A 115343-nucleotide genomic window follows, 5' to 3' on the forward strand; every position below is an offset into this window, starting at 1 on the left:
ACGGCCAGAAGACCGACGCGTGCCAGTGATCCGCGCACTGAAATGATGCGTCCGAACGACGCTGCCATACTCATGGTATCCATATCCGAATTGGTGTTCTGCACGCAGATTTCACGGGCCACTATGAGGCGCAGGGACTGGAAAAACGGTTAAGGCGAAGCGGTAGATTGAGCCGGAGCGCCATTGCGAATCCGACTGCGCAAAATGCGGTAATCGAGACGCAAAAACTTGTGCTAAAATACCGGCAGTCACCTTATGGGCTGCGGAACTTAGTTGGCTTCAACCAACGGCGAAATGCATCCGAGCGTGCGTGTGGCTGGGGAACCTGGATTCGAACCAAGACAAACAGAGTCAGAGTCTGTTGTGCTACCGTTACACCATTCCCCAACGGATTCAGACAATCGAAGGGGCCTTGAGGCCACGGTCTGGAATCGGTTGGCCGAGAGATCCTCTCGACGGAGGGCCTTCTAGCCCGTCCGCCTCGTTAAGCGCAAGAGCTTCGCATGGATATCGTCGCAATAGCGGCTGATCCCTGTGGAACTATCGTCCGAACGCTATCGGAGTGGCGATCAGCTTGCTTGCTGTGTACGGGGGCGACCGTGGGAGATGGTACGGCGTGAGTCGTGGTTGCACTTAAGCGATGGCATGAGGCTATGCCTCCGCCCACCGTTTTGGCCGTCCGCAAGCGGCCCCGGCAAGTCTTCGACTCTGCATTAGCCGTAAAGACCTGGCATTGCGCGCGGGTGTCGCTGCTCATACTGTCTTTGTTCCGTGAATTTATATTCAACTGTTCGCTGGGCGTACAGCTTGACATCTAAATACACGCAAAGATTGCGCGGGATGCTGGAGCGCAATGTCTGCTAAGGATTTGATTTTCTTAGTGGGTAAGAAAAGCGCTCGGGATTCATTTTTGTCGGTCAGATTGTCGCATCCTTTACCAGCGGTTTACATAATACCCCCAAATTGAATGTGTGGGGTTTGCAGTGGGATCGCTGCAAGGCTCGCGTCTACCGATCTGTCACGCATTCCAGCTGACCAAACCTACACTCCCCACCAGCGGTCATATACCGAGGGAACCCTTCGTCATGCTTGCTCGTATGTCTATCCGCGCCAAGATTTCAATCGTTGTGACGTTCCTTCTGCTGTCCATGGGCGGGCTCGGGATGCTCGCCATCGCGAAGATGCGGTCGATCAACGCGAATACAGTGGATATCCAGACCAACTGGCTGCCGAGCGTTCGGGTGCTGGGCGAGCTGCGGGCGGGGGTGACCACTTATCGCAATGTGATCCGCCAACACATGCTCGCAGAGTCGTTGGAGGAAAAGCTGGCCAACGAGAAGACGCTTGAGACGGTGGTGGCCAACAACATGCGCCTGCGTGCGAACTATGAGAAGCTCATCACGTCGCCCGCAGAGCGTGCCCTTTACGAAGAATGGGGCCGGGTGTGGGACACCTACAAGCAAGGGACGCTCGAGGTGATGGAGCTTTCGCGCAAGGCTGCCGGTAAGATGCCGCAAGAAGCCAACGCGCTGAATACCAAGACCGTCAATCCGATTGGCCTCAAAGCCGATGAGCTGCTCATCAAGGACATTGAACTGAACACCAAAGGCTCTGACGCCGCTGGCTTGGAGGCGGAGGCGAGCTATAACAGCGCGTTCATGCTTGTTATGACCATCCTTGCCATCGCAGCCGTGGTCGGCATTGGCATCAGCGTCTATCTCGTGCGTGACGTGGCCAGCGGCATCTCCTCGATCGTGAGGCCGATGCAGGCGCTTGGTGCTGGCGATCTGGACGCGCATGTGCCGCATCAGGGCATGAAGACCGAGATGGGCACCATGGGCGACGCATTGCAGGTGTTCAAGCAGGCGTTGATCGACAAGCGCGCCGCAGATCAGGCGGCTGCAGCCGATGCCGAGGCCAAGATCGAGCGCGGTCGCCGCGTCGATCAGATCACCCGCGACTTCGAGGCGATGATTGGCGAGGTCGTCGAGACCGTCTCTTCGGCATCGACAGAACTCGAGGCTTCGGCCGGAACGTTGACGGCGACGGCTGAACGCGCGCAGGAACTGACCACGTCGGTTGCCGCTGCATCGGAACAGGCGTCCACCAATGTTCAGTCGGTGGCTTCGGCAACTGAGGAAATGGCGTCGTCGATCAACGAGATCAGCCGCCAGGTGCAGGAGTCGGCCAACATTGCGGGACAGGCTGTGGATCAGGCGCGACAGACCAACGATCGCGTCAGTGAACTGGCCACGGCCGCAGCGCGCATCGGCGATGTGGTCGAGCTGATCAACAATATCGCCGGGCAGACCAATTTGCTGGCCCTCAACGCCACGATTGAAGCGGCCCGTGCTGGGGAGGCCGGCCGCGGCTTCGCAGTGGTGGCGTCGGAAGTGAAGGCGCTGGCCGAGCAGACCGCCAAGGCGACCGGCGAAATCTCGACCCAGATCGCGGGTATCCAGGCAGCAACGCAAGAGTCGGTCGGCGCCATCAAGGAGATTGGCGACACCATCGGACGCATGTCCGAGATCGCCTCGACCATTGCCTCGGCCGTTGAAGAGCAAGGGGCGGCCACGCAGGAGATCTCGCGGAACGTTCAGCAGGCGGCGCAGGGGACGATGCAGGTATCGTCCAACATCACCGACGTGCAGCGCGGCGCCAGTGAGACAGGCTCTGCCTCGTCGCAAGTTCTCTCGGCGGCGCAGTCGCTGTCTTCGGACAGCACCCGGCTGAAGGTTGAGGTCAGCAACTTCCTGAATGCTGTCCGCGCCGCCTGATCCGCGCCATCCTCCGCTATGACATCACAGCCGGCGCATCAGCGCCGGCTTTTTCATGCGCGACCAAATTACGCATGTCTGGAGATGGGCTGGATACGGCGCCGCCGGTTTCATTCCACCTTTCCTTAACCATGACTGATATCAATGGGTGGAGCGCGAAGGCTCCGCATGATGCGGCCAGCTCCGCACAGATCAGCGTTATCAACGCGGCTGCGCTTATTTGAGACGAAAATCACCGTCGATCTTGCCAACGATCTTTAGTCGAAGGAACGATGACTCATGTTTGCTCGCTTTTCCATTCGCAATAAAATCACCATCGTCATTTCGCTGCTTCTAGTGGCCATAATCGGCATGGGCCTGCTTGCCGTCGCCAAGATGCGTGCCATCAACGTCAAAACCGTCGAAATCCAGGCTGGTTGGCTACCGAGTGTACGTGCGCTCGGTGAGTTGCACGCCGCCGCCAGCAATTATCGCGGTACGTTGCGCGGTCATCTGCTGTCAGACACCGTCGAAGGAAAGGAATCTTTCGAACAGCGCATGCAGACGCAGATGGATCGGGTCAACGAGATCCGGCAAACTTATCAGAAGCTCATCACGTCTCCGGAGAAGCGCGCGATGTACGATGAATGGGCGCGCGAATGGGAGGAGTACACCGGGATTGCACGAGAGGTGATTGCGCTGTCTCGTAAATACAAGGCTGGTGAATTTCCCGCCGATGCGATCAGACTGAATGAGACCAGAGGAATTCCTCAGGGCCGGAAGGCCGATGAACTGCTGAGCAAGAATGTCGAGATGAACAATACGGGCGCGGACAAGGCGGGAGCCGACGCTGACCAGACCTTTGACGGCGCGTTGCTTGTCATTGTCGCGATCCTCGCCGTTTCGGTTGTTCTAAGTCTTAGCTTAGGCGTCTATCTCGTGCGTGACGTGGCCAGCGGCATCTCCTCGATCGTGAGGCCGATGCAGGCGCTTGGTGCTGGCGATCTGGACGCGCATGTGCCGCATCAGGGCATGAAGACCGAGATGGGCACCATGGGCGACGCATTGCAGGTGTTCAAGCAGGCGTTGATCGACAAGCGCGCCGCAGATCAGGCGGCTGCAGCCGATGCCGAGGCCAAGATCGAGCGCGGTCGCCGCGTCGATCAGATCACCCGCGACTTCGAGGCGATGATTGGTGAGGTCGTCGAGACCGTATCCTCGGCATCGACAGAACTCGAGGCTTCGGCCGGAACGTTGACGGCGACGGCTGAACGCGCGCAGGAACTGACCACGTCGGTTGCCGCTGCATCGGAACAGGCGTCCACCAATGTTCAGTCGGTGGCTTCGGCAACCGAGGAAATGGCGTCGTCGATCAACGAGATCAGCCGCCAGGTGCAGGATTCCGCGAACATTGCGGGGCAGGCTGTGCAGCAAGCGCGCATCACCAATGACCGTGTCAGCGATTTGGCGAGTGCGGCCGCGCGGATCGGAGATGTGGTGGAGCTGATCAACAATATCGCCGGGCAGACCAATTTGCTGGCCCTCAACGCCACGATTGAAGCGGCCCGTGCTGGGGAGGCCGGCCGCGGCTTCGCAGTGGTGGCGTCGGAAGTGAAGGCACTGGCCGAGCAGACCGCCAAGGCGACTGGCGAAATCTCGACCCAGATCGCGGATATCCAGGCAGCGACGCAGGAGTCCGTCGGTGCCATCAAGGAGATTGGCGACACCATCGGACGCATGTCCGAGATCGCCTCGACCATTGCCTCGGCCGTTGAAGAGCAAGGGGCGGCCACGCAGGAGATCTCGCGCAATGTTCAGCAGGCGGCGCAGGGGACGATGCAGGTATCGTCCAACATTGCCCATGTCCAGCGCGGCGCCAGCGAGACAGGCTCTGCCTCGTCGCAAGTTCTCTCGGCGGCGCAGTCGCTGTCTTCGGACAGCACCCGGCTGAAGGTTGAGGTCAGCAACTTCCTGAACGCTGTCCGCGCCGCCTGATCCGCGCCATCCTCCGCTATGACATCACAGCCGGCGCATCAGCGCCGGCTTGTGGGCTCGATCGAAGGCCTGAATCTGAAAGAAGTCATCCTGCTGCTGTTGTCGACCGGTTGCGAACCGGTCTGGATCAATAATGCCCAGATTGACATCCGGTTGATCGGCATCAAAGGCAGCACCAGGGAAGCCTGATGCGCGAGGCGACAGCGCAATGGTCAAGGTCTGAACGTCATTCCGCAGCCTGTTTGGCGAGACGGTCCTCAACCTGCGGGGGAGGCTTGGTGGTTGGGCCGCGGCTCCAGTCGGACATCGCGTTCGCGAGCTTGTCGAGATAGACATACACCACCGGGGTCGTGAAAAGCGTCAGGGCTTGGCTCACGATCAAGCCGCCGACCATGGCATAGCCGAGTGGCTGCCGGATCTCGGAGCCGGTGCCGGTACCTAGCATCAGCGGCACCCCGCCGAGCAGCGCCGCCATCGTCGTCATCATAATCGGACGAAAGCGTAGCAACGCCGCCTTGCGGATCGCCGCTTCCGCTTCGATATGTTCGTCGCGTTCAGCGACAATTGCGAAATCCACCAGCATGATGCCGTTCTTCTTCACGATACCGATCAGCAGAATGATTCCGATCAGCGCGATCAGGCTGAAATCGAAGCCGAATGCCATCAGGATCGCCAGCGCACCCACTCCAGCCGAGGGCAGGGTTGAGAGGATGGTCAGCGGATGGATATAGCTCTCGTAGAGAATGCCGAGGATCAGATAGACCACGATCAGGGCCGCGACGATCAGTAGCGGTACCGTGGACAGCGACTGCTGAAACGCCTGTGCTGTGCCCTGGAAAGTCCCCCGCAGCGTGGCTGGGGCATTTAGCTCCTGCATCGCGGCCTGTACGGCGTCGGTCGCCTGGCCGAGTGCCACGCCTTGAGCGAGATTGAAGCTGATGGTAATGGCCGGGAACTGGCCCTGATGGCTGATCGAGAGAGGTCGCACCGGGACTGTCGTCCATTTGACGAAAGCGGAGAGCGGCACTTGGTCGCCGGTGGTCGGCGACTTGATGTAGATTTTATCGAGCGTATCGAGCTTGCCTTGCAGCTCCGGCAGGATTTCCAAGATGACATGATAGCTGTTCAGCTGCGTGAAGAACTGTGCGATCTGCCGCTGACCGAATGAATCATAAAGCGTGTCATCGATCAGCTGCGGCGAGATACCGAAGCGCGAGGCGTTGTCGCGATCTATGCTGAGCGTCAGCGTCGTGCCTTTGGTTTGCTGGTCGGTGGCGACGTCACGCAATTCCGGCAAGGTCTGCATCTTGGCGAGGATCTTTGGCGCCCATTCGTTCAGCTCGGCGAGATTGGAGTCTTGCAGTGTATATTCGAACTGTGTGCGGGTTGCGCGACCGCCGAGGCGAACATCTTGTGCCGCTTGCATAAACAGCCTTGCACCTTCGACTTTCTCGAGCTGGGGTCTCAGCCGCGCGATGATCTGCTGCGCCGAGGCTGAGCGCTCGTCGCGGGGTTTGAGCGTGATGAACATCCGGCCGGTATTGAGTGCGCCGTTATTGCCGCCGATCGCCATGGCGACGGTGGCGACATCGGGATCGGCCTGCACGATCTTGCCGAGCTCTTCCTGATGTTTGCGCATATCGGCGAACGAGATGTCCTGCGCGGCCTCCGACGATGCGGTGATCAGGCCCGTATCCTGCTGCGGGAAGAACCCTTTCGGGATGATGACGAATAGATAGACGGACAGCGCCACCGTGGCGAAGAACACCATCAGCGTGGTCAGCCGCCAGCGCAACACGATGTCGAGCCCGCGTTCATAGGCACGCAGCATGGCATCGAACACATTCTCGCTCATCTGGTAGAAGCGGCCGTGTCTGGCGTGCTTTTCGTCGCGCAGGAAGCGCGAGGCCATCATTGGGGTCAGGGTCAGCGAGACGACCAGCGACACGAAGATCGCCATGGTCAGGGTGATGGCGAATTCGCGGAAAAGGCGGCCGATGATGCCGCCCATCAGAAGCAGCGGAATTAGCACGGCGACGAGCGAGATGGATATCGATACGATGGTGAATCCGATCTCGCCGGCTCCCTTGAGGGCAGCAGCCATGGGCGTCTCGCCTTCCTCGATATAGCGGGTGATGTTTTCCAGCATCACGATGGCATCGTCGACCACGAAACCGACGGAGATAGTGAGGGCCATCAGCGAGAGATTGTCGAGCGTATAGCCGAACACCCACATCAGCGCGCATGCGCCGAGCAGCGCCAGTGGCACCGTGATGCTGGGAATGATGGTCGCCCAGACATTGCGCAGAAAGATGAAGATCACCATCACCACGAGGGCAATGGTGAGCATCAATGTGAACTGCACATCCTGCACCGCGGCTCGGATGGTCTCGGTACGATCGCTCAGTACCTTGATCTTCACCGCCGGAGGGATCGCCGCGACGAGACGCGGCAGTTCGGCCTTGATCTTGTCGACGGTGTCGATGACGTTGGCGCCGGGTTGCTTGAAGATCACCAGGAACACGCCGCGCTTGCCATTGGCCCAGGCCGCCTGCTTGGCATCCTCGGGGCCGGTCACCGCGTGGCCGATATCGCGGACGCGCAGCGGACCGCCATTGCGATAAGCGATGATAACGTCGTTCCAGTCTTTCGACTCCGGCAACTGGTCGTTGGCATAAATCGTATAACTGCGCGTGGCGCCGTCGATATTGCCCTTCGGGCTATCGACTGTCGTGACGGCCAGCTGGGTGCGGATGTCTTCGAGGCCGAGGCCTTTGGTGACGAGTTTGGCAGGATCGATCTGGATACGGATCGCCGGTTTCTGTTGACCGCCGATGGTCACCTGGGCCACGCCATTGATCTGGCTGATCTGTTGGGCGAGCTGCGCATCGACGCTGTCGCTCACGGTCGTGATCGGCAGCGTGTCGGATGTCGCCGATAGCAGCATGATCGGCGAGTCCGCGGGGTTCACCTTGCGATATGTCGGCGGCAAGGGGAGGCTCTTCGGCAATTGGCCGCTGGCGGCATTGATGGCGGCCTGCACGTCATTGGCGGCGCCGTCGATGGAACGGCTGAGATCGAACTGGATCGTCACCGCCGCTGTGCCGAGCGAACTGGTGGACGTCATCTGCGCCACACCGGGGATTTGCGCGAATTGCCGTTCAAGCGGCTGCGCCACGGACGATGCCATGGTCTCGGGGCTGGCGCCGGGCAGCGTGGCCGAAATCTGGATGGTCGGGAAATCCACTTGCGGCAGCGGTGCCACCGGGAGCATGGGATAGGAGACGAGGCCAACGAACAGGATGCCGGCCATCAGGAGCGATGTGGCGATCGGGTAGCGGATGAACGGTGTTGAGATGCCCCCGTTCATGGCTCACTGCTCCTTCGCGACATCGGCGGATGCCACAGCAGACGCGACCACCGAGCCCGGCTGCACTTTGTATTGGCCGGCAACGATCACGCGGTCGCCGGGGGCTAGACCCTCGTCGATGACCGTGCGGCCATCGATGGAGCGGCCGACCTTGATCTTGCGGACCTCGGCCTTGCTGTTGGTGCCGACCGCGAAGGCATAAAGGCCGTCGGGGCCGTGCTGCACGGCATCGTCCGGTACGACGGTGGCATTCTGAAGCGTTGTTACCAGCAGACGTGTGGAGACCGAAAGGCCGGGCCACAACACATGATCCTTGTTGTCGAACACTGCCTTCAGACGGATCGTCCCGCTGGTCGTATCGACCTGATTGTTGACGACGGCGAGCGTGCCCTTCGACAGCAACCGCTTGCCGTCGCTTGTATAGGCATCGACTTCCAACGGATGCGCGGCAAGCTGCGCGTTGATATCAACGAGATGTTGCTCGGGCGCGGTAAAGATCACCGCGATCGGTTCGATCTGCGCGATGGTGACAATGCCTGTCTGGGTCGAGGCGTTGACGATGTTGCCTTTGTCGACCTGGCGGAAGCCGACGACACCGGCAATCGGCGCTTTCACGGTCGTATAGTCGAGTTGCGTTTGCGCATTGGCAATCGCGGCTTCATCCGCCGCGATCTGCGCAGTCAGCTGCTGCACCGTGGAACGCTGGGTGTCGGTCTGCTGCTTCGTCGCGAATTCGCCGAGTTTTGTATAGCGCTGCAGATCGAGATTGGCATTGGCGAGATTGGCTTCGTCCTGTGCTTTCTTCGCCTTGGCTTGATCCAGCGTGGCCTGGAAGGGGCGGGGATCGATCTGCGCGAGCAAATCACCTTCCTTGACGATCTGCCCCTCGGTGAAAGCGATGCGGTCAATCTGGCCATCGACGCGCGTCCGCACAACGACGGTGTTGAAGCCTTGCACGGTGCCGAGCCCGGTCAGATAGACGGGGAAATCCGATCTTTCGACTGACGCGATCTTGACCGGAATGGGCGCAGGGCCGCGGCGTTTGTCCGCCTGTGCCTGCGCGCTGCTGCCATTGTAATGCCGCAAGGCCGCGTAGCCGCCCCCGGCCAAAACGGCCAGCAAAATCAGGCTGATCCAGCGAAAGCGGGGGCGCATGGTCATAAGCGGCTCTTTCGGCTTGCGGCAACTGTGCGGCGCGGATCATTTTACCCGGTCCGGTTGCAGCTTCGGAGCCAGTTAAAAACCCGGTTCAATTCTGTAAACACACGACCGCTTGAGAATGTTCATCATTGCAAAAACTTCATGTATTCAAGTGTTTCTGCATATTTCCGCCGCTGACAATCGGGGTCGTATGATCTGGCATGACGATGCGGAATGCTGCGCGGCCAGCCTTGGACTGAGCAATCGTCAATTGACCGCACTTGCGCGTTTTTTGCGCGCAATGCCCCGAAAACGATGCGGCGTCCTTGCGGTGCTCCAGTGGCGTTCTTGAGGCAGCCGAAAGAGGCGCGCGCAGTTTAGAATGATTTTGATCTGGAGCTATTCAAGCGGAATTGAGTCCATTGGTGTGGGCAAACGACCCACGATGCAGTTAAGGACATGACGGGTTCGCAGTCGCGGTATTGCCGTGAGCGCATCACAAGCCATTTCTGGGTCACGCAGCCTTATGACGATGCCCGTTACAGTTACATGTTCAGCTTCGTCACCGGGTGACGGCGTAGGTGAGGATGCTTACGCGAGCTTAGCCTGGACTGCTTTGGGACCGCGGTTCGTGAAGGCTGTGAAAGCAGCCATGCACGACGCGGCTTCTGTGAGCGGGCGCGCTGTGATACGGCATGAATACCCACGGCGCGCGTTCTCTGGGGATGGCGGCGCGCTGCGCTTGCGTGCCGGACGCGGCGAACCTGAAACGGCCGCATTGGCCGTGTTGATCGACATTCCGTCTGCTACTGGGCCGAGGTATCATCTTGTTTAGAAACGTTCTTAAGTTGCTGGCGCTGCTAGCGACGGTCTGGTTCGCATCACCGCTCATCGCGCAGCAGGCGACACCGCCTGCGGCTCCGTCAACGACTGCGCCGGTCACGTCGAATGCTCCGTCAGCGCCGGCGCTCGCGGGCCCGGCAGCAGCAGAGATCGCCAAAGCGCCGGTGGCGACCGGCGAGCACGATCTGTCCCCATGGGCGATGTTCATGGGCGCCGATATCATCGTCAAGGCCGTCATGGTCGGTCTCGCGCTTGCCTCGGTGCTCACCTGGACGGTCGGCATCTTCAAGTTCATGGAGCTGACCTATTCGACCAACCGCCTGAAGAGCGCGCTCCGCAAGATCGGCGAGTCGCGTTCGCTCGCGGAAGCGCAGATGGCGCTCGGCGACAGGGGGACAGTGCTGTCGCGTCTGCTCGCCGCTGCGATGCGCGAAGGCAAGATGTCGGCCGGCATTTCCAGTGACGAGGGCATCAAGGAACGCGCGGCGTCGAGCTTCGGCGAAATCGTACGCGCCGAGGGCCGCAAGGTCCGCACCGGCATGGGCGCGCTCGCGACCATCGGCGCGATCTCGCCTTTCGTCGGACTGTTCGGCACCGTCTGGGGCATCATGAACAGTTTTATCGGCATCTCGAAGTCGCAGACGACAAACCTTGCCGTGGTTGCGCCCGGCATTGCCGAAGCGCTGCTCGCCACCGCGATCGGTCTCGTCGCGGCGATCCCGGCGGTAATCATCTACAATCACTTTGCCCGCGTGACGAGGAACTACATGGAAATCGTCGGCCGCGCGCAGGGCGCCTCGGCGCGTCTGCTCTCGCGTGATCTCGATCGCACCCATTCCAGCGCTCACATGCGCGCAGCGGCTGAATAATCATGGGTATGTCGCTTTCGGAAGGTTCCGGTGACGACGATTTCGAGGAAAACCACGAAATCAACGTTACCCCCTTCATCGACGTCATTCTGGTGCTGCTGATCATCTTCATGGTGGCGGCGCCGCTGTCGACCGTGGACCTGCCGATCAACCTGCCGACCTCCACCGTGGCGCCGCAGAAGAAGCCGGACAAGCCGACCTATGTCAGCATCAAGCCGGATCTCGCGGTCGCCATCGGCGAGGACATGGTTCGCCGTGTCGATCTGGTCAGCCGTCTCGATGCCATGGATAACGGCAACAAGGACCGGCCGATCTTTCTGCGTGTCGATCGTGCGGTGCCCTACGGCGAGTTCTTCGACGTGATGGAGCGCCTGCGCGCGGGCGGTTATACCAAGACCAAACTCGTCGCGCTGGAAGGCGTGGCTGCCACGCCGGGCGCAGCGCCCGCGTCGGGAGCGACGCCGCCGGCCGCGTCGCAGCCCTGACGTCGGAACGGTTATGTCGGAGCTCGATCGAAACACCTCCTGGCGCATGTGGCTGATCGCGGCGGTCTGTGCCGTGACGCTGCATGTCGGCGGCATTGCCGCCGCCGTCTATGAGATGCAGCAGGACGCGGACGACGACGGTCTCGGCGCCAATGCCATCGAAGTCGGCATGGAGATGGTGTCGCCGGACGTCGAGCAGACCGATCTGCCGCAGGGGCCGGACTCCGAAGCTTCGGCAGCTTCTCCTGCGGTGCAGGAGCAGAAGGCTGTCGAGAAGGAAAGCGACCTTCCTAAGGAAACGCCGCACGAGAGTGAAGAGCCGGATATGGCTGTCACCGAGAACAAGGCGAACAAACCCGAGGAAGAGACACCGGAGAAGGCTCAGAAGCAGCAGCAGGCCTCGCAGGAATCCGTGGCATCGGAAGCCGCCGCCCAGCAGAAGCTCGATGAGTCGAAGACCGGCGAGAAGGCACAAGCCGTCAATGCCGGCATGGGTACGGACAAGAAGCGCCTGTCCACCGTCTGGGCCAAGCAGCTCAGCGCCTATCTCGAGAAGAACAAGCGTTATCCCGCGGAACGCCAGCAGAAGGCGGCCGAGGTGATGGTGAATTTCGAGATCGACCGCGTCGGCAAGGTTCTGGCGGTTCGCGTGGTGAAGGGCTCCGGCGATGCCGCCTTCGATGAGGCGGCCGTCGCGATGGTCCGTCGCTCCGACCCGCTGCCGCCGCCGCCGGCTCTGATCGCCGATGACGGGCTGAGCTTTACGGTGCCGGTGATCTTCCGGGTGAAGAAGGGGTAGGGCTGGACGGTATCTCTTGTTGCCGATCTGTACCGCAGCTCTTGATCTGAGCAACTCGCTCCATTGTCATCGCCCGGCTTGACCGGGCGATCCAGCAGACACCGATATTTGTGATGATGCCGCAACGCTTGCGTTGACTGGATCCCCACTTTCGCGGGGATGACAGTCGGGAGCGTAGACGGTCTCAATACGTCGCGCGGCCGCCCGAGATATCGAACACGGCGCCCGTCGAGAACGCGCAGTCTTCGGACGCCAGCCATGCCGCCATTGCGGCGAGTTCCTGTACCAGCACGAAGCGGCCTTTCGGAATCTTCGACAGCATGAAGTTGATGTGCTGTTCGGTCATCTGATCGAAGATCGCCGTCTTCGCTGCTGCCGGCGTGATTGCATTCACATTGATCTCGGTGCTGGCCAGCTCCTTGCCGAGCGATTTTGTCAGAGCGATCAGACCCGCCTTCGATGCCGAGTAATGCGAGGCGTTGGGGTTGCCTTCCTTGCCGGCGATGGAGGCGATGTTGACGATGCGGCCGTAATTCTGTTTCAACATCACCGGCACCACGGCCTTGCAGCACAGGAACGGGCCGTCGAGATTGATGCGCATCACTTTGCGCCAGTCGTCGTAATCGATCTCCCACACCGGCTTGTTGAAGCCGGTGATGCCCGCATTGTTGACCAGGATGTCGATCTGGCCGAATTCCTGCAGGGTCGCATCGCGGCCTGCATCGATCGAGGCGGTGTCGGTTACGTCGACCTTGAGGGCGATGACGGCGTCGCCGATCTCGCGGGCAGTCTTCACCGCGAGATCGATGTCATGATCCCAGATCGCGACCTTGGCGCCGGAGGCGACGAAGCGTTCGGTGACGGCGCGGCCAAAGCCCTGGGCGCCGCCGGTGACCACGGCACAGCGGCCGGAGAGGTCGATCTTGTTCATGAGGCGATATCCTGTTCTGATCTGGTGTCCCTCATGGTGAGGAGGCGCGACTTGTCCGCCGAAGCTCGAAGAGCGAAGGCGGAAGCGCCGTCTCGAACCATGAGCTGGTTAGGCTCTGAGTACCCGGCCATCCTTCGAGACGCCGCTGTGCGGCTCCTCAGGATGAGGGATGGAGTGTGTTGTCCGCTCCTCAAGTTTCGAAGTTACAGCGTCCAGCCGCCGTCGATGATGTGAGCGACTCCGGTGGTGAAGGCGCTTTCGTCGCTGGCGAGATAGAGCGCGAGATTGGCGATCTCGTCTGCGGTGCCGAGACGGCCCATGGGCTGGCGGCTCACAAACATCTCGCGCCCGTTCGGACCTGCGGCGGCGGCGCGGTCGAGCATCGACGGGGTCTCGATGGTGCCGGGGCAGATGGCGTTACAGCGGATGCCCTTGGTGATGTAGTCCACCGCGACCGCGCGGGTGAGGGCGGCGACGGCAGCTTTGGTGGCGCCATAGACGTAGCGATTCGGCGCGGCCTTGAAGACACCGGCGGCGGAGGAGATGTTGACGATCGAGCCACGGCCACGCGCGAGCATGCCGGGCAGGAAGGCCCGGATGGTCCGGTGCATCGACTTGACGTTCAGGTCGAAGGAGAAATCCCAGTCGGCATCGGAACAGTTCAACGCATCGCCATGATGCACGAAGCCGGCGGCGTTGAGCAGGATGTCGATGTCGCCGACCTTCTTGGCCATGGCTTCGACGGCGGCCGTGTCGCGGACGTCGAGCTTGGCGGTCTCTGCGACGCCGTCCTTTGTGAGGAGTGCGACGCCTTTCTCATCGATATCGGTGGCGATGACGGTGGCGCCTTCCCGCGTGAAAGCGAGAGCACAGGCGCGGCCGATGCCGACGGCGCCCGCCGTGACGAAGGCGCGTTTGCCCTTGAGGCGGTTGGACATGGGTGGTCTCCCTGAGGATGTTGTCTGTTTCTTGCTAGTGTTTTGCGCCGATCTCTCGCTCCCTCGCCCCGCACTTGCGGGGAGAGGGCGGGGTGAGGGGCTCTTGCTTTCTTTTTCGAAGCGTCGTTGAGGCTCCCCCTCACCCGACTTCCGCGCGCTGCGCGCACTCCAGTCGACCTCTCCCCGCAAGCGGGGAGAGGTTAAGATCAGTGATTATGCCGGGCCGTGCCGACCTTGCCGGCGATATCCCGATAGCGCGTGGCGAGTTCGAGGCATGCACCGGTGGATTGCTGGCCGACGGTGTTGCGATAGAGTTCCTGCCACGGCGTCTGATGCGCGGGATACTTGAAACCACCCTTGGCCATCAGCTCCGCACGGCGACGCTTCAGCTCCTCATCGGAGATCAGGATGTTCGCGCTGCCCTTGTTGAGGTCGATGCGCACCTTGTCGCCGGTTTGCAGGATGGCGAGACCGCCATTGGCCGCCGCTTCCGGCGAGGCGTTGAGGATCGACGGCGAGCCTGACGTGCCCGACTGGCGGCCGTCTCCGATGCATGGCAAGGAGAGAATGCCGCGTTTGATCAGCGCGGCCGGCGGCTGCATGTTCACCACTTCGGCGCCGCCGGGATAGCCGATCGGGCCGGTGCCGCGCACGAACAGGATGCAATGTTCGTCGATGTTCAGCGAGGCATCGTCGATGCGGTCATGATAGTCCTCCGGGCCCTCGAACACGATGGCGCGGCCCTCGAAGGCGTTGGGGTCCTTCGGATTGACCAGATAGCGCTCGCGGAATTCCTTGGAGATCACCGAGGTCTTCATGATGGCGGAATCAAAGAGATTGCCGCGCAGAACCAGGAAGCCCGCATCGGGAACGAGCGGCTTGTCGTAGGTCCAGATCACATCCTTGTCCGGCGCGGGCGCAGCGGCGCAGTTCTCGCCCATGGTCTTGCCATTGACCGTAATCGCATCCTCATGGATGCGCTTGTGCTTCATCAGTTCGCGCACCACCGCGGGCACGCCGCCGGCACGGTGATATTCCTCGCCGAGATAGAAGCCGGCGGGCTGCATGTTCACAAGCAGCGGCACATCATGGCCAACCTTCTGCCAGTCGTCGATATCGAGCTCGACGCCGATATGACGTGCCAGCGCGTTGATATGGATCGGCGCATTGGTAGAGCCGCCGATGGCGGAATTCACCACGATGCAGTTCTCGAACGCTTGTCGTGTGAGAATGTCGGAGGGTTTCAGATCTTCCCAAACCATGTCGACGATGCGCTGGCCGGTTTCATAGGCGATCTGGCCGCGCTCGCGATACGGGGCGGGAATGGCGGCGCAGCCGGGCAGCGACATGCCGAGTGCTTCCGCCAGCGAATTCATGGTCGAGGCGGTGCCCATGGTGTTGCAGTGACCGACCGACGGCGCCGACGACGCCACCAGCGTCATGAATTCCTCATAGTCGATCTCGCCAGCGGCAAGACGTTCGCGCGACTTCCACACCACGGTGCCGGAGCCGGTGCGCTGGCCGTCGTGCCAGCCATTCAGCATCGGGCCGCCGGAGAGCACGATGGCGGGCAGATTGACCGTCGCCGCCGCCATCAGGCAGGCCGGGGTGGTCTTGTCGCAGCCCGTGGTGAGCACGACGCCATCGAGCGGATAGCCGAACAGGACTTCCACAAGGCCGAGATAGGCAAGATTGCGATCAAGTGCCGCAGTGGGGCGCTTGCCGGTTTCCTGAATCGGATGCACCGGGAATTCCATCACCAGGCCGCCGGCCGCGGTGATGCCTTCGCGAACGCGCTTTGCCAGCTCGATATGATGGCGATTGCAGGGCGACAGGTCATTGCCGGTCTGGGCGATGCCGATGATCGGTTTGCCGGATTGTAGTTCGTGCCGCGTCAGGCCGTAATTGAGATAGCGCTCAAGATAGAGTGCCGTCATGCCGGGATTGTGGGGATCGTTGAACCATTCGCTCGAACGAAGTTTGCGCTTGGTTACCCCTGAAGTCGGCGAGGATGCAGTCGGCTTGGTCATCATTTCTCCCGCAGCGCACACATTTGTGATGTGTGCGTCGTCTCTTGATTGATCGCGAATGTTTGCACGGCATTGGATGCTGCGCAATGTTTGCATCCGCGAGATTTTTCTACGACTATGATCCAACGACATTCTACCAGAAATGCTGGTAGGATGTCTGACAAGTAAGAACAGGCGCCCCAGTTGTTCATCCTTTCTGGATGTTCATCGAAGGGTGTATCCCGCAGCGGGACTTTTGGGAGGGAAGTGTATGGCGTCCGTGCAGATTCACGACGTGCGTAAGTCTTTTGGCGGTTTTGAAGTGCTTCATGGCGTGTCCGTCCCGATCGAGGACGGCGAGTTTGTGGTGCTGGTCGGCCCGTCCGGCTGCGGGAAATCCACCTTGCTGCGCATGCTTGCGGGTCTGGAAAAGATCACCTCGGGCACCATTTCCATCGGGGACCGCGTCGTGAACGATGTCCAGCCGAAGGAGCGCGACATCGCCATGGTGTTCCAGAACTACGCGCTCTATCCGCATATGACGGTTGCCCAGAATATGGGCTTTTCGCTGAAGCTGCGCGGCGCCAGGCAGAGCGAGATCGACGAGAAGGTCAATCGTGCGGCAGATATTCTCGATCTGAAGCGTCTGCTCGATCGTTATCCCCGGCAGCTGTCGGGCGGCCAGCGCCAGCGCGTCGCCATGGGCCGCGCCATCGTGCGCGATCCCCAGGTGTTCCTGTTCGACGAGCCGCTGTCGAACCTCGATGCAAAGCTCCGCGTCGCCATGCGCGCGGAAATCAAGGAGTTGCATCAGCGGCTCAAGACCACGACCGTTTACGTGACCCACGACCAGATCGAGGCCATGACCATGGCCGATAAAATTGTGGTGATGCAGGACGGCATCGTCGAGCAGATGGGCGCACCGCTCGAACTCTACGATCATCCCGAGAACAAGTTCGTGGCCGGCTTTATCGGATCGCCGGCGATGAACTTCCTCGAGGGGACCCTGAAGGTGAATGGCAGCGCCTGGGTTGAGACGGCCAATGGCGCCAAGCTGCCGCTCGCCGGCACGCCGACGACCGCCGATGGCAAGACCGTGACCTATGGCATCCGCCCCGAACATCTCGAATTCGGCGATGACGGCATCGAGGCCGAGGTGGTGGTGGTGGAGCCGATGGGCTCGGAGACGCAGGTGGTGGCGCGCATCGGCACCCAGGACATCATCGCGATCTTCAGGGATCGTCGTCCTGTCGCGCCCGGCGACAAGATCCACCTGAAGCCGCGCGCGAATTCCGCGCACCTGTTCGACAAGGAGACGGGCAAGCGCGTCAACTGACGCGCATCTGCCTGCACGTGATTTTCAAGAACATTGGTCGATCAACGAACCAATATAACAGGGAGAAGACGCAAGATGACTGGATTTACCCCGGATCGCCGATCTCTGCTCAAAGGCGGCGCGGTCACGCTGGCCGCGGCGGCGACGATGTCGGCCGACCAGTTGCTCGGCTACGCCAAGGCGTGGGCGCAGGCTTCGCAGTGGAAGCCGGAAGCGGGCGCCAAGATCAATCTGCTGCGCTGGAAGCGCTTCGTCGAAGCCGAAGACGCCGCTTTCATGAAGATGGTCGATGCCTTCCAGAAGGCCACCGGCGTCACCGTCACCGTGTCCAACGAATCCTATGACGACATCCAGCCGAAAGCCTCGGTCGCCGCCAATACGGGACAGGGTCTCGACATGGTGTGGGGGCTGTACTCGCTGCCCTTCCTGTTCCCGACCAAATGTCTCGACGTCACCGATGTCGCCACCTATCTCGGCAACAAGGCCGGCGGCTGGGCGGAGTCCGGCAAGCAGTACGGCATGTATAACGGCAAGTGGATCGGCTTGCCCGTCGCGGCCACCGGCGGTCTGGTCAACTACCGCGTCGCCGCGGCCGAGAAGGCCGGCCACAAAACCTTCCCGGAAGATCTCGCCGGGTTCCAGGATCTCGTCAAAGGCCTGAACAAGAACGGCACCCCGGCCGGCATGGCGCTCGGCCACGCCTCGGGCGACGCCAATGGCTGGGTGCATTGGGCGCTCTGGGCCCATGGCGGCAAGATGATCGACAAGAACAACAAGGTGACGATCAACTCGCCGGAAACCGCCAAATCGCTGGAATATGTGAAGTCGCTCTATGACAACTTCATCCCCGGCACGGCGTCGTGGAACGATAGCTCGAACAACAAGGCCTTTCTCGCCGGTCAGCTGCATCTGACCACCAACGGCATCTCGGTCTATGTGACCGCGAAGAAGGAAGCTCCGCAGATTGCCGAGGACATGAACCACGCGCATCTGCCCAAGGGCATCGACGGCAAGCGCCGCGAACTGCATCTCGGTTTCCCTGTGCTGATCTTCACCTTCAGCAAGTTCCCGCAGGCCTGTAAGGCGCTGGCGGCGTTCATGATGGAGCCGGATCAGTTCAATCCGTGGGTGGAAGCGGCCCAGGGCTATCTGTCGCCGTTCCTGCTCGCTTATGAGAAGAACCCGATCTGGACCGCCGATCCGAAGAACACGCCCTATCGCGATGTGGCCTCGACGGCATCGACCCCGGCGGGCGAGGCGCAGATGAGCGAGAACGCGGCAGCCGCGATCGCCGACTTCGTGCTCGTCGACATGTACGCCAATTACTGCACGGGCCGTGAGGACGTGAAGACCGCGATGGCGTCGGCCGAGCGGGCTGCGAAGCGCATCTTCCGCTGAGTACGGTTGCCGGCGCGGAGCGACCCGCGCCGGCCACTTTTCTGCAGCCGGCACAAGCCGGCCTGAACAATGATGGGAATGGGAATGCCGGAGATCGACTACAAGACCATTTTGCCCGACGGCTGGAGCCGGCCCCGCGGTTTTGCGCATGCGGTGGTATGCGGTGGCACGCGCAGCGTCCGTATCTCCGGACAGCTCGGCAAGAAGGACGGACAGGGCGACGTCGCCGCGTCCTCGGATTTCGGCACGCAATGGCGTTACGCCATGGAAAACCTCGTTACCGTGCTGAAGGCCGCGGGCGGCGAGCCCAAGCAGATCGTGATGCTGCGCGCCTATGTCACCGATATCGAAGCCTTCAAGTCCTCCGGCGCCGCCATCGGCGAGGCCTGGGGCGCGACGCTCGGCAAGCATTTTCCGGCGATGACGCTGGTGCAGGTCTCCGCGCTGATCGATCCGCACGCACGTGTCGAGATCGAAGGCGAAGCGATCCTGCCGTAACATTCGACTGGAGCTTTCTGAGTATGACGACGATCCAGACATCGATGCCGGTGGGGAAGGTGATCCCCAAAACCTCGGCCTGGGACCGGCTGCGGGTCAACCGCAACTGGCTCGCCCTGTGGTTCATGTTGCCGGCCGCTGCGTTTCTGCTGCTGTTTCTCGCTTACCCGCTGTTTCTCGGCGTCTGGATGAGCTTTACCGACGACCGCATCGGTCGCGGCGGCGTCTTTGTCGGCCTCGAAAACTATGAGTGGCTGCGCGACGACTCGATCTTCTGGCTCTCGGTCTTCAACACGCTGCTCTATACGCTCGTGGCGTCGGCCATCAAATTCGCCGTTGGCCTCTATCTCGCGCTGCTGCTCAACCGGCACATGCCGTTCAAGGCGCTGATCCGCGCTGCCGTGCTGATCCCGTTCATCGTGCCGACGGTGCTGTCTGCCATCGCCTTCTGGTGGATCTACGACTCGCAATTCTCGATCATCTCCTGGTCGCTGATCAAGCTCGGCATCATCGACAGCAACATCAATTTCCTCGGCGACAGCACCTGGGCGCGCGCCAGTGTGATCTTCGCCAACATCTGGCGCGGTGTGCCCTTCGTCGCCATCACGCTACTGGCCGGTCTGCAGACCGTGTCGCCCTCGCTCTACGAGGCCGCGGTGCTGGATGGCGCTACCTCGTGGCAGCGCTTTCGCTACATCACCTATCCCTTGCTGACCCCGATCATCGCCGTTGTGATGACCTTCTCGGTACTGTTTACCTTTACCGACTTCCAGCTGATCTGGGCGCTGACTCGCGGAGGTCCCGTCAATGCAACGCATCTGATGGCGACGCTCAGCTATCAGCGCGGCATTTTGTCGGGTCGTCTCGGCGAGGGGGCTGCGATCGCCACCGCCATGATCCCGTTCCTTCTGGCAGCCATCGCTATTTCGTGGTTCGGCATGCAGCGCCGCAAGTGGCAGCAGGGTACTGACAATGACTGATGCAATCGCAGATACCGCGCGCACGGCGCCGCTGAAGCTCGAGAAAGACGATCACACCGAGGGCATGGCCTATCTCGAATCCGTGCCACGCCGGATCGTCACGCTCTACATTCCGCTGTTCATCATCGTGGTGATCCTGCTGTTCCCGTTCTACTGGATGGCGCTCACCGCCATCAAACCGGACGAGCAGTTGATCGACATGGAGCGGTTCAATCCGTTCTGGGTGGTCAAGCCGACCTTCAAGCACATCCAGAAACTGCTGTTCGAGACCAATTATCCGCAGTGGCTCTGGAATACGATGTATGTGGCGGCGGCGGCGACCTTCCTGTCCATCGTCGCCAGCGTGCTGGCCGCCTATGCCATCGTGCGGCTACGCTTCCGTGGCGCCGAGACAGTGGGCGCGTTGATCTTCATGGCCTATCTGGTGCCGCCGTCGATCCTGTTCATTCCGCTGGCCTCGGTGATCCAGGCCTACGGCCTGTTCGACTCGCCGCTGTCGCTGATCCTGGTCTATCCGACGCTCTTGATCCCGTTCTCGACATGGCTGCTGATGGGCTACTTCAAGACCATCCCGTTCGAGCTGGAAGAATGCGCCCTGATCGACGGCGCCTCGCGCTGGCAGATCCTGGTCAAGATCATCATTCCACTGGCGGTGCCCGGCCTGATCTCGGCCTTCATCTTCTCCTTCACGCTGTGCTGGAACGAGTTCATCTATGCGCTGACCTTCCTGCAATCGACCCAGAACAAGACGGTGCCGGTGGCGATCGTCAACGAGTTCGTCGATGGCGACATTTACAAATGGGGCTCGCTGATGGCCGGCGCACTGGTCGGCTCATTGCCGCTGGTGATCCTGTATGCTTTCTTCGTCGAGCACTATGTTTCGGCAATGACCGGCGCCGTGAAAGAGTAGGGTCACTTGCTCCATCACACATAACCCTCATCCTGAGGAGCACGCGGAAGGCGTGCGTCTCGAAGGATGGCGGCGGAGTTCCCCATCTCATGGTTCGAGACGGCGCTTCGCGCCTCCTCACCATGAGGGGCCGAGTTTAGTTCAAGAACAAGAAACAGGGATAATCCGATGCACATCCTCATTCTCGGCGCCGCCGGCATGGTCGGCCGCAAGCTTGCCGAACGTCTGGTGAAAGACGGCCGCCTCGGCAACCGCGACATCACTCGCATGACCCTGCAGGATGTGGTGGCGCCGCAGAAGCCCGCAGGTGCCTCGATCCCTATCGAGCTGGTGACGTCGGACTTCGCCGATCCCAACACCGCCGCGCCGTTGCTGACGCACAAGCCGGAAGTGATCTTCCATCTCGCGGCCATCGTATCGGGAGAGGCCGAGGCCGATTTCGACAAGGGCTATCGCATCAATCTCGATGGGACCCGCTATCTGATCGACGCCATCCGCGCTGTTGGCGGTGGCTACAAGCCACGTCTCGTCTTCACCTCGTCCATCGCCGTGTTTGGTGCCCCGTTCCCGGAGAAGATTGGCGACGAGTTCTTCCACACGCCGCTGACGTCCTACGGCACCCAGAAATCGATCTGTGAAATGCTGATCGCCGACTACACCCGCAAGGGGCTGCTCGACGGCATCGGCATCCGCCTGCCGACCATCTGCGTGCGCCCGGGCGCACCCAACAAGGCGGCTTCCGGCTTCTTCTCCAACATCATCCGCGAGCCGCTGGCTGGCAAGGAGGCGATCCTGCCGGTGTCCGAGGATGTCCGTCACTGGCATGCATCGCCGCGTTCCGCTGTCGGCTTTCTCGTCCATGCCGGCAGTATGAATCTCGAAGCGATGGGCCCACGGCGCAATCTCTCGATGCCCGGCATGTCCGTCACCGTCGGCGAGCAGATCGCGGCGCTGCAGCGTGTTGCCGGCAAGAACGTGGTCGGCCGCATCAAGCGCGAGACCGATCCGATCATCACCGGTATCGTCTCCGGCTGGCCGCGCGATTTCGACACTGCGCGGGCACTGAGCCTCGGCTTTACTACCGCCGAAAAGACCTTCGATGACATCATCCGCATCCATATCGAGGATGAACTCGGCGGAAAGTTCGTCGATTGAGGTCGGGACGTCGCTCCGCCTAGCGGCAGGGCTATTGGCCTGCATGGTTCGAGACGCCCGCTTTGCGGGCTCCTCACCATGAGGGTCTTCTACAGCGTCATACTCCGCCCTCATCCTGCGGAGCCGCGCAGCGGCGTCTCGAAGGATGGCTGCGGGATGCTTCTCCCGCAGCGACGTTTTCCGCCCCCCGAAATCACAAGCGCCGTTCGGTGCCTGCTTGAACGGGATAGCCCTCATGCTCACGGAGCAGTGCATTCGGGGGGATTTTCCTGTAAGCGCTCACTTCACACGCTCAGCGTGGTCGACGTGGACGATCAAATAGCAGGAGGAATGTATGCCGGCTCTGCCGCTCTCGGGCATCAAGGTTATCGATATGACTCGGGTGCTCGCCGGCCCGATCGCCGGTCAGATGCTTGGCGATTTCGGCGCCGAAGTCATCAAGATCGAACGCCCAGGAACCGGCGACGATTCCCGTGCATTCGGCCCTCCTTATCTGCACGACCCGGAAGGGAGCAGGCGAGACAATTCCTTCTATCTCTGCGCCAACCGCAACAAGAAGTCGGTCACGGTCAATGTGGCCAAGCCTGAAGGCCAGGAGATCATTCGCGAGCTCGTCAAGACGGCCGACGTGTTGCTGGAGAACTACAAGGTCGGCGACCTCAAGCGTTATGGCCTCGACTACGACACGATCAAAGCCATCAACCCGCGTATCGTCTACTGCTCGGTGACGGGCTTCGGACAAACCGGTCCCTATGCGACGCGCGCCGGCTATGATGCCATCCTGCAGGCAATGGGCGGTCTCATGAGCGTCACCGGCCACCTCGACGGCGAACCGGGAGAGGGGCCCATGAAGGTCGGTCCCTCGATCGTGGATTACATGACCGGCCTGAACGCCACCATCGGCGTGATGTCGGCGCTCTATCACCGCGACGCCGGCGGCGGCGAGGGACAGCATATCGATGCCTGTCTCTTCGACACGGTGATTGCCTCCCTGTCGCACTGGCTGCAACCCTATCTCATCAGCGGCAAAGTTCCGCCGCGCCGCGGCACCTGGGGCAATGGCGGCATGCCCGCCGGTGTGTTCCGTTGTACCGATGGCGAGATCATGATCGTCAATGGCAATGACGGCCAGTTTCAGCGGACATGCGAAGTGCTCGGAGAGCCGGATCTGGCCAAGGATCCGCGCTTCCTGAAGAACAACGATCGTGTCCAGCATGGCAGGGAGATTATGGCCATCTTCGCCGGTCTTTTCCTGAAGCAACCCGTCGCCTATTGGCTGGAGCGTCTGGAGGCGGTCGGCGTACCATCCGGCCCGATCAACGATTTCGATCAGGTTTTCGCTGATCCTCATGTGAAGTCCCGCGGAATGCGGGTGAGCTCGAACCATCCCTTCGAGTCGGCCCTTCCGCTCATACGAAATCCGCTGATGTTTTCGGGCACGCCGGTTACCGAGTATCGCGCACCGCCGCTTCTCGGCTCCAATACGGACGAAATCCTGGCTGACATCGGCTATGACGGAGAACGGATCGGCGCGCTGAGGAAGATGGGCGTCGTCTAGAGCGTTCTTATATTGAAGCGATCCACTGTCCTCATGGTGAGGAGCGCGCCGCTTGGCGCGCGTCTCGAACCATGAGATGTTCAGCTTCTGAGCGTGAGGCCATCCCTTGCGAATGGCTATGCCATTCGCTGGGAGACGCGGTCGAAAACGACCGCTCCTCAGCATGAGGGCCGAGTGTAAGTTGCCGATTCATCTCAAAGTGAATTTGCTCTAGGCCAGTCACATTGATCGAGGTTTCGATGCGGATCGCCAGCATCGGCGAATGCATGATCGAGCTACGTCAGATGCCCGGCGGGCACCTGACGCGGTCCTTTGGCGGCGACACGCTCAATACGTCCGTCTATCTGGCGCGGCTGGGCGCCAGCGTCGACTACGTCACCGCGCTCGGCGACGATCCCCTCAGCGACGAAATGATCGCAGGCTGGCGGGACGAGGGGATCGGCACCGAACGCGTGCTACGCCTCCAGGGCAAGCTTCCCGGCCTTTACATGATCGAGACCAATGCAGCCGGTGAGCGCCGTTTCTATCACTGGCGCGATGCTTCGGCGGTGCGCGGGTTGATGAACCGCCCGGAGACGGAGGCGCTGCTGGCCGCCCTCGCCAGATACGACCTCATCTATCTCTCGGCCATCACGCTGTCGCTGTTCGATGCGGCCGGACGCGATCGCCTGATCGCAGCGCTTCAGCATTGTCGTGCCTCGGGTGTCCGCGTCGCCTTCGATACCAATTTTAGGGCCCGTGGCTGGCCCGATCTCGATTTGGCGCGTAAGGCATTCGCGCGGGCCTTTGCCGCGTCGGATATCGTGCTCGCTTCGGTCGAGGATTTGTCCGTGCTGTATCCGGATGACGGCGAGGACGCCTTGCTCGACCGGATCTATGCCGATGAGCTCGTGCTCAAGCTCGGGACGCCTGCGAGTGTCGTATGCATGAATGGCAAGGCGACGCGCGTCGAGGCGCAGCCGGTGACGGGCACGGTTGTCGATACCACAGCCGCGGGCGACAGTTTTGCGGCGGCCTATCTTCATGCGCGGCTGAACGGCTCCGAGCCGGTGGCCGCCGCAAAAGCTGGCCACTATCTTGCTGGCACGGTCGTCTGCCATCCCGGCGCGATCATCCCGCGCGCGGCGATGCCGGATATGAGAGGGCTAACATCATGACCGATATTGCCAGCCGTCAGGACGATCTGCGCAAGATGCTGACTGCCGCGAAGGTCATTCCGGTGCTGACAATCGAACGTGTCACCGACGCCGTGCCGCTCGCGCATGCGCTGGTCGCAGGCGGCGTACACACGTTGGAGATCACGCTGCGCACAGCTGCGGCGGTCGAAGCAGCGAAAGCGGTGATCGCCGAAGTGCCCGACGCCATCGTCGGCATAGGCACGGTACTCTCCGCCGCCGATTTTGAACGGGCGCAGAAGCTCGGCGCGCGTTTCACCGTCAGCCCGGGAGCGACGCCGGCTTTGCTCGAAGCGGCAGCCAAAAGCGATCTTCCACTGTTGCCTGGCGTCGCCACAGCCTCCGAAGTCATGCTGGCCCGTGACTACGGTTTTGACACGCTCAAATTCTTCCCGGCCGAGCAGGCCGGCGGGCGCGCGATGCTGCGGGCATGGACGGGGCCTTTCCCCGATCTGCGGGTGTGTCCGACCGGCGGTATCACCGAGGCGAATGCGGCAGAATGGCTCGGCGAACCCCATGTGCTCGCGGTCGGCGGCTCCTGGATCTGCCCGGTGGCGTCCGTTCGGGCTGGGGACTGGGTGGGCATAACGGCCATGTGCGCGCGGACGATGAAAAGCCTGTCACCGCGCTGAGGCCGCGCTATATCTATCGCAACTGCGAGATCGAAACCGGGAGAGAATCCATGACTGCCAGCATCGTAGGCTGGGCGCATATGCCCTTCGGAAAATTCGACGCCGAGACCGTGGAGAGCATGGTGGTGCGCGTTGCCACGGACGCGATGGCCGATGCCGGCATCTCGGCATCCGATGTCGATGAAATCGTGCTCGGTCATTTCAATGCTGGCTTCTCGCCGCAGGACTTTACCGCCTCGCTGGTGCTGCAGGCGGATCCGGCGCTGCGCTTCAAGCCCGCCACCCGCGTCGAGAATGCCTGCGCCACCGGTTCCGCCGCCGTGCATCAGGGCATCAAGTCGATCGCCGCCGGCACCGCGAAGATCGTGCTGGTGGTCGGCGTCGAGCAGATGACGAAGACGCCGGGGCCCGAGATCGGCAAGAACCTGCTGCGCGCTTCATACCTCCCGGAAGACGGCGAGACACCGGCAGGCTTTGCCGGCGTGTTCGGCGGCATCGCGCAAAAATACTTCCAGAAATACGGCGACCAGTCCGACGCGCTGGCGATGATCGCTGCCAAGAACCACGCCAATGGCGTCCACAATCCGTATGCGCAGATGCGCAAGGACTTTGGCTTCGAATTCTGCCGTTCCGAGAGCGACAAGAACCCGTTCGTCGCCGGGCCCCTGAAGCGCACCGACTGCTCGCTGGTGTCGGACGGCGCCGCGGCGCTGGTGCTGACCGATGCAGAGACGGCGAAGACCATGGGCAAGGCGGTGAATATCAAGGCCACCGGCCATGCGCAGGACTTCCTGCCGATGTCCAAGCGCGACATCCTCGCATTCGAGGGGTGCACCGTGGCGTGGCAGAAGGCGCTGAAGGCGGCCGGCGTCGAACTCGGCGATCTCTCGTTCGTCGAGACCCATGACTGCTTCACCGTCGCCGAACTGATCGAATATGAAGCCATGGGCCTGACGCCGCGCGGGCAGGGCGCACGCGCCATCAAGGAAGGCTGGACCCAGAAGGACGGCAAGTTGCCGGTCAATCCGTCCGGCGGCCTCAAGGCCAAGGGCCATCCGATCGGCGCCACCGGCGTCTCCATGCATGTGCTGAGCGCCATGCAACTGCTGGATCAGGCGCCCGAGGGGATGCAGATCAAGAACGCAAAACTCGCCGGCATCTTCAATATGGGCGGTGCCGCGGTGGCGAATTACGTCTCGATCCTCGAGCCCGCGAAGTAACGCGGGCTCGCCGGGATGAATGTCGCACAATGGTTGGCGGCGTCGGCGCGTCTGCATCCGCAGGCGCCGGCGCTGCTGAGGGGGACCGCCGTCGAGGCCGACTACGCCACATTCGCGCGCCGCGCTGCGGCGATCGGCGCGGGGCTTGCGCGCGACTACGACATCGAGCCCGGCGATCGTGTCGTGCTGTTCGCCTCGAACTGCACGCAATATCTCGAATGCCTCTATGCGGTGTGGTGGATCGGTGGCGTCGTCATCCCCATCAATGCCAAGCTGCATGGCCGCGAGGCGGCATGGATATCGGACAATGCCGGGGCGCGGCTCGCGATTGTCGATGACGATGGTCACGATGCGCTCGTCGCGGTGCAAGAAGACCTGCCGACATCAATGCAGATGTTGTCGGTGGAGAGCGAAACGTTTCGCGAACTGCAGCATGGCGAGCCGACCTCGATGGCGCCTCTTGCGCGTGAGGATAACGATCTTGCCTGGCTGTTCTACACATCGGGCACCACAGGCCGGCCGAAGGGCGTGATGCTGAGCCATGGCAATCTCGTCGCCATGTCCATGTGCTATCTCGCCGATGTCGACCCCGTGCATCAGAAGGATGCCATCCTCTATGCTGCGCCGATCTCGCACGGCGCCGGGCTCTACAATTTCATCCATGTCCGCATGGCCGCACGTCATGTCGTGCCGGAAAGCCAGGGCTTCGAGCCCGATGAAGTTCTGGTTATTGGCCGTGCGCTCGGCGATGTCGCGATGTTCGCTGCGCCAACCATGGTGCGCCGCCTCGTCGATGCCGCCAAGAAGCGTGGCGAGAGCGGCGACGGCATCCGCACCATCGTCTATGGCGGCGGGCCGATGTATCTCGCGGATATCCGCGATGCCATCGCGGTCATGGGGCAGCGCTTCGTGCAGATTTACGGTCAAGGCGAGTCGCCCATGACCATCACCTCTCTGTCGCGCGCGTTTCATGCGGATGTGGATCATCCGCGCTATCTCGAACGGCTGGCCTCGGTGGGACCGGCGCAGAGCGTGATGTCGGTGCGGATTACTGGCGCCGATGGTCAGCCGCTGCCGGTGGGTGAGACCGGCGAGGTCGAGGCCAAGGGGCCGGCGGTGATGCTGGGCTACTGGAATAACGACAAGGCCAATGCCGAGACGCTCCAGGACGGCTGGCTGCGCACCGGCGATGTCGGTCGGCTCGATGAGGACGGCTTCCTCACGCTGTCTGACCGCTCCAAGGACGTGATCATCTCCGGCGGAACCAACATCTATCCGCGCGAGGTGGAGGAAGCGCTGCTGACGCATCCCGCCGTGCGGGAAGTGTCGGCCATTGGCGTTGCCGAGCCGGACTGGGGCGAGATCGTTGTGGCCTGCGTGGTGCTGAACGATGGCGCCACGGCCGACGATGCCGCGCTCGACGCGCATTGCCTCGCCCATATCGCGCGCTTCAAGCGCCCGAAGCGCTATGTTTATCTGGATGCGCTGCCGAAGAACAATTACGGCAAGGTGCTGAAGACCGCATTGCGGGAGATGATGCGGAAGTAGGATGGGTAGAGCGGAGGCGCATGGCGCCGGAGCGAAACCCATCAACCGGCGGTCGTGAGGATGATGGGTTTCGCTGCGCTCTACCCATCCTACAGGTCCGTGGCGCCATCCCACGCATAAGGCTCCGCGCCCAGCGCCCTTGCGCCTGCAAAGCCGCTGCCGCTAAGACGAAGGCAATCACACGCTTTTCGGGAGCAAACAGCTTTGGCGGGACCACTTCACGGGATCAAGATCATCGACATGACCTCGGTGATGATGGGGCCTTACTGCACCCAGACGCTGGGCGACTATGGCGCCGATGTCATCAAGGTGGAGTCCCCCGATGGCGACGTGGTCCGCGCGATCGGACCGATGCGCAATCCCGGCATGGGGCCGATTTTTCTCAACACCAACCGCAACAAGCGCTGCGTCTGTATCGACCTCAAAAAGGAAGAGGGCCGCGAGGCGCTCCTGAAGCTGGTCGCGAGTGCCGACGTGCTGGTCTACAATGTCCGTCCGGCGGCAATGGTCCGGCTCAATCTCGGCTACGACGTGGTGTCGAAGATCAATCCACGCCTGATCTATGCCGGCGTGTTCGGTTTCAGCCAGGCTGGTCCCTATGCCGCCAAACCCGCTTACGACGATCTGATCCAGGGCGCCACCGCGCTGGCGGCGCTGAATGCGCGGATCAGCCCCGATGGCGTGCCGCGTTATGTGCCGAACGCACTGGTCGATCGCATCGTCGGCCTCAATGCGCTCGGCGCCATCCTTGCCAGCGTCATCCATCGCGACAAGACCGGCGAGGGACAGCGCGTCGACATCCCGATGTTCGAAACCATGGCGGGCTTCATGATGGGCGACCATATGGGCGGCCTCACTTACGATCCGCCGCTCGACAAGGGGGGCTATGGACGCCATCTGTCGCCGGATCGCCGGCCGTATCAGACCTCCGACGGCTATATCTGCGCTATGGTCTATAACGACAAGCAGTGGAAGAGTTTTCTCAAGCATGTCGGCCGCGAGGAGCTGTTCGACGACCCACGCTTCGCGACCTTCCCGCAACGCATCCAGCATATCGACACGGTGAATGCCGAGCTGTCGCGGATTTTCAAGACCAGGACCACGGCGGAATGGGCAAAACTGCTCGACGAGGCCGATGTGCCATCGACGCCAATGCATACGCTGGAAAGCATGATGCAAGATCCGCATATGGTGGCGACAGACTTCTTCCAACAGGTCGAGCATCCGACCGAAGGCGCGGTGCGCAACATGAAGGTTGCCGCCACCTGGTCGAAAACGCCGGTCGATCTGTCACGTCTCGCCTCGCATCTCGGCGAGCAGAATGCCGAAGTGCTGGCCGAGGTTGGCTACACCGCGGAGCAAATCGAGAAACTGCACAAGGACGGCGTGCTGAAGCAGGCGGCCATCCCCGATACGTCGGAGCTCTGACGCAAGGATTTCTAAGATATGGATTTCGCCCTCAATGAGAACCAAGAATCCATCCGCGATACGATCGAGAAGATCTGTTCGCGCTTCGACGATGCCTATTGGCTGAAGAAGGACAAAGAGGGCGGTTTCCCCATCGAATTCCACAAGGCGATAGCGGACGCCGGCTACCTCGGCATCTGCATTCCCGAGGAATATGGCGGCTCAGGATTGGGGATCACCGATGCCGCGATCATGATGCGGGCAATCTCGGAATCCGGAGCCGGCATGTCGGGCGCATCAGCCGTGCATATGAATGTGTTCGGGCTCAATCCGGTGGTGGTGTTCGGCACGCCGGAACAATGTCAGCGCATGCTGCCGCCGATCGTCGAAGGCAAGGAGAAATCCTGCTTCGCGGTGACCGAGCCGAATACCGGCCTCAACACCACCCAGCTCAAGACCCGCGCCGTCCGCAAGGGCGATCGGTATATCGTCAACGGCCAGAAGGTCTGGATTTCCACCGCACAGGTCGCCGAAAAGATTCTGCTGCTGGCGCGTACCACGCCGCTGGAAGAGGCGAAGAGCCCGACCCATGGGCTCAGTCTCTTTTATACGGATTTTGATCGCTCGAAGATCACAGTGCATGAGATCGAGAAGCTCGGCCGCAAGTGCGTTGATTCCAACGAGCTGTTCTTCGCTGATTTCGAAATCCCGGTGGAGGACCGCATCGGCGAGGAAGGCCGTGGCTTCGAATATATCCTGCACGGAATGAACCCTGAGCGCATCCTGATCGCGGCGGAAGCAGTCGGGCTCGGCAAAGTCGCGTTGAAGCGGGCGGCTGGCTATGCCAAGGAGCGAAACGTCTTCAATCGCCCGATCGGCCAGAACCAGGCGATCCAGCATCCGTTGGCGAAGAACTGGATGGAGCTGGAAGCGGCGTGGCTGATGGTGCTGTCGGCCGGCTGGCAATACGACAACAACATGTCCTGTGGTCCTGCGGCGAATTCGGCGAAATATCTCGCGGCCGAGGCGGGCTATCATGCCTGCGAGCAGGCAATCATGACCCATGGCGGGTTCGGTTATGCGAAGGAATATCATGTCGAGCGTTATCTGCGGGAGTCGCTGATCCCGCGCATCGCTCCGGTGAGCCGCGAGCTGATTTTGAGCTTTATCGCCGAGAAGGCGCTTGGGTTGCCGAAGTCGTATTGATGAGAGCAAGGCCGACGCGACAGCGCTCGGTTCACCTCTCCCCACCTGGGAGAGGTCGCCGCGTCTTCGCGGCGGGAGAGGGAGCCACAAACTCTTGCAGAGCGTGTGGCTCCCCCTCTCCCTAATCCTCCCCCCGGTGGGGGGAGAGGACTTACAGCGTGCGCGGCATCGATGGAGAGCCTTTCAACATGAGCTACATCACAGGCGTGGGCCTTCTCCCTTATGGCAAGCACGAAGGCTCATCGACCATCGATCTGATGAGCCGCGCCGCCGAGCTCGCACTCGCCGACGCCGGTCTCAAGCGGGAGGATATCGACGGCTTCCTGTGCGGCTACTCCACCACCATGCCGCACATCATGCTGGCCACCGTGTTTGCCGAACATTTCGGCATCACGCCGTCCTACGCTCATGCGATCCAGGTCGGCGGCGCCACCGGCATGGCGATGGCGATGCTGGCGCATCAACTCGTCGAGGGCGGTGTCGCCAGACATGTGCTGGTGGTCGGCGGCGAGAACCGGCTCACCGGCCAGAGCCGCGATGCCTCGATCCAGGCGCTGGCGCAGGTCGGCCATCCCACCTATGAGGTGCCGCTCGGCCCGACCATCCCAGCCTATTACGGCCTCGTCGCCAACCGCTACATGCACGAATATGGCGTGACGCAGGAAGACCTCGCCGAATTCGCCGTGCTGATGCGCCAGCATGCGCTGACACATCCCGGCGCGCAGTTTCATGAACCGATCACCGTCGCCGATGTGATGGCCTCGAAGACCATTGCGACGCCGCTGAAACTGCTCGACTGCTGCCCGGTCTCCGATGGTGGTGCGGCGTTCATCGTCAGCTATGAGCCGACCAGCGAGGCAAAGATCAAAGTGCGCGGTGCGGCGCAGGCGCATACGCATCAGCATATCACGGCGGCGCCGCCGCTTTCGGGGCTCGGTGCCGAAATCGCTATCGATCGCGCGAAGAAAGCGACCGGTATGGCGATTTCGGACGTCCGCTACGCCGCGATCTATGACAGCTTCACCATCACGCTGGCGATGCTGCTCGAGGATCTCGGCCTTGCCGGTCGCGGCGAGGCGGCAGCCAGGGTGCGATCAGGCCATTTCAGCCAGCATGGCGCGATGCCGCTCAACACCCATGGCGGGTTGCTCTCTTACGGTCATTGCGGCGTCGGCGGCGCCATGGCGCATCTGGTCGAAACGCATCTGCAGATGACGGGCAGGGCCGAAAACCGTCAGGTCAAGGATGCCTCCGTCGCGCTGCTGCATGGCGATGGCGGCGTGTTGTCTTCCCATGTCTCGATGTTCCTGGAGCGCGTGTGATGAGCCAGCTCAAGCCCGCCGCCGACTGGACTACCGGCACGGAAGCCATCAGCTTCCAGTCCTGCCGCGCCTGCAATGCGATCCAGTATTTCCGCCGCAGCTTTTGCGCTGCCTGTGGCTCGTCCGAGCTCGACGATAAAACATCGAGTGGCGAGGGTACGGTCTATGCGACGTCACTTGTTCTCCGCGCGGGCACGCCGGAAGCGCGCGAGCATGTACCCTACAACATCGTGCTGATCGACACCGCGGAGGGCTTTCGCATGATGGCTCACGGCGCCAACGATCTCGTCATTGGCGACAAGGTGAAGGCGAACTATCGCCAGTTTACTGGCCGCCTCGTGCCATTCTTCGAAAAGTCTTTGTGAGCCAAAAGCGAGGGAACATAGGGTGGGTTGAGCGTAGCGAACCCCCTGCTGTCCGTAGCTCGCGGCAAACTCTGCCGACGGGTTATCGCTCTGGCGCTGCGCGTCTGCGCGATAACCCATCCTACGATTGCCAGCCTAGCTCTGGCGATCGCGGGGGCCGGCCCAATTCATGATGGTCGCAGCAAGTGCTTCGACCGCCGGGGGTGGGTGATCCGGCGTGATCACCGCGAACTGGATGCCGGGCAATTTCGGCAGACCTTCGCGCGATGACAGGATCGTCAGCCCCGGCGGCATCAGGCGTACCGAATGCGGCAACAGGCCGATGCCGGCCCGCGCCGCAGCGCTCAGGCCGGAGACATTGGCACTGGTGAAGGCGATGCGCCACCGTCGCCCTGCTGCTTCCAGCGTTTCCAGCACGCTGACGCGCGTAATGCTCGGCGGCGGATAGAGGATCAACGGCAGCGGGCTGTCGGGATCGAACCGAAATTCGGGATGTGCCATCCATTCGATCGGTTCTTTCCACGCGATCCTGCCACGGCCATCGCCGTCGCGTCGCTTCACCAGCGCGAGATCAAGCCGGCCCGCATCGAAAGCCACGCGCAGATCCTCGCTCAATCCCGAATGCAGCTCGATATCGAGCTCCGGATGCCGGCGCGCGAAGGCGGCGAGCACGTTCGGCAAGGCCGACAGCACGAAATCTTCCGAGGCGCCGAAGCGCAGTCGGCCGCGCAACGGCGCAGCCGAAAGGTACTGCTGCAGATGGGCATAACGTTCCAGGATCGAGCGCGCGTGATCGAGCAGGATGTCGCCGTCCGGCGTCAGACCGACGCGGTGCGTGCTGCGGTCGAACAGGCGGCGGCCAGTCTGCTCCTCGAGGCGACGGATGTGCTGGCTGACGGTCGATTGCTGCAGGCCGAGGATACGAGCCGCGCCGGTAAAGCTGCCGGCATCCGCGACGGCCACGAAGCTTTGCAGGAGATCGACGGGGACATGATCCATGGTCATTACAATATATGATGATTGATATCATTGTTATGGGGATTTTGCATCAAGACAGGGGAACTTAGATCTGGGCCAATCAAACAAGGGCCGACCGTTATGACTTCCGCTGCACCCCATCGTTTCAAGCTGCCGATCGACCAGTTCCTGCTTTGGCTGATGGCAGCGGTGGCTTTGGCTGCCGTTTTGCCCGCGCGCGGCGAGGCCGCGGTGCATGTCGATCATGTCGTTACTGCGGCGGTGGCGACCCTGTTTCTGCTTTACGGCGCGCGTCTGTCGCCGACTGCGGTGAAGGAGGGGCTGCTGCACTGGCGCCTGCAGTCGATGGTGTTCGCCAGTACCTATCTGTTGTTTCCACTCGTTGGCGTCGCAACGAGCCTGGCGCTGCGTCCCTATCTGCCGGCCGACCTCGTGACCGGTCTTCTCTTTATGTGTCTTCTGCCTTCGACTGTGCAGTCCTCGATCGCCTTCACCTCCATCGCACGCGGTAATGTGCCGGCAGCCCTCTGCAGCGCATCGGTGTCCAACCTGCTTGGTGTCGCGCTCACGCCGATCCTGGTGTCGCTGTTGCTCTCATCGGCCGGGGGAGGGTTCTCGCTGGTGGCGTTCGAGGAGATCGCGGCGCAGATCATCGCGCCTTTTGTCGTCGGCCAGCTGATCCGCCCGTGGGTCGGAGCTTGGCTGCTGCGTCATGCACGTCTCACCTCGGCGGTGGATCGCGGCTCCGTGCTGCTTATCGTTTACGCCGCTTTCAGTGCCGGCATGGTCGAAGGAATCTGGGGCCAGCTTTCGGTCGGCACGCTCGCAGCGGTTCTTGCCGTCGATCTCGCCGTGTTGGCGCTGGTGATCGTCACCACCATGCTCGCCAGCCGCGGAATGGGCTTCTCGACAGCGGACGAGATCGCCATCGTGTTCTGCGGCTCGAAGAAAAGCATGGCCAGCGGCATTCCAATGGCCGCGATCCTGTTTCCGGGCCACGCTCTCGGCCTGATCGTGCTGCCGATCATGCTGTTTCACCAGGCGCAATTGTTCGTCTGCGCGATCCTGGCGCGGCGCTATGCCAGGCGCCGGGATGAAGACGGTATCGAGGGCGAGACCGCGGTGATGTCGACCTAACATGTAGGGTGGGTAAAGCGCAGCGTGCCCACCCTCTTCGTCTCGGCAGGTGAAGGTGGGCACGGCGCAAGAGCGCCTTTGCCCACCCTACAAGACGTCAGAACGTCACCACGCCGCGGATCGACTCGCCGGACTTCATCAGATCGAAACCCTTATTGATGTCGCTGAGCGGCATCACATGGGTGATCATCGGGTCGATCTGGATCTTGCCCTGCATGTACCAGTCGACGATTTTCGGCACGTCGGTGCGACCGCGTGCGCCGCCGAAGGCGGTGCCCTTCCACACACGTCCCGTCACCAGCTGGAACGGCCGCGTCGCGATCTCGGCGCCGGCCGGCGCCACGCCGATGACGATCGACTGGCCCCAGCCGCGGTGGCAGGATTCCAGCGCTTGGCGCATCACGGTGACATTGCCGGTGCAGTCGAAGGTGTAGTCGGCGCCGCCGATCTGATCGTCCTTCGTCTTGGTCATGTCGACGAGGTGAGGGACCAGATCCTTGCCGAGTTCCTTCGGGTTGACGAAGTGGGTCATGCCGAAGCGTTCGCCCCAGGCCTTGCGGTCATTGTTGATGTCGACGCCGATGATCATGTCGGCGCCGGCGAGGCGCAGTCCCTGCAGCACATTGAGGCCGATGCCGCCGAGGCCGAACACGATCGCCTTGGCGCCTTGCTCCACCTTGGCGGTGTTGAAGACAGCGCCGACACCGGTGGTGACGCCGCAGCCGATGTAGCAGACCTTGTCGAACGGCGCGTCCTCGCGGATCTTCGCCACCGCGATCTCAGGCAGCACGGTGTAGTTGGCGAAGGTCGAGGTGCCCATATAGTGATGCACCGGCTTGCCCTCGAGCGAGAAGCGCGAGGTGCCATCGGGCATCAGGCCCTGGCCCTGCGTCGAGCGGATCGCCGTGCAGAGATTGGTTTTCCGCGACAGACAGGACGGGCACTGGCGGCATTCCGGCGTGTAGAGCGGGATCACATGGTCGCCCTTCTTCACCGAGGTGACGCCACGGCCGACATCGACCACGACACCTGCACCTTCATGGCCGAGGATGGCCGGGAAGAGGCCTTCCGGATCGGCACCCGACAGCGTGAATTCGTCGGTATGGCAGATGCCGGTCGCCTTGATCTCCACCAGCACCTCGCCATCGCGTGGGCCATCGAGTTGAACGGTGGTGATCTCCAGCGGCTTGCCGGCGGCAATGGCAACAGCGGCGCGAACATCCATGGTGAATTCCTCAGTTGATCAGGGGGTATGCAAGGTTGTGATCGCGGGCGGGCAGGTCCGCGCAATCAGCCATTGCCGCTTAGCACATGATGGGGCACTGAGCAGCCCATGAATAAAGAGACAAATGCCCTCATCGCCTCCGCTACGCCGGTGCTGTTCGTGCTGCTCTGGTGCACCGGTTTCATCGGCACCAAATATGTGCTGAACGGTGCGGAGCCGCTGACCTATCTCACCGTGCGGATGATCGTCGCCGCCGGCATCATGGGTTTCATCGTTGCGCTGACGCGACCGGCATGGCCGGATCGCGCCGGTATCGTGCACAACATCGTTGCCGGCTTGCTGATCCAGGGGCTCTATCTCGCCGGCACGGTGCTGGCGATTGCGCATCAGGTGCCGGTCGGCCTGTCGGCGGTCATCCCGGGATTGCAGCCGATCCTGACATCGATTCTCGCCAGTCGGTTTCTGGGGGAACGCGTGACACCGCTGCAGTGGTGCGGCCTCGTGCTCGGCCTTGGCGGCGTGCTACTGGTGCTGCATGGCCGTCCAATGTCCGGCAATGCCGGTTGGGGGTGGGCGGCGTCGGGTCTTTCGCTGGTCACCATCACCATCGGCACGCTCTATCAGAAGCGCTTCTGCAGCGGCACCGACTGGCGGGTGGGGAGCTTCATCCAGCAATTCGCTGCCATGGTGATGCTCGGCATCGGCGCGTTTCTGTTCGAGACGCGTGTGATCCACTGGACCACGGAATTCGTCCTGTCGGTGGCTTGGCTGGCAGTGGTGCTGTCGATCGGCACCGTGGGATTGCTGTACTGGCTGCTGCGCCGTCAGGCGTCGAGCCAGGTGGCGAGCCTGTTCTATCTGGTGCCGGCGGTGACGGCCCTGATGGCCTTCATCCTGTTCGGCGAGAAGCTGGATGCTGTAGCGATCGTCGGTATGATCGCCTGCGGCGCTGCGGTGCTGCTGGTCAATCGCGCGAAGGCGTAGGGCGTTCTACCGTAGACGGATGAGCGAAGCGTCATTCGCCTACCGAGCTCATGTGACGAAGGACGGCGGATTACGCCTTCGGCTCATCCGCCCTACGGCACAGCATTACAGCTCAGAATATCCCCGGACATGAAAAAGCCTCCGGACTTGGACCCGGAGGCTTTCACATCTGCGAGGAAGAAGCTTACTTCTTCTTGGCAGCCTTCTTGGCCTTCTTGGCCTTCTTCGGAGCAGCCTTCTTGGCCTTCTTCGGAGCGGCCTTCTTGGCAGCCTTCTTCACGGTCTTCTTGGCGGCCTTCTTCACGGTCTTCTTGGCAGCCTTCTTCACGGTCTTCTTAGCAGCTTTCTTAGCCATTGGTGGTCTCGCTTTCTTGGTTGTCTTCTTTGAAGATGTCTTCGCAGAAGCTTTCTTGGTGGACTTCTTCCTGGCCGGAGTCGCTTTCTTTGCGGCTTTCTTCGCGGCCTTGGTAACTGTCTCGGCCACCGAGGTGGCCGCTTCTTTGGTCGCACCGGCGGCGCTGCTCAGCGCATCCGTCACTTGTTCGATGATCGGAGTGTCGTCAGTCATAGCATCCCCCAGCGGTTCTCGACTTTCTTACGTTAGTCCGATTCGGCGGCGTGTTGAAGTGCATGCACTACACAGTCAACCGCTGCGTATCGTTTTATACGCTTTTAATGCGCGATCGCGACCTTCCTTGTGGTCGATGATAGGCATCGGATAGTCGATCCCGAGTTTGATACCTGCGTCCTCCAGCTCCATCGGTGTGGCCGTCCACGGTTGATGAACGAGTTTTGCTGACAAGTTGTTAAGCTCCGGAACCCATCGGCGGACGTAGTTGCCGTCCGGATCGAACTTCTCACCCTGCAGGATCGGATTGAAGACGCGGAAGTACGGCGCTGCATCGGCGCCGGAGCCGGCAACCCATTGCCAGTTGGCGGGGTTACTGCCGCTATCAGCGTCGACGAGCGTATCCCAGAACCAAGCTTCGCCCTCTCTCCAGTCGATCAGGAGATGCTTCACGAGGAAGGATGCGACCACCATACGTACGCGATTGTGCATCGTGCCGGTGTGCCATAGCTCGCGCATGCCTGCATCGACGACGGGATAACCCGTCAATCCGCGTTGCCACGCCTTCAGTGCCTTGCGATCGGCCTTCCACGGGAAGTCGTCGAACGACTCCTGCAGATTGCGCGCGGCAAGATCGGGGATGTCGAACAGCAGATGCCGGCTGAACTCGCGCCAGCCAAGTTCGCTCAAGAACTTGCCGACATCGCTCGCGAGCTCAGGCTGTTGGTCTGCGGTGAACTGTGCGGCGTGCCAGACTTGCCTGGGACTGATCTCGCCGAAGCGCAAATGTGGCGACAGGCGTGACGTCCCGGCACGGTCGGGGCGATCGCGATCGTTGCAGTAGCCCCGAATGTCCCTGAGGAAACGCTTGAGATGCTTCTGCGCCGTGGCTTCGCCGGGCGTCCAGTTCTCACGCAGGCCATCTGCCCAGTCTGGTTTCGTGGGCTCCAGTTGCCAGTCCTCAAGCTTGTCGCTTTTTACCTTTGGGGCGGCGATGAGCAGCTTCGGCGCGGGGACAGGCTTGGCCGGGCCACCCATCGCGAGGATGCGTTTGAAGAAGGGTGTGAAGACGCGCAAGCCACGTCCGTCCTTGTTGCGAATGGTGCTTGGGTGCGTCAGCAGGTCGCCGGGGAAGCTCTCGGTGCCGATATCGAGATCGGCGAGCGCCTCGGTCACCCCATCGGCGATTGTGAGATGCGGTGCCTGTGCGATCTCGTTCCAATACACGTGGCTGGCGTTGATCTCACGGGCGAGGGCAGGGATCACGTCTATCGCAGCGCCCTGGCGGAGGACAAGCGTGCCACCAATCGCCTCCAACCGTGCGGACAGCGCGCGTAGCGACTGCGCCAGCCACCAGCGCGTCGCGCCGCCCATTGGCCGCGCCCGTGGCGGTTTGATCTGCGTGCTGTGCTCGTCGAGCAAATAGAGACAGAGCACCGGCGTGCCTGATCGCGCGGCGGCGTGGAGCGCGGGGTGATCCGAGAGGCGGAGATCGTCGCGAAACCAGACAATGATAGGGGATTGATCGGTCATGATGCCGATCTAACACGGATCACGTGAGATCGATCCAGTTCGGTGTATCCGCAAGCTTGCACGGACTGATGCGTGTCTGTTCGTATCGACAGCCCAAAGGGCCGAAGGGTGATGTCAAGCGCAATGTGATTCTCTGTCTGGCGACCTTCATCGTCATGCTGCCGCTGACTCTCTTCCCGCGCTTGACCGCGAAGCTCGCATCGCGATCTTCGGCGGTGCATCGGCCGATGCGACATGGGCTCCGCTTTTGCTCTATGGCGCGCTATTCGGCTTCTCTCGCTACGCGACGGTCGAGCTGACCTCGCCATCTCTGCTCAAGCGCTGCACCAGGCCGGCGGGGTTCGCAGCGCTGGATCCAGCCTGCTCAAAAACAAAAGAGGCGCCGCGATCATCTCGCGGCGCCTCTATGTTCTTGCAAATCGCTCGCAGCTTACTTCGGCTGCGGTACGATGCGGATGTAGGGCTTCGGCTCCTTCCAGCCGTTCGGATAAATCGTTTTCGCCTCATCGTTGGTTACCGAGCCCGCGATGATCACGTCCTGCCCCTGGGCCCAGTCCGCCGGCGTGGCGACGCGGTGCTTGGCGGTGAGCTGCAGGCTGTCGATGACGCGCAGGATTTCCTGGAAGTTACGCCCGGTGGTCATGGGATAGACGAGGATCAGCTTGATCTTCTTGTCCGGCCCGATGACGAAGACGTTTCGCACGGTGGCATTGTCGTTCGCGGTGCGGCCGTCGGCGCCGCCCGCGGTATCCGCCGGCAGCATGTTGTAGAGCTTCGAAACCTTCAGCTCGGTGTCGCCGATCATCGGGAAGGCAGGGCGTGCGCCCTGGGTCTCGTTGATGTCGTCTGCCCATAGCGAGTGCTTGTGAACGGGATCGACCGAGAGGCCGATCAGTTTCACATTCCGCTTGTCGAATTCCGGCTGAAGTTTCGCCAATGCTCCGAGTTCGGTGGTGCAGACCGGGGTGAAATCCTTCGGATGCGAGAACAGCAGTGCCCAACTGTCGCCGATCCAGTCATGGAATTTGATGGCGCCGTTGGTGGTCTCTGCCTCGAAGTCAGGTGCGATGGAATTGATTTGAAGACCCATGGTCGACCTCATGTCTTGGAAGGGATCGCGCTGAGAAGCGTGCGTCAGCCGATTATAGGTAGGGGGCTGCGTCATTGGAACCGGTGCTCGAAAAGGACAAGATCGTTCTCCCGTTCGCGCCTCAAAGAGCATCGTCTTTTACGCAAGCCCTCTGCGACATAATAGCCCTGGCAATATGAAGTGATGCGATGCCGCGAAGTTGCCGCCCGCCAGGCGCAATGTCGCCGGAGGTGATCGCCACATCCTGTCGAACCAAGCGAGGCCACCGTGCGACTGACCTGCAACGGTTGGGGATAAGAAATGTGCCAATTCTTTCTCTTAACCGCTCGTTAATTCGCTCGTGGAATCTCTGGGCTATCTTAAAAAGCACTGCAAATAGAAGAGTTTGAAATGTCCACCGCTGCCGTTGCCGAGGTATTCGGCGCCATCGAAACGTCCTCCATCGCCGATCGCCGCGCTGCGGCGCAGGCCCTCGCTCTCGTCCGCGACGGCGTGATCACCGGCGAGGGGCCGACCGCCCGCGGTCGTATTCATTTCTCCCGTGCGCTCGATGCCGATGATGCCGACTTGTGCGCGCGCATTCTTGGCGCATCGGCACTTGCCGGCGAGCCGGTGAGCCGCGACGAAGCCGAGGCGCTGTTCGCCATCAACGAGGCCGCGCGCGAGCGCAGCGACAATGGTCGTTTCGACGATTTGTTTGCTAAGGCCGTTGTGCATCACGCCGCCTCCGCCTCCGGCCTGCCAGTGCCGCCACGTGATGTCGCGCTGTCGCCCGACGTGTCGATCGACAGCTGGGCGCCCACCAAGGCGGTCGGTGTGAATGTCGAAGTGCTGGAATGGATCGCATCGCAGATGCGTGCCAAACGCGTGAGCAACGCTACCATCATGACGCTGCTCGCGGCCGTAGTCGGCGCCGCCACGCTGCCGTTGGCGCAGTTGCCGACGGTGTTCGATATTGGCATGTAAGCGAAATCGGTCTTGAAAGCGAAACGGCGGGCATTGCCCGCCGTTTTGTTTTGGTCGTTACTTTTTCGCGTCCAGTCCGACCGTACGGCCGGGGAATCCGGCGACGTCGAAATAGCGTTGCGCGCCGACTTTCTGCCCGACCAGCACGGTGCGCAGACCCTGGTCGTCCGGCTTCGAGCGCGTCGTCTCCGACATCACTTTCGGTGTCTTGCCGTTCGGCATGGCCTCGGTCATCACGCGGCCGATCAGCTTGCCCTTGGCTTCGCGCTTGAGCCCGAGCAGATGCGCGGCGGTGATGCCAACGTCGGCATTGCTGACCGGCAGGGGATCGACGAAGCCGGCTTTGAAATCCGGGCCGATCGCCGCCATGAAATTGTGGGTGTCGCCGCGGCCGAATGATCCATGCATCCCCTGACCCTGACGCAGCACCGTATCCGCGACCTCGACCTGACAGGCGGGGGGCTGATCGCAGCCGGTCGAATAGGAGCGAAACGAGACGGCGATGGCTGGATGCGGCGTGACGGCTTTGCCCGAGAGATTGATCGCCGACAGTGGCAGTGCACCGGGGAACGAGCCGAGCTGGTCATCCACGAAAATGCCGCTGATATAGTCCTGCTTCAGGAGCGCCTTCACGGTCTTCGCAGCAAGCGCCTTATCCCTGCTCGGCAGATAGATCAGGTCGGAGCCGCCATTTGTGGCAACGATCAAATCCGGCTTGTCCTTGTCCTTGCCGATATAGGCATTACCCGCTTTCGGATAGGCATTGTCGCCGACGGCTGCGAACTTGTCATTGGGATCGAACAGCGGCAGGCCGAGCGACTTGGCAAGATCGATCGCGAGGAAGCCGAGCGGCAGGAAACCTTCTGGTGTGTCGGGATAGGTGCTCTTGACGGTCGCCGAGGTCTTGCTCTCCTTTGAAATCGTCGAGAAGCCGTGATCGGCCGAGATCATGATGTTGGTGGTGCCGGAGAGGCCGAGATCGTCGAGCGCCTTGCGCAGCTGGGCGAGATTGTCGTCGGCGTTCCTGATGGAGGCGAGCGAGGAGGGGCCGTTGATGCCCGGCGTCACCTTGTTGAGGCTGTCGCCCTGATTGTGCTGAGTGCCGTCGGGGTCGCGCGACCAGAACACCAGCACAAACGGCTTGTTGCGCGCCTTAAACATCGGCAGAACCACCTTGGTCGCGACATCGGCCATATAGGCTTGTTGCTTGGTATTCGCTTCCGTCGTGCCGGGCGTCTTCGCGTCACCTGCTTTGGCATTGTCGCCGCGGCTCGGCGTTTCCAGAGCGAGACCGGCCTTGCTGAGCGCGTCTTTCATCTCTTCCGAAAGCGGAATGCCAAGCAGCTTGCCGGCCTTGTCGACGCCCCCGGTCTGGTCGTCGATGGTGATGGTTTCACGGCCGGTCCGTTCGGTGTGATCGAACATCAGCGTCGGCCCGACCTTGCCGATGGCGGCGGTCGAGAAGCCCGCTTTGCGCGCAGCCTTGAGCAGCGTTTCCTCGTTGAGATAGTCGCCGTTGAACTGCTCATCGAGATCGCCGAGCACCTGGTCATGCTCGATGAAAGGGATGGTGCTACCGTTCTGAACCGAGGTGGCACGGCCCGTATAGATCGAGTTCGAGAACACGCCGCTATCGCCGAGATAGTGGCCGGAGGCCATGCCCGACGCGTTGGCCATGGTGAAGGTCGGAAACAGCGAATGCGAATTCCTGAAGTTGACGCCCTTATCCCGCACCGCGGACATGGCGGGTGCCGTTTCCGGCGTCACCTTCAGTGCCCGAAGCCCGTCAGGTACGAACAAAATGAGGTTGCGGGGCGGACTGTTTTGGGCGAACACCGTGGGTGCTGAAATAAGACAGAGACTTAGGGAGAGGATGGTGGCAGCGCCGCGCATGAAACACCTCGCTTCAGGAAACGCCGGCCCCGTCGGACCGGGCCTCTTTTCTAGTTTTCGTCCGCGACAGAATTGTTACGGCTGCGGCGCCATGTCACATTGTGCCGCCGGTTTCATCTTCCCGATCCCGCCTCAAGGTTGCAAGTAAGACAGCTCATGTTCAAAAAGATTCTGATCGCCAACCGCGGCGAGATCGCCTGCCGCGTCATCAAGACCGCCCGCAAGATGGGCATCAAGACGGTTGCCGTTTACTCCGAGGCGGACCGCGACGCGCTGCATGTCGAGATGGCCGACGAGGCCGTCTTCATCGGCCCGCCGGCCGCGGCCGAGAGCTATCTCCTGATCGACAAGATCGTCGAGGCCTGCAAGCAGACCGGCGCCGAAGCGGTGCATCCCGGCTATGGCTTCCTGTCCGAGCGCGAGGCTTTTCCGCGCGCGCTGGAAGCGGCGGGTATCGTGTTCATCGGCCCTAACCCCGGCGCCATCGCGGCCATGGGCGACAAGATCGAGTCCAAGAAGGCTGCTGCGCAGGCCAAGGTCTCCACGGTGCCCGGCTTCCTCGGTGTCATCGAGGACGACAGGCATGCCGTGAAGATCGCCGACGAGATCGGCTATCCCGTAATGATCAAGGCCTCCGCCGGCGGCGGCGGCAAGGGTATGCGCATCGCGCATTCGACCGCGGAAGTCGCCGAGGGCTTCAATCTCGCCAAGGCCGAAGCGAAGGCCTCGTTTGGCGACGACCGCGTCTTCATCGAGAAGTTCATCGTCGATCCCCGTCATATCGAAATCCAGGTGCTCGGCGACAAGCATGGCAATGTGATCTATCTCGGCGAGCGCGAATGTTCGATCCAGCGCCGCAATCAGAAGGTCATCGAGGAAGCGCCGTCGCCGCTGCTGGACGAAGCCACCCGCCGCAAGATGGGCGAGCAGGCGGTCGCCCTCGCCAAGGCCGTGAATTACGACAGCGCCGGCACCGTCGAATTCGTCGCGGGTCAGGACAAGAGCTTTTATTTCCTCGAAATGAACACCCGCCTGCAGGTCGAGCATCCGGTGACCGAACTCGTCACCGGCGTCGATCTTGTCGAGCAGATGATCCGCGTTGCAGCCGGCGAAAAACTGGCGCTGCAGCAGAAGGACGTCACGCTGACCGGCTGGGCCGTCGAGTCCCGCGTCTATGCGGAGGATCCGTTCCGCAATTTCCTGCCCTCCATCGGCCGTCTCGTAAAATATCGTCCGCCGGCCGAAAGCCATGTCGAGGGCGGCGTCACCGTGCGCAACGACACCGGTGTGCAGGAAGGCGGCGAGATCTCGATCTATTACGATCCGATGATCGCCAAGCTCGTCACCCATGCGCCGTCGCGCGCGGCGGCCATCGATGCGCAGGCCAATGCGCTCGATGCCTTCTATGTGGACGGCATCCGCCACAACATTCCATTCCTGTCGGCATTGATGGTTCATCCGCGCTGGCGCAGCGGCAATCTCTCCACCGGTTTCATCGCCGAGGAATTCCCGAGCGGCTTTGCCGCCAAGGCGCCGGAGGGCGAGGTCGCCCGCCGTATCGCTGCGGTGGCTGCAGCGGTCGATGCCGTTTATGGCGAGCGTAAGCGCCAGATCTCGGGCCAGATGATCGGCCGCCCGGTGGTGCGCGCCGGCCGTCGTGCCGTCTGGCTCGAGCGGGAGGAAGTCCTGCTCGATGTCGCGAGGGATGGGGATGCCGTGACGGTCGCCTTCATCGATACCGACGGTAAGGCCGGCACCGTGCATCGGGTGCAGTCGGCGTGGAAGCCCGGTGTGCCGGTCTGGGACGGCACCATCGATGGTCATCACGTCGCGATGCAGGTCCGCCCGCAGGCCTCGGGCATCCGGATCGCGCATCAGGGGTTTGAAGTTGCGGTGAACGTCTTCACCGAAACCGAAGCTGCAGCCGCACGTCTGATGCCCGTCGGCGTCAAGGCGGATACCGGCAAGAAACTGCTGTGCCCGATGCCGGGTCTCGTGGTTTCGATTGCCGTGACCGAAGGCCAGGACGTCAAGGCGGGCGAGACCCTCGCCGTGGTGGAGGCGATGAAGATGCAGAATGTGCTGCGTGCCGAACGCGACGGCACCGTCAAGAAAATCCATGCCGCTGCCGGCGCAACGCTGGCGGTGGATGCGCTCATTCTTGAATTCGCATGACGACGTTCCGGCAGCGGCGCTACGGTCTGCGGGCGATCCTGTCCGGCGACCGGTGCGTGCGGCCGGGCTCGGTCTATGATGCCATCTCGGTACGTATCGCCGAAGATCTCGGCTTCGAGGTCGGCATGTTCGGCGGCTCCGCGGCGTCGCTCGCCATTCTCGGCGATCCCGACATCGCGCTGATCACGCTCTCCGAACTTGCTGAGCAGATGCGGCGGATGTCGCGTGCCGGCAATCTGCCGGTGCTGGTCGACGCCGATCATGGCTATGGCAATGCGCTCAATGTCCGCCGCACGGTGGAGGAGCTGGAAGCCGCCGGTGCCGGCGGCCTCACCATCGAGGACACGTTGCTGCCCGCCGCGTTCGGCGAAGCCAGGGCACAGGTGATCTCGGCGGAAGAGGGGCTCGGCAAGGTCAGGGCTGCGCTCAGTGCGCGCCAGGATCCGGCGCTCGTCATTGTCGGTCGTACGGGTGCGGCTTCGATCACTTCAGTTGACGATGCCATTGCACGAGCAAAGTCGTACGAAGCTGCAGGCGTCGATGCGATCATGTTCACCGGTCTCAAGAACCGCGCCGAACTGCAGGCCGCGAGTGCCGCGACGACATTGCCCATCGTGCTTGGCACGCCCAGCGACGACATGATCGAAGGGGATTTCCTGAGCGCCCAGCGCGTCCGCATCTGCATTCAGGGCCACGCGCCAATTTCCGCGGCCATGGCCGCTGTGCATGCGACGCTGAAGGCCGTGCGCGGAGGGGCAGGGCCGAAGGAATTGAAGAACCTCGCTTCTGCCGATCTGATGGACAGCGTTACCCGCAGCACTGTCGTCAAGCAGCGAGGCATCGACTATCTCGGGCTGAAAAAATAATGCCGAGTATTATCCGCCATGTGACGGTGACAGGCCGCGTGCAGGGCGTCGGCTACCGTGCCTGGACCGGCGATCAGGCCATCCTGCTCGGTCTGCAGGGCTGGGTGCGCAATCGCCGCGACGGCAGTGTCGAGGCGGTGTTCGCCGGACCGCAGGATGCGGTGATGGAGATGATCGAGATGTGCCGCCGCGGCCCGCCGCCTGCGCATGTGTCCGGTGTCGTGGTCAGCGATGCCATGCCGGACATGCTCAAGCTGCGCTCGGGCGGCGAGACGTTTTCGCAGTTGGGAACGCTGTAGTTGCGGAGAAGCAACCAACTCCGCCCTCATCCTGAGGAGCCGCGCTTTTTGCGCGACGTCTCGAAGGATGGCCGCAAGCGTCGGGGTGTCCCATTCATGGTTCGAGACGGCGCTCGAGCGGGCGCCTTCTCACCATGAGGGCGGAGGTGAATTGCAGGTTCAGGTTACGCCGTCTCTAGCCCCGTGCTCTGCATCTCGCCGAACACCTCGCCATACGCCTTCCTCAGAGCGACATCCACATCCGTCATCGTCACAGGCAAGCCGAGATCGACGAGGCTCGTCACGCCATAGCGCGGATCGACCACGCCGCAGGGGACGATCGCGTCGAAGTGCCTGAGGTCGGGCTCCACATTGATGGCGATGCCGTGGAAAGAGACCCAGCGCTTCAGGCGCACGCCGATGGCGGCGATCTTGTCCTCGTATCCTGCCCCCTTGTCGGGCCGTTTCACCCAGACACCGACACGATCCTCGCGCCGCTCGCCCTTTACGTTGAAGGTGTCCAGCGTGCGGATGATCATGTCTTCCAGCGCCGCCACATAGGCGCGTACATCAGGGCGTCGTGCCTTCAGGTCCAGCATCACATAGGCCACCCGCTGGCCGGGTCCGTGATAGGTGATCTGGCCACCGCGGCCGCTCTCGAAGACAGGAAAACGCGCCGCCAGAAGATCGGTCTCCTTGCCGGATGTACCGGATGTATAGAGTGGCGGGTGCTCCAGCAGCCAGACCAGTTCCGGCGCCTCGCCAGCCGCGATTGCGGCCACGCGCGTTTCCATCGCCGCCACCGCCTCAAGATAGGGAATCGGGCCGTCCTCGATCCGCCATTCCACGGCAGGTCCGGCGGCGCCGCGGGAAAACGGCGTCAGATCGAGGGTTTGGCGGTCATTAACCATTGGCTAACCATAAGCGTGCTGTTCTCAGGCTGTCCTGACGCGCAGGTGCGCAGGGTCCTTTATTTGTGACTGTGGGGCCGACGTGCCAACCCTCGACAATATCTCCGTAGATATCATGGTGGTGCTTGGCACCACCACAATGCCGGTGCATCAGGTGATGCGGCTCAGCCGCGGCGCCATCATCGAGCTCGATGCCACCGAGCAGGACGAGGTGAAGATTCTCGCCAACAATCTGCCCGTGGCCTCCGGTTCGGTCATGGTCGATCGCAACCGTATCGCCGTCGAAGTCAAGCAGATGCTGCCGCGCTCGCCGGAACGCCGCTGAATCCAGCGCAGATAATTTTCCCCAAAGGGATGGTGGGAACGCGGTTCGGGCCTTGTGCCCCCATCATCGATTTGTTACATCGGCGCCGGTCGAACCGGCCGGGCGATTTGCCCCGCCGGTCATTTCCAGCGCTCGTGGCGGAATTGGTAGACGCGCTGCCTTGAGGTGGCAGTCCGTAACAGGGTGGGGGTTCGAGTCCCTCCGAGCGCACCACATACCTCATAAAAATCAGATATTTGCGGGCATGTGTTGCGAGGCCGTATGAGCTTCGGGCATTGCAGTTGCATATCCGGACGCCTCAACGGCAATCGTGGCGGTATTTACCGAGACCGATAGGAACGGCAAGGTGCCTCACTATCGTGGAATGCCGATACCGTTGTCGGATGCCGGCAGCAGCTATCCCCGCGCTGCGAGCACCAGCGCTCCCATCGCCGCCACGGCGCCGATTAAAAACGCTGCGCCGTAACCGAAAAGCCCGGCTGCATAGCCGACCGCGGGCGCGGTGACACCAATCGCCAGGTCGAAGAACGCGATGAAATTCGCAATCGCGCGGCCGCGCTGTTCGATGGGGACACGGCGGGTCGCCTCGACGCCCATCGACGGGAAGATCAGCGAGAAGCCGATGCCGGTGACCAGCGCGCCAGCCAGGGCCGTCCAGGGATCCGGCGCCAGCCAGATCATGGCTTGGCCGATGGCTTCGATTGCCAGTGAGATCACCGCGACGCGCGTGCCGCCGAACCGATCGGGCCAATGGCTGCCGATCAGACGCACGGCGATATAGCCGGTGGAGAACAGAGCCAGCGCCATGCCGGCGCCGGACCAGCCACGCGCGGCATAGGCGAGGGCGAGGAAGCTGGTGATGCCTGCAAAGGGAATGGTGGAGAGAAACAGGATCGTGCCGGGGCGCCAGATCAGGCCGATCACCTTATAGAACGGTGTGCGTTCGATGTTGCCGGAGACCGGAATATCGGGAATCGTCGCGGCGATGGCGAATGCGATCAACGGTGACGCGGCTGCCGTGATTGCAACGCCGGCAAAGCCGGCGGCGCCGTAGATGGCAAGGCCGAGCGGCGCACCGAGACCGATGGCGGCGTACATGGCGATGCCCTGCCATGACATCACGAGACCGGTGCGCTGCGCACCGAGCCGGCCGATGCTCCAGTTCATGGCCCCCGTAATGAACAGGCTTTCGCCGAAGCCCAGCGCGACGCGCCCGGCCAGCAGCACAGCGAGCTTGGCGACGGCGTGGATCGGCAGCAATGCCGCAGTGAGATAGAGCAGGCCTGCAACGATCGCGAGCGGCAGACCGGCGTGGATGACGGAGCGCGCACCGCGATGATCGCACCATGTGCCGGCGCGGTGGCGCGTCAGGACGGTGACGACAGATTGCAGGCCGATGGCGAAGCCGATCACGCCGGCGCCGAAGCCGAGCTGGTCATGCAGATAAAGTGCGATTGGCGGCAATGGCAGGCCGACCGAAAGAAAGCCGAAAAACACGATGGCCACATGTCTGAGCAGACTGTTGCGATCGGGACTGGTCAGCGGCGCAGGTTTGGTGCGGAGAGGGGCGTTCTGATTCATATCGACGTGCTTCTTTGCCGTGGTCGCGTATGCGAGCCACATCCGAGCACGTTGATTGACGTTAACGCTTACGACGGGGCGACCCCTGTGGGGCCAGCAATTACTTCGGCCGTGGCCGACAAGTCAAGCCGCCGCGTCGGGCGGTCGGCAAGGCTCCCTTGATGCGGGGCGATCCAGCGTACGAAATCGCCTGATCGATTGCAGTTGTCATTCCGGCTTAGTGCTCCCGTAACGATCTACCGTTAGCAGTGCCCGCCGCGACCCTGGCCTGCGATGATCGTGGGGCGTAACGGTCGCCCGGAGCGCCCATGAAATATCTGAGCTATATCTACCGCGCGGCTGCCAACTTCGCTTTTCTGGCGCTGGTTTACTTCAGTCTGAATTTCATCGGGACGTATCAGCAACGCGCCATCGTCGCCGCGCTGGTGCTGGCCTATGCGGGCATGCGGGCGATTTCGGCCGCGCGCGGTTTCGTGTTTTTCAAGGCGATCCAGAAGCTGGAGCTGGAGACACGGCGCCTCGGCGGTCTCGCCGGCGAAGGTCCATCGGCCGTCGCCAGTCGCAAAGCACTGGTTGGCGATGTGGTGCAGCAGCGCCAGGCTGGCGAGATGAAGGCCTATATCGACTTGTTCTTCCTCGCCATCATCGTGGTGCTCTGCGTCGTCAAGATCGTCACCGACTAAAGCGGGATGCGGATTAGCGAGGCGCAGCCGCTGCGGAAGGCGACAGGCCCGGCGGGATCGCACCCGGAATCGTCCGGCGTTCGCTGCTGGCATCGATCGAGATCAAGCGTGCGATGCCATCGTTCTCGGCCTGTGCATGAGGGCTGCGCTCGGCATGGTGCGGAAGCCGCACCAGCGCGTTGATCGGCTTGTTATGTCGCTCGGCGATATCGAACAGGGACTCGCCGGGCACTGGCAGAGCATCGATCGCCGGCATCGCCGGAATGCCGGAAATGCGCGGCCATGGCGCCTCTATGAGCGAGGGCGTCGTGCCGCGTGGCTGGCGGACGTGTGCAAAATTCTCCGTCAGCGACAGCATCTGGTCGGATGGGGTGATCTCCGGCGCCGGCAGCATATCGAAATGCGCGAAAGCGAAGCGCGGGACCTTGTGCCAGTGGGTGATGGCGACGGTGTCCGAGGCCGGGTGCAGATCCCACTCCTGCGGCGTCGTCGGCGTCTTCGGCTTGCCAGCGGTGGCTGCTTCCACATGGACGATACGATAGCCGCCGGCCTTGAGGTCGCGCAGGATGCCGGGCAGGGCGGCCACCGTGCGCGGTTGGATGTCATGCAGCAACAGGATGCCCTTGCCCTTGGCCTTCAGGCGCGAGAGCGCCAGATCGTGCACCGTCTGCGACGAGACGTGACGCCAGTCGTCGGCGGGGAAATCCGCGCTCCAGGTCTGGATGCCGCGCGAGGCCAGATAGTCCTCGACCGCGCCTGCGCGCAGCAGGCCGGGAATGCGGAAGAATGGCGACAGTAGAGCGGGATCGCCGAGCGCCGCCTGCGTATGCGCGATCCCGTCCTCGATTTCCTTCTGCGCCTGTTCGATCGGCATCCGGTTCATGCTGAGCGGATGGTTTTCCGTATGCGTGCCGACCGAGTGACCGAGCCGGATCAGCTTCCGGACGCCGTCGGGAAATTCCTTGGCCATGCGGCCGATCACGAAGAACGTTGCCTTCACGCATTCCGAAGCGAGGATATCGAGGATCTGGTTCGAATATTTCGGAATTGGCCCGTCGTCGAAGGTCAGCACGACTTCCTTGTCACGGAGCGGCAGCGTCTTCGCATATTGCATGGTGCCGATGCGCGGATATTCGCGCGGATCGACCACGATAGTGCGCGACGTACCGAGTGCATCGGGATTGCTGCACGTCTCAGCGAAAGCAGGGACCGCGAAGAACAGCGTCAGACCCGTCAGCGCGCCGAGGCACTGCCGCCACGCGGGGCAGAGCAGCGATCGTGCCCGCTTGCCAGTCGTTGCTGCTTCCATCATCCGATCCGTCATCCGAACTTTGCCGTCCGGAAAAACTACCGGCGTGGCCGTAAAGACATTGTTAAGTATGTCGGCCCCGTCTGCCGGATCGTTCGATCTGCTCTTTAATGAGAGATGGCGCGGGAGCTCGCGGTCGGCGGTACGATATGCACGACCTTGTAGTTGTTGTTTCTGAGATAGCGCAGGAAATCGGGCAGCATCGCGGCAGTCTGGCCCTTGGTGTCGTGGAACAGGATGATGCCCTTCCCATTCGCCTTCAGCCGGCCGGTAACGAGTTCGAGCTGCTGCTGCGGCGTCATCGGGTTCCAGTCGCTGGCCCAGAAGTCGGCCCCGAACACCGCGATCCGACGCGACTGCAGGAGATCGAGCAAGGCTGGCGTCGATTCAAAGTAGGGGAAGCGGAAGAATGGCGTCGTCGGCACCGAGGTGGCCTTGCCGTTGAGGGCCATTTCGTCCGCCGAGATGCCGCGGTCGATCTGCTCGACGGCCTTCTCGAAGCTGACTTTCTTGAGGTCGGCATGCGCGAAAGTGTGATGCGCAATTGTATGCCCCTCGGCCGCCATTCGCTTCACGAGTTGCGGATGTGCTGCAGCGCTCTGGCCGATCATGAAAAAGGTGGCACGCACGCATTCGCTGGCCAGCGCGGCCAGGATCTTGGAAGTGGTCGGCGGATTCGGTCCATCGTCGAAGGTCAGCACCACCTCGCGATCTCCCAGCGGGAGTGTATCGGGAAAGCTCTGCTTGCCGACGCGCGGGTAGGTTTTGGGATCGACGGTGAGCACCCGCGCCGTGCCGAGCGTGTCGGGGCGGGGGCAGCTTTCGGCATGAGCCGCCACGGTCGAGGTAATCAGCGCAGCGATGACAATCCTGAACACGATCAATTCACTTTCCTGTCGGCGATTTCGCGGACTCGATATTTCCGATTGCATCCAGCATCCGGCACTGGCTATTGCCTGATCCTAACGAATGCTCCCAGCTGGATTAGCGCATTTCCGCTGAAACTGCGCCATCCGCATTTCTCATCGATCAGGCGAGGTCCGACATGGCTGATGACGTCGAGCTCGCCATGAAACCTGAAGCCGAAGCCTCGATCCTCGACCGCATGCCGATGCGCGACAGCGAGGGGAACATTCGTCCCGATTTCGTCGAGACTATTTCGCAGGCGGTTCGGTCGGCGGACGCCGTATTCCTCTGTGAGCTTGTGGGCGAGTTGCATGAAGCGGACCTCGGCGATCTCGTTCAGGCGCTGGCGGCGGACGAACGCGTCCGGCTGATCGAGCTGACCAAGGCGGATTTCGATTTCTCCGCTCTGAATGAGGTGGACGATACCGTTCGCGAGGAACTGCTCGAGGAGCTGGAACCGGAAACCGTCGCCGAAGGGGTTCGCGAACTCGACTCCGACGATGCGGTCGAGCTTCTCGAGGGTGTTGACGAAGACGTTCAGGACGAGATTCTCGAAAAGCTGCCGTTGTCCGAGCGCGTCGCTATCGAGCGCAGCCTGACCTATCCGGAGGAGACCGCCGGCCGCCGGATGCAGACGGAGTTCATCGCCGTCCCGCCGGACTGGAATGTCGGCCAGGCCATCGATTACATGCGTGAAACGCCGGATCTGCCGGACCGCTTCTACGAGATCTATTCCGTCGATGCCGACCAGCGCTGGCAGGGCGCGGTCTCTCTGGACCGGCTGCTGCGCGCCCGTCGTCCAGTGCCGCTCGCCGAACTGATCGACGAGGATCGCCGTCGCGTCTCGGTGCTCGATCATCAGAGCGACGTCGCCCGCATGTTCGGCAAATACAACCTGGTCTCGGTACCGGTTGTCGACACCGATAGCCGTCTGGTCGGTGTCATCACCATTGACGACGTGGTCGACGTGATCGAGGAGGAGGCCGACGAGGAGGTCAAGGCACTGGGCGGCGTCACGTCAGACGAAGAGCTGTCCGACAATTTCGTCACCATCGCCCGTGGACGTTTCACCTGGCTGCTGATCAATCTTGCCACCGCCTTCCTGGCCTCGTCGGTGCTCGGCCTGTTCGAGGGCCAGCTCGAACAGATGGTGGCGCTGGCCGTGCTGGCGCCAATCGTCGCCAGCCAGGGCGGCAATGCCGCAACCCAGACCATGACGGTGGCCGTCCGCGCGCTCGCAACGCGTCAGCTCAATCCCGGTAACGCGTTGCGTATCATCATCCGCGAGGCGCTGGTCGGCCTGATGAACGGCATCGCCTTTGCCGTCGTCACCGGTATCGCCGCCTTCCTGTGGTTCAAGACCCCTGGCCTGGGCATCGTCATCGGCCTTGCGATGATCACCAATCTCGTCGCCGGCGCCCTCGGCGGGATTCTGATCCCGATGGCGCTCGACCGCGTCAAAGCCGATCCGGCCGTGGCGTCCGGAACTTTCGTGACCACGGTCACCGATGTGGTCGGCTTCTTCGCCTTCCTCGGTATCGCGACAGTGTGGTTCGGGCTGAAATAGCGGAACGCCCGCGTCTTCATCGCTCCTTAACGGTATTGCCCGACCATCCCTGGCAAAGAGGTCGAACATGCGCTTGCGGTTGAAGGCTGACGGACGGATCGTCGAATTGCGCGACGGGCACGAAGTGCCGCTCGCGCCCGAGATGCCGGTCAAATCACGCGCCAGCGAGCCGGAGGTGCGCGACCTGCGCCGCCGTGCCCAACTGACCCAGACCGAATTCGCTGCCCGCCTCGGTGTTCCCGTCGAGACCATTCGCAACTGGGAGCAGGGCAAGCGCAGCCCGCGCGGCCCGGCGCGTGCGCTTCTGGCTGTGATCGCCCATGCACCCGACACGGTGTTTGCGGCGCTCGCGCCTGCGGGTGCCTGAGCATTCGATCCGAGCGGCGTGAGCTCGAACAGCGCCGGACTAGCCCCCGGCGCGCAATATGGTTCGAAAAGTGGATGCCAGTTCGCATCCGCCCATGAAGAACGTGTCTTCTCCAACAAGGGGGACGGCGTGCAGTTCGTCGAAGCAAATGGCGCCCGTATCCCGGCCATCGGGCTCGGCACCTGGGAGCTGCGTGGCCGCACCTGCGCGCGGGTGATCGAGCAGGCCATCAAGCTCGGCTATCGTCATATCGACACCGCACAGGTCTATGAGAACGAGCGTGACGTCGGAGAGGGCATTCGTGCATCGCACGTGCCGCGCAACGAGATCTTCGTCACCACGAAGATCTGGACGACGCATTTCGCACCCCACAATCTCGAACGCTCGGTGAAGGAAAGCCTGACGCGGCTGCGCATGAGCGAGGTGGATCTGCTGCTGCTGCACTGGCCCAGTTCACAGGTGCCGCTGGACGAGACGCTCGGCGCGCTGGCGCATGCCAGGCGCCTTGGATTGACGCGGCATATCGGGGTGTCGAATTTCACGGTGACGCTGATCGAGCAGGCGATCGCCGCCTGTCCGGAGCCGCTGGTTTGCGATCAGGTCGAGTACCACCCGTATCTCGACCAGGCGAAAGTGCGCACAGCCTGCAGCGATAACGGTCTGGCGCTGGTCGCATACAGTCCCATCGCCAAGGGCAATGTCCGTGGCGACGACACGCTTGCCGCCATCGGTAGAGCATATGGCAAGAGTGCTGCGCAGGTCTGCCTGCGCTGGCTCGTGCAGCAGGGGGCCGTTGCGATTCCGCGCACCTCGAAAGTCGAGCGTTTGTCTGAAAATATCGACGTGTTCGATTTCATGTTGTCCGAACATGAGATGGCAACCATTTCTGCCCTCAGTCGCTCCGACGGTCGGCTGACCGACTACGGTTTCGCGCCGAAATGGGACTGACTTGGCTGTCATGCCGGCCAACGCGCATTTGCCTCATTGATCCCGCAGAGGGGATCGGCCATTTCCAAGCTCGTTGCCCGCCAGCGGACCTATCATGTTCTTTTATGCCTCGAAGATCCTCGGCTTCTTCACGCAGCCGTCCAATATCATCGCCACGCTCTGCGTCATCGGCCTCGCGCTGGTGCTCTTGAACCGACAACGGATTGGCACCTGGCTGGTCAGTCTCGGTGTCCTGTTGCTGCTGGTGCTGGGCTATTCGCCGCTCAGCAATGTGCTGCTACTGTCGCTCACCGAGCGTTTTCCGCAATGGCAGGACGGCGGCCGGGCGCCGGATGGCGTTGTTGTGCTCGGTGGCGCCATCGATCCCGATGCCACCGCGGCTCGCAATTCGCTTGAGATCAATGCGGCCGGCGAGCGCGTCGTCGCGATGCTGGAGCTCGCACGCCGCTATCCACAGGCGAAAATCGCCTTCACCGGTGGCGCTGCGAGTTTGATCGAACAGACGCTGTCCGAGGCGCCGGTCGCCGGCGACGTGCTGCGGCAGTTCGGCGTCGCACCTGATCGAATCGTGCTGGAGACCGACAGCCGCACCACCGAGGAGAATGCGACTTTCACCGCGCGCCTCGTCAATCCGAAGCCCGGCGAGCGCTGGCTTCTCGTCACCTCTGCCTGGCACATGCCACGCTCGATCGGTGTCTTCCGCAAGGCTGGCTTCGATGTCGATGCCTATCCGGTGGACTGGCGTACCCGTGGCTGGATCGATGCATCCGAGACCTTCGATACCGCCAGTGCTGGGCTCGCGCGTGCCGATATCGCGCTGCATGAGTGGGTCGGCCTCGTGATTTACAGGCTTATCGGCCGCACCAGTGAATTGCTGCCGGGACCGAAGAAGCAGTAGCGGCCTATTCGTCCTTCGGCAGCCCTAGCCGATATACGCCGCGGAAATCCTCGGGGTCTTCGACCGGCTTGCCCTTGCGATAAATCACAAGCCGGCCTTCCAGCATCAATGTTACGGCGGCGCGACGGATCGGCGCCAGTTGTGCATGCCAGTCGCCCTCCGGCTCGATCATCTGAGCGATCTCCGGCGCGCTCAGGGAACGGGCGGGATCGCGGCCGAGAATGGCCAGGATGCGCTCGTCGAGGGGCAGGGGTTTGGGCTTCGCCGGCTTGGGCGTTGCGGCGGACGATTTCTTTGGAGCTTTGGATTCGGATTTGGCCATGTCCTGGCATCGCCGATCCCGCATCGTCGTGCAAGCTGTGACATGGCGGACATGGCGCGCAGAGGGGACCGGCGCTAAGGTCGCACCACTCGCGTACCAATTGTCTTCAAGTTCATATCCTTCGCATTCATGGAACCTCGGCACCTCATTCGCGCAGCGATCGCCGCCTCGGTGCTCGGTCATCTGGCCTTGGCCGCAGGGGTCTACTTCGCCGATGCCCGGCCGATCGCGGTCCATGACGAAAGCGTCAGCGTCGATCTGGTGACGCCCCAGGACCTCGCCGAGGCCGAGAAGAAGGCCGAGGAGGCGCAGCCGGAGCCGGACAAGCAGCCGGAGCCTGCAAAACCCGAATTCCGCCTGCCTGACCTGACCTTCCAGCCGACGCTGGAAGAGAAGACGCCAGCTGAGTCGGCGGCCAAACCGCCCTCCGAGCCGCAAAGTGCCTCCCCGCAACAGCAGGCTGCACCTGCGCCGCATCCACAACAGCAGCAGCCCCGGCCGTCTTCGTCGCCCCAGCAGCAGGCCCAGGCGCCATCATCGCCGCAGCCGACCGCGCCGCCGTCGGAGCAGCAGCAGACCGCTTTGCAGCCGCAGCAGCCGGAACTGCAACTTCCTCCGTCGGTAGTTGGACAGGCGCCGCCGCAGCCCGATCCGGACATCACGGTAAAATATGGCGTTATGCTCGGTTTGCCCGGTTTCGGCGGCGCACCGGCATCGGAGCAGGCGGATGTCGCCAAGACCGATATTGCTGCCTTTCATCGCCACCTGAAAACATGCCTGAAGTTGCCGGCCGATGTAGCGCGCAGCGACGATGCCATGGTGAAGCTGCGCGCGATGCTGTCGCCGGACGGTCGCCTCGTGGCCGAGCCGACGGTGATCGAGGTGCGCCGGCCGGCCAAGGCGGCATTGCTGCTGCAGGCCGCCAAACATGCGCTGGAAGCTTGCCAGCCTTATTCGATGCTGCCGGCAGACAAATACAATGAGTGGAGGGTGCTCGATCTGCCGTTCACGCCGCAGGATTTCGGGAGCTAGCTTTCTCCTCGGCGAGTGTCTTCTTGGCGATTTGTAGATCGTCGCCCATGGCACGCCAGGCGCTGGACGCGAATTGCCGTCGCCATGTCACCACTACCACCGCTGCGGTGGAAACGATGAATACCCACGGGCTCACGAACCAGCCGAGATAACCAAGCGCGAAGAAGAATGCGCGCTGACCGCGATTGAAATGTCGCGCGGCGGCGCCAAACATTTGCGTCGTGCGCACCACATGCGCTTCCGCTTCCGGCGTGTGGCGATCCGCTGCGAAGGGCATCGCGCCGACCAGGATTGCGACATAGTTGAACAGCCGATAGGCCCAGGCGAATTTGAAGAAGGCGTAGACGAAGATCAGGATCAGCCCGAAACACTTGATTTCCCACAGACCCGGCGACGAATTGAAGCCGATCGGCAGATTGGCCATGATCGGCATTACTTCATTGGTGGCGCGCAGCAGTGCCAGCGATCCGCCGATGGCGATCAGCGTCGTGGAGGCGAACCAGGCGGTGCCGTTCTGCAGCGAGGTCAGGATGTGGGTATCGACGATCCGTGCCTCGCGCGCGAGCAGACGGCGCATCCACACCTCGCGATAGGCATGCATGCGCGCCGACAGGCTGTCGCGACCATATTTGCTGTGTTCGAGCGTGATCGCATAGGCAGCCCATTCCAGAATGAAGAAGCCAAGCGCAAAAACGTCGATCCAGGAATAGTTCAGCATGCGGCCCCCATCGTCTCAGGCTGCGGTTCTGCCACTTCGTTTCGCGGGCGGCAACGGCCTGCTATGCCCAACTTGATTGCAGCGCTGGCGCGCGCGTGGCATTTTGCGCGCCTTGCAGGGAGCAGATGATGGCTTTGAAACTGGTGATCGGTAACAAGAACTACTCGTCGTGGTCGATGCGCCCATGGGTCGCCCTGAAGGGCGCCGGCATCGCGTTCGATGAGGTGATGATCCCGCTCTATACCGGCCCCGCCGACAAGCAGCGGCTTCTCGATGTCACGCCGTCGGGGAAAGTGCCGGCGCTGATCGATGGGGACGTCACCGTCTGGGATTCCCTGGCGATCATCGAATACGCCGCTGAGCGTTTCCCCGAGGCGAAGCTGTGGCCGGAAGACGCCGCCCACCGGGCCCATGCGAGGTCGATCTCGGCGGAGATGCATTCCGGTTTCATGCCGTTGCGCAATGAATGCGGCATGAACCTGCACCGGCCGGTGAAGGCGAAGGTGCTGTCGGATGATGCCAGGGCGAATATCGCCCGTATCGACGAGATCTGGTCGTCTTGCCGTGCGCGCTATGGTGCGGCCGGCCCATATCTGTTCGGCGCTTTCAGCGCCCCCGATGCCATGTTCGCGCCGGTGGTGCACCGCTTTCTGACCTACGCCATCGAGGTGTCTCCCGCCGCGCGCGCTTACATGGACACCATGCAGGCGAATCCGGCGTTCCGGCAGTGGACGGAGGAAGGGCTCGCCGAAACCCTCCTGATCCCGCGCTTCGAGGAAGAGTGATCGCGTCGGCTGCGATCCGGACTTGTTCTGGCGGATATCGTCGCCATAACAACAGCATATTGCGGGTGCATGCAGCCGCAACGTCTTGAATATCGGTGGGGACTTCCGAATGAATGCGGCCTGGGCGGTTTCGCTCGATCATCTCTGGCGCTCGGCCACACTCCCCATGTGGCTCGCATTCGCAGCGGCCGTGTTCTTTGCGTTGATCGTGCTGGTGACGCTGCTGCGTGCCGAGAAGTCGGTCGCTAATGGCGCACTGACGGTGATCACGTTGCTCGCCATCGGCGTCGCGGCAGCGGCCACTCTGCGCAGCTCCGAGACGACGGAGCACGCGGTCGCAGCGTCGGCTCCGGCGGGATTGCAATTTGCAAGCGCCTTGCCGGCATTGTCCTGTCTGGACGAACTCGCGGGAGATATGGTGCTTGCCGCGTGCGAGAAATCGCTGTTTGCCTCGCCGGAATCCGTAGCTGCGGCCGTGTCGAGTTCGGCTGCATTGCTCGACCGTCTGCGCGCCCATGGCGATGTCGCCGCCGCAGACAAGACGATGACGCCAGAGCTCGCGTTGCTGCGCCGTGCGGTGGAGCGTGATCGCTATGGCTTGTTTGCTTATGTGTTGCAGGCGCGCGATCGCTGCATGCCGGAGAGCTGCCCGGCCTATGCTTCCGTCACAGACCACAAGCAGATCGCGTCCAATATGGGCGAGCGGTTCTATGAGGGTCTGCTGACGCGCTATGTGCCGGCCTGGACCGCGCCGCCGGCAATCGCCGCGGCTCCATCTCCGGTTCCGGGCGCGGCAACCGCAGCTGCCGCGATCGGCGGTCTTCCGGCGTCGGTTCCGACGGGCAGGCCGACCAATGCTGAATTCCCGTCATCTTCGTCGATCCCGCCGATTTCGATCATGACCGACACGCCCGTTCAAGCGCCGAAGCCGGCCAACGCACAGGCCGCCCCGCGCCCCGCGCCAAAGAAGCAGGCCGCGCCGAAAGAGGCGGCGAAGGAAGCGGTCCGTCCACAGCCGGTTGCGCCGGTTCAGCTTGCGCCCGGAGCGGGGCAGACGGATAATTGAGCTGTAGATACACCTTTAAGACTGCTGTTGGTTCCGATCTCACGCGCATGCCGTTGCATCTCGTCAAACTCGCCGTCGGTTGCGAGTCCATCGCCGATTTCAAGAGCTATCTGAGCGAGCGTATGCGCGCGGCCAAGGCGCGCGGCGAGAAGCAGCAGCACATCCATGTCACCCGCATGGTGCCGAAGCGCGATACTGAACTGCTCGATGGTGGCTCGCTTTATTGGGTGATCCGCGGCGAGATCGCGCTGCGCGAGAAGCTGATCGCCATCGAACCATTTCGTGACGGCGAGGGCATCAATCGCTGCAGACTGATCATGGAGCCGAAGCCCGTCACCGTGGCGCCGCGTCCGCTGCGTCCATTTCAGGGCTGGCGCTATCTTACCGACAAGGATGCGCCGCCCGATCTCGGCAAGGCCGCCGCGAGCATCGAGGCAATGCCCGAGCCGATGCGCCGCGAGCTGCGTGAATTGGGGTTGCTGTAACACGCGGCCGTAGGGCGGATGAGGCGAAGCCGTAATCCGCCGCGGAGTCTCCACCGTGAATCGGCCGGCGGATTACGCTACGCTCATCCGCCCTACGGGCCTTGCATGCCCGCAATACCTCGCAATGACAGCGCCATGTTGCTAGAAGGAACTCTCGACACCCGCTTGCGAAAGCCTGACATGCCGTCTTCGTCTCTCCGCCTTGGCGTCAATATCGATCACGTCGCGACCCTGCGTAATGCCCGCGGCGGCAAGCATCCCGATCCGGTTCGCGCGGCGCTCGAAGCGATCGCCGCCGGTGCCGATGGCATTACAGCGCATTTGCGCGAGGATCGCCGCCATATCCGCGATGCCGATATGGAGCGTCTGAAAGCCGAGATTTCCAAGCCGCTGAATTTCGAGATGGCGGCGACGCCGGACATGGTGCGCATCGCGCTCGGCGTGCAGCCGCATGCGGTATGTCTGGTGCCGGAGCGGCGCGAAGAACTCACCACCGAAGGAGGTCTGGACGTGGTCGGCCAGCGCGAGTCGCTGGAGCCGACTATCGCACGCTTCACCGATGCTGGCGTGCGCGTGTCGCTGTTTATCGCCGCAGATCCCAAGCAGATCGAGATGGCCGCCACGCTGAAAACGCCGGTGATCGAGATTCATACTGGCGCGTGGTGCGATGCCATTACTGATGGCGAATTGATCAAGGCCGACGCCGAATGGCAGCGCATCGCCGCCGGCGCGAAGCTGGCGAAGTCGATGGGCCTCGAAGTCCATGCCGGCCACGGCCTCGATTACGCTACTGCCGAGACGATCGCCGCGCTGCCCGACATCAAGGAGCTGAACATCGGCTACTACATGATAGGCGAGTCGCTGTTCGTTGGCCTCTCCGAAACCGTGAAGCAGATGCGTGCAGCAATGGATCGCGGCGTCGCCAAGCGAGCGAGCGCATGATCATCGGTATCGGCTCCGACCTGATCGATATCACCCGCGTCGCCAAGGTGATTGAACGCCATGGTGACCGCTTTCTCGATCGCATCTTCACCGAGACCGAGCGTGCCCGTGCCGAGCGCCGCGCCAAGAGCGAGAAGATGGTGGTTGCCACTTATGCCAAGCGTTTCGCTGCCAAAGAGGCCATGTCCAAGGCGCTCGGCACCGGCATCCGCCAGGGCGTCTGGTGGCGCGACATGGGGGTGGTCAACCTGCCGGGCGGTAAACCGTCGATGAAACTGACCGGCGGCGCGCTGGCGCGTTTGCAGGCACTGACCCCGGCAGGGCACGAGCCCCAGATCGATCTTTCGATCACCGACGACTGGCCGCTGGCGCAGGCCTTTGTGATCATCTCGGCCGTCATCCCGCCCAAATCCTGACAGACCTCCTGCGCAAGTCTGCCGCTGGAATTGTCGTGTTTCGGACACTTATTTGCACGGAATCGTGCGGCAAACTTGCGGCAGGGCCGGGCAGGCTTCGTTGCGCCGATCCGCGCAACCGGATAAACCTGCTGCGATACCGAACCGGCGCGAATTCTCGCTTTCGCCTTTCCAGGCCTCGCTTGATTTTGCCGTAATAGATTGAATTGATTGCGTTTTATTGAGATGGGGCAGGCGCCCCGGCATGAAATGTGAGACCAGCCGCGCAATCAGCCGCGGGAATCGGGAAAGCGATGAGCGTGACTTCGGGGACCAAGACTGAAAGCGGCTTCGGCGAAACCATCCGCGTCGTCATCAATGCACTGCTCATCGCGCTGGTGATCCGCACTTTCCTGTTTCAGCCCTTCAACATCCCCTCGGGCTCGATGAAGGCCACGTTGCTGGTCGGCGATTATCTGTTCGTATCCAAATATTCCTATGGCTACAGTCACTACTCCATTCCGCTGTCGCCCAACATCTTCTCCGGCCGCATCTTCGGCTCCGATCCGGCCCGTGGCGACGTGGTCGTTTTCCGCCTGCCGAAGGACGACACCACCGATTACATCAAGCGCGTGATCGGCCTGCCGGGCGATACGATCCAGATGAAAGAGGGGCTGCTCTACATCAACGGCAAGCCGGTGCAGCGCGAACGCCTGAGCGATTTCGTCGGCGAGGATCCCTGCGGTTCGGATGCGACGGCGCGGGTCAAGCGCTGGAAGGAAACGCTGCCCAACAACGTCACCTATGAGACGCTCGATTGCGTCGATAACGGCTTCTACGACAACACCATCGAATACAAAGTCCCTGCCGGCCACTTCTTCATGATGGGCGACAACCGCGACAACTCCACCGACAGCCGCGTGCAGTCGGCGGTGGGTTACGTGCCGTCCGAAAACCTGATCGGCCGCGCGCAGATGATTTTCTTCTCGATCGCCGAAGGCGAGCAGGCTTGGCAGATCTGGCGCTGGCCGACTGCGGTGCGCTGGAGCCGCATTTTCTCCATTGTGCGATGACGGACGATCACACCAAAACCATCGAGACAGCCGCAGCGCCGAATTCCGACGATCACAGCCCGGCGCCTGAGGCGCCGAAGGAGACTGCGGCCCAGCGCAAGAAGCGTGCGCGCGCCGAGGCCAAGGCTGCGGCGGCCGAAATCGAGACGCGGATCGGTCACAAGTTCAAGGATGCGCAGCTCCTTGAAACGGCGTTCACCCATGTTTCGGCGCTGAAGTCGCAGCGCAGCCGTACCGAGAGCTATCAGCGGCTGGAATTTTTGGGCGACCACGTGCTCGGCCTCGTGATCTCCGACATGCTGTATCGCGCTTTTCCGCATGGCGACGAAGGAGAGCTGTCGAAGCGCCTGGCCGATCTCGTTCGCAAGGAGGCCTGCGCCGATGTCGCGCGCTCGCTGGGATTTCAGGATGGCATCAAGCTTGGTTCCGTCGGCGCCGGCGTAGGGCAACGCCTGCGCAAATCGGTGCTCGGCGACATCTGCGAAGCGGTCATCGGCGCGATTTTTCTCGATGGCGGATATCCCGCAGCCGAAGCCTTCGTCCAGCGCAACTGGACGGAGCGGATGCGCAAGCCGGTGCGGCCGCTGCGTGATCCCAAAACCGTGCTGCAGGAATGGGCGCAGGGGCGCGGCTTGCCGACGCCGATCTATCGCGAGGTCGGCCGCTCCGGCCCGCATCATGATCCGCATTTCAAAATTGCGGTGGATGTGAGCGGGCTCGCCTCCGCTGAAGGCGAGGGTGGCAGCAAACGTGCCGCCGAGAAGGCAGCCGCAACCGCGATGCTGGAGCGCGAAGGCGTAAAATCTTGAAGGATGATGACTTGAACGACGACATTGACCACACCGCCGAAGGCGCCCCGCAGAACACCCGCTGCGGTTTCGTTGCGCTGATCGGTGCGCCCAATGTCGGCAAGTCGACGCTCGTGAACGCGCTGGTGGGCTCCAAGGTCACCATCGTCTCGCGAAAGGTGCAAACGACGCGCGCACTGATCCGCGGGATCGTCATCGAGGATCATTCGCAAATCATTCTGGTCGATACGCCCGGCATTTTCCTGCCGAAACGCCGACTCGACCGCGCGATGGTGAAAACCGCCTGGAGCGGCGCCCATGACGCCGATCTCGTCTGCGTGCTGCTCGACGCGAAGGCGGGCATCAATGAACAGGCCGAGGCGATCTTCAACCAGCTCGGCAATGTCAATCATCCCAAGATTCTGGTGATCAACAAGGTCGATATCGTTTCCAAGGAACGGTTGCTGAAGCTGGCGCAGGATGCCAATGAGCGGCTGAAGTTCGAAGACATCTTCATGATCTCGGCGATGACCGGCGACGGCGTTGACGACCTGCGTCGCCGGCTCGCGGCCGACGTGCCGGAAGGTCCATATCATTATCCCGAAGACCAGATGTCGGACGCGCCGCTGCGGCATCTGGCGGCGGAGATCACCCGCGAAAAAATCTTCCGTCAGCTACATCAGGAGCTGCCCTATCAGTCGACGGTGGAGACCGACAGCTGGCAGGAGCGCAAGGACAATTCCGTGCGCATCGAGCAGACGATCTTCGTCGAGCGCGAGAGCCAGCGCAAGATCGTGCTCGGCAAGGGCGGCGCGACGATCAAGCAGATCGGCGCCGATGCACGCCGCGAGCTCACCGAGATCGTCGGCTTTCCCGTGCATCTGTTTTTGTTCGTGAAGGTGCGCGAGAACTGGGGCGACGATCCCAACCGTTATCGCGAAATGGGCCTCGAATTCCCGCAGGAATGAAGCTGGGACCGATCAAGTGAGTTCAGCCGTGACCGCTCCCGCCGATCTGCCGAAGAACGTTTTTTATTTCGAAGTGCTGCTTTACGTGTCGCTGATCCTGGACAGCGTATCGATCGCCTTCCAGGATCGTACGGCCGATGCCAGTCTGTCCGAGGGCACGATTGCCGTGGCGACGTTTGTCGCCGCCTGCATGCTGCTGTTCTTCGTCTATCTGGTCTGGCTGGCAGCCTATCGGCGCAAGAGCTGGCCGCGCTGGGTGCTGCTGGTGTCGCTGGGGTTCTCGGCGCTGTCGCTGCTCCAGGTGCTTGGCGTCTACGGCCTGCAATTCGACAGCGCCATCGAGATCGTGTCCTGCATTCTGACCGGGCTTGGACTCTATTGCGCCTTCTCCGGCGACGCGCGGGAGTGGTTCAGGGGGTGATCTGTAGGTTGGGTAGAGCGCAGGTGCGCGGCGCCGGAGCGAAACCCATCAGCCCGTCGTTGCGGCAAGCTCCGCCGATGGGTTTCGCTTCGCTCTACCCATCCTACGAACTATAATCCCCCCATGGAATGGACCGACGAAGGCATCATCCTCGGCGTGCGGCGGCATGGCGAATCCGGCGCCATCGTCGAACTGATGACGCGTAGCCATGGCCGCCATCTCGGCCTCGTGCGTGGCGGCGCCGGTGCACGGATGCGGCCCGTTTTGCAGCCCGGCAACAGCGTGCAGGCGATCTGGCGCGCGCGGCTCGACGAACAGCTCGGCTACTACCTGCTCGACGGCACCAGATTACGCGCCGCAACGCTGCTGGGCGTGTCGCATGCGGCTTACGGCGTCACACATCTGGCAGCGGTAGCCCGGCTGTTGCCGGAGCGTGACCCGCATGACGAGATCTTCGCCATGCTCGAAGCCATTCTCGACGACTTCGATCATCCAGCGGTCGCGGCAATCCATACGATCCGTTTCGAACTCGCAATGCTTGCCGAACTCGGTGTCGGCCTTGATCTCGAAAACTGTGCCGCCACAGGCGCGACCACGGACCTGATCTATGTCTCACCGAAATCCGGCAACGCCGTTTCGCGTGCGGCCGGTGAACCATGGCGCGACAAACTCCTGCGCCTTCCGCCTTTCATGCGCGAGGGCGAGGAAGGTGAGGGCAGCCTGACCGACCGAGACCTGCAGGACGGCTTCGAAATTACCGGACGCTTTCTGCTCCGAAACGTGCTGGAACCTCGCGGCCAGCGCCACTCCGATGCACGGGCCGGTTTTATCGGGGCTGTGATGCGCCAAATCGTAGGGCGGATGAGCGAAGCGTAGTCCGCCGGCCAAGCTCATGGTTGAAACTCCGCGGCGAATTGCGCTTTTGGCTACCCGCGGGCTGCTGTTGATTCATTTCTTGCCCGATTCGCTGTCCCGCGCTAATGCCCCGCCATGGGAAAAAGACTGATTCCGCCTGAGCCGTCCGAGCCTCAACTGGTGCAATTGCGCGATGCGCTCGAGGAGCGCTATCTCGCTTATGCGCTCTCCACCATCATGCATCGCGCGCTGCCCGATGCGCGGGACGGCCTGAAGCCGGTTCATCGCCGCATCCTCTATGGCATGCGCCTGCTTAGGCTCGACCCCGGCACGCCATTCAAGAAATCCGCCAAAATCGTCGGCGACGTGATGGGCTCGTTCCATCCGCATGGCGACCAAGCGATCTATGACGCCATGGTCCGCCTCGCGCAGGATTTCTCCTCGCGTTACCCGCTGGTCGATGGCCAGGGCAATTTCGGCAATATCGACGGCGATAATCCCGCCGCCTATCGTTACACCGAAGCCCGCATGACCGATGTCGCGCGGCTCTTGCTCGAGGGCATCGACGAGGACGCGGTCGAGTTTCGTCCGAACTATGACGGCCAGTCGAAGGAGCCCTCGGTCATGCCGGGTGGCTTCCCGAACCTGCTCGCCAACGGCGCGCAGGGCATCGCCGTCGGCATGGCCACCGCGATTCCACCGCACAACGCTGCCGAACTCTGCGATGCCGCGCTGCATTTGATCGAGAAGCCGGACGCCAAGTCGAAGTCGCTGCTTCGTTTCGTGAAGGGACCGGATTTTCCCACCGGCGGCATCATCATCGACAGCAAGGAAGCAATCGCCGAGGCCTATACGACCGGCCGTGGCTCGTTCCGCACCCGCGCGAAGTGGTCGGTGGAAGAGGGGGCCCGTGGCGCCTGGACCATCGTGGTGACGGAAATCCCCTGGCTGGTGCAGAAGTCGCGCCTGATCGAGAAGATCGCCGAACTGCTCAACGACAAGAAGCTGCCGCTGGTCGGCGACATCCGCGACGAATCAGCAGAGGACATCCGCGTCGTCATCGAGCCGAAGACGCGCAATGTCGATGCCGGCCTCGTCATGGAGTCGCTGTTCAAGCTTACCGAGCTCGAAAGCAAGATTCCGCTCAACCTGAACGTATTGGTGAAGGGCCGTATTCCAAAGGTACTCGGCCTCGCCGAATGCCTGCGCGAATGGCTCGATCATCTGCGCGAAGTGCTGTTGCGCCGTTCGCAACATCGCAAGGGCCAGATCGAGCATCGCCTCGAAGTACTCGGCGGCTACCTGATCGCCTATCTCAACATCGACGAGGTCATCCGCATCATCCGTACCGAGGATGAGCCGAAGCCGGTGTTGATGAAGACCTTCAGCCTCACCGAGCTACAGGCGGAGTCGATCCTGAACATGCGCCTGCGCTCGTTGCGCAAGCTCGAAGAGTTCGAGATCAAGAAGGAAGACAAGGAACTGCGCGCCGAGCTGAAGGGGATCAACGAGATCCTCGGTTCGGAAGCCGTGCAGTGGAGCAAGGTCGGCGAGCAGGTGCGCAAGGTGCGCGACATGTTCGGCCCGAAGACACCGCTCGGCAAGCGCCGCACAGTGTTTGCAGATGCGCCGGAGCACGATCTCGCCGCGCTCGAGGAGTCGCTGGTCGAGCGCGAGCCCGTCACGGTCGTGATCTCCGAAAAGGGCTGGGTGCGGACGCTCAAGGGGCAGGTGGCGGATCTGTCGAACCTGACCTTCAAGCAGGACGACAAGCTCGGCCAGTCCTTCTTCGCCGAGACTACCTCGAAGCTGATGCTGCTCGCCACCAATGGGCGCTTTTACACGCTCGATGTGGCGAAGCTGCCCGGTGGCCGCGGTCATGGCGAGCCGATCCGCCTGTTCATCGACATGGAAGGCGATGCTGCTATCGTTTCGGTGTTCGTGCACAAGGGAGGCCGCAAGTTCCTGATCGCCAGCCATGACGGCCAGGGCTTTGTGGTCGGTGAGGACGATTGCGTCAGCGCGACGCGTAAGGGCAAGCAGATCATCAATGTCGACATGCCGAACGAGGCACGCGCCCTGACGCTGGTGGAAGAGGGCGCCGATCAGGTCGCCGTCATCGGCACCAACCACAAGATGGTGATCTTCCCGCTCAGCGAAGTGCCGGAAATGTCGAAGGGCAAAGGTGTGCGGCTGCAGAAATACACCAGTGCCGCGCTCTCGGACGTTGCCGTGTTCAACGCCAAGGCGGGTCTGACATGGCGCGACTCGTCGGGCCGCGAACGCTCGATGACCTGGAAGGAGCTGTCGGATTGGCGCGGCAACCGCGCTGATGCGGGCCGGCAGGCAACGGGTTTGCCGTCGTCCAACAAGTTCAACAAGCCGATCGAGTAATTGGTTGGCTTGTGCCGCAAACGCGCCTCCTCATCCTGAGAGCCTGACTGGAAATGCGGTCTGTCGTTTGGCGCTGCTGGTCGCCCAGACGGAGCACAATCGACTCTGTCCCTCCCGCCTGAACGCAGTTGCGTTCAGGCTGTGGTGAGGAGGCGCGCAGCGCCGTCTCGAACCATGACCTCGCCTGACTCGGAGGATGGTCGCGCACTCCGAGTCAGGCCATCTCATGGTTTGAGACGCGCGCAAAAGCGCGCTCCTCACCATGAGGGGGCGGAGACTAGCCCGTCTCTTCCTCGACCATTGGCGTTGCCAGCACCTTGTCGATGCGCCGGCCGTCGAGATCCATCACTTCGAACGTCCAGCCATGCGAGATGATGGTGTCGCCGACATCGGGAATACGGCCGAACTCGTAGAGCAGGAAACCCGCAAAGGTCTGATACGGTCGCGAGCCCTGCGGTGACTCGATCCCGAGCAGCGACATGAATTCCAGCGCCGGCATCCAGCCTGAGATCAGATAGGAGCCATCATCGCGCTTGTGAAAGGCGAGCTCGGCCGGACCTTCTTCGGTGTGGAAGGCGCCGACGATCGCTTCGAGGATATCCGCCGACGTCACGACGCCCTGGAAGGTGCCGTATTCGTCGTGGACGAGACCCATATGCACAGCCGACTCTCGCAGAATCCGCACGACATCGCGTGCATCCAGCGTATCGGGGATAACAGGCGCCTCGCGCACCAGCGCGCGGAAGTCCGGGGTGTGACCCGCAAGATAGGCGCCAAGCAGGTCCTTGGCCTGGATGATGCCGATGGCGGAATCCAGATTGCCGTCGAACACCGCAAAGCGGGAATGCGAGGAGCCGACGATCTCGGCGTGAATGTCTTCGATGGAATCCGCGAGATCGATCATCGCCACTTCATGGCGTGGCGTCATCACGGCGCCGACGGGCAGGTCGCCGAGCCGCATCACGCCAGCGATCATTTCCTTCTCGCCCGGTTCGAGCACGCCCGCTGTTTCCGCTTCGGTCACCAGCGTATGAATCTCGGCTTCGCTGATCTTGTCCTCGGCACCGCCGCGCTGGCCGAGCACGAACAGGATTGCCTTGCCTGAACGATCCAGCAGCCACACCAGCGGGAGCGAGATCTTTGCGAGCATCACCATCGCCGGCGCGACGCGCACAGCCACGGTTTCCGGATCGCGCAAGGCGATCTGCTTGGGCACCAGCTCGCCGATGATCAAGGAGGCATAGGTGATGGTGGTGACGACAAGACCGACGCCGAGCGTGTCGGCAAGGCCCTTCGACAGGCCGAGATCGAGCAGCTCACTCGACAGTCGCTGACCGAGCGTCGCGCCGGAGAAGGCACCCGACAGCACGCCGATCAGCGTGATGCCGATCTGCACGGTGGAGAGAAACTTGCCGGGGTCGGATGCCAGCGCCAGGGCGCGGCGCGCACCTGTGACGCCCTTTTCGACAAGCCCTGCGAGGCGGGCAGGACGGGACGATACGATCGCCAGCTCGGACATTGCGAGCAGGCCATTGAGGACGATCAGGACCGCGACGATCCCGAGTTCGAGCGATAACACAGTGGTTCCTTCTGATGATGAAGCCGAAAATATAGGCGATCGTCGGCGGCATCGCTATGGGGGGCCCATGCCGCGCGCCCGGAATGCCAGGCACTGCCGGGGCGCCATGCAGGCGAGATGACAAAGAGAGGATTTCCCCTCAAACTTTCGTGCTTTTGCAGCATATTGCGCACTGCGGCGTAAGCGCCCATCTGCAGCGTTCCAAACCGGTTGCGCCGCGCGGTTGCAAAAATTTCGACGCATCGCAATTTTCATGTACGATTGCCTCCGGTCAGTCGGCTTGCTGGGGGCATTTGTCTTGATTTGCTTCAGATCGATCTTTCCCGCCGCCTTCGTCGCTCTTGCCGTGCTGCTCGCCGGCTGCGACCGGAAGCCGGAAGCGGCCGGACCGCCACCTCCGCCCGTGACGGTCGCCAATCCGCTCAAGAAGATGACCACCGACTGGGACGAGTTCACCGGCCGCTTCGATGCCATCGATCAGGTGCAGATCCGTGCCCGTGTTACTGGCTTCGTCACCAAGGTGACTTTCGTAGACGGCGCGGTGGTAAAGGCGGGCGATGTCCTCTACGAAATCGATCCGCGCCAGTATGAAGCCGCGGCCGAGCAGGCCCAGGGCCAACTGGACGATGCCAGGGCGAAGGTCGATCTCGCGCAGAAAGAGCTCGAACGCGCCACCACGCTGATCAAGACGCAGGCCATCTCCGAGAATATCGTCGATCAGCGCAACCAGGCGCTGGCCGCAGCGCAGGCCTCGGTGCTTGTTGCCGAAGGCGCCCTGAAGCTGGCAAAGCTCAATCTCGAATATACCAAGGTCGTTGCGCCCATCGATGGCCGCGTGAGCCGCCATCTCGTCAGCATCGGCAATCTCGTCAACGGCAGCGACAGCGGTGCAACGCTGCTTACGACGATCGTGTCGATGACGCCGATCTATCTGTATTTCGACATGGACGAGTCCATCTATCAGCGCAACAGCCGCCTGTGGTTCGAAGGCAAACGACCGAGCTCGCGCGATACGCCCAATCCCGTGCAGATCACCCTGACCGGCGATACCAGGCCGACGAAGGAGGGGAAGATGGACTTCCTCGACAACCGGCTCGATATCGGCACCGGCACATTGCGGGGCCGCGCCGTCGTCGACAATCACGACCTGTCGATCCTGCCGGGCCAGTTCGCACGACTGCGGGTTATTGCCAGCGGCGAATATGAAGCGCTGCTGATCCCGGACACAGCAGTCGCCACCGATCAATCGCGAAAAATCGTGATGGTGGTGAAGCCCGACGATACGGTCGAGGCGAGGCCCGTGACGCTCGGCCCGCTCGATGATGGCCTGCGGGTGATCCGCGAAGGTCTCAAACAGGACGATCGCGTCATCATCGACGGCCTGCAGCGCGCCCGTGTCGGTGCGAAGGTGACGCCAAAGGCGGGTGAAGTGAAGTCCGTAACTGCCGTAGGCGGCGCCAAGCCATGAATCTCGGCAGCCTTTCCGTCAATCGTCCGATCCTCGCGATGGTCATGTCCATCGTGCTGATCATCGTCGGCGCCATCGCCTATACCACGCTTCCGGTGTCCGAATATCCCGAGGTGGCGCCGCCGACCGTCGTAATCACGACGCAATATCCCGGCGCCTCCGCGCAGACCGTGTCGGAGACGGTGGCGACGCCGATCGAGCAGGAGATCAACGGCGTCGAGGACATGCTGTATCTCTACAGCCAGGCGACCTCGAACGGCCAGCTCAACATCACCGTCACCTTCAAGCTCGGTACCGATCTCGACAAGGCGCAGGTGCTGGTTCAGAACCGCGTCGCCATCGCGCAACCGCGTCTGCCCGAGGAAGTCCAGCGCAACGGCGTCGTCACCCGCAAGAATTCACCCGACCTGATGATGGTCGTATTCATGCTGTCGCCTGACGACACCTACGATCAGCTCTATATTTCCAACTATGCGCTGCGCAATGTGCGCGACCAGTTGCTGCGTCTCGATGGTGTCGGCGACATTCAGATTTTTGGTGCGCGCGATTACTCGATGCGTCTTTGGCTGGACCCAGACAAGATCGCCAGTCTCGGAATGACGGCCGGCGACGTTATCGCCGCCATCCGTGCTCAAAATATCCAGATCGCCGGCGGTCAGATCGCGGAGCCGCCAATTTCCGATCGCGCCTTTTCGCCGAACCTGACCTTCACCGGTCGCCTCAAGGATCAGGCGGAATTCGGCAACATCGTCATCAAGGCTGGCAGCGACGGCCGCACCGTGCGGCTGAAAGATGTCGCGCGGATCGAGCTTGGCGCACTGTCCTACACGACCAACAGTTTTCTGCTGAAGAAGCCGGCGGTGGCGCTCGCGATCTCTCAACGGCCGGGTTCGAATGCGTTATCCACGGCAGAAGCGATCGCCAAGACCATGGCGAAGCTCAAGACCGAGTTTCCCAAGGGGCTCGAATATAATATCGGCTACAATCCGACCGAATTCATCGCGCAGTCGGTGCATGAGCTGATCAAGACGATCTATGAGGCGATGGTGCTGGTCGTGATCGTCGTGCTCGTTTTTCTACAAGGCTGGCGGCCAGCGATCATCCCCATCATGGCGATCCCGGTATCGCTGGTCGGCACTTTCGCCATCATGGCGGCGCTCGGTTTCTCGATCAACAATCTCACTCTGTTCGGTCTCGTGCTGGCGGTTGGCATCGTGGTCGATGATGCCATCGTGGTGGTCGAGAATGTCGAGCGGCATCTGGCCGAGGGAAAGACACGGCGCGAGGCGGCGCTGTTGACCATGACCGAGGTCGGAGGCGCGCTGATCTCGATCGCGCTGGTGCTGTGTGCGGTGTTCGTGCCGACGGCCTTTATCGGCGGCATTTCCGGGCAGTTCTTCCAGCAATTTGCCGTCACCATCGCGGTGGCCACGGCGATCTCCTGTTTCTGTTCGCTGACGTTGTCGCCGGCATTGGCCTCGATGATTCTCGAGCAGCATCATGAGAAGAAGCCGCCTGCGAGCTGGAATGTGGTGGCGCGCGGCTGGAACGCGTTCACGGGTGTCTTCAATCGCGGCTTCGACCGGTTGTCGCATGCCTATGGCACTGCGGCCGGGTTTGTCATCCATCACCTCGCGCTGATGCTGGTCGTCTATGCGGCCTTGATTGGCACCGCCGGCTGGCTGCTTTATGCGACGCCGCAGGGCTTCATTCCCGCGCAGGATCGCGGTTATGTCATCGTTGTCGTGCAACTGCCCGGTGCGTCGTCGCTGGCGCGAACGACCGAAGTGGTGCGCGAGATTGAGCGCATCGCACTTGATGTGCCCGGAGTCGTTCGCGTGCCGTCTTTTGCCGGCTTCAACGGCGCGACGCGCACGCAGGCCTCCAATGCTGCGGCACTGTTCCCCGTTTTTGCCGATGCGGAGGAGCGTGCCAAGCAAGGACACACGGCAACGCAAATCACCGCCGAATTGCGCAAACGGCTGGCAACGATCGAAGGTGCGCTGGTGATCGTGGTGCCGCCGCCCGCGGTATCCGGTATCGGCACCGGCGGCGGTTTCGCCATGCGTATTCTGGACAATCAGGGCCGGGGTCCCGACCTGCTCGAAAAAGCGACGGACGAGCTGGTCAATGCCGCACGCCGAGCGCCCGGCCTGACATCCGTGTTCTCGCCATTTACCGCCAACACGCCGCAGGTCTTTGTCGATATCGATCGCCAGAAGGCGCAGATGCTGAATGTGCCGATCACCAATGTCAACGACGCGATCCAGGTCTATTTCGGCTCCGCCTATGTCAACGACTTCAACATTCTTGGCCGCACCTATCATGTCACCGCGCAGGCGGATCTTCCGTTCCGGAAGGAACGGTCCGATCTCGCGCGGTTGCAGACCCGGAATGCCGACGGAAATATGGTGCTGCTGGGCAGCGTCGTGAACTTCAAGGACATGGCTGGGCCGGATCGCGTGCCGCGCTACAATCTCTATCCTGCCGCCGAACTTCAGGGGGATACGTTGCCCGGTGTCAGCTCGACGACCGCGTTGAACACCATGAAGAAGTTGGCGGATGACACGCTGCCGAGCGGCTTCTCCTTCGAATGGACGGATCTGTCCTATCAGCAGGTCACCGCCGGCAATGCCGGACTTTATGTCTTTCCGATCTGCGTGTTGTTCGTCTATCTCGTGCTGGCCGCGCAATATGGCAGCTGGTCGCTGCCTTTCGCGGTCATTCTGATCGTGCCGATGTGTCTGTTTGCGGCGACGATTGGCGTGCGTATCATGGGGCAGGACATCAATATCCTCACCCAGATCGGTTTCGTCGTGCTGGTCGGCCTTGCGGCGAAGAACGCCATCCTGATCGTCGAATTCGCCCGCGACATCGAGCAGGAGGGCCGCGATCAGCTCGAGGCCGTGATCGAAGCCTGCCGGCTGCGTATCCGCCCGATCCTGATGACGTCATTCGCCTTCATCCTGGGCGTGCTGCCGCTGGTGATCTCGTCGGGTTCAGGCTCGGAAATGCGGCAGGCTGTCGGTGTCGCCGTGTTCTTCGGGATGATCGGCGTGACGATCTTTGGTCTCATCTTTACACCGATCTTCTACATCCTGATCCGCCGCCTGTTTCCGGGATCGGTGGTGATTGTGCAAAAGGAGCCGGAGGCACAGGCGTGATCGCCTTCACCTCCGACCTCATCCTGAGAGTCTGACTCATAAAGCGATCTGGGGCGCTTTTCGACTGCTTTTGCTAGGGACAATGCAACGTTCAACTCAGTATCTCGCTTCTCCGCCCCTCATCCTGAGGAGCCGCGTAGCGGCGTCTCGAAGGATGGCCGAAGAGCGCCGAGCCAAGCCATCTCATGGTTCGAGACGGCGCTGCGCGCCTCCTCACCATGAGGGACAGAGTCTGTTGCGCTCCGTCTGGGCGACCAGCAGCGCCAAACTACTGACTGCATTTCCAGTCAGACACTGAGGAGCGCGCTCTTGCACGCGTCTCGAAGGATGGGTTTAAGGTACAGCCCTGCACCTCATGGTTCGAGACGGCGCAATTGCGCCTCCTCACCATGAAGTTCGGCATTTCCGGGAATATGTTGATGGACGCTGCCCCCCGCATCGAACTGATGAACTGGCTCACCGGCCAGGGTCTTACCGGCTCGCCTGAAAGCGAACTGATCCGCGGCTTCTGCGAACGCTGCCTTGCCTTGGGGATCGAGCTGTCGCGCGGGCAGGTATTTCTCGACACGCTGCATCCTCTGTTCGAGGGCCGCGGCTTTCGCTGGAGCGACAGGCCGACCAATGAAAGCGAGATGTTCGAATATGGTTCGACGGCGACCGGTGAGGCTGCGGAAGCCTGGCGTCGCTCGGTGTTCTTCCACATGTTGGAAGAAGGGTACGACGAGATGCGTCTCGATCTGTTCGACCCGACCATCGCCGAACGGTTCAATATGATCCAGACCCTGCGCGACAACGGGCACCGGCATGGCGCTGTCTTCGTCCATAGATTCGGCGAACAGGGCTCCATGGGAAACATGGATTGCGTCTATTCGCACTGGACGACCCGCCGTGAAGCCGGTTTCGATGAGGATCAGATGGCAGCGCTGCGCGAGCTCGTCCCTTTGCTCGGCCTGGCGCTCAAAGCCGTGGCACAGATGGAGATCGCCCGGACGCTCGGTCGTGTCTATCTCGGCCGCGACGCTGCCGAGCAGGTGCTGCGGGGCAGGATATCGCGTGGCGTGACCGAACGCATCAAGGCCGTCCTGTGGTTTTCCGACCTGCGCAACTCGACGGGGATTGGCGAGGCCATCGGTCCTGACGAGATCATTCCTTTCTTGAACGACTATGCCGAGGCGTCCATTGACGCGATCCACGAAGCCGGTGGCGATGTGCTGAAGCTGATCGGCGACGGCTTGCTCGCCATGTTCACAGCGGATGATATGGGACAGGCCAAGCGCAATGCGCTGCGTGCGGAACACCAGTTCCGCAAGAACATCGCCGCCCTCAATGCCAAGCGCCGGGCTGCGGAGCGGCCGGTTACGACGGCCTATGTCGGCTTGCACGAAGGCGAGGTGTTCTATGGCAATATCGGCAGTGACGAGCGGCTCGATTTCACTGTGGTGGGACCGGCGGTGAACGAGGTGAGCCGGATCGCGTCCATGTGCTCTTCGGTCGATCGACCGTTGCTGACGTCGTCAGCGTTTCAGACGGGGTTGGATAGCGTCGGCCGCAAATATCTGGTGTCCACCGGCCGCTACGCCTTGCGCGGCATTGGCCGCGCGCAGGATCTCTATACGCTCGATCCGGAGATCGACAGCGACGAGATCATGCGCGGCGGCTACGAGCGTTATCTCGCGCATTAGCGGGATTGCTGGATGGGTCGAGCGGAGCGAAGCCCGTCTTCAAACATTGCGGCAGATTCCGCTGGCGGGTTTCGCTGCGGCGCTTTGCGCCTGTGTTCCACACATCCTGCAAACGTTACGCCGTCATCGCTTTTCCGCGCATCGCATAGAGCAGGATCGCGAGCAGACATCCACCCGTCAGAACGATGCCGAGCGCCAGCAAGGCGTCCGGCACGATGGTTGCGACAAGAAACACCCCGATTGCCGCGCCGGTCATCTGCCAGAAGCCGAGCAGAGCCGAGGCTGCACCCGCATGGGTGCCGAATGGCGACAGCGCCTGTGCGGTGCCGAGCGGATTGACCACGCCCATGCCGAGCAGGAACACGCAGGTTGCCGCGATGAAGGTCGCGACATTGGCATGGACATAGGCGGAGGTGAGAATGGCGATACCCCCAAGACAGGCGATCAGCAGTCCATAGCGGATCGCACGTTCCAGCCCGAAGCGCGGCGCCAGACGCGCTGCCAGCATACCCGATCCAAACACGACCATCACTGTGCCCGCGAAGAACAGCCCGAGCGCGATCGGGGTGAAGCCGTAGCCCTCGATCAGGATGCGCGGCGCAGCGGAGAACATCGAGAATAGGCCGCCCATGATCAGGCCGACCGTCGCGGCCGGAACCAGGAAATGCCGGTTGACCGAGAGCTTGCCATAGGTCATGCCGACAGCGATCGGATTAAGGGGAATACGGGTTGCATTGTGCGTTTCGCCGAGCACAGCGGTGAAAGCGATGGCGGAAAGCAGCGCGAAGGCGCCGACAAAGACGAATTCCGACCGCCAGCCGAAAAAGTGGTCCAGGCCGCCACCGAGTAAAGGCGAGAACCCGGGTGCTGCTGCCTGGGCGATCATGACCAGCGTCAGCACCCGTGCCAGGGCCGCGCCGCTGAACAGGTCGCGCGCGATTGCACGGGACAGAACAGAGGTCGAGCAGGCGCCCACTGCCTGAATGGCACGGCCGATCAGCAGAGAGGTTAGGTCGGTGGACAGCCCGCACCAGATGCTTCCCGCGATAAAGATTGCAAAGCCGGCGAGGACGGGGCTGCGGCGGCCGTAACGATCCGAGATCGGCCCGACAACGAGTTGCCCGAGCGCGAAGACCGCCAGGAAGATCGTGATCGAGGCGGTGACCGCCGGCGTCGTCACCTGCAGCGCGACGGCCATCTGCGGCAGCGACGGCAGCAGGATGTTGGTGGCGAGCGTGCCGACCGAGGCGAGGGCTGCCAACACGGCGATCTGTCCGCCGGTGGAGGATGACTCTCGTGCTGGTGCATCTGCTTGGGCGTCGATGATCTGATCGGTCATATGATGGGTCTCATTCTTAATTGAATGATGTACATCATATAAATCGAGCTGGAAAGAGGCAGCCGCTCGTCGTCTCTCTATGAGGGAGCGGGTCGTCGCACGGCCGGAGCAATGACCGGGGAGGCGTCAGTTCCCGTAGAGGTAATTCGGCAACCAGAGGGTCAGGCCGGGCCACAGATACATCAGCACCATGCAGATGATGACGATCGCCATATAAGGCATCATGCCGCCGAAGATCTGGTTCAGCGTCACATGTTTCGGCGCCACGCCCTTGAGATAGAAGGCGGACATGGCGACCGGCGGCGACAGGAACGCGGCCTGCAGGTTCACGAAGACCAGCACGCCCCACAGGATTGGGTCGATGCCGAAATGTTTGAGCATGGGCAAAAAGATCGGCACGAAGATCACGATGATCTCGGTCCATTCCAGCGGCCAGCCGAGAATGAAGATGATCGCCTGGGACAGGATCATGAACTGTAGCGGGGTGAGATTCAACGACAGCACCCAGCTTTCCAGCAGCGCCTGGCCGCCAAGAATGGCGAACACGGCAGAAAACAGCGCCGATCCGACGAACAGCCAGCACACCATGGAAGTGGTCTTGGCCGTCAGGAAGACTGCCTCCTTGGTGCGCTTCCAGTCCAGCGTGCGTGCCTGGAAGGCGAGCAGGAATGCGCCAGCCGCACCGACCGCTGCGGACTCTGTCGCCGTGGTAATGCCAAGCAAGATCACCACGAGCACGACCGCGGTGAGGATTCCCAGCGGCATCACCGAGGACGTCAGCAGCCGCAGCACCTCGAATTGCTCGGCGCCCATGGTCCAATAGTAATAGAACAGCAGTAGCGCGATGATCGCCACGATGAAAGCGAAGTAGGTGTAGAACTCGGGTGCCGGCCCGACATAGGCGGGCGAGTTGCTCGTCTGCAGCTCGGCATTTCCCATCTGCTGCAGCGTTTCCGGCTCGCTTTCCTGTGCGGAGCCGGATTGCGCAGCGCCGAGTTCTTCGAGTTTTTCCTCGGCCGGATCTTGCTTGCTTGCATCACCGGTCTGTACGCGCTCGGTGATGGCGGCGGGGGCGGGCGTATCGGGTTGCGGGTGGATGACTACATACCACCATGCCGCCCACAGCGTAGACAGTGCAAGGATCAGCGGAACCAACGCAAAGCCGAGATTTTTCAGGATTGTCCCGTAACCGATCCGGGCGCCGTCCATGGTCAACGACATGGCGCGGGACGGAGCCACGGCCGCAGTCAGCAGGGCCGGTAGCATCCGGTGTGAATAGGCCTGCTGCAATTGCCCAATCCACGGGCGCACCGGCACGCGCGTCTCGCTCTCGGCGAGCTTTGGCGCGATCTTCGGATTGAGCAGCGCCCAGCCGATGACGTAGACGAGATAGAGGAATGCGAGGAAGAATCCCGGAAACATCGCGGCCGCATAGAGCTTCACCACCGATTGCCCGGCGACGGCCGCATAGACGATGATCATCACCGAAGGCGGAATCAGGATGCCGAGGGTGCCGCCGGCCGTGATCACGCCCGAGGCGAGCTTCACGTCGTAGCCGGCCTTCAGCATCGGATTGAAGGCAATCACGCCCATCAGCACCACCACGGCGCCGACAAGGCCGGACGCGATGCCCCAGAAGGTGCAGACGATCAGTGTCGCTACGGCGAGCGAGGCAGGCACGCGACGGAAGGCGAGCTGGATCGAATAGAACATCTTGTCGACCAGCGCGCCGCGCTCCATCACATATCCCATCAGTACGAAGAGGGGGATGGAGATCAGAACGTCATTGGTCATGGCCCCATAAGTGCGCTGGACCATCAGGTCGAAGATGTGATTGTCGGTCCAGGCTTCTCCGGCTCGATAATAAGCCACGAAGCCGAAGAACATGCCGAGACCCATCAGCGTGAACGCTGTTGGGAAGCCCAGCATGATCACGACGACGATGAGACCGAGCATCAACAAGCCGAGGGCGGGGTCGCTCACTTGTGCATCTCTCCCATGCCGCGCTGGCGCGCGCTTTCCTCGATGTCCTGCGCATGCGCGATGGCATTGCGGCGGGTTTCCTCGTCGACATGTTCGGACAGCGCCAATTGCTCCTCGACCACATCGATCTCGGAGACATCCTTGAGGCGGCGCGGCCACACGCCGGTTCTGAGACAGATCGCCGCGCGCGCAATCTCCGCACAGCCCTGCAGCAGCAATAGTGCCCCGGCGAGAGGGATCATCGCCTTGAAATGGTAGACTGGCGGACCATCGGCGGTGACGTTGGAATGTTCACGGATGCGCCAGCTGTCGGCCGCGTAATCCCAGCCCGCATAAACGAGTGCGGCTATCCCCGGCAGAAAAAATACGATGTAGAGTACGAGATCGAGCGAAGCCTGCGTGCGGGGCTTCATCGATGAATAGAGAAAGTCGCCGCGGACATGCCCGTTCTGCGCCAGCGTATAGGCGCCGCACAGCATGAACAGTGTGCCGTAGAGCATGTTGGAGGCGTCGAAGATCCATGCCGTCGGCATGTTCAGCATATAACGCTTGAACACTTCGGCGCAGACGAGACCCATCAACCCCAGAATGAGCCAGGCCGCAGCCTTGCCGGCGAAAGTGCTGATACCATCGATGGAGTGCAGGAAACGCTCGGCGGTCATTGCATGGTGGCCAGTCTACGGGGACACGGGTGGTGGGAGATCGGCGAGTTCAGACAACAGCAAAGCATCATCCGGAAAGCGATCCCGGATGATGCGAGGTAGATGCATCCGACGGTGTCAGGTCTTCTTCTTTGCGTTGGGTCCGAAATAATGGTTGTAGGCCATTCGGCGATTGACCACCGTATCCTGCTCCCACTGCGTCGCGCGCTTGGCGAACGCCATCTGCGACTCGACGATCTCCTTGAACAGCGGGTTCTCTGCCGACTTCTTGGCGACCACCTCGTCATAGGCCTCGAGCTGCTTCTGCAGGATCGAATCCGGTGTCTTGTAGAACTTCACCTTGTCCTTGGCCTGCATATCCGCATAGTCCTGCGAATAGCGGTCGATGGCTTTCCAGGACATTTCCTGTCCGGCCGCCTCTGTCGCAGCAGCGATAATGGCGCGCAGCTTGTCGGGCAAAGCGTCGTATTTGGTCTTATTGAACAGGATTTCGAACTGTTCGGCATTCTGGTGATAGCTCTGCAGCATGCAGACCTTGGAAACGTCGGGGAAGCCGAGCACGCGGTCCGATGAAGCATTGTTGAATTCGGCAGCGTCGAGCAGACCGCGATCCATCGCCGAGACGATTTCACCGCCCGGCAGTGCGTTCACTGCGGCGCCAAGGCCGGTGAACACGTCGATCGAGATGCCGACGGTACGGAATTTCACGCCTTTGAGATCTTCAGCCTTCTGTACCGGCTTCTTGAACCAGCCGAGCGGCTGCGTGGGCATCGGTCCATAGGGAAGAGATACGACATTGGCGTTGATCGAGGCATAGAGCTTGGCCAGCAGCTCCTTGCCGCCACCATATTTGTGCCAGGCCAGCAGCATGTTGGCGTCCATCGCATAGGCCGGGCCCGAGCCCCAGAGCGCGAGTGCGGTCTGCTTGCCGTAGTGATAGACCATCACGCCGTGGCCGCCGTCGAGCGTCCCTTTTGATACTGCTTCGAGCAAGCCGAAGGCCGGCACCACCGCGCCCGCCGGAAGCACCTCGATCTTGAGGTCTCCGCCGGTCATGTCATTGACCTTCTTGGCGTAGTCCTGCGCGTATTCGTGAAAGATGTCCTTGGACGGCCATGTGCTTTGCCAGCGCATACTGATCGGCCCTGTGCTCTGCGCAATGGCCGGCGCCGCGACGGTTGCGGCTGCTCCGGCCGTAGCGACTTTCAGAAAGCGGCGCCGAGACGGAGTCCTGTCCTTGGTTGACGTCATGATATCCTCCCCGAATGGCCGTTCTTTGCGAACTGACCTTGTTAATTGTGAGCAAGACAAAGGCTTGCCTCGGCCTTTGGCAAGGACCATCGCTTCGCTGCGACGCTAGGACGCGGACGAACTACACTAATAAAACGTGCTGCAATGCAGGGAGTGCATCAGCGAAGACGCAGGGGAGCCGTCGAGTGAAATGGATCGCCGTTTTCCGTGTCAAAGACCTGGTCGTTGATCTGAGGGTGAGCGCACGGATGTGAACAGAGAATAAATTCTTTACGTCTTTAGCAAGGCAATCGATCATGCCTAAGGTTGCACACAGGCCGAATGAGAGTATCTGCGTCGGTGACGCGGCGTTGTGAGCTTTCGATCGGTTGTCAATCCAATCACGGTTGCGGGATCTGACGTCGCCGGAGCTTCGGCAGTCGCGAGATAGCCGATCGAGTACTGATAAAAGTTCACGGCCACGCAAACAACCTCGTGAATTCGGTGTGAGCCGTTGAATGGAGTATGTTGCCGCTTCCCTGTATTTGCCAAACTGGCGTGGACCAACAGCTTACGAGAGCAGAGATGACCGTGTATTCCGGACCTGTGTTCGAGATGGCAGTGAACCAGTTCAATGTGATTGCGAACTATCTCGAAATTCCGATGGACGAGCGTGATCGCCTCCTGATGCCAAAGCGGGCCATTACGGTGTCGTGTCCCATTCATAAGGATGACGGCACCGTCGCGGTATTCGAGGGTTATCGCGTACAGCACCATCTCACACTCGGGCCGACGAAAGGTGGCACCCGTTTCGCACCGACTGTCGACATCGGCGAAATTGGAGCGCTTGCGATTTGGATGAGCTGGAAGTGCGCGCTGGTCGGACTGCCCTACGGGGGCGCCAAGGGCGGGGTGAATGTCGACCTGGGCAGGCTTTCGAAGCGAGAGTTAGAGGCGCTTTCGCGGCGCTACATGCAGGAGATGATTCCGTTTGTGGGCCCACATACCGATGTCATGGCGCCCGATATGGGGACGAACGAACAGGTGATGGCCTGGTTCATGGACACTTACTCCATGTATCAAGGGCAGACGGTCACCGAAATCGTAACCGGGAAGCCGGTTTCCTCGGGAGGAACGCTTGGACGTCGAGAGGCGACGGGGAGGGGCGTTGCTTATCTTTCAAAGCGTGTGATGAAAGAAGCCGGAATCTGCATGGGCGACGCCACAGCTGTCGTTCAGGGCTTTGGGAATGTCGGCTCGTATGCAGCTCTCGAGCTTTACAATGCAGGAGTAAAGATCATTGCAGTGAGCGATCACACCGGCGCGCTTCATTGCGCGACGGGTCTCGATGTTCCCGCTCTCATGAAACACACGTCGATTCACGGAAGCATTGCCGGGTTTTCGGTCGAACTGGCGTTCGATCCTGCTGCAATTCTGCTGCTTCCGTGCACGGTGCTGATCCCAGCGGCGATGGAGCGTGTCATCGATCGAGAGGTCGCAGAGCGCCTGCAGTGCCGAATCCTGGCCGAAGGTGCGAATGGGCCGACCACGCCCGACGCCGACGTGGTTCTTGATCACCGCAAGGATGAGATCTTTGTGATCCCAGATATTCTCTGTAATTCCGGCGGGGTCGTTGTCAGCTACTTCGAGTGGGTGCAGGACCTTCAGCAGCTGTTTTGGGAGGAATCCGAAGTCACTCGCAGGGAGTACGAGATACTGGACCGGGCTTTCACCCAGATGGTCGCGCGTGCCAGCGCAGACCATGTCGCACATCGAACAGCTGCGATGGCTATCGGCGTCGAAAAAGTGCGTGCGGCCAAGAATACCCGAGGGCTTTTTCCGTAGGAATCGATGTTCCTGGATCGAGCGCCATCGATGAAGCCACTGCGGCCATGACGTTCGTCCGCAATGGCATAGGGCTTCTCTTCGTTGCACGGCCGCTCATCGAAAAATATTTCGAAGACGGACGATTGAAGCTCGTGCTCGAAGCATGGGCTGCCATGGGTCCCGGATACTAAATGTACTATCACAGTCGCCGTCAGGTACCGAACGGGCTTCGCTTGCTAATCGACTTAATCTGGAAAATGCGCCCGCTGGGCCTTTATTGACGCGACCGCGAGATTGCGGCGACAGCCATCCGCATGAATGCTGCAACCGTGACGCTTGATATCTTCGATTTTGTCGGGATCAGCGATCGAATAGGCCTACCACGCTTTTCAACCCCAAAGCTGCGCTTGGACCCGTTGGTACGAAAATCGCCTCTTATGACGCGTTGACATCGGCCATCCGAGATGCACTATTGTGCAAAAATAGAATGATAAAAGATAATCCCATGAAATATGATGCATGGGTGGGACGAGGCGTTGGGACAGCAAGGGGAGGCTGCGGATGGTCGTGGCTGCGTCATCTCAGGTGAGTTTCGCGGATTCCAGCGCATTGTTCGCAGCGCCTTCGATCGTTTCTGACAGCCGTCCGGATGGTTCACTCGTCCTCAGGTCAACCGTCTCCCTCAGTCACACGGCGCGATGCGTCGGCGATTGGTTGGAGCATTGGGCGCGGCACCGTTCCCAACGGATATTTCTGGCTGAGCGAGCATCCGCCGATGCCAGGTGGCATTCCCTGACTTACGGCGATGCTCTCAGGCGCGTCCGGGATGTAGCGGGGCGTCTTCTCCAAACCGGCTGCGGCGAGAACCGGCCGCTCGCTATCCTTTCCGAGAATTCCATCGATCACGCAGTCATGATGCTGGCCGCGATGCATGTCGGAATACCAGTAGCCTCCATTTCTCCAGCTTACTCCCTGGTCTCGCAAGATCATGAAAAGCTGAAAGGCATGATCGAGTTGCTCGATCCGGGCGCGATCTATGTATCGAGCACCGAACCTTTCGCGCGCGCGTTGCAGGCGCTGGACCACTATCATCGCGCATCTATCCTGACCAAGGACTTCACCCTCGAAGGACAGGACGCCGATGCTGCATTGTCGCGCGATGTGAAGGTCGATACGGCATTTCGCGCGGTAACGAGCGACACCATTGCCAAGCTGCTGTTTACGTCGGGTTCGACCGGAACGCCGAAAGCGGTGATCAACACGCAACGTATGATGACCTCCAATCAGGCCGCCAAGGCGTTGGTCTGGCCGTTTCTCGAACAACAGGACGATTTCGTCATTCTCGACTGGCTGCCATGGAGCCATACGTTCGGGACAAATCACAACCTCAACTGCGTCATCCGCAACGGTGGAACGCTCTACATCGATGGCGGCAAGCCGATGCCGGGTGCGTTCGATCTATCGCTGGCCAATCTGCGGGAGGTTATCCCGACCGTCTACTTCAACGTCCCCCGCGGCTTCGAAATGCTCATTTCAGCGCTGAAGGCTGACGACATACTGCGCCGCCGCTTTTTCTCGGCAACGAAGCTCATCTTCTACGCCGGGGCGGCGCTGCCGCAGAGCCTCTGGGAGGCGCTCGAGGAGATGTCGATCGCAACGGTGGGATATTTGGTGCCCCTGGTGTCGGCCTGGGGGGCGACCGAGACCGCTCCGCTGGCAACCGATTGTCATTTCCGGTCACCACGATCGGGAAACATCGGAGTGCCCGTTCCGGGAACGGAGATAAAACTGGTGCCCTCGGCGGAAAAGCTGGAAGTGCGGGTGCGCGGGCCCAACGTGACGCCCAGCTACTGGAAATCTCCGGATCAAACGGCCAAGGCCTTCGATGAGGAAGGCTTCTACATCATCGGCGATGCCGTAGCCTTTGCCGATCCGCTAGACCCGGCAAAGGGCCTGTTCTTCGATGGACGTGTCTCCGAGGACTTCAAGCTGACGACGGGGACATGGGTCGGAGTTGGCAAGTTGCGCATCGACGCAATCACCGCACTGGCGCCATTGGCACAGGATATCGTCGTAACGGGTCATGATCGTAACGAAGTCGGATTGCTCGTGTTTCCCAATCTTGCAGCCTGCCGAGCGATCTGCGGTCTTCCGGAAGGGGCGACGGTCAAGGACATCCTCGACTGCGCATCCGTGCGGGAGCATCTCGCGAACGGCCTTGCAAAACTGAAGGCGCGGGGCGGCGGCTCTTCGACTTTCGCCAGCCGAGCGATGCTTCTCGTCGACCCGCCGTCGGTCGATGGCGGCGAAATCACCGACAAGGGCTATCTGAACCAGCGTGCGATCCTGACCAGACGCGCCGATGCGGTGACGAGGCTCTACGACGCAACCTGCAACGAGCGTATCGACTGTCCAACATAGACGACCGTCGCATGCACAAGCAAAGCGATGCCGACAATCAAACACAACAGCACATTGGAGGGATGCATGATTATTCGGGGAGTTTCGCGCCGAACATTTCTCGCCGGCGCGGCAGGCACCGCGGCGGCGCCATGGATAGGGGCGCCGGCGATAGCACAGGCCGCGCCTCTAAAGGTTGGTTTGATGCTTCCTTATACGGGGACATTTGCCAAGCTTGGGCAGTTCATCGACAACGGTTTCCGTCTATACGTGGAACAGAAAGGCGGAAAGCTCGGGGGACGCGACGTCTCCTTCGTCCAGGTCGATGACGAGTCCAAGCCCGAGGCAGGGGCCGACAACATGAACCGCCTGGTTGGCCGGGAAAAAGTGGATCTCGTGGTCGGTACCGTCCATTCCGGCGTTGCCATGGCGATGGTGAAAGTCGCGCGCGACACCAATTCCATGCTTATCATTCCCAATGCTGGCGCCAACGACGCCACCGGCCCGATGTGCGCGCCCAATATCTTCCGGACATCCTTTTCGAACTGGCAGGCAACATTCCCGGCGGGAAAATCCATGTACGACGCTGGTATCCGCAACGTCGTCACCATCACATGGCGCTATACGGCTGGCGCCGAGATGATCGGCGGGTTTGCGGAGAACTTTACGAAACTGGGCGGCAAGATCGTTGAAGATCTGACACTTCCATTTCCGGAAGTCGAATTCCAGGCTTTGATCACGCGGATCGCGACCCTCAAGCCCGATGCAGTCTTCGCCTTCTTCGCGGGGGGCGGCGCCGTAAAGTTCGTGCGTGACTACGATGCCTCGGGATTGCGGAAGACGATTCCGCTCTACGGCGCCGGCTTCCTGACGGACGGAACGCTGGAAGCACAGGGCGCTGCGGCGAACGGCGTGAGGACGACCCTTCACTACGCTGACAATCTCGACAATCCGGCCAATGTCGCCTTCCTGAAGGCGTTCAAGGCCAAGGTCGGACAGGATGGCGATATCTACGCGGTTCAGGGATACGATGCGGCAGCTCTCTATGACATCGGACTCTCAGCCGTTGGCGGCGATCATAAAGCACGGGAAAAGCTCGTGGCGTCGATGGGATCGGCGAAGATCGACTCGCCGCGTGGCCCCTTGTCGTTCAACAAGGCTCACAATCCGATTCAGAACATCTATCTGCGCGAAGTGCGGAACGGTCGCAACGAACTCGTCGCGATAGCCCAACCGAACGTTGATGATCCCGGGCGCGGCTGCCGAATGACATGAAGGCCGCGTCTGCAAATCGGCTTTTCAACGCGTCGAACGCTTGCGTTGAAGTGAACAGTGAGAGGACAGTATGACTTTCGGCGTGCAGCTTCTGAACGCCGTACAGTACGGCACCACGCTGTTCCTCGTGGCTAGCGGCCTCACGCTGGTGTTCGGGATTCTGGGCGTCATCAATCTGGCCCATGGTGCATTCTACATGCTGGGAGCCTATCTGGCCTTCTGGATCGCGGCCGCGACTGGGAATTTCTTTATCGCGCTCGCGGGCTCCATGGCTATCGCGTTCGTCGTCGGTATCGTTCTCGAAATGACGCTGATGCGGCGTCTTTACAAGCGGGATCATCTCTCCCAGGTCTTGCTGTCCTTCGGACTCATTCTGGTGGTCGACGAGGTTCGGCAGATACTGTTCGGCAAGGACGTACATTCGGTCCTGCCTCCCGTCTTCCTGCAGGGCGCGGTTCAGCTTACCGACAATCTATCCTATCCGATCTATCGATTTGCCCTCGTCCTATTCGGTCTCGTTGCGGCGGCGGCGATTTTCGTGGTCATTCGCTTCACCAAGATTGGCATGATCGTGCGGGCAGGGGCGGAAAATCGGGAGATGACCAGAACGCTCGGCATCGGCTTCGATTCCGTGAGCACGGGCGTGTTTGCCTGCGGTATCGCGCTGGCGGCACTTGCCGGGGCTCTGGTCGCGCCCGTTGCGACCGTCTATCCGGGTATGGGCGACAATATGCTGATCCTGTCCTTCGTGGTCGTCGTGCTGGGCGGTATCGGATCGATCGAAGGCGCAGCCATCGGGGCGCTGTTGATCGGCCTTACGGACACGTTCGGCAAGGTGTTCTTCCCAAGTGTCTCGAGCGTGCTGGTTTATCTGTTGATGGCGATGATCTTGCTGCTGCGTCCGAACGGCGTGCTCGGTCGCCGAGAAGCCTGAGATGATTGCAATGATCGAGAGACGCGCCGTTCTAGCTCTGGGTCTGCTCTGTCTTTGCGCGGTGGCTTTGCCGTTCTTCGTATCGACATACTATGTGCAGTTCGCCACCAAGGCCCTCTTGTTCGGCGTCCTCGCGATGTCCCTTAACCTGGTTGTCGGATATGGCGGGCTGGTAAGCCTGTGCCATGCGGCTTTCTTCGGGCTTGCAGGATACATCCTGGCTCTGGTCACGCCCAAATATGATCCGGTTTCGCTGTGGATGACCTTGCCCTTGGCGATCATCGCAGCCGGCACCGCGGCGGCGATTATCGGGGCGTTGGCTCTACGCACCCGGGGCGTCTACTTCATCATGGTCACGTTGGCCTTCGGCGAGATGTTGTTTTACCTATTCCACGACAGCAAATTTTCGGGTGGCTCCGACGGCATCTTCATCAATTTCAAGCCTACGGCGGATATCGGCGGCTGGTCACTCCTTAATCTGGAGGACGCGACGTCATTCTATCTCGTTGTCGTTGGAATGACGGCGCTTGTGCTGGTGCTGCTGCACGGGCTGGTAAATTCTCCATTCGGCCGAGCTCTTGCCGCGTCCAAGGACAATGAACGACGTGCTCGCGCGCTCGGCTTTCCAGTGTTCCGGATCAGGCTCACGGCATTCGTCATTTCTGGAATGATCGCAGGAGCCGCCGGTTACTTCTCTGCCGCGCAGTTCGGATTCGTCGCACCGCAGACGCTAGGCTGGCACCTATCCGCAATCGTGTTGGTGATGGTGTTGATCGGAGGACTCAACTCGGTGCCGGGGCCCTTGGTGGGCGCTCTTGTCTTGACCGGCTTGGAAGAGATTCTCAAAGGCGTTACCGAGCATTGGAAGCTGGCCGAAGGCATCATTGTGATTGTCATCGTGCTAGCGATGCCGAACGGTCTGGACAGGGTGCTGTCGCTGCTTCGACCGCAAGCGGAGCCCGTTGTGGGAGCTAAGCCGGTGACGGAGGCCAGTCATGGCTGAGAGTCCGCATTGCGTGTTCCGTGCCGTCAGCTTGACCAAGCGGTTCGGTGGGCTCGTGGCCGTCAATGACGTGTCGGTCGATTTGCACATGGGCGAAATTCACGCAGTGATCGGTCCGAATGGGGCAGGCAAATCGACCTTGATCAACCTGCTCTCCGGAGATCTGTTGCCGACATCCGGCGAGATCCGCTCCGGCGACCACGATCTCACGCATTTTCCGCCGGACAAGCGCGCGCTTAAGGGAATCGGGCGCTCTTTCCAGAAGACGACGATCTTTCCTCGGTTCACCGCGCGGGAAAACGTACGTCTAGCGGCGCAGTCGCATATGCCGACCGCTTTGAAGATGTGGGGACGCACGGATGCGGACTCCGTTGTCCGACAGGCGACGCAACAGGCTCTGGTCAGGACCGGTCTTTCAGCCCGCGCCGGCATCATCGCAGCGAATCTATCGCACGGCGAACAACGCCAGCTTGAGATTGCCATGGTTCTCGCGACCGGACCACGCGTGGTGTTGCTTGATGAGCCCCTTGCCGGAATGGGACATGCGGAAGCAAGGAACATGATAGCCCTCATCGCTGCGATGAGGCACGACTGCGCCGTTCTCGTCGTCGAGCACGATATGGATGCGGTGTTCGAATTGGCGGATCGGCTCACGGTCATGGCCGACGGAAGGGTCATTGCCAGCGGATTGCCTCAGGACGTGCGCTCAAATGCGGCCGTCCGGGTCGCGTATCTCGGCGAAGACGAGGGGGCTGCATGACATCGCTTCTCAGCGTAAGCCAGCTACAGGCATTTTACGGCCTGGGACAGGTCCTGCATGGGCTGGATCTGCGCGTCGGGCGCGGTGAGCAAGTTGCGTTGGTCGGGCGCAACGGAATGGGAAAGACGACACTTCTGCGATCACTCATGGGGCTGGTTGCGGATCGCCGTGGTCAGATACTCCTGGGTGGACAGGACATCTCGCGGGCGAAAGTGGAAACGATCGCGCGCGCGGGAGTGGCGCTCGTCCCGGAAGGTCGCGGAATCTTCGGATCCTTATCCGTCGCCGAAAACCTCGTAATGACGGCTCGGCCGGGCGTAGGCGGAAACCGGTCATGGACGCTGAAACGGATCTACGACCTGTTTCCTCGGCTGCATGCGCGGCGAAGCAATGGAGGTCATCAGTTGTCCGGCGGCGAGCAGCAGATGCTCTCGATCGGGCGGGCATTGATGACCAATCCAGACCTGCTGCTGATCGATGAGGCGACCGAAGGCCTCGCGCCACTGATTGCTCGAGACATCTGGACAACGCTCGATGTGATCCGCGAGGAAGGGGTCGCAAGCATTGTCGTGGACAAGGATTTTCGGTCGTTGTCAAAAATCGCCGACCGCATCGTAGTGTTGTCGAAAGGGAATGTCGTCTTCAACGACAGTCCATCCGTGCTGGCGCAGCAACCGCAAATGCTCGCCCTTCACCTCGGGCTCTGATCGGACACGCGAAGATCGACGTCGTCAGCGCCAATGATGGTTCGCGATTCGCTATTCGGCCATTCGACGGTCAGGAATCCGACGACGTCATCGAGGCCTGTCTCATCGACTACGTCATAGAAGTGTGGATGTTCCGAGCGTGCGATGAAAGCATGGAGCAGGTGGGCCGCAGTGTAGTCGTAGACGATATCTCCGGGGACGACCCCCGGTCGGCGCATGGCAAAGCGTCGGAAGGCGGTAAGACGGGCCTTGTCAGCGCCCTCTGCCACGAACGACATAACGACGGCACCGTCCGGAATATTGGGGCCATCGTGCATGCGGTCGAGGATATGATGGGCGTTGGCTTGCACGACGTCATCGATGTTACGGAAATCGGCGCATGCATCGAGAGGATCTAGGTCGTTGTAGGTCACGACGATCCGACATGGATCGAGGCCGTGGTCGACAAGAACGTCGGCCAGCGTTCGGCGATGTTTCGCTGTTTTCACCGACCTGCTGCCGTCCGTGGCAGTGAGGCTAGGGAGCCGCGATCGAGCGCTGGCGCGATGGCTTTCCGAAGCTTCTCGGCGGCCTTATCGATGGTGAGGCCCGCCGTATCGACTTCGGCCGCAGCACGCGCATAGAGCGGTTCGCGGCTGAGCAGGATCGTACGGAGTTCTTCCATGGCGGAGCGATTGTCGGCCATCGGGCGCAGATCGCCTTGTTTCCGGACGCGACCCATGTGCTCTTCGGGCTTGGCGCGGAGCCAGACTGTGTAGAACGACGACAGGACCAGATCGAACGTCACAGGCTCCGAGACAATGCCGCCGCCCGTAGCGAGTACGATCGGGTCGCGCTGTGCCAATAGATGGGCTAGAGCCTCCTGCTCCTTGCGCCGGAAACCTTCCTGTCCGTATAGAGCGAGGATTTCGGCGACTGACAGTTCGCTTTGCTTCTCAATCTCCTTATTGAGTTCGATGAATTTCCAGCCGATGCTTTCGGCCAGCAAGCGCCCAAGCGTCGATTTGCCTGCTCCGCGAAGGCCGATCAACGCAATGCCTGCATGACGCGGGATGCCGTGTCCCGAGAGGACCTCTTTCGCTTTGGCGATCTGCTGCGGTGTTGCGTTCCGAATGAGGTCGCGGATCACGAGCGAGTCCGGCGACATATCGGCGGACGGAATGATGTCTTCGAGATGCGCTCCCATTGCTGCGGATACCCGGCGCAGAAGGACAATCGAGACATTGCCTTGTCCGGCTTCAAGTTGCGCAATGTAACGCTCGGAAAGACCCGATGCGGACGACAGGACCTTGCGCGACATGCCGCGCAGACCGCGCATCGTGCGCACGCGATTGCCTAGCTGTTCGAGAAATTCGAGCTCCGCCGCTTCGGGATCCGCCATTCTGCCATCAATTCCATGGGGTTACGCTGATGCTGAAAGATAATGCAAGTAATCATTGACAAGCAAGTCGAGTTTCTGACTTTATTTGCATTATAATTCTAAAAAACCACGCGAGAGGAAACGCCGTGCTGATGAGTCCCGCAGCATATCCGGGCATGCGCGCGCCGAACACCGTCAATACGGATGGGCCGTACAACGCCGTCACGTATCTGCTCGACCGGAACGTGGAGGAGGGCCGGGGAGGCAAGGTCGCCTTCCAGGACCCGACGCGAAAACTGACATATGGCGAGTTGCAAAGCCAAAGCCGCCGCTTCGCCAATCTGTTGCGCCGGATGGGCGTGAGACGTGAGGAGCGCATAGCGCTTATCATGCTCGACACCGTCGACTTCCCGGTTGCCTTTCTTGGGGCGATCCGTGCCGGGGTTGTCCCCGTGCCGTTGAATACGCTGCTGACGACCGAGCAATACGCCTACATACTGGCGGACTGTCGCGCACGCGTTCTTTTCGTTTCAGAGCCACTACTTGCATCTGTCAGGGATGTCATCGGCCGGATGCCGGACCTTGATCATGTCGTCGTCGCAGGCGGCGACGCAGCCGGCTGTCTTCGCTTTGATGATGAACTCGCTCGAGAAGCGGACGATTTCGTCACAGCAAGAACTCATCCGGACGAGCCTGCCTTCTGGTTGTACTCATCCGGCTCCACGGGGATGCCGAAGGGTGTTCGCCATCTGCATGCGAGCCTTGAGGCGACCGCCGAAACATATGCAAAGTGCGTTCTCGGCATTCGCGAAGACGACGTCGGGCTGTCGGCAGCGAAGCTCTTCTTTGCCTACGGTCTCGGTAACGCGCTGACTTTCCCGATGTCGGTTGGTGCGTCTACCATTCTCAACCCGGAGAGGCCGACTCCGGCAGTGATGTTCGATCTCATCCGCAGACATGACCCGAGCATCTTTTTCGGTGTTCCGACGCTCTTCGCTTCGATGCTGAACGACGCGACGTTCAAAGATGTGCCGCGAACGAAACGTTTGAGGATATGCACCTCGGCGGGTGAGGCGCTGCCGGAAATGGTCGGCAAAAACTGGCGAGAGCGCTTCGGTGTGGACATTCTCGATGGCGTCGGCTCCACGGAACTTCTTCACATTTTTCTCACCAACGCACCTGGCGACGTCAAATACGGCACGTCCGGGCGCGCAGTGCCCGGCTATCAAGTCCGTCTGATCGATGACGCGGGCCGGGATGTGGCCGATGGCGAGATCGGCGAGCTCATCGTCAACGCACCATCGGCCGCAGAAGGATATTGGAATCAGCGCAGCAAGAGCCGTCAGACGTTCGAAGGCGGATGGACACGGACGGGAGACAAGTATCAGCGCGATGCGGACGGACGTTACACCTACTGCGGCCGCTCCGACGATATGTTCAAGGTCTCAGGCATCTGGGTGTCGCCCTTCGAAGTGGAGAGCGCGCTGATCTCACATCCCGACGTTCTGGAGGCAGCGGTGGTCCCGGCGGAGGATGGCGAGGGGCTGCTCAAACCCAAGGCTTTCATCGTGGCAAGGCCTGGCGCCGATCTGACGTCTTTGAACGAAAGCCTGAAGGAGCACGTGAAAAAGAGCGTGGGGCCATGGAAGTATCCTCGTTGGATCGAGGTGCTGGAAAGCTTGCCAAAGACGGCCACCGGAAAAATACAGCGTTTCAAACTGAGGGCAACTTCGTAAGCGCCGAAGTGCATGGAGGATACGATGACACTACAGCCCCAAGGCACGCTCGAAATCGACGATGCCCGGCTCGAGTATCTGATGCTTGGTCCGAGCCCGGAGAACGCCCCAACCATCGTCATGCTTCACGAAGGGCTGGGGTCGGCAGCTCTGTGGCACGAGTACCCCCAGAAACTCCAGGAGGCGACGGGCGCTGGCGTCTTCGTCTATTCGCGTGCCGGATACGGCGCTTCATCTCCCGCCGAGCTTCCCCGGCCACTTGACTTTATGCACCGCGAGGCTCTGGACGTGCTTCCGAAGGTGCTAGACCGTATCGGCTTCCGCAGAGGCCTCTTGCTCGGTCATTCGGACGGCGCCTCAATCGCGACGATCTATGTGGGAGGTGTGCAGGATCACCGCGTGCGCGGTTTGATTTTGATTGCGCCCCATTTTGTCAATGAGGATATCTGTGTCGAAGCCATCCGCAATACAAAAGCCAGGTTCGACACAGACGACCTGCGGCAGCGTCTCTCCCGCTGGCACGCCAATGTCGACAACGCCTTCAACGGATGGGCCGACGTCTGGCTGAACCCGGACTTCCGGGACTTCGATATCTCCGAGTATCTCGCTTACGTGCGCGTGCCGATCTCGATCGTGCAGGGGGCCAGCGATCCCTATGGCTCGCTGCGTCACGTCCGGATCGCAGAAGAGGAATGCTACTGCCCCGTCGAAGCCACGATTCTTGAGAGGACGGGGCATTCGCCACAACGGGAGGCGGCTGTTTCGACGCTTCGCGCAACAGCTGAATTTGCCAACCGCCTTCTGAAGACACACGGCGAGGCCGCTCTTCAAGCTGCTTGATTTGCAATAAAGTGCAAAATTGGCTTGCGGCGCGGCCTGAAAATGCATTATATTGCCTCGTAGTATGAAATATAATGCATAAATCAAAGGGGAGGATCATGGGTGCGGAACCCCGCAAACTCGCCAATGGCTCTGCAATCATCGATTTTCAAACTGAGCCATCCAAGTATCGCCACTGGAAACTTGAACTGGCCGGTGACGCCGCCACGCTGGTGATGGATGTTGATGAGAACGGCGGCCTGTTCGAGGGGTATCAGCTCAAGCTGAATTCCTATGACCTCGGCGTCGATATCGAATTGGCCGATGCCGTTCAGCGGCTGCGTTTCGAACATCCCGAAGTGAAAGTTGTCATCCTGAAGTCCGGGAAGAACCGCGTGTTCTGTGCCGGCGCCAACATTCGGATGCTCGCCGGCGCGACCCATGCGCATAAAGTGAACTTCTGTAAGTTCACCAACGAGACGCGCAACGGAATCGAGGACTCCAGCGAGAATTCCGGCCAGCGCTTCATCTGCGTCGTGAACGGAACCGCCGCAGGCGGCGGTTACGAGCTCGCCTTGGCGGCGGATCACATCATCCTGGCCGACGACGGATCGGCGGCCGTCGCCCTGCCGGAGGTGCCTCTCCTTGCGGTCCTGCCCGGAACCGGCGGTCTCACGCGCGTCGTGGATAAGCGCAAGGTTCGCCGCGATCACGCGGATTTCTTCTGCACGATCGAAGAAGGCATCAAGGGCAAGCGCGCGGTGCAATGGCGCCTCGTTGATGAAACGGTGCCGAATTCCAAATTGGACGCTAAGGTCGCTGAACGGGCGCAGCAGTTCGCGTCGACCTCCAAGCGCGGCGGCGAGGGGAGCGGCATTACGCTGACGCCGATCACGCGCGAGTTTATTCCCGACGGTATTCGCTACGAATACGTGTCGGTTGACATCAATCGCGAGCAACGGACGGCAACGATCACGCTTCGCGCGCCCGACGCGCCGGCGCCAGGCGACGTTGCTTCAATGGTGGAGCAGGGCGCCAAGTTTTGGTCATTGCAGGTGTGCCGCGAGCTCGATGATGCGATCCTGCATCTGCGTATCAATGAACTCGAGACTGCGATGCTCGTGTTCAAGTCGATCGGCGAGCGTGATCGCGTCAAGGAGTACGATGAATTCCTGGCGATGCATGCTGATTATTGGTTGGTCAACGAGATCAGGCATTACTGGAAACGCGTACTGAAGCGGATCGACGTGACCTCGCGCACGCTCGTTACGCTGGTCGAGCCCGGCTCCTGTTTCGTCGGAACGCTTGCCGAACTGATCTTTGCCTCGGACCGCTCGTACATGTTGATCGGCGAGAGGCAGGGCGACAACCGCGCTCCGGCGGAGATCGTTCTGACGGCTGCGAACTTCGGGCCTTATCCGATGTGCAATGGCCTTACCCGACTCGAATCACGCTTCCTGGGCGACGCGGCAAGTCTTGATGTGGTGAAGGGCCGAACCGGTGAGGCTATCGGCGCAGAAGCTGCGGAAGAACTCGGCCTGGTCACCTTCGCGCTCGACGACATCGACTGGGACGACGAAGTGCGCGTGTTCCTTGAGGAACGGACCTCGTTCTCTCCGGATAGCCTCACCGGCATGGAAGCCAATCTGCGCTTCGTTGGTCCGGAAACGATGGAGTCGAAAATTTTCGCACGCCTGACTGCCTGGCAGAACTGGATTTTCCAGCGTCCGAATGCAGTCGGCGAGCACGGCGCTCTGCAACGCTACGGCACTGGTGAACGGGCCGAATTCGACATGACGCGCGTCTGACATCCTCGTACTGGTCACAGGAAATACGCCATGAACTTCATGAACGTCGATTACACGACCAAAATCCCGAACAACGTCAATCTGGCGGAAGACCGGCAGGTTTTGAAGGCGCTTGAGGGTTGGCACCCCGGGTACCTTGACTGGTGGAACGATATGGGACCCGAGGGCTTCCAGGAGTCGCTCGTATATCTCCGCACAGCGATCAGCGTCGATCCCAAGGGGTGGGCAAAGTTCGACTATGTTCGGATGCCCGAATATCGCTGGGGTGTGCTGCTGGCCCCGCAGGACGAGCAGCGGCTTGTCAATTTCGGTCAGCACAAGGGCGAAAAGGCCTGGCAGGAGGTTCCCGGCGAGTATCGCGCGATGCTGCGGCGTCTGGTCGTGGTTCAGGGCGATACCGAACCGGCATCCGTCGAACAGCAGCGCCATCTCGGCAAGACGGCGCCGTCTCTCTACGACATGCGTAACCTCTTCCAGGTCAACGTCGAGGAAGGCCGCCATCTCTGGGCAATGGTCTACCTCCTTCAGAAGTACTTTGGGCGTGACGGCCGCGAAGAGGCCGACGACCTGTTGCGCCGCCGCTCCGGGGACGAGGATGCCCCCCGTATGCTCGGCGCCTTCAACGAGGCGACACCGGACTGGCTGTCCTTCTTCATGTTCACGTTCTTCACGGATCGCGACGGCAAGATGCAACTCGAAAGTCTTGCGCAATCCGGCTTTGACCCGCTGTCGCGCACCTGCCGCTTCATGCTCACCGAAGAGGCGCACCACATGTTCGTCGGCGAGACTGGCGTCAGCCGCGTCCTGCAGCGGACATGCGATGCGATGAAATCTGCAGGGATTGAGGATCCGAACGACATCGAGCGTATCAGGGCTCTGGGCGTGATTGATCTGCCGACCATGCAGAAAAAGATGAACCTTCACTACTCGCTGTCTCTCGATCTTTTCGGCTCGGAAGTTTCGACCAACGCTGCGAATTTCTACAATTCCGGCCTGAAAGGACGATTTCAGGAGACCAAGATCGACGACGATCACCGTCTGACGAACGACACATACAAGGTGCTCAAGCTCGTCAATGGACAGCCAACGCTTGTCGATGAACCCGCTTTGACCGCCCTCAATATGCGTCTGCGAGACGACTATACCGAGGACTGCGCGAAAGGAGTGGAGCGCTGGAACAAGGTGATCGAGAAGGCTGGCGTCAACTTCCGGCTGGAGCTGCCGCACACGGCGTTTCACCGCCAGATCGGCGAGTTTGCCAATGTCCATGCGACCCCGAAGGGCATTATATTGAATGATGTCGACTGGAAGAATGTGCGGGACGATTATCTGCCTTCGACGGCGGATGGCGACTTCATCACTTCGCTCATGACGCCTGTCAGCGAGCCCGGCAAGTTCGCCAACTGGATTGCGCCGCCCAAAGTCGGCATCGACAACAAACCCGGCGATTTCGAATACGTCAAGATCGCAGCCTAAAGCGCTACGCCTGCGGTCATTCCTTGATCGCAGGCGACCGAATTGACGAGAGCATCGAGATGACCATTGCCGTTATCAAGCAGCACCTGATCGATCCGGAAATCTGCATCCGTTGCAACACGTGCGAGGAGACCTGTCCGGTGGACGCGGTCACCCACGATGGCAACAATTACGTTGTCGATGCGACAATCTGTAATCACTGCATGGATTGCATCTCTCCATGTCCGACGGGATCGATCGATAACTGGCGAGTGGTGACGAAGACTTACTCTTTGGAAGAGCAGTTTTCCTGGGAGGAGCTTCCCGCGCAGGAGGAGATTGCCGCTGATGCGGGTAGCTCTCATGCCGTGGAAGCACTTGAGGATGAGGTAAGCGCCTTGCTCGACGAGGCGCGCAAGGGGCTCGGCGGCAGACCCGTAGCACCGCGCTCCGCGAGCAAGCCGACAGTGAATCTGTACAACCGTGTAAAGCCCGCAACAGCGACCGTGACCGGAAACTTCCGGCTGACCGACGAGGGCGCGTCGTCCGACGTTCGGCATATCATTCTCGACTTCGGCCAGTTGCCGTTTCCCGTTCTCGAAGGCCAGAGCATTGGCGTTGTGGTTCCCGGGCATGGTTCGGACGGCAAGCCCCATGTCGCGCGGCTTTACTCGGTTGCCTCGCCGCGAGGCGGCGAGAAGCCGAATGCCAATAACCTCGCGCTCACCGTAAAGCGGGAAAACGGTGGCCTCTGTTCGAATTACCTATGCGACTTGCCGCGCGGTGCGAAGGTCGAAGTCACCGGCCCGTTCGGTGCAACGTTCCTGATGCCGGATGATCCCGCAGCGAACATCATCATGGTCTGTACCGGTACGGGCTCGGCGCCGTTTCGGGGATTTACGGAGCGTCGTCGCCGGGCGATGCCGAACGCTTCCGGAAAGCTGATGTTGTTCTTTGGCGCGCGCCGCCCGGAGGAATTGCCGTATTTCGGTCCTTTGCAACGCGTTCCGGCATCGCTGCTGACCCAACACCTCTGCTATTCGCGCGTACCGGGACAACAGCGCACTTATGTGCAGGACGGCATACGTGGGCAGCGAATGCCAGTGGCTGATCTGCTGCGATCGGACGCAACGCATGTCTACCTATGCGGTCTCAAAGGAATGGAAACGGGCGTCGAGGAGGCGCTTGCAGAGGCTTGCACAGATATCGGTCTCGATTGGAGCAGTCTCAAGCAACAGATGCGCGAAGCCGGGCGATATCATGTGGAGACCTATTGATGTGTGCGTCAGCTACATCCGCTGATCGATCTGCCTGCGGCGTGTGCGCATTGAAGTCGTGCGTGAGGTCGCGCGGTCCCGCAGATGCTTCGGATGGCCGCACGGCCGAAAGTTTGGTTGCACATTTACGTCAAGCGAAAGTGGCAGGTCGGCCTCGGAGCACATGCCGATCAGAAAGCGCGACCGGTGAGTTGGCACCTACCGTCTGACTTGACCTCACTCATTCGTAGTCAGTCCGGCAACGGCAGAACTACACTAGATGCACTTGCAAGTGAGTTGCAATAAGGTTCGTTTTCGGCCATCTTGCTGATATGGATGCCAAATCGCCTGTTATTGCTCCCGAGCCCCTGAGTTCCACACCGTCCGCTCCTGTTGTCGATCTGCCAGGTTGGCGGACGAGCGGAGGCGATCCGTCGCTGCTAGGGATGTTCGGCTCGGTGAAGACGGTCAAATCCGGCTCTTTCTGGCGCAAATTGCTTGCCTTTCTCGGCCCGGGATATCTCGTCGCCGTCGGCTATATGGATCCCGGTAATTGGGCGACGTCGCTCGCCGGCGGCTCCAAATTCGGCTACGCGCTACTGACCGTGGCGCTGGTCTCCAATCTGATGGCTATCGTGCTGCAGTCGCTGTGCGCGCGGCTCGGCGTCGGCGCGGGCAGGGATCTCGCCCAGGCCTGCCGCGACAGCTATTCGCAACCCGTAGCCTTGCTGCTCTGGCTGTCGGCCGAGGTTGCGATCACTGCCACCGATCTTGCCGAGGTCATCGGCACCGCCATTGGCCTCAATCTCCTGTTCGGCATTCCGCTCGAGATCGGCGTCATCATCACCGCCCTCGATGTATTTCTCATTCTCGCGCTACAGGCGTTCGGCTTCCGCTGGATCGAGGCCTTTGTGGTGGCGCTGCTCGGGGTCATCGCCGCGTGTTTTGCCATTCAGATCGCCATGGCCGATCCCGATTGGGGACAGGTGATCCGTGGCTTTGCGCCGACCACGGAGATCGTCGCCAACAAGGAAATGCTGTTTCTCGCGCTCGGTATTCTGGGCGCGACCGTGATGCCGCATAATCTTTATCTGCATTCCGGCCTGGTGCAGACGCGCGGTTATGGCTCCAGCGTCGAGGAACGCAAGGAGGCGATCAAGCTCTCGACCTGGGACTCCACCATCGCGCTGTGCCTCGCGCTGACGATCAATGCGTCCATCTTGATCCTTGCGGCGGCGACCTTCCACAAATCCGGCCAGACCGACGTGGCCGAGCTGGATCAGGCCCACGCCTTTCTTGCGCCGCTGCTCGGTTCCAGCCTCGCGCCGACCTTGTTTGCGATCGCGTTGTTGTGCTGCGGCCTGAACTCGACCATCACGGCCACGTTGTCGGGCCAGATCGTGATGGAGGGCTTCCTGCGTCTACGCATGCCACCCTGGCTGCGCCGCATGATCACCCGCATGATCGCCATCGTGCCGGCGGTAGCGGTGACGATCTGGTATGGCGAGAAGGGGACGGGGCAGCTACTGATCCTCAGCCAGGTGGTGCTGAGCCTGCAGTTGCCGTTCGCCGTGGTGCCGCTGGTGATGTTCACCGCAAGCAAGCGCAAGATGGGCCCGTTCGTGGCACCGCGCTGGGTCACGACGCTGGCGGTCATCACGGCGGTGGTGATCATCGCGCTGAATGTGAAGCTGGTGGTGGACTTCTTTTTTTCGTAGTTCGTAGGATGGGTAGAGCGCAGGCGCAAAGCGCCGGAGCGAAGCCCATCGGCCAAGCCTGCTGAAATCGGCGGACAACATGGGTTTCGCTACGCTCTACCCATCCTACGGCTGCGAGCTACTCCTCCGGCTCGCCAAACATCTCACCGTTTTCATCCACCCGCAGCCAGCCGGACGGGGCCAGCCGCTGTTGCGGCAAATATCGCCCCTTGTAATCCATTTTCTTGGATCCCTCGATCCAGTAGCCGAGATAGACATAGGGCAGGCCCATCTTCTTGGCACGGTCGATGTGATCGAGGATCATATAGGTCCCGAGCGAACGGCTTTCCTCGCCGGGCTCGAAGAACGAATAGACCATCGACAGTCCGTCGCTCAGCACATCCGTGAGCGCCACCGCGAGCAGGTCCTCGCCGCGGCCGGTGATGCCGCTGTCGGGGCCGCGACGGCGATATTCGATGATGCGGGTTTCCACATGGGAGTCTTCCACCATCATCGCATAATCGAGCACGGTCATGTCCGCCATGCCGCCTAGGCGATGGCGCTGGTCGAGATAGGCGCGGAACACCGAATACTGTTCGGAGGTCGGCACCGCACTGCGCTGTTCGCCGATTACGTCGGCATTGCGCGCCTGCACCTTGCGGAAGTTTCGCGACGGCCGGAATTCATTGGCGACAACCCGCACCGACACGCAGGCACGGCACTGGTCGCAGGCCGGTCGGTACGCGATCGACTGGCTGCGGCGGAAGCCGCCATGGGTCAGGAGGTCGTTCAGATCGCCGGCCTTGTCGCCCACCAGGTGTGTGAACACCTTGCGCTCCTGTCGACCCGGCAGATACGGGCATGGCGACGGCGCCGTCAGATAGAATTGCGGGGTGTCGCGGGAGTGCTGGGTCAAGGCGGCGGTCGGGCTCCGAAACAACTTCTCACAGCATTGCGCCGACCGGGCTAACGGTCAATGAATTTGCCCATCAGCCCGCTTGATCGCGGCCGAATTCAGCTGGCGTAGCCGACCTGCGCCCGGGCCACGGACGCGTTCACCACCACGGTTCCCAGCACGAGGTCATGCAGCAGCTGCCGGCGGCCATTAAGCAGGCCGACGATCAGTACCAGCGGTGTCAGCAGCGACACCGAAGCCCAGAACAGTACCGCATGGGCGCAGCCGAGTACGAAATAGCCCGGGGTACCTGAGAAGGTGCGCAGCTGCAGGTCCATCATCCGCATGCCCCAGGTGGCGGAATGCGGTCCGCCCAGCGACATGCCGTAATATACGATCGGCCAGATCACCGTGGCCGGAGAGATCAGCCAGAACAGACCCCAGCCGATGCCGAAGGTAATAAGGCCGAATACCGAGATGAAAATCACGGCAAGGATAATCGGAATCGAGATCACCACGACATCGACCAGAAAAGCGACGATGCGCCGCGCCAGCACGCCGTGGAACAGTTCAGGCTGGGCGTAGGGATCGAAAGCATGGCTGCGCGGCGGCGTGCCATTGCTGCGCCAGGTGTCACCTTGCGTGCTGCCGTAACGCGGACCGGTGTCGGACATGGATGCATTCCTCCATTGGCATCTTCACGGACGATCACATGGAGATGATCGAGGGAAGGGACAAGGGCGGCAATTTATACCTCGTCATTGCGAGGAGCCCGGAAGGCGACGAAGCAATCCAGAAGCCCGCGAAGGAAGACTGCATTGCTTCGTCGCTGCGCTACTCGCAATGACGATGGCGACCATTACCGCCCGGCCTTGATCCGTTCCGCCGCTTCCGGCGCGAAATAAGTCAGCACGCCATCGGCGCCGGCGCGTTTGAAGGCGACGAGGCTCTCCATGATCACGCGGTCGCGGTCGAGCCAGCCATTGTTGATGGCCCCCATGATCATCGCGTATTCGCCGGACACCTGATAGGCGAAGGTCGGCACCGCAAACGTGTCCTTCACGCGGCGGACGATATCGAGATAGGGCATGCCCGGCTTCACCATCACCATGTCTGCGCCTTCGGCCAGATCGAGCTCGACCTCGCGGATCGCTTCGTCCGAATTGGCGCTGTCCATCTGGTAGGTGCGCTTGTCGCCATTCAGCGTCTTGGCGGAGCCGATGGCGTCGCGGAACGGGCCATAGAAGGCCGAGGCATATTTCGCCGCATAGGCCATGATCTGCACATCGCCGAAACCGGCTTCATCCAGCGCCTCGCGGATGGCGCCGACGCGGCCGTCCATCATGTCCGAGGGCGCGATCACGTCGCAGCCGGCTTCCGCCTGCACCAGCGCCTGGCGCACCAGCACGGCGACGGTCTCGTCATTGAGGATGCGTCCGCCCTGCAGCAGGCCGTCATGGCCGTGGCTGGTATAGGGATCGAGCGCGACGTCGCAGAGCACGCCGAGATCGGGGAATTCCTTCTTGATCGCGCGAACCGACTGGCAAACCAGGTTCTCGCCATTCCAGGCTTCGGAGCCGGTCTCGTCGCGCAGCGACGGGTCGGTATAGGGGAACAGCGCGAGGCAGGGGATATCGAGTTTCACGGCGCGCTCGGCCTCGCGCACCACCTGATCCACGGTCAGCCGTTCCACGCCCGGCATGGAGGCGATCGGCGTGCGCGCATCGTGGCCTTCGACCACGAACAACGGCCAGATCAGGTCGTCGGTCGTGACCGTGTTTTCGCGCACCAGCCGGCGTGCCCATTCGCTCTTGCGGTTGCGGCGCGGGCGAGTGGTGAGGCCGAGCGAGGGGGCGTCATAAACGGACGAGCGGGGTGCTTGTTCACGCAATTCGATGGGCCGCCCGAACTTGATCGCCATGATACCGTCTCCTGAACCGACCACTTCATCTATGGTGCTGTAAATTGGACTTGTTCCAAGCTTAGCATTTCCCCTTGCCGTCGTCCAAGTCGGCTGCATGTGGCGGTTGTGCGTGAGTGAGCGTTCACACATTGATTTCGCGGGCCTGACGGGTCACAAAAGCCCCATGAATCGCCCGAGCGCCTTGTTCCATCTCGAGATCCCGGCCGTCCGGCAGGGGGCCGCCCTTGGCTGACCAGACGCCACGCGACGCCGCCGCGCGCGATCATGCCATGTCGGTGGCCGCGATCTCGTCCGAGCGGATCGAGAGCGACGAAAATGTCTGGACACGCCGCCTGGTGTTGTTCCTGCGGATCATGGCCATCGTCTCCATGTTGCAGGGCCTCTATCACTGGGCTCAGGTGACCGGCTTTGTGGGCACCGAGGACGAGGCTTTCGAGGCCCAGTCCATGGCATGGCAGTCCGCCACCATCTACTTCGCCGTCATCGAGCTGGTCAGTGCCGTCGGCCTTTGGCTGGCGACCCCGTGGGGAGCGGTGGTCTGGCTCACCACCGTGGTGTCCATGGCGGTGATCGAGCTGATGTTTCCGACCATCTATGGGGGCAATCTCATCGTGGTCGGCCTACAGGCTGCGTTTCTTGCAGCCTATCTTGTGCTGGCATGGATGGCGGCAAAGGAACGGCCGCCATAGACTTCTGTCGTTCCGGGTTCGCCCGCGCAACGAGCGCGGTCGCCCGGAATGACAGCTAAGGCGAAGCAGAGACCGCACGGAAAAGAACGGTCCGCATCAAAGGGAGAAACCAGTGAGCCATCTTCGTTCCGGCGGGACCGTCGGGAGCCTTCTCATCAGCGCCATCGCCCGTTATGCCGATCAGCCTGCCATTGCGGACGGCACCTCGCGCTGGACCTATCGCGAATATGGCGATGTGGTCGCGCGCTTTATCGGCCTGTTTCGTAGCCTTGGCCTGACCAAAAAGAGCGGCCTGTCCGTGCTGTCCGGCAACCGCGCCGAGACCTGGGCCGCCATTTCCGCCGCCGCCATCATGGGCATCCGCTATACGCCGCTGCATCCGATGGCAGCCGAGGACGACCACGCTTTCATCGTCGAGGATGCCGAGATCGATGTACTGATCGTCGAAGGCGGCAAATTCGCCGAACGCGGCAAGGCGCTGAAGGCGCGCGTGCCCAGCCTCAAGCATCTCTATTCCTTCGGCGCCGTGGATGACGTGCGCGATCTCCTCAAGGAGCTGCCCGCCATCCAGCCTGAGCCGCTGGTCGACGATAGCCATGTCGATGACATCTGCTGGCTCTCTTATACCGGCGGCACCACCGGCCGCTCCAAGGGCGTAATGAATCCGCATCGCGTGGTCGTCGCCATGTGCCTTGCGATCGTCGCCGACTGGGATTGGCCGCGGGACATCCGCTATCTCGCCGCCACGCCGATCAGCCACGCTGCAGGGATCACTATTTTCCCGGTGATGCTGCGCGGCGGCTTCACCCGCCTCGTGCAGGGCTTTGACGCCGAGACCTATCTACGCGTGGTGCATGAAGAGAAGATCACCGCGACTTTCCTCGTCCCCACGCTGATCTACGCCTTGATCGATGCGGAGGAGCTGCGCAAAAAATACGATACGTCGTCACTCGATATGATTGTCTATGGCGCTGCGCCGATGTCGCCGGATCGCCTGCGCGAGGGCGTGCGCATTTTCGGCAATGTGTTCGTGCAGCTTTATGGCCAGACCGAAGCGCCGCAGATCATTACGACGATGCGCAAGATCGATCACGACGACAGCAAGCCCGGCCGGCTCGGCTCCTGCGGCCGCGCCAACCCGATGGTGGAAGTGAAGCTGCTCGACAGCGAGCTCAACGAAGTTGCGACAGGGGAGCCTGGAGAAATCTGTGTGCGCGGCTCGCTGGTGATGGATGGTTACTGGAAGCGTCCCGACGCGACCGAGGAAGTCTTCCGCGGCGGCTGGCTGCATACCGGCGACGTCGCGATAAAGGACGCTGACGGTTTCTTCTATATCGTTGATCGCACCAAGGACATGATCATCTCCGGCGGCTTCAATATCTATCCTCGTGAGGTAGAGGACGCGCTGATGGCGCATCATGCTGTTGCCTCCGCGGCCGTGATTGGCATCCCCGATCCGAAATGGGGCGAGGCAGTGAAGGCCTTCGTCGTACTTAAGAACGGTGCCAATAATTCCGCCGAGGAATTGCAGGCGCATGTGAAGGACAAACGCGGCGCACCGTGGTCGCCAAAGAGCATCGACTTCGTCGCGGAAATTCCAGTGACAGGCCTCGGCAAGATCGATCGCAAGGCCCTGCGCGCGCCTTATTGGGAAGGCCGGGCGAGGGGCGTGGCGTAAGTTCTCGCGCGGATAGTGTTCGGCCTGCATGGTTCGAGACGCCCGCTTCGCGGGCTCCTCACCATGAGGGTCTTCTACGGCGCGCGCCCTATACGCTTCCCTCATCCTGAGGAGCGGCCCTTTTCGGCCGCGTCTCGAAGGATGGCCGCAAGCTGCCTTTGACAAGGAGAGCGGCTGGTGGCCCAAATCCTTCAAACTCTCAGAAATTTACTCCCATTAACCCCGGTAAGGTCTCGGTCACCCTAACGGGCCGGTGAGGAATCTTACCCCAATCTTTCGCATTTGAACGATCCTGTCCCGCATCAGCACAGGAGCGCGAACATGATGGCAACATCATCGCTTCAGCGTGAATCAAAACCTGTAAAAAGCGCTGTTTTTGTAGACTTAATCGACGATTCACTCTCGCAAATTCATGATCTCTTTATTGTCTTTTTTAGGCGCTTCTTCAAAGCCACCGCTTAAGTTGGACCTATCAGGCGGGACACAAGTTTCGTCGAATAAGTCGATAAAAACGACAGCAGGGGTAGTGTCATGATGAAGTCCGTTGCGACGGTGGAAAGCGTCGATCTCGTTCCCGGCCAGGCTCCGGTTCAGCCGCTGTATCTCGAAGCCCTGACGCTGGTTGAACGGCTGCATCGCCGTCTGCTCGACGTCATCAAGGACGAGTTCGACCGTCGCGGCCGTGCCGACATCAACTCGGTGCAGGCGCTGCTGCTCTACAATATCGGCGACAAGGAATTGACCGCCGGCGAGCTGCGCACCCGTGGCTACTATCTCGGCTCCAACGTTTCTTACAATCTGAAGAAGCTCGTCGAGCTCGGCTTCCTCGATCATCAGCGTTCGCGCGTCGATCGTCGCTCGGTCCGCATCCGCTTGACTGCGCAAGGCCAGGAAATCCGCCACATCGTCGAGGCGCTCTATGCCAAGCATGTGAAGACGGTGGAGCAGGTCGGCGGCATCTCGAACGAGGAATTCGCGACCCTCAACAAGTCGCTGCACCGCCTCGAGCGCTTCTGGACCGACCAGATCCTGTATCGCCTCTAAGAGTTTAGCATTCCGAACCTCCAGGCCGGACACTGTCGCTGACGGATTTTGCCCTCCGAAAGCAAAGCCGAAATGCACACAAGAGGCATGCGGCTGATTGAAACGATAAAGGCGCCCTCAACGGGCGCCTTTCTTGTTTAGATATGCGATCGCATGGATCGTGTGGCGCAGGTGCCAGAGTGATATTCATCGCGCAATGTGGGCATTTCCCATATCTGCGCGATTCCGTGCCCTGATTTGGGAAATGAACTTCCCGCAATGGAACCAAGTTCCCAGGCATGACTTATCTTTGCAACGGAGATCGGTGCCATGTTGGTCGAACGCGGTCTGAAAGTGATGAATGTCGAGGCAGTGGGCGATGCTTATGCGATCGCCGCAAACTTCCTGCGGCGCTCCGGCGTCATCCCGGACACTTACGTCACCAATGATCGGCTGCTCGAAATGATCGTGCAGATGTTTCATCGCGGCGAGGACAACAAGCTCCGTCTCGCCAATCGAGCGATCGCGCAATTCCAGGCTGTCGAACGCGAGGTGAAGCTGTCCGGCACCCATCGCACTGCCGTCTAAGGGGAACGACACATGCAACTCGCTATCGACCGTATCATGCAGGCTTACAACCTTATGGCCAATCGCGCCGAAGGAGCGAGCGAGGAAGCGCGCATCAAAGTTACAGAGTATGTGCAATCGCTGTTCGATGGCGGCGAGACCGACATGCAGCGGCTTACGGTTTGCGGCCTGACCTATTTGCGCGAGCGCGATGGCAGCAACGATCCGGTGAAAGCGGGTTACACTGGTCTCTAGGTGTGGTTTTGCCGCGTGAACGCCACCTTTGCGGATGGCCGCATTGTGCTGCGATCGAGACCTTATAAGGCCGCGCTCTTCGCATTTTGGATCGTGCGCCAGATGCGCTCGGGCGTCAGCGGCATATCGAGATGCGTCACGCCATAATCCCTCAGCGCGTCCACCGCCGCATTGACCACTGTGGCGAGGCTGCCCGCACAGCCCGCTTCGCCGCAGCCCTTGCTGCCCAGCGGATTGGTTTTCGCGGGCGACGGATGATCGCCGATCAGCATCGGCGGAATGTCGCCGGCGCGCGGCATCGCGTAATCCATGAAGGAACCGGTGATCGGTTGACCCGAGGCGTCGTAGCTGACTTTCTCCATCAGCGCTTGGCCTATGCCCTGCGCGACGCCGCCATGCAGTTGACCGGCGACGATCATCGGATTGACGATGGTGCCGAAATCGTTGACGGCACTGTACCGCGCGATGGTGAGCGCGCCAGTGTCGGGATCAATCTCGACTTCCGCGACATGGCAGCCATTGGGAAATGTCGACTGCACATCGCTGCCGGTGTGATCCACATCGAGCGACGTCGGCACACCTTCGGGTAGCTGGCCGTTACGCATCCGTTGCGACAGCTCCATGATGTCGATGAAACGGTCGGTGCCGGCAATGGTGAAACGGCCATCGGCGAATTCAATATCTGCCTCGGACGCCTCCATCAGATGCGCGGCCGCGCTCTTGCCCTTGGCGATGACGAGATCGGATGCCTCGATGATTGCCTGGCCCGATGCGGTGATCGAGCGCGAGCCGCCGGTGCCATTGCCCATGCGCACCAGATCGCTGTCATTCTGTTGCAGGCGGATCGCGTCGAACGGCACGCCGAGCCGCTCCGACAACACCTGTGCGAACGGCGTCGCATGACCCTGGCCGTAGTCTAGCGTACCCGTCGTGACGGTCACCGTGCCATCCGGCTCGAACGTGACTTTACCAAGTTCGGGCGAGGGGGGCGCGGTGACTTCGAGATAGGAGCCAACGGCGATGCCGCGCAGCTTGCCGTTTTTCCTGGCCTCGCGCTTGCGCTTGGCAAAGCCGGCATGATCGGAAATCGTCAGGGCCTTCTCGAACACGCCCTGGAAATCGCCGCTGTCATACGTGACACCCGACGCCGCCGCGAACGGAAGTTGCGACGGCTTGATGAAATTGCGCTTCCGCAGCGTCAGGCGATCGATGCCCATCTCGTCCGCTGCGCAGTCGATCAGGCGCTCCATAAAATAGTTGGCCTCGGGTCGGCCGGCGCCGCGATAGGCGCCCATCAGCGTGGTGTTCGTGACGACGCATTTCACATCGACGCCGACCAGTGGTGTGCGATAGACGCTCGGCAGGTTCTTGCCGGTGTTCAGAGACAGCGGTAACGGCGATACGCCGGTGATATAGGCGCCGAGATTGCCATAGCCGGAAACGCGCACGGCGAGGAACTTGCCGTCCTTGTCCAGCGCCAGCTCGGCATGAATCTGTTGCGAGCGGCCATGGCTGTCGGAGAGAAAGCTGGACGAGCGCTCGTCCAGCCATCTCACGGGCTTGCCCAATTCCTTCGCTGCATGCAGCAGGCAGATATATTCGGGATAGCTGACATTCTTCATCCCGAAAGAGCCGCCGACATTGCCGGTGAGAATGCGCACTTTTTCCGCGGGCACGTCGAGATGCCGGGCCAGCGTCGCGCGATTGCCGGCGACGCCTTGGGTAGGCACCTGAAGGATATAACGCTCGCTCTTCTTGTCATAAGATGCCAGGGCGCAACGCGGCTCCATCGAGACGACCGCAACGCGGGTGTTCTCGATATCGAGCTTTGTCACATGCGCGGCCGAAGCGAAGGCCGCATCGATCGCATCAGTATCGCCGTAGTGATAATCGAGCGCGACATTGTTCGGAATGTGCGGATAGAGTTGCGGCGCGCCGGGCTTCGCCGCATCCTCGGCCGATGTCACCGCCGGCAATGGATCGATATCGAGCTCGATGGCCTCTCCCGCATCGCGCGCCTGCGCCAAGGTTTCGGCGACGACGAAAGCGACGGGATCGCCGACATAACGCACGCGGTCGGTCATCAGTGCCTGCCGATTGGTTTGCAGCAGCGGCGAGCCATCACGGTTCTTCAGCGGAATGCCGACGGTGAACGGCTTGTAACCGGCAGCGGCGATATCCGCGCCGGTCCAGACACCTCGCACGCCAGGCATCGCCTTGGCCGCCTCGGCGTCGATCTTGCGGATCACGCCATGGGCATGGGAGCTGCGGACGACCCAGGCATAGAGTTGGCCGGGCAAATGGAGATCGTCGGTATAGCGACCCTTGCCGCGCACCAGCGTGTCATCCTCTTTCCGCCGAACGGGCTGGCCGACCCCGTATTTCTGCATTGCAATGGAATTGTCGCGGGAGCCGGTAAAATCCTGCATGGGGGCGTCCATTTGACTGTCGGGGACCGGTGGGCTCGCGATCCACCGGCGATAACCTGAAATAGGACGCCTGACAGAACGTCACAACGTCCGATTGGGCATGGGGCCGGTGCGACGGTTGCGCCAATCTCGTGCCCTGCTAAAGTTTCCGTGAGAATGGTTTCCATGTCGGCGAAAAGCCGCGGAAAGACCGATTTAATGGATGACACCACGCGGCTCCGTGCTTCGCCGGAGCCGATCGACGTGCAGGGATCGGAGCAAGGGGCCATGGTGGCTGCGCGCGCGAGCGACGCGGCCAATCCAGCCGTCTACGCCGCGCTCGATCTGGGCACCAATAATTGCCGCTTGCTGATTGCCGCGCCTACCGGCGACAGCTTTCGCGTGATCGATTCGTTTTCGCGGATCATCCGTCTCGGTGAGGGTGTATCGACGTCGGGCTTGATATCCGATGCCGCGATCAATCGTGCCATCTCGGCGCTCTCGATCTGCCGTGACAAGATTCGCGCTCGTGAGGCCACGCGGCTGCGTCTGATCGCGACGGAAGCCTGTCGCGCGGCGTCGAATTCCGATGAATTTCTCGGCCGAGTCGCGGATGCCACCGGCATTACGCTGGAGATCATCGACCGCGAGACCGAGGCCGGCCTCGCCGTGATCGGTTGCTCGCCGCTGATCGATCCCAAAGGGCGTGGAGCTATTCTGTTCGATATCGGCGGTGGTTCGTCGGAACTGGTTCGGATCGAGCGCAATGCGGCCGATCCGAACGGTGTGCCGCTGATTAAGGCATGGATGTCGATCCCGCTCGGTGTGGTGACATTGGCCGAAAAATTCGGCGGCAAGAATGTCACGCGCGAATCCTACGATTTGATGGTCGCCGAGGTTGCTCAGCACGTCGCGCCCTTCGCCGCCGAGCATGGCCTCGATCTCGACGGCATGCATCTGCTCGGCACCTCCGGTACGGTGACGACACTGGCCGGCATCCATCAGGGCCTGCTGCGCTACGACCGTCGCCGCATCGACGGCATCTGGCTCGACAATGCCGAACTCGACGCGACCATCGTAAAGCTGATGGGGTTGAGCTATGCCGAGCGGGCGGCAAACCAGTGCATCGGCCCCGATCGCGCCGATCTCGTCCTGTGTGGTTGCGCTATCCTCGATGCGATCCGGAATGCATTCCCGTTGCCACGCCTGCGGGTTGCTGATCGCGGGCTCCGCGAGGGCATGCTGGTGGAAATGATGCGTGAGGACGGGGTGATCAGGACGTCGTAAGGCGTTCGGCTTTTGCGCCGGTCATGCTAAGAGACCGGCAATTATCTCAGGCAAGCAATTGTACCGATGGCAAAAGACAGCACCGGCCGCATGCGCGTCCAGGTCAAGAGTGCCGGCAGGCTGAAACTGTCGTCAAAACTCTGGCTCGAGCGCCAGCTCAACGATCCCTATGTGCAACAGGCCAAGAAAGACGGCCTGCGTTCGCGCGCGGCCTACAAGATCATCGAGATGGACGACAAGCACCGCTTCCTGAAGCCGGGAGCCTCGGTGGTCGATCTCGGCGCAGCGCCCGGTGGCTGGAGCCAGATTGCCGCGAAACGTGTCGGTTCGGCCGAAGGGAAAGGGCAGGTGGTTGCCATCGACCTCCTGGAAATGCCGGAGATCGTCGGTGTCACCTTCACGCAGATGAACTTTCTCGACGCCGATGCGCCGGACCGCCTGAAAGCGATGATGGGCGGCCTCGCGGATGTCGTGATGTCCGACATGGCGGCCAACACCACCGGTCATCGCAAGACCGATCAACTCCGTATCGTCGGCCTCGTCGAGGACGCCGCCGCCTTCGCTGCCGATGTGCTCAAGCCTGGCGGCACCTTTATCGCAAAAGTGTTCCAGAGCGGTGCCGACGCTGCCCTGATGACCCAGCTCAAGCGCGACTTCGCTACGGTGAAACATGTGAAGCCGGCATCGAGCCGCAAGGATTCCTCCGAACGTTACGTGCTGGCGATGGGATTTCGCGGCGGCCCTGGCGACGCTGGCACCGACGCCTAGGGGCGTATTGGGGCCGGCCGTGTTCTCAGACTAAAATGCGCGAGCATCACCCGAATGGGGGATGCCGGCAGAGCCTTAAGCGTTCAATGTCGGGGAGTTGAGCCAATTCACCATTCAACACCTCCTGCCCCCGGCATTCGTCACGCCGGGGGCTTTTGTTTGTCGGTATCGCGCCGGTTGGCCTGGCAGACGCTCCGGTTGCGTTGCCCCAAATGGGGTATCCCGGATTGATCATGTACCGGTCCGGCAATATGCTGAGACATTGCATAATGATGGGTCATTGCGGGCCATGGCGGTTGTACTGGCGTTCATGGCGGTCGGCGTGATCGTGCCGGTTTGATGCTGTATGGACGACCAGACGTCATTTGTTCAGGAGCCGGTCAGAGGAGGGAGGGACACGCCATATCAGGCGCGATCGTTCTCGCTCACGCTGCTTGGCCTGTTCGCGTTGCTGGACGGCCGTTCCGGTGCTCAAATACCTGTTACGTCCCGCAAAGCCCGCGCCCTGCTGACTTATCTCGTGATGGCGCCGCGCTGCACGGCCGATCGTGTGATGTTGGCGGGCCTGTTGTGGGGCGATAACGCCGATGAACAGGCGCGGCAAAGCCTGCGGCAAGCGCTGAGCAGCCTGCGCCGAATCCAGGTAAATGGCGACGGCCTGCTGCAATCCGATGACAAGATCGTCCGGCTGGCGTGCGAACTCGTCGATGCCGATTGCCTTGATCTGCTGCAATTACCGGACGATGCGGACATCGCCGATCTGATGCGGGTCTGTTCGGCCTATCAGGGGGCGTTCGGCACCGGGCTGGAAATCGGCGAACCCGCTTTTGACGACTGGCTGCGCGAGGAGCGCCAGCGCGTCATGGATCGTGCGATCGTTCTGCACGATCGCCTCGTCAAGGCGCTGGAGCGCGACGGCCGGCATCAGGAGGCCCTGATCCAGGCGAACGCGCTGCTGGCCATCAATCCGATCCGCGAGGAAACCCATCGCCTGATCATCGGGCTCGAGGCCGTGGTGTCCGGGCGGGCGGCTGCGATGCAGCGTTTCGAGGCCTTTCGTATTCTGCTGCGCGAAGAACTCGCCGTGCGGCCGGAGCCTGCAACGTTCAAGCTGATCGACGAATTGCGGGACCTGCCGGAGACCGCGTCGGTTACAGCGGATGAGGATGCAGTGGTTGTGGCCCGTGTGGCGGGAACCGTGCCACGCACCGGCCGGCGTGGGATCGTGCTGGCTGCCGGCGGGTTGCTGACGTTGTTGATCGCGGCCGTCGTCGGTGTCGTCATATGGGGCTGGCCCGGTGACCGAAGCATCGACGACCGGCGCTATGGCCGTGTGTCGGTTTCACTCGCCCCCATCAGCGGCGGCGATCCGGGCAATCAGGAGCTGATCCGCGCGCTCACCAGCGAAGCCTCGCTGGCGTTTTCGCGTAACAACAGGGTAACACTGATCGAATTCACCCATGCACCAGCTAGACGGCCCGATTATCGTATCAGTGCGCAGTTCGTATCCGCCGCTCCGGTCGCGCGTATCGACGTTCACCTGACGGCCACCCGCAGCAACGAAACCATATGGTCGGGTTCGATTCCTGCGAACCTTGGGCCTCCAACCAAGTTCGCACGCGAACTCTACGGGTATGTAACGTCCGAAATCGTACTGCATCAGGCCAGATTGCTGGCGCGCGCCAGTTCGGTGCCAGCAAAACTCTGGCGCGGCCGCGCGGCCCAATTGCAAACCCGGCTAGGCACCGAGGATCTGACGGCCATCACGTTATACAAGGAGGTCCTCGCGGAAGACCCGACCAATGTGATCGCGCTGCTCGAACTGTCCGATTGCCTCATTCTCCGGGTGGCGCGAAACGCCAGTCCGCAGCGCGCCGAGGATATCGCTGCGATCAGCGACCTGCTGATTCGCGTGAAGCCGTTAGTGCCGAACTCGTCCGACATCGCCTTCAAGGAAGGCATGTTGAACAAGCTGCAAACCAATTTCGAGCAGGCGCTCGGCAATTTCGAGCAATCTGTCCGGCTCGACCCCGCGCATTGGAATGCTGCAGCGCAGTATGCCCATATCATGATCTTCCTCGGACGGCTGCAGGAGGGCTATCGCCTGATGCAGGAGGCCACACCCAATCTTCTGCCCGATCTGGCCGCTGCCGAGACGGCCTATATCGCCGGGGAGACCGCCCTGGTCGCGGGACACTATCCGGAAGCCGCGCAGTATCTCGGCACGGCTGTGACCGGCAATCCGACTGTGGGGCGCATTCAGGCGCTATATGCGGTGGCTCTGTTTCGGGCCAACCGGCTCGATGAAGCCCGCGCCGCAGCAATCAAGGCGCGGCAGCTCAGCCCGAACTATACGCCGGAGGTCATGAAGCTGCGCGGTGGCCGCACGGCGGATCCACGTTACCAGGAGGCGAAAGACCAGATGGTCGAGGCGTTCCGGGCGGTGCGGGCGCTTGAATGAGGTGATTTGCAGCATTTTGTGCCGCATCACCCCGCTTTGACGCTGGTTTGACGCCCCGGCGCTTATAGCCCGCGCCATGAGCAACACCAGAATCTCCTTCGAACAGGCGTCGCGGTCTCTGCTGGATGCGGCAGTCGATCCGTCGCGCTGGACCGCGACCATGGATCTCCTCGGCGAATACGCCGGGGCCACGGGCGCGGTGCTGCTTCCCGTCAAGGGGCAAAGCCCGGGGACGCCGCATTCGCAATCTCTGACCGAGGCGCTCGAAGCCTATTTCCGCGATGGCTGGCACGAACGCGACGAAAGACAACGCGGTCTTCCGATGATTCCGCTGCGCGGGATTTTTGTCGACCAGGATTTTGCCAGCCCCGAAGAACTTGCGTCTTCCGACTACTATCGCGGCCTGCTTGCGCGCTATGACTGCAACTGGTCGGCTGTGGTAGGCTTTCTCGATCCGGTCGATGAATGGTGCCTTGTTTTCGAGCGCGGCGATCGCCACGGTTTTTTCGACCGCGCGGCGCAGGATGATCTCGTCAGGTTTGCCAAGCCGCTCAGCCAGGCGGCGGCCATCGCGCGCAGCCTGTCTTATGCGAGCGCTGTGGGGGCGCTCGACGCCTATCAGGCGATCGGCTGCGCCAGCTTCCTGATCGACCATGCCGGCCTTGTGGTGCGCCATAACCAGAAAGCACAGGATCTGATCGGACACGGGCTCGAATTGCATCGCCGCGAATTGCGGTCGATGTATCCGCCCGACAATGCCGAACTCGAAGCATTGATCGCTTCGCATCGGCCGGGACAAGTGGCGCAGATTCCGCAACGTGATCTCGCGTTGGTTCATCGCCGCGGCAAGCGGCCGCTGATCCTGCGCGCCATCAAGCTGGAAGGCATCGCCGCCTCAGTGTTCGCTCGGGGCGCGATCCTGTTGCTGGTCTCCGATCCCGATGCGCGCGGCGCACCGACGGCGCCA

The 115343-nt window shown here is 61.5% G+C and carries 100 protein-coding genes and 2 tRNA genes (2 of these 102 running past the window's edge); 71 read left to right on the forward strand and 31 right to left on the reverse strand.

Going from position 1 to position 115343, the window contains the following annotated elements; translation table 11 throughout:
• Nucleotides 1–74, reverse strand: the 5' end (the start) of a protein-coding gene (locus E0H22_RS11375) for an ATP-binding protein (protein ID WP_430715243.1). It extends 1681 nt beyond the left edge of the window; the window shows 74 of its 1755 coding nt (coding positions 1–74); the start codon lies at nt 72–74; the stop codon falls past the left edge of the window.
• Between the two features lie 239 nt (nt 75–313).
• Nucleotides 314–387: transfer RNA gene (locus tag E0H22_RS11380), tRNA-Gln, on the reverse strand.
• Between the two features lie 698 nt (nt 388–1085).
• On the opposite strand from E0H22_RS11380, the gene E0H22_RS11385 reads away from it, so the two are divergent.
• Together E0H22_RS11385 and E0H22_RS11390 are read left to right on the forward strand one after the other, a co-directional pair.
• Nucleotides 1086–2777, forward strand: a complete 1692-nt coding sequence (locus E0H22_RS11385) for a methyl-accepting chemotaxis protein (RefSeq protein WP_233025745.1) — start codon at nt 1086–1088, stop codon at nt 2775–2777.
• 279 nt (nt 2778–3056) lie between these two features.
• Nucleotides 3057–4751: a methyl-accepting chemotaxis protein gene (locus E0H22_RS11390; RefSeq protein WP_233025746.1), complete on the forward strand. Its 1695-nt coding sequence runs from the start codon at nt 3057–3059 to the stop codon at nt 4749–4751.
• A 24-nt stretch (nt 4752–4775) separates the two neighbouring features.
• Here the strand turns inward: E0H22_RS11390 and E0H22_RS11395 are convergent, their stop codons facing one another.
• The 3 genes from E0H22_RS11395 to E0H22_RS11405 are packed head-to-tail and all read right to left on the reverse strand — an operon-like array spanning nt 4776 to nt 9282.
• Nucleotides 4776–4967, reverse strand: a complete 192-nt coding sequence (locus E0H22_RS11395; protein WP_233025747.1) for a hypothetical protein — start codon at nt 4965–4967, stop codon at nt 4776–4778.
• 10 nt (nt 4968–4977) lie between these two features.
• On the reverse strand, nt 4978–8121 hold the full coding sequence (locus tag E0H22_RS11400; protein ID WP_233025748.1) for a multidrug efflux RND transporter permease subunit: 3144 nt from the start codon (nt 8119–8121) through the stop codon (nt 4978–4980).
• A 3-nt stretch (nt 8122–8124) separates the two neighbouring features.
• The gene (locus E0H22_RS11405; RefSeq protein ID WP_233025749.1) at nt 8125–9282 is read right to left on the reverse strand and encodes an efflux RND transporter periplasmic adaptor subunit; all 1158 of its coding nucleotides are present in this window, start codon (nt 9280–9282) and stop codon (nt 8125–8127) included.
• Nucleotides 9283–10085: 803 nt separating this feature from the next.
• Between E0H22_RS11405 and exbB the strand changes: the two genes are divergently transcribed.
• From exbB to E0H22_RS11420, 3 genes are read left to right on the forward strand one after another with little or no spacing between them, the layout of a single operon-like run.
• Nucleotides 10086–10973, forward strand: a complete 888-nt coding sequence (gene exbB / locus E0H22_RS11410) for a tonB-system energizer ExbB (protein ID WP_430715274.1) — start codon at nt 10086–10088, stop codon at nt 10971–10973.
• A 2-nt stretch (nt 10974–10975) separates the two neighbouring features.
• On the forward strand, nt 10976–11458 hold the full coding sequence (exbD, locus tag E0H22_RS11415) for a TonB system transport protein ExbD (RefSeq protein WP_233025751.1): 483 nt from the start codon (nt 10976–10978) through the stop codon (nt 11456–11458).
• Between the two features lie 13 nt (nt 11459–11471).
• Complete coding sequence (locus E0H22_RS11420; protein WP_233025752.1) at nt 11472–12257, forward strand: energy transducer TonB family protein; 786 nt, start codon at nt 11472–11474, stop codon at nt 12255–12257.
• A gap of 184 nt (nt 12258–12441) precedes the next feature.
• On the opposite strand, the gene E0H22_RS11425 is transcribed toward E0H22_RS11420, so the two are convergent.
• From E0H22_RS11425 to E0H22_RS11435, 3 genes are all read right to left on the reverse strand, one after another.
• Entirely contained in the window at nt 12442–13188 is a 747-nt protein-coding gene (locus E0H22_RS11425) for an SDR family NAD(P)-dependent oxidoreductase (RefSeq protein ID WP_233025753.1), read from the reverse strand.
• A gap of 203 nt (nt 13189–13391) precedes the next feature.
• Complete coding sequence (locus tag E0H22_RS11430; RefSeq protein ID WP_233025754.1) at nt 13392–14126, reverse strand: SDR family oxidoreductase; 735 nt, start codon at nt 14124–14126, stop codon at nt 13392–13394.
• Nucleotides 14127–14332: 206 nt separating this feature from the next.
• The gene (locus E0H22_RS11435; RefSeq protein ID WP_430715244.1) at nt 14333–16159 is read right to left on the reverse strand and encodes an IlvD/Edd family dehydratase; all 1827 of its coding nucleotides are present in this window, start codon (nt 16157–16159) and stop codon (nt 14333–14335) included.
• Nucleotides 16160–16406: 247 nt separating this feature from the next.
• On the opposite strand from E0H22_RS11435, the gene E0H22_RS11440 reads away from it, so the two are divergent.
• The 15 genes from E0H22_RS11440 to E0H22_RS11510 all read left to right on the forward strand — a co-directional run bounded on the left by E0H22_RS11440 (nt 16407) and on the right by E0H22_RS11510 (nt 32845).
• Nucleotides 16407–17471 (forward strand): ABC transporter ATP-binding protein, encoded by a 1065-nt coding sequence (locus E0H22_RS11440; protein ID WP_233025756.1) that lies wholly within the window; start codon nt 16407–16409, stop codon nt 17469–17471.
• Between the two features lie 75 nt (nt 17472–17546).
• Nucleotides 17547–18869 (forward strand): ABC transporter substrate-binding protein, encoded by a 1323-nt coding sequence (locus E0H22_RS11445; protein WP_233025757.1) that lies wholly within the window; start codon nt 17547–17549, stop codon nt 18867–18869.
• Nucleotides 18870–18953: 84 nt separating this feature from the next.
• Complete coding sequence (locus E0H22_RS11450; RefSeq protein WP_233025758.1) at nt 18954–19367, forward strand: RidA family protein; 414 nt, start codon at nt 18954–18956, stop codon at nt 19365–19367.
• A gap of 23 nt (nt 19368–19390) precedes the next feature.
• Nucleotides 19391–20347, forward strand: coding sequence for a carbohydrate ABC transporter permease (locus E0H22_RS11455; RefSeq protein ID WP_233025759.1), 957 nt, complete (start codon nt 19391–19393; stop codon nt 20345–20347).
• Nucleotides 20340–21257, forward strand: a complete 918-nt coding sequence (locus E0H22_RS11460; RefSeq protein ID WP_233025760.1) for a carbohydrate ABC transporter permease — start codon at nt 20340–20342, stop codon at nt 21255–21257. The genes E0H22_RS11455 and E0H22_RS11460 overlap by 8 nt, the downstream gene beginning before the upstream one ends.
• Nucleotides 21258–21425: 168 nt before the next feature.
• On the forward strand, nt 21426–22412 hold the full coding sequence (denD, locus tag E0H22_RS11465) for a D-erythronate dehydrogenase (protein ID WP_233025761.1): 987 nt from the start codon (nt 21426–21428) through the stop codon (nt 22410–22412).
• Nucleotides 22413–22746: 334 nt separating this feature from the next.
• Complete coding sequence (locus tag E0H22_RS11470; protein ID WP_233025762.1) at nt 22747–23970, forward strand: CaiB/BaiF CoA transferase family protein; 1224 nt, start codon at nt 22747–22749, stop codon at nt 23968–23970.
• A 239-nt stretch (nt 23971–24209) separates the two neighbouring features.
• Nucleotides 24210–25127 carry a sugar kinase gene (locus tag E0H22_RS11475; RefSeq protein WP_233025763.1) on the forward strand — a complete coding sequence of 306 codons (918 nt, stop codon included), beginning with the start codon at nt 24210–24212 and terminating at the stop codon, nt 25125–25127.
• Nucleotides 25124–25777: a bifunctional 4-hydroxy-2-oxoglutarate aldolase/2-dehydro-3-deoxy-phosphogluconate aldolase gene (gene eda, locus E0H22_RS11480; RefSeq protein WP_233025764.1), complete on the forward strand. Its 654-nt coding sequence runs from the start codon at nt 25124–25126 to the stop codon at nt 25775–25777. The genes E0H22_RS11475 and eda overlap by 4 nt, the downstream gene beginning before the upstream one ends.
• 50 nt (nt 25778–25827) lie before the next feature.
• On the forward strand, nt 25828–26997 hold the full coding sequence (locus E0H22_RS11485) for an acetyl-CoA acetyltransferase (RefSeq protein ID WP_233025765.1): 1170 nt from the start codon (nt 25828–25830) through the stop codon (nt 26995–26997).
• A gap of 15 nt (nt 26998–27012) precedes the next feature.
• The gene (locus E0H22_RS11490; RefSeq protein WP_233025766.1) at nt 27013–28545 is read left to right on the forward strand and encodes a class I adenylate-forming enzyme family protein; all 1533 of its coding nucleotides are present in this window, start codon (nt 27013–27015) and stop codon (nt 28543–28545) included.
• Between the two features lie 240 nt (nt 28546–28785).
• Nucleotides 28786–29973 (forward strand): CaiB/BaiF CoA transferase family protein, encoded by a 1188-nt coding sequence (locus E0H22_RS11495; RefSeq protein WP_233026302.1) that lies wholly within the window; start codon nt 28786–28788, stop codon nt 29971–29973.
• 18 nt (nt 29974–29991) lie between these two features.
• Nucleotides 29992–31158 carry an acyl-CoA dehydrogenase family protein gene (locus tag E0H22_RS11500; protein ID WP_233025767.1) on the forward strand — a complete coding sequence of 389 codons (1167 nt, stop codon included), beginning with the start codon at nt 29992–29994 and terminating at the stop codon, nt 31156–31158.
• 188 nt (nt 31159–31346) lie between these two features.
• On the forward strand, nt 31347–32480 hold the full coding sequence (locus E0H22_RS11505; protein WP_233025768.1) for a thiolase family protein: 1134 nt from the start codon (nt 31347–31349) through the stop codon (nt 32478–32480).
• Nucleotides 32480–32845, forward strand: coding sequence for a Zn-ribbon domain-containing OB-fold protein (locus E0H22_RS11510; protein ID WP_233025769.1), 366 nt, complete (start codon nt 32480–32482; stop codon nt 32843–32845). The genes E0H22_RS11505 and E0H22_RS11510 overlap by 1 nt, the downstream gene beginning before the upstream one ends.
• A gap of 135 nt (nt 32846–32980) precedes the next feature.
• Here the strand turns inward: E0H22_RS11510 and E0H22_RS11515 are convergent, their stop codons facing one another.
• Nucleotides 32981–33844, reverse strand: a complete 864-nt coding sequence (locus tag E0H22_RS11515; protein ID WP_233025770.1) for a LysR substrate-binding domain-containing protein — start codon at nt 33842–33844, stop codon at nt 32981–32983.
• 99 nt (nt 33845–33943) lie between these two features.
• Here E0H22_RS11515 and E0H22_RS11520 point away from each other — a divergent pair, with 99 nt between their 5' ends.
• The gene (locus E0H22_RS11520; protein WP_233025771.1) at nt 33944–34960 is read left to right on the forward strand and encodes a bile acid:sodium symporter family protein; all 1017 of its coding nucleotides are present in this window, start codon (nt 33944–33946) and stop codon (nt 34958–34960) included.
• A 97-nt stretch (nt 34961–35057) separates the two neighbouring features.
• Here E0H22_RS11520 and E0H22_RS11525 read toward each other — a convergent pair whose 3' ends face one another.
• Entirely contained in the window at nt 35058–36185 is a 1128-nt protein-coding gene (locus E0H22_RS11525) for an S-(hydroxymethyl)glutathione dehydrogenase/class III alcohol dehydrogenase (RefSeq protein ID WP_233025772.1), read from the reverse strand.
• Between the two features lie 108 nt (nt 36186–36293).
• On the opposite strand from E0H22_RS11525, the gene E0H22_RS11530 reads away from it, so the two are divergent.
• On the forward strand, nt 36294–37169 hold the full coding sequence (locus tag E0H22_RS11530; protein WP_233025773.1) for a DMT family transporter: 876 nt from the start codon (nt 36294–36296) through the stop codon (nt 37167–37169).
• 184 nt (nt 37170–37353) lie between these two features.
• Here the strand turns inward: E0H22_RS11530 and E0H22_RS11535 are convergent, their stop codons facing one another.
• The 3 genes from E0H22_RS11535 to E0H22_RS11545 all read right to left on the reverse strand — a co-directional run bounded on the left by E0H22_RS11535 (nt 37354) and on the right by E0H22_RS11545 (nt 40360).
• Nucleotides 37354–37737 carry a hypothetical protein gene (locus E0H22_RS11535; protein ID WP_233025774.1) on the reverse strand — a complete coding sequence of 128 codons (384 nt, stop codon included), beginning with the start codon at nt 37735–37737 and terminating at the stop codon, nt 37354–37356.
• A gap of 75 nt (nt 37738–37812) precedes the next feature.
• Complete coding sequence (locus tag E0H22_RS11540; RefSeq protein WP_233025775.1) at nt 37813–39270, reverse strand: cryptochrome/photolyase family protein; 1458 nt, start codon at nt 39268–39270, stop codon at nt 37813–37815.
• Between the two features lie 430 nt (nt 39271–39700).
• On the reverse strand, nt 39701–40360 hold the full coding sequence (locus E0H22_RS11545; protein ID WP_233025776.1) for a peroxiredoxin: 660 nt from the start codon (nt 40358–40360) through the stop codon (nt 39701–39703).
• Nucleotides 40361–40750: 390 nt separating this feature from the next.
• Here E0H22_RS11545 and E0H22_RS11550 point away from each other — a divergent pair, with 390 nt between their 5' ends.
• Nucleotides 40751–41326, forward strand: coding sequence for a hypothetical protein (locus E0H22_RS11550; protein ID WP_233025777.1), 576 nt, complete (start codon nt 40751–40753; stop codon nt 41324–41326).
• 57 nt (nt 41327–41383) lie between these two features.
• Here the strand turns inward: E0H22_RS11550 and E0H22_RS11555 are convergent, their stop codons facing one another.
• Nucleotides 41384–43219 carry an alkaline phosphatase family protein gene (locus tag E0H22_RS11555; protein WP_233025778.1) on the reverse strand — a complete coding sequence of 612 codons (1836 nt, stop codon included), beginning with the start codon at nt 43217–43219 and terminating at the stop codon, nt 41384–41386.
• A 156-nt stretch (nt 43220–43375) separates the two neighbouring features.
• Between E0H22_RS11555 and E0H22_RS11560 the strand changes: the two genes are divergently transcribed.
• The 3 genes from E0H22_RS11560 to E0H22_RS11570 are packed head-to-tail and all read left to right on the forward strand — an operon-like array spanning nt 43376 to nt 46559.
• Nucleotides 43376–45394 (forward strand): acetyl-CoA carboxylase biotin carboxylase subunit, encoded by a 2019-nt coding sequence (locus E0H22_RS11560; RefSeq protein WP_233025779.1) that lies wholly within the window; start codon nt 43376–43378, stop codon nt 45392–45394.
• A complete protein-coding gene (locus E0H22_RS11565; protein WP_233025780.1) occupies nt 45391–46260 on the forward strand; it encodes an isocitrate lyase/PEP mutase family protein in 870 nt (289 codons plus the stop codon). Before E0H22_RS11560 ends, E0H22_RS11565 begins: the two co-directional genes overlap by 4 nt.
• A complete protein-coding gene (locus tag E0H22_RS11570; RefSeq protein ID WP_233025781.1) occupies nt 46260–46559 on the forward strand; it encodes an acylphosphatase in 300 nt (99 codons plus the stop codon). The genes E0H22_RS11565 and E0H22_RS11570 overlap by 1 nt, the downstream gene beginning before the upstream one ends.
• A gap of 164 nt (nt 46560–46723) precedes the next feature.
• Here the strand turns inward: E0H22_RS11570 and lipB are convergent, their stop codons facing one another.
• Nucleotides 46724–47449 carry a lipoyl(octanoyl) transferase LipB gene (lipB, locus tag E0H22_RS11575; RefSeq protein ID WP_233025782.1) on the reverse strand — a complete coding sequence of 242 codons (726 nt, stop codon included), beginning with the start codon at nt 47447–47449 and terminating at the stop codon, nt 46724–46726.
• An 82-nt stretch (nt 47450–47531) separates the two neighbouring features.
• Between lipB and E0H22_RS11580 the strand changes: the two genes are divergently transcribed.
• A complete protein-coding gene (locus E0H22_RS11580; RefSeq protein WP_233025783.1) occupies nt 47532–47774 on the forward strand; it encodes a FliM/FliN family flagellar motor switch protein in 243 nt (80 codons plus the stop codon).
• A gap of 128 nt (nt 47775–47902) precedes the next feature.
• Nucleotides 47903–47987: transfer RNA gene (locus E0H22_RS11585), tRNA-Leu, on the forward strand.
• 183 nt (nt 47988–48170) lie between these two features.
• Here E0H22_RS11585 and E0H22_RS11590 read toward each other — a convergent pair.
• Nucleotides 48171–49355 carry an MFS transporter gene (locus E0H22_RS11590; RefSeq protein WP_233025784.1) on the reverse strand — a complete coding sequence of 395 codons (1185 nt, stop codon included), beginning with the start codon at nt 49353–49355 and terminating at the stop codon, nt 48171–48173.
• A gap of 308 nt (nt 49356–49663) precedes the next feature.
• Here E0H22_RS11590 and E0H22_RS11595 point away from each other — a divergent pair, with 308 nt between their 5' ends.
• Nucleotides 49664–50038, forward strand: a complete 375-nt coding sequence (locus E0H22_RS11595) for a hypothetical protein (RefSeq protein ID WP_233025785.1) — start codon at nt 49664–49666, stop codon at nt 50036–50038.
• A gap of 13 nt (nt 50039–50051) precedes the next feature.
• Here the strand turns inward: E0H22_RS11595 and E0H22_RS11600 are convergent, their stop codons facing one another.
• Together E0H22_RS11600 and E0H22_RS11605 are read right to left on the reverse strand one after the other, a co-directional pair.
• Entirely contained in the window at nt 50052–51347 is a 1296-nt protein-coding gene (locus tag E0H22_RS11600; RefSeq protein ID WP_430715245.1) for a polysaccharide deacetylase family protein, read from the reverse strand.
• 107 nt (nt 51348–51454) lie between these two features.
• A complete protein-coding gene (locus tag E0H22_RS11605) occupies nt 51455–52231 on the reverse strand; it encodes a polysaccharide deacetylase family protein (protein WP_430715246.1) in 777 nt (258 codons plus the stop codon).
• A gap of 161 nt (nt 52232–52392) precedes the next feature.
• Here E0H22_RS11605 and mgtE point away from each other — a divergent pair, with 161 nt between their 5' ends.
• The 4 genes from mgtE to E0H22_RS11625 all read left to right on the forward strand — a co-directional run bounded on the left by mgtE (nt 52393) and on the right by E0H22_RS11625 (nt 56033).
• Nucleotides 52393–53820 (forward strand): magnesium transporter, encoded by a 1428-nt coding sequence (mgtE, locus tag E0H22_RS11610; protein WP_233025788.1) that lies wholly within the window; start codon nt 52393–52395, stop codon nt 53818–53820.
• Between the two features lie 67 nt (nt 53821–53887).
• Nucleotides 53888–54187, forward strand: coding sequence for a helix-turn-helix domain-containing protein (locus E0H22_RS11615; protein ID WP_233025789.1), 300 nt, complete (start codon nt 53888–53890; stop codon nt 54185–54187).
• 129 nt (nt 54188–54316) lie between these two features.
• Complete coding sequence (locus tag E0H22_RS11620) at nt 54317–55135, forward strand: aldo/keto reductase (protein WP_233026303.1); 819 nt, start codon at nt 54317–54319, stop codon at nt 55133–55135.
• A 94-nt stretch (nt 55136–55229) separates the two neighbouring features.
• Nucleotides 55230–56033, forward strand: a complete 804-nt coding sequence (locus tag E0H22_RS11625; protein WP_233025790.1) for a YdcF family protein — start codon at nt 55230–55232, stop codon at nt 56031–56033.
• A 4-nt stretch (nt 56034–56037) separates the two neighbouring features.
• On the opposite strand, the gene E0H22_RS11630 is transcribed toward E0H22_RS11625, so the two are convergent.
• Nucleotides 56038–56355, reverse strand: a complete 318-nt coding sequence (locus tag E0H22_RS11630; protein ID WP_233025791.1) for a DUF3253 domain-containing protein — start codon at nt 56353–56355, stop codon at nt 56038–56040.
• Nucleotides 56356–56484: 129 nt separating this feature from the next.
• Between E0H22_RS11630 and E0H22_RS11635 the strand changes: the two genes are divergently transcribed.
• Nucleotides 56485–57387 carry a hypothetical protein gene (locus E0H22_RS11635; protein ID WP_233025792.1) on the forward strand — a complete coding sequence of 301 codons (903 nt, stop codon included), beginning with the start codon at nt 56485–56487 and terminating at the stop codon, nt 57385–57387.
• Here the strand turns inward: E0H22_RS11635 and E0H22_RS11640 are convergent.
• Nucleotides 57362–58105, reverse strand: coding sequence for a DUF599 domain-containing protein (locus E0H22_RS11640; RefSeq protein WP_430715247.1), 744 nt, complete (start codon nt 58103–58105; stop codon nt 57362–57364). The genes E0H22_RS11635 and E0H22_RS11640 overlap by 26 nt on opposite strands.
• A 128-nt stretch (nt 58106–58233) precedes the next feature.
• On the opposite strand from E0H22_RS11640, the gene E0H22_RS11645 reads away from it, so the two are divergent.
• From E0H22_RS11645 to parC, 11 genes are all read left to right on the forward strand, one after another.
• Nucleotides 58234–58890 carry a glutathione S-transferase family protein gene (locus tag E0H22_RS11645; protein WP_233025793.1) on the forward strand — a complete coding sequence of 219 codons (657 nt, stop codon included), beginning with the start codon at nt 58234–58236 and terminating at the stop codon, nt 58888–58890.
• Nucleotides 58891–58999: 109 nt separating this feature from the next.
• Nucleotides 59000–59956 carry a hypothetical protein gene (locus E0H22_RS11650; protein WP_233025794.1) on the forward strand — a complete coding sequence of 319 codons (957 nt, stop codon included), beginning with the start codon at nt 59000–59002 and terminating at the stop codon, nt 59954–59956.
• Between the two features lie 47 nt (nt 59957–60003).
• On the forward strand, nt 60004–60441 hold the full coding sequence (locus tag E0H22_RS11655) for a DUF1489 family protein (protein ID WP_233025795.1): 438 nt from the start codon (nt 60004–60006) through the stop codon (nt 60439–60441).
• 180 nt (nt 60442–60621) lie between these two features.
• A complete protein-coding gene (locus E0H22_RS11660) occupies nt 60622–61383 on the forward strand; it encodes a pyridoxine 5'-phosphate synthase (protein ID WP_233025796.1) in 762 nt (253 codons plus the stop codon).
• Complete coding sequence (gene acpS / locus E0H22_RS11665; RefSeq protein WP_233025797.1) at nt 61380–61799, forward strand: holo-ACP synthase; 420 nt, start codon at nt 61380–61382, stop codon at nt 61797–61799. Before E0H22_RS11660 ends, acpS begins: the two co-directional genes overlap by 4 nt.
• Before the next feature lie 293 nt (nt 61800–62092).
• Nucleotides 62093–62851, forward strand: coding sequence for a signal peptidase I (lepB, locus tag E0H22_RS11670; RefSeq protein WP_233025798.1), 759 nt, complete (start codon nt 62093–62095; stop codon nt 62849–62851).
• Entirely contained in the window at nt 62848–63660 is an 813-nt protein-coding gene (rnc, locus tag E0H22_RS11675) for a ribonuclease III (RefSeq protein WP_233026308.1), read from the forward strand. The genes lepB and rnc overlap by 4 nt, the downstream gene beginning before the upstream one ends.
• Before the next feature lie 11 nt (nt 63661–63671).
• Complete coding sequence (gene era, locus E0H22_RS11680) at nt 63672–64607, forward strand: GTPase Era (RefSeq protein WP_233025799.1); 936 nt, start codon at nt 63672–63674, stop codon at nt 64605–64607.
• A gap of 16 nt (nt 64608–64623) precedes the next feature.
• Nucleotides 64624–65028: a hypothetical protein gene (locus E0H22_RS11685; RefSeq protein ID WP_233025800.1), complete on the forward strand. Its 405-nt coding sequence runs from the start codon at nt 64624–64626 to the stop codon at nt 65026–65028.
• Nucleotides 65029–65151: 123 nt separating this feature from the next.
• Nucleotides 65152–65904 carry a DNA repair protein RecO gene (gene recO, locus E0H22_RS11690; RefSeq protein WP_233025801.1) on the forward strand — a complete coding sequence of 251 codons (753 nt, stop codon included), beginning with the start codon at nt 65152–65154 and terminating at the stop codon, nt 65902–65904.
• Nucleotides 65905–66018: 114 nt separating this feature from the next.
• On the forward strand, nt 66019–68277 hold the full coding sequence (parC, locus tag E0H22_RS11695; protein ID WP_233025802.1) for a DNA topoisomerase IV subunit A: 2259 nt from the start codon (nt 66019–66021) through the stop codon (nt 68275–68277).
• 277 nt (nt 68278–68554) lie between these two features.
• Here parC and E0H22_RS11700 read toward each other — a convergent pair whose 3' ends face one another.
• Nucleotides 68555–69856, reverse strand: a complete 1302-nt coding sequence (locus E0H22_RS11700) for a hemolysin family protein (RefSeq protein ID WP_233025803.1) — start codon at nt 69854–69856, stop codon at nt 68555–68557.
• A 298-nt stretch (nt 69857–70154) separates the two neighbouring features.
• Between E0H22_RS11700 and E0H22_RS11705 the strand changes: the two genes are divergently transcribed.
• The 3 genes from E0H22_RS11705 to E0H22_RS11715 all read left to right on the forward strand — a co-directional run bounded on the left by E0H22_RS11705 (nt 70155) and on the right by E0H22_RS11715 (nt 76170).
• Nucleotides 70155–71324, forward strand: coding sequence for an efflux RND transporter periplasmic adaptor subunit (locus E0H22_RS11705; protein ID WP_430715248.1), 1170 nt, complete (start codon nt 70155–70157; stop codon nt 71322–71324).
• A complete protein-coding gene (locus E0H22_RS11710) occupies nt 71321–74488 on the forward strand; it encodes an efflux RND transporter permease subunit (RefSeq protein WP_233025804.1) in 3168 nt (1055 codons plus the stop codon). The genes E0H22_RS11705 and E0H22_RS11710 overlap by 4 nt, the downstream gene beginning before the upstream one ends.
• Before the next feature lie 419 nt (nt 74489–74907).
• Complete coding sequence (locus E0H22_RS11715) at nt 74908–76170, forward strand: adenylate/guanylate cyclase domain-containing protein (RefSeq protein ID WP_233025805.1); 1263 nt, start codon at nt 74908–74910, stop codon at nt 76168–76170.
• A 115-nt stretch (nt 76171–76285) separates the two neighbouring features.
• On the opposite strand, the gene E0H22_RS11720 is transcribed toward E0H22_RS11715, so the two are convergent.
• The 4 genes from E0H22_RS11720 to E0H22_RS11735 form a co-directional block, all read right to left on the reverse strand.
• Nucleotides 76286–77509 carry a multidrug effflux MFS transporter gene (locus E0H22_RS11720; protein WP_233025806.1) on the reverse strand — a complete coding sequence of 408 codons (1224 nt, stop codon included), beginning with the start codon at nt 77507–77509 and terminating at the stop codon, nt 76286–76288.
• 126 nt (nt 77510–77635) lie between these two features.
• Nucleotides 77636–79492, reverse strand: a complete 1857-nt coding sequence (locus E0H22_RS11725; RefSeq protein WP_233025807.1) for a TRAP transporter large permease — start codon at nt 79490–79492, stop codon at nt 77636–77638.
• Nucleotides 79489–80154: a TRAP transporter small permease subunit gene (locus E0H22_RS11730; RefSeq protein ID WP_233025808.1), complete on the reverse strand. Its 666-nt coding sequence runs from the start codon at nt 80152–80154 to the stop codon at nt 79489–79491. The genes E0H22_RS11725 and E0H22_RS11730 overlap by 4 nt, the downstream gene beginning before the upstream one ends.
• 117 nt (nt 80155–80271) lie before the next feature.
• Nucleotides 80272–81405, reverse strand: coding sequence for a TRAP transporter substrate-binding protein (locus E0H22_RS11735; RefSeq protein ID WP_233025809.1), 1134 nt, complete (start codon nt 81403–81405; stop codon nt 80272–80274).
• 564 nt (nt 81406–81969) lie between these two features.
• Here E0H22_RS11735 and E0H22_RS11740 point away from each other — a divergent pair.
• From E0H22_RS11740 to E0H22_RS11770, 7 genes are all read left to right on the forward strand, one after another.
• Entirely contained in the window at nt 81970–83229 is a 1260-nt protein-coding gene (locus E0H22_RS11740) for a Glu/Leu/Phe/Val family dehydrogenase (RefSeq protein WP_233025810.1), read from the forward strand.
• A 543-nt stretch (nt 83230–83772) separates the two neighbouring features.
• The gene (locus E0H22_RS11745; RefSeq protein WP_233025811.1) at nt 83773–85632 is read left to right on the forward strand and encodes a feruloyl-CoA synthase; all 1860 of its coding nucleotides are present in this window, start codon (nt 83773–83775) and stop codon (nt 85630–85632) included.
• Between the two features lie 66 nt (nt 85633–85698).
• Nucleotides 85699–86886, forward strand: coding sequence for an ABC transporter substrate-binding protein (locus E0H22_RS11750; RefSeq protein ID WP_233025812.1), 1188 nt, complete (start codon nt 85699–85701; stop codon nt 86884–86886).
• 70 nt (nt 86887–86956) lie between these two features.
• Complete coding sequence (locus E0H22_RS11755) at nt 86957–87820, forward strand: branched-chain amino acid ABC transporter permease (RefSeq protein WP_233025813.1); 864 nt, start codon at nt 86957–86959, stop codon at nt 87818–87820.
• A gap of 1 nt (nt 87821) precedes the next feature.
• Nucleotides 87822–88823, forward strand: coding sequence for a branched-chain amino acid ABC transporter permease (locus tag E0H22_RS11760; RefSeq protein WP_233025814.1), 1002 nt, complete (start codon nt 87822–87824; stop codon nt 88821–88823).
• On the forward strand, nt 88816–89583 hold the full coding sequence (locus E0H22_RS11765; RefSeq protein ID WP_233025815.1) for an ABC transporter ATP-binding protein: 768 nt from the start codon (nt 88816–88818) through the stop codon (nt 89581–89583). The genes E0H22_RS11760 and E0H22_RS11765 overlap by 8 nt, the downstream gene beginning before the upstream one ends.
• Complete coding sequence (locus tag E0H22_RS11770) at nt 89580–90290, forward strand: ABC transporter ATP-binding protein (RefSeq protein ID WP_233025816.1); 711 nt, start codon at nt 89580–89582, stop codon at nt 90288–90290. The genes E0H22_RS11765 and E0H22_RS11770 overlap by 4 nt, the downstream gene beginning before the upstream one ends.
• On the opposite strand, the gene E0H22_RS11775 is transcribed toward E0H22_RS11770, so the two are convergent.
• Nucleotides 90275–90778 carry a hypothetical protein gene (locus E0H22_RS11775; RefSeq protein ID WP_233025817.1) on the reverse strand — a complete coding sequence of 168 codons (504 nt, stop codon included), beginning with the start codon at nt 90776–90778 and terminating at the stop codon, nt 90275–90277. The two genes, E0H22_RS11770 and E0H22_RS11775, sit on opposite strands and share 16 nt — an antisense overlap.
• Nucleotides 90775–91671, reverse strand: a complete 897-nt coding sequence (locus tag E0H22_RS11780) for a helix-turn-helix transcriptional regulator (protein WP_233025818.1) — start codon at nt 91669–91671, stop codon at nt 90775–90777. The genes E0H22_RS11775 and E0H22_RS11780 overlap by 4 nt, the downstream gene beginning before the upstream one ends.
• A 131-nt stretch (nt 91672–91802) precedes the next feature.
• Here E0H22_RS11780 and E0H22_RS11785 point away from each other — a divergent pair, with 131 nt between their 5' ends.
• The 6 genes from E0H22_RS11785 to E0H22_RS11810 all read left to right on the forward strand — a co-directional run bounded on the left by E0H22_RS11785 (nt 91803) and on the right by E0H22_RS11810 (nt 100442).
• Nucleotides 91803–93386, forward strand: coding sequence for a benzoate-CoA ligase family protein (locus E0H22_RS11785; RefSeq protein ID WP_233026315.1), 1584 nt, complete (start codon nt 91803–91805; stop codon nt 93384–93386).
• Nucleotides 93387–93410: 24 nt separating this feature from the next.
• A complete protein-coding gene (locus tag E0H22_RS11790; RefSeq protein ID WP_233025819.1) occupies nt 93411–94226 on the forward strand; it encodes an alpha/beta fold hydrolase in 816 nt (271 codons plus the stop codon).
• A gap of 98 nt (nt 94227–94324) precedes the next feature.
• Entirely contained in the window at nt 94325–96013 is a 1689-nt protein-coding gene (gene boxC, locus E0H22_RS11795; RefSeq protein ID WP_233025820.1) for a 2,3-epoxybenzoyl-CoA dihydrolase, read from the forward strand.
• A gap of 30 nt (nt 96014–96043) precedes the next feature.
• Complete coding sequence (boxB, locus tag E0H22_RS11800; RefSeq protein WP_233025821.1) at nt 96044–97489, forward strand: benzoyl-CoA 2,3-epoxidase subunit BoxB; 1446 nt, start codon at nt 96044–96046, stop codon at nt 97487–97489.
• Between the two features lie 59 nt (nt 97490–97548).
• The gene (gene boxA / locus E0H22_RS11805; RefSeq protein ID WP_233025822.1) at nt 97549–98745 is read left to right on the forward strand and encodes a benzoyl-CoA 2,3-epoxidase subunit BoxA; all 1197 of its coding nucleotides are present in this window, start codon (nt 97549–97551) and stop codon (nt 98743–98745) included.
• A 311-nt stretch (nt 98746–99056) separates the two neighbouring features.
• The gene (locus tag E0H22_RS11810) at nt 99057–100442 is read left to right on the forward strand and encodes an Nramp family divalent metal transporter (RefSeq protein ID WP_233025823.1); all 1386 of its coding nucleotides are present in this window, start codon (nt 99057–99059) and stop codon (nt 100440–100442) included.
• Between the two features lie 118 nt (nt 100443–100560).
• Here E0H22_RS11810 and E0H22_RS11815 read toward each other — a convergent pair whose 3' ends face one another.
• Together E0H22_RS11815 and E0H22_RS11820 are read right to left on the reverse strand one after the other, a co-directional pair.
• On the reverse strand, nt 100561–101337 hold the full coding sequence (locus tag E0H22_RS11815; RefSeq protein WP_233025824.1) for an arginyltransferase: 777 nt from the start codon (nt 101335–101337) through the stop codon (nt 100561–100563).
• Between the two features lie 98 nt (nt 101338–101435).
• On the reverse strand, nt 101436–101990 hold the full coding sequence (locus E0H22_RS11820; protein ID WP_233025825.1) for an RDD family protein: 555 nt from the start codon (nt 101988–101990) through the stop codon (nt 101436–101438).
• Between the two features lie 38 nt (nt 101991–102028).
• Here E0H22_RS11820 and E0H22_RS25930 point away from each other — a divergent pair, with 38 nt between their 5' ends.
• A complete protein-coding gene (locus E0H22_RS25930) occupies nt 102029–102163 on the forward strand; it encodes a hypothetical protein (protein WP_283818821.1) in 135 nt (44 codons plus the stop codon).
• Nucleotides 102164–102175: 12 nt separating this feature from the next.
• On the opposite strand, the gene hemB is transcribed toward E0H22_RS25930, so the two are convergent.
• Entirely contained in the window at nt 102176–103237 is a 1062-nt protein-coding gene (gene hemB, locus E0H22_RS11825; RefSeq protein ID WP_233025826.1) for a porphobilinogen synthase, read from the reverse strand.
• A gap of 272 nt (nt 103238–103509) precedes the next feature.
• Between hemB and E0H22_RS11830 the strand changes: the two genes are divergently transcribed.
• The 5 genes from E0H22_RS11830 (at nt 103510) to E0H22_RS11850 (ending at nt 107452) form a co-directional block, all read left to right on the forward strand.
• A complete protein-coding gene (locus tag E0H22_RS11830; protein WP_233026317.1) occupies nt 103510–103929 on the forward strand; it encodes a DUF6163 family protein in 420 nt (139 codons plus the stop codon).
• 112 nt (nt 103930–104041) lie between these two features.
• A complete protein-coding gene (locus tag E0H22_RS11835; protein WP_233025827.1) occupies nt 104042–105607 on the forward strand; it encodes an AMP-binding protein in 1566 nt (521 codons plus the stop codon).
• Between the two features lie 531 nt (nt 105608–106138).
• A complete protein-coding gene (gene ldtR / locus E0H22_RS11840) occupies nt 106139–106651 on the forward strand; it encodes a transcriptional regulator LdtR (RefSeq protein ID WP_233025828.1) in 513 nt (170 codons plus the stop codon).
• Between the two features lie 309 nt (nt 106652–106960).
• Nucleotides 106961–107218, forward strand: coding sequence for a hypothetical protein (locus tag E0H22_RS11845; RefSeq protein WP_233025829.1), 258 nt, complete (start codon nt 106961–106963; stop codon nt 107216–107218).
• A 12-nt stretch (nt 107219–107230) separates the two neighbouring features.
• Nucleotides 107231–107452: a hypothetical protein gene (locus E0H22_RS11850; RefSeq protein WP_233025830.1), complete on the forward strand. Its 222-nt coding sequence runs from the start codon at nt 107231–107233 to the stop codon at nt 107450–107452.
• A 62-nt stretch (nt 107453–107514) separates the two neighbouring features.
• Here E0H22_RS11850 and E0H22_RS11855 read toward each other — a convergent pair whose 3' ends face one another.
• Nucleotides 107515–109881 carry a xanthine dehydrogenase family protein molybdopterin-binding subunit gene (locus E0H22_RS11855; protein WP_233025831.1) on the reverse strand — a complete coding sequence of 789 codons (2367 nt, stop codon included), beginning with the start codon at nt 109879–109881 and terminating at the stop codon, nt 107515–107517.
• A 267-nt stretch (nt 109882–110148) separates the two neighbouring features.
• On the opposite strand from E0H22_RS11855, the gene E0H22_RS11860 reads away from it, so the two are divergent.
• The 4 genes from E0H22_RS11860 to E0H22_RS11875 form a co-directional block, all read left to right on the forward strand.
• A complete protein-coding gene (locus E0H22_RS11860; protein WP_233026318.1) occupies nt 110149–111147 on the forward strand; it encodes a Ppx/GppA phosphatase family protein in 999 nt (332 codons plus the stop codon).
• A gap of 66 nt (nt 111148–111213) precedes the next feature.
• On the forward strand, nt 111214–111915 hold the full coding sequence (locus tag E0H22_RS11865; protein ID WP_233025832.1) for an RlmE family RNA methyltransferase: 702 nt from the start codon (nt 111214–111216) through the stop codon (nt 111913–111915).
• 346 nt (nt 111916–112261) lie between these two features.
• Nucleotides 112262–114376: an AfsR/SARP family transcriptional regulator gene (locus tag E0H22_RS11870; protein WP_233025833.1), complete on the forward strand. Its 2115-nt coding sequence runs from the start codon at nt 112262–112264 to the stop codon at nt 114374–114376.
• A gap of 76 nt (nt 114377–114452) precedes the next feature.
• Nucleotides 114453–115343, forward strand: the 5' portion of a protein-coding gene (locus tag E0H22_RS11875; protein ID WP_233025834.1) for a helix-turn-helix transcriptional regulator. Its footprint extends 207 nt past the window's final position; the window shows 891 of its 1098 coding nt (coding positions 1–891); its start codon is at nt 114453–114455; its stop codon lies beyond the right edge, outside the window.

It is taken from the genome of Rhodopseudomonas boonkerdii, from assembly GCF_021184025.1.
Classification (GTDB): domain Bacteria; phylum Pseudomonadota; class Alphaproteobacteria; order Rhizobiales; family Xanthobacteraceae; genus Tardiphaga; species Tardiphaga boonkerdii.

Bases quoted from the DNA above. Each gene is read 5' to 3' on its own strand.
- E0H22_RS11385 (WP_233025745.1), top strand. From the start codon at position 1,086: ATGCTTGCTCGTATGTCTATCCGCGCCAAGATTTCAATCGTTGTGACG.
- E0H22_RS11390 (WP_233025746.1), top strand. From the start codon at position 3,057: ATGTTTGCTCGCTTTTCCATTCGCAATAAAATCACCATCGTCATTTCG.
- E0H22_RS11400 (WP_233025748.1), bottom strand. From the start codon at position 8,121: ATGAACGGGGGCATCTCAACACCGTTCATCCGCTACCCGATCGCCACA.
- E0H22_RS11405 (WP_233025749.1), bottom strand. From the start codon at position 9,282: ATGACCATGCGCCCCCGCTTTCGCTGGATCAGCCTGATTTTGCTGGCC.
- exbD (WP_233025751.1), top strand. From the start codon at position 10,976: ATGGGTATGTCGCTTTCGGAAGGTTCCGGTGACGACGATTTCGAGGAA.
- E0H22_RS11420 (WP_233025752.1), top strand. From the start codon at position 11,472: ATGTCGGAGCTCGATCGAAACACCTCCTGGCGCATGTGGCTGATCGCG.
- E0H22_RS11425 (WP_233025753.1), bottom strand. From the start codon at position 13,188: ATGAACAAGATCGACCTCTCCGGCCGCTGTGCCGTGGTCACCGGCGGC.
- E0H22_RS11430 (WP_233025754.1), bottom strand. From the start codon at position 14,126: ATGTCCAACCGCCTCAAGGGCAAACGCGCCTTCGTCACGGCGGGCGCC.
- E0H22_RS11435 (WP_430715244.1), bottom strand. From the start codon at position 16,159: ATGATGACCAAGCCGACTGCATCCTCGCCGACTTCAGGGGTAACCAAG.
- E0H22_RS11440 (WP_233025756.1), top strand. From the start codon at position 16,407: ATGGCGTCCGTGCAGATTCACGACGTGCGTAAGTCTTTTGGCGGTTTT.
- E0H22_RS11445 (WP_233025757.1), top strand. From the start codon at position 17,547: ATGACTGGATTTACCCCGGATCGCCGATCTCTGCTCAAAGGCGGCGCG.
- E0H22_RS11450 (WP_233025758.1), top strand. From the start codon at position 18,954: ATGCCGGAGATCGACTACAAGACCATTTTGCCCGACGGCTGGAGCCGG.
- E0H22_RS11455 (WP_233025759.1), top strand. From the start codon at position 19,391: ATGACGACGATCCAGACATCGATGCCGGTGGGGAAGGTGATCCCCAAA.
- E0H22_RS11460 (WP_233025760.1), top strand. From the start codon at position 20,340: ATGACTGATGCAATCGCAGATACCGCGCGCACGGCGCCGCTGAAGCTC.
- denD (WP_233025761.1), top strand. From the start codon at position 21,426: ATGCACATCCTCATTCTCGGCGCCGCCGGCATGGTCGGCCGCAAGCTT.
- E0H22_RS11470 (WP_233025762.1), top strand. From the start codon at position 22,747: ATGCCGGCTCTGCCGCTCTCGGGCATCAAGGTTATCGATATGACTCGG.
- E0H22_RS11475 (WP_233025763.1), top strand. From the start codon at position 24,210: ATGCGGATCGCCAGCATCGGCGAATGCATGATCGAGCTACGTCAGATG.
- eda (WP_233025764.1), top strand. From the start codon at position 25,124: ATGACCGATATTGCCAGCCGTCAGGACGATCTGCGCAAGATGCTGACT.
- E0H22_RS11485 (WP_233025765.1), top strand. From the start codon at position 25,828: ATGACTGCCAGCATCGTAGGCTGGGCGCATATGCCCTTCGGAAAATTC.
- E0H22_RS11490 (WP_233025766.1), top strand. From the start codon at position 27,013: ATGAATGTCGCACAATGGTTGGCGGCGTCGGCGCGTCTGCATCCGCAG.
- E0H22_RS11495 (WP_233026302.1), top strand. From the start codon at position 28,786: ATGACCTCGGTGATGATGGGGCCTTACTGCACCCAGACGCTGGGCGAC.
- E0H22_RS11500 (WP_233025767.1), top strand. From the start codon at position 29,992: ATGGATTTCGCCCTCAATGAGAACCAAGAATCCATCCGCGATACGATC.
- E0H22_RS11505 (WP_233025768.1), top strand. From the start codon at position 31,347: ATGAGCTACATCACAGGCGTGGGCCTTCTCCCTTATGGCAAGCACGAA.
- E0H22_RS11510 (WP_233025769.1), top strand. From the start codon at position 32,480: ATGAGCCAGCTCAAGCCCGCCGCCGACTGGACTACCGGCACGGAAGCC.
- E0H22_RS11515 (WP_233025770.1), bottom strand. From the start codon at position 33,844: ATGGATCATGTCCCCGTCGATCTCCTGCAAAGCTTCGTGGCCGTCGCG.
- E0H22_RS11520 (WP_233025771.1), top strand. From the start codon at position 33,944: ATGACTTCCGCTGCACCCCATCGTTTCAAGCTGCCGATCGACCAGTTC.
- E0H22_RS11525 (WP_233025772.1), bottom strand. From the start codon at position 36,185: ATGGATGTTCGCGCCGCTGTTGCCATTGCCGCCGGCAAGCCGCTGGAG.
- E0H22_RS11530 (WP_233025773.1), top strand. From the start codon at position 36,294: ATGAATAAAGAGACAAATGCCCTCATCGCCTCCGCTACGCCGGTGCTG.
- E0H22_RS11535 (WP_233025774.1), bottom strand. From the start codon at position 37,737: ATGACTGACGACACTCCGATCATCGAACAAGTGACGGATGCGCTGAGC.
- E0H22_RS11540 (WP_233025775.1), bottom strand. From the start codon at position 39,270: ATGACCGATCAATCCCCTATCATTGTCTGGTTTCGCGACGATCTCCGC.
- E0H22_RS11545 (WP_233025776.1), bottom strand. From the start codon at position 40,360: ATGGGTCTTCAAATCAATTCCATCGCACCTGACTTCGAGGCAGAGACC.
- E0H22_RS11550 (WP_233025777.1), top strand. From the start codon at position 40,751: ATGTCCACCGCTGCCGTTGCCGAGGTATTCGGCGCCATCGAAACGTCC.
- E0H22_RS11555 (WP_233025778.1), bottom strand. From the start codon at position 43,219: ATGCGCGGCGCTGCCACCATCCTCTCCCTAAGTCTCTGTCTTATTTCA.
- E0H22_RS11560 (WP_233025779.1), top strand. From the start codon at position 43,376: ATGTTCAAAAAGATTCTGATCGCCAACCGCGGCGAGATCGCCTGCCGC.
- E0H22_RS11565 (WP_233025780.1), top strand. From the start codon at position 45,391: ATGACGACGTTCCGGCAGCGGCGCTACGGTCTGCGGGCGATCCTGTCC.
- E0H22_RS11570 (WP_233025781.1), top strand. From the start codon at position 46,260: ATGCCGAGTATTATCCGCCATGTGACGGTGACAGGCCGCGTGCAGGGC.
- lipB (WP_233025782.1), bottom strand. From the start codon at position 47,449: ATGGTTAATGACCGCCAAACCCTCGATCTGACGCCGTTTTCCCGCGGC.
- E0H22_RS11590 (WP_233025784.1), bottom strand. From the start codon at position 49,355: ATGAATCAGAACGCCCCTCTCCGCACCAAACCTGCGCCGCTGACCAGT.
- E0H22_RS11595 (WP_233025785.1), top strand. From the start codon at position 49,664: ATGAAATATCTGAGCTATATCTACCGCGCGGCTGCCAACTTCGCTTTT.
- E0H22_RS11600 (WP_430715245.1), bottom strand. From the start codon at position 51,347: ATGGAAGCAGCAACGACTGGCAAGCGGGCACGATCGCTGCTCTGCCCC.
- mgtE (WP_233025788.1), top strand. From the start codon at position 52,393: ATGGCTGATGACGTCGAGCTCGCCATGAAACCTGAAGCCGAAGCCTCG.
- E0H22_RS11615 (WP_233025789.1), top strand. From the start codon at position 53,888: ATGCGCTTGCGGTTGAAGGCTGACGGACGGATCGTCGAATTGCGCGAC.
- E0H22_RS11625 (WP_233025790.1), top strand. From the start codon at position 55,230: ATGTTCTTTTATGCCTCGAAGATCCTCGGCTTCTTCACGCAGCCGTCC.
- E0H22_RS11630 (WP_233025791.1), bottom strand. From the start codon at position 56,355: ATGGCCAAATCCGAATCCAAAGCTCCAAAGAAATCGTCCGCCGCAACG.
- E0H22_RS11635 (WP_233025792.1), top strand. From the start codon at position 56,485: ATGGAACCTCGGCACCTCATTCGCGCAGCGATCGCCGCCTCGGTGCTC.
- E0H22_RS11640 (WP_430715247.1), bottom strand. From the start codon at position 58,105: ATGCTGAACTATTCCTGGATCGACGTTTTTGCGCTTGGCTTCTTCATT.
- E0H22_RS11645 (WP_233025793.1), top strand. From the start codon at position 58,234: ATGGCTTTGAAACTGGTGATCGGTAACAAGAACTACTCGTCGTGGTCG.
- E0H22_RS11650 (WP_233025794.1), top strand. From the start codon at position 59,000: ATGAATGCGGCCTGGGCGGTTTCGCTCGATCATCTCTGGCGCTCGGCC.
- E0H22_RS11655 (WP_233025795.1), top strand. From the start codon at position 60,004: ATGCCGTTGCATCTCGTCAAACTCGCCGTCGGTTGCGAGTCCATCGCC.
- E0H22_RS11660 (WP_233025796.1), top strand. From the start codon at position 60,622: ATGCCGTCTTCGTCTCTCCGCCTTGGCGTCAATATCGATCACGTCGCG.
- acpS (WP_233025797.1), top strand. From the start codon at position 61,380: ATGATCATCGGTATCGGCTCCGACCTGATCGATATCACCCGCGTCGCC.
- lepB (WP_233025798.1), top strand. From the start codon at position 62,093: ATGAGCGTGACTTCGGGGACCAAGACTGAAAGCGGCTTCGGCGAAACC.
- rnc (WP_233026308.1), top strand. From the start codon at position 62,848: ATGACGGACGATCACACCAAAACCATCGAGACAGCCGCAGCGCCGAAT.
- recO (WP_233025801.1), top strand. From the start codon at position 65,152: ATGGAATGGACCGACGAAGGCATCATCCTCGGCGTGCGGCGGCATGGC.
- parC (WP_233025802.1), top strand. From the start codon at position 66,019: ATGGGAAAAAGACTGATTCCGCCTGAGCCGTCCGAGCCTCAACTGGTG.
- E0H22_RS11710 (WP_233025804.1), top strand. From the start codon at position 71,321: ATGAATCTCGGCAGCCTTTCCGTCAATCGTCCGATCCTCGCGATGGTC.
- E0H22_RS11715 (WP_233025805.1), top strand. From the start codon at position 74,908: ATGGACGCTGCCCCCCGCATCGAACTGATGAACTGGCTCACCGGCCAG.
- E0H22_RS11720 (WP_233025806.1), bottom strand. From the start codon at position 77,509: ATGACCGATCAGATCATCGACGCCCAAGCAGATGCACCAGCACGAGAG.
- E0H22_RS11730 (WP_233025808.1), bottom strand. From the start codon at position 80,154: ATGACCGCCGAGCGTTTCCTGCACTCCATCGATGGTATCAGCACTTTC.
- E0H22_RS11735 (WP_233025809.1), bottom strand. From the start codon at position 81,405: ATGACGTCAACCAAGGACAGGACTCCGTCTCGGCGCCGCTTTCTGAAA.
- E0H22_RS11740 (WP_233025810.1), top strand. From the start codon at position 81,970: ATGACCGTGTATTCCGGACCTGTGTTCGAGATGGCAGTGAACCAGTTC.
- E0H22_RS11745 (WP_233025811.1), top strand. From the start codon at position 83,773: ATGGTCGTGGCTGCGTCATCTCAGGTGAGTTTCGCGGATTCCAGCGCA.
- E0H22_RS11750 (WP_233025812.1), top strand. From the start codon at position 85,699: ATGATTATTCGGGGAGTTTCGCGCCGAACATTTCTCGCCGGCGCGGCA.
- E0H22_RS11755 (WP_233025813.1), top strand. From the start codon at position 86,957: ATGACTTTCGGCGTGCAGCTTCTGAACGCCGTACAGTACGGCACCACG.
- E0H22_RS11760 (WP_233025814.1), top strand. From the start codon at position 87,822: ATGATTGCAATGATCGAGAGACGCGCCGTTCTAGCTCTGGGTCTGCTC.
- E0H22_RS11765 (WP_233025815.1), top strand. From the start codon at position 88,816: ATGGCTGAGAGTCCGCATTGCGTGTTCCGTGCCGTCAGCTTGACCAAG.
- E0H22_RS11770 (WP_233025816.1), top strand. From the start codon at position 89,580: ATGACATCGCTTCTCAGCGTAAGCCAGCTACAGGCATTTTACGGCCTG.
- E0H22_RS11780 (WP_233025818.1), bottom strand. From the start codon at position 91,671: ATGGCGGATCCCGAAGCGGCGGAGCTCGAATTTCTCGAACAGCTAGGC.
- E0H22_RS11785 (WP_233026315.1), top strand. From the start codon at position 91,803: ATGAGTCCCGCAGCATATCCGGGCATGCGCGCGCCGAACACCGTCAAT.
- E0H22_RS11790 (WP_233025819.1), top strand. From the start codon at position 93,411: ATGACACTACAGCCCCAAGGCACGCTCGAAATCGACGATGCCCGGCTC.
- boxC (WP_233025820.1), top strand. From the start codon at position 94,325: ATGGGTGCGGAACCCCGCAAACTCGCCAATGGCTCTGCAATCATCGAT.
- boxB (WP_233025821.1), top strand. From the start codon at position 96,044: ATGAACTTCATGAACGTCGATTACACGACCAAAATCCCGAACAACGTC.
- boxA (WP_233025822.1), top strand. From the start codon at position 97,549: ATGACCATTGCCGTTATCAAGCAGCACCTGATCGATCCGGAAATCTGC.
- E0H22_RS11810 (WP_233025823.1), top strand. From the start codon at position 99,057: ATGGATGCCAAATCGCCTGTTATTGCTCCCGAGCCCCTGAGTTCCACA.
- E0H22_RS11820 (WP_233025825.1), bottom strand. From the start codon at position 101,990: ATGTCCGACACCGGTCCGCGTTACGGCAGCACGCAAGGTGACACCTGG.
- E0H22_RS25930 (WP_283818821.1), top strand. From the start codon at position 102,029: ATGGAGATGATCGAGGGAAGGGACAAGGGCGGCAATTTATACCTCGTC.
- hemB (WP_233025826.1), bottom strand. From the start codon at position 103,237: ATGGCGATCAAGTTCGGGCGGCCCATCGAATTGCGTGAACAAGCACCC.
- E0H22_RS11830 (WP_233026317.1), top strand. From the start codon at position 103,510: ATGTCGGTGGCCGCGATCTCGTCCGAGCGGATCGAGAGCGACGAAAAT.
- ldtR (WP_233025828.1), top strand. From the start codon at position 106,139: ATGATGAAGTCCGTTGCGACGGTGGAAAGCGTCGATCTCGTTCCCGGC.
- E0H22_RS11845 (WP_233025829.1), top strand. From the start codon at position 106,961: ATGTTGGTCGAACGCGGTCTGAAAGTGATGAATGTCGAGGCAGTGGGC.
- E0H22_RS11850 (WP_233025830.1), top strand. From the start codon at position 107,231: ATGCAACTCGCTATCGACCGTATCATGCAGGCTTACAACCTTATGGCC.
- E0H22_RS11855 (WP_233025831.1), bottom strand. From the start codon at position 109,881: ATGCAGGATTTTACCGGCTCCCGCGACAATTCCATTGCAATGCAGAAA.
- E0H22_RS11860 (WP_233026318.1), top strand. From the start codon at position 110,149: ATGGTGGCTGCGCGCGCGAGCGACGCGGCCAATCCAGCCGTCTACGCC.
- E0H22_RS11865 (WP_233025832.1), top strand. From the start codon at position 111,214: ATGGCAAAAGACAGCACCGGCCGCATGCGCGTCCAGGTCAAGAGTGCC.
- E0H22_RS11870 (WP_233025833.1), top strand. From the start codon at position 112,262: ATGGACGACCAGACGTCATTTGTTCAGGAGCCGGTCAGAGGAGGGAGG.